Source organism: Aurantimonas endophytica (assembly GCF_014196845.1).
GTDB classification, from domain to species: domain Bacteria; phylum Pseudomonadota; class Alphaproteobacteria; order Rhizobiales; family Rhizobiaceae; genus Aurantimonas; species Aurantimonas endophytica.
The window spans coordinates 1,346,805-1,457,751 of sequence record NZ_JACIEM010000001.1 but is presented as its reverse complement, the minus strand read 5'-3'; the positions used below and the strand labels follow the sequence as shown (position 1 = coordinate 1,457,751).

Here is a 110,947-nt window from a genome sequence, read left to right as displayed (position 1 = left end):
CGCGTGCGTGCGAGCAGCAGGGGCCGCGGCGCGCGGCACGTCATCTGGCTGGCCCTGCGGCCGTACAGCTGAGGCTGCTGCGCCGCGGCGTTGCACGGCCTTCCATGGCCCGCTATGCGTCCGGGCAGGCCAATTCAGTGGCCGTCCCACGACGCGGCATGGAAGGCCTCTCCTTGACCCAGCTCAGCGCCCAGATCGTTCCGGTGACGCCCTTCCAGCAGAATTGCTGCATCCTCTTCGACGTGGAGGAGAAGGTTGGCGTCGTTATCGATCCGGGCGGTGACGTCGATCGCATCGTGGCGGCCATCACCGCGTCAGGCGTCCGGATCGAGGCGATCTGGCTGACCCACGGCCATATCGACCATGCCGGCGGCGCGATGGACCTCAAGGACCGGCTCGGCGTCGAGATCATCGGCCCGCACGTGGCGGACGAGTTCCTGCTCGCCGGGCTTGCCGACCAGGCCAGGATGTTCGGCGTCGGTGGCGCGGTCCGCAACTGCACGCCGGATCGCTGGCTGGAGGAGGGCGACGTGCTCGGCTTCGCCGGCCATCGCTTCGAGGTGCTGCATACGCCCGGCCACGCGCCGGGCCACGTGGTGTTCTTCGATCGCGAGGCGAAATTCCTGCATGCCGGCGACGTCCTGTTCGCCGGCTCGATCGGCCGTACCGACCTGCCGGGCGGCGACCATGCGGCACTGATCCGGTCCATCAAGGACAAGGTCCTGCCGCTCGGCGACGACGTGGGCTTCCTCTGCGGTCACGGACCCGGCGGGCGGCTCGGCGACGAGCGCCGCACGAACCCGTTCCTCAACTGAGTCTCGGCCGCCCGGAGCGCCGGGCCGCACCGGCTGAGTGCTAATCGTCGCCGGTGCAGAAGCGGCTTCGTCCGTCGTTGCCGCGATACGTACCGAAATCCGGGTCGAAGCTCGAATAGGCGCGCGAGCACCAGGACAGCCACCCTGGCGACCATGGTTCCAGCACCTCGGACGGCTCGTCGGCGGACCGGCCGATCGCGCCGGTGGCGGTGCGGTCGTAATCCTGCGCGATGCGAATGATCTTCGCGCCGCCGGCATGGATCACCTCGATCCCTGACGCCGGGATCGGGCGCCGATCGAGGCTCTCGCTGGCGACGTCGATGACCTTGGGACCTTCGGCGAGGCCCACTGGGCCGAAGTCCAACGAAACCGGCAGGGTCGGCAGATGCCGCCGGTCGCCCAGGTCGGAATAAACGACGGTGAACGAGCCGCTTGTCCGATGGGTGAAACGGGCCGGAAGCGGGTCGTGCCAGCCGCGATCGCGGGCGGGTCGCCGGAACTTCAGCGTCCGCAGCTTCCGGTCGGGGCCGGAAATGCCGCCGCCATCCTCGAGGAATTCTTCCCGCTCGTCGGTGAAATAGACGTCCGGGTCGGTGCTGATGCCGCCCCCGCCATCGAGGAAATCGTCGTCATCGCCGAATTGGTCGAACAGCGGCGCCGGCGGGACGAAGCGGCCATCGCCGCGACGGCTTCGGTCCACGTCGCGCTCTCGCGAAACGTCGTAGCTGTCCTGCGCTTCTGGGAACCGGTCTTCGGACATCGCCCGGCCGTTGAGCAGCGCCAGGAACATAAGCGCTCCACCGGCGAGCAGGCATCTGGATCGAAACATGGCAAGCTCCCGTCTCGCATGAGATGTTCGGGAAGAACCCTGCAGGGTCCGTGCCAAGTGATTCCGTTCCATAATGAAACAGGATCACGGCCTGTGCCGGGGGAAAAGCCCGCCGCTGGTCCGCGGCGGGCAATCCCAAACTTATTCGCCGTTGCGCCCTGCGGTAGCAGGTGCCGGTAGCTTCAGCTGGCGGACTGCAGGTTGACGGCCTTCGGCCCCTTGCCCCGCTTGTCGGGTTCGGTATCGAAGGAAACCTTCTGGTTTTCCTCCAGCCCCGGCAGGCCCGATGCCTGCACGGCGGAGATGTGGACAAAGATATCAGCCCCACCATTGTCGGGCTTGATGAATCCGAAGCCCTTCTCGGTGTTGAAGAATTTGACCGTCCCGGTTTGTGCCATCGTCGGAATCCTCATCCTGGCATTACGTGTCGCCGTCTGGCGGTGGCAGGCAAGTCTTGACTAGGATAGGAACCGATACATCGCAGGACAGCACTCTCGCACGGCCCGCCCGGGAGATGCGCCCCCGATACGCAATTCGTCCTTGACCCGTGTTCGCGAAATTGCCCGAACCTTCTTTCAATGATATCCCGCCGCAAGATTGGCAAGCAAAACTTTGTCGATCTGCTTCACGTTTCGTTTCGGGACAGGCCTCGTTCCCCCTTTTCGGTGTCGCTTACCTAGCATGACCCTATTAGTCGCCGGCTTCTCTTCCTTCCCCGGCGCGCCGGACAACCCCACCGAGTATCTGGTGCGGGCGCTTGCCACGGACGACGACGCGGGCGGGGACCTTGCGACCGTGGTGCTGCCGGTCGATTGGGAGCGAAGCTGGCCGGTGCTGGAGGCTGCGATCGTCGCGGCGAAAGCCGATACCGTTCTCCTCTTCGGCCTGCATCGACGCGCCGAGCGGCTGCGGATCGAGCTTTTGGCGCGGAATCGGCGCGAGCTGGGCCAGGTCGATGCCGCGGGTGGCTTTCCCTCCGGCCCCGCCGTGCTGGACGGCGCCGAAACGATCCCCCTGGCATTGCCCTGGCGCGATGTGGCGCGGACGCTGCGCGAGGCGAGGGTGTCGTTCGAATGGTCGACCAATGCCGGCGCCTATCTCTGCAACGACACGCTCTATCGCCTGGCGTTCCATGCCGGCCGGCTCGGCGTCGCCCGCTTCGGCTTCTTCCACGCCCCCCTCACCGACGAGCTGGTCGCCCTGTCACCAGCCGAGCCTAGCCCGGAGATCTTCTGCAGCCTTGCGGCCGTCGATCTCGAGCGCGCCGCGCGGCACCTGATCGCCACGCTTTCGAGAGCCGCACCGTCGGCCTGAAGCCATGACGGCGCGTGCCTTGCCCGTCCATTCGTGGATCTCGCTGACGGGAACGTGAGGGATCGGGCAATCCCCGAGGGGCGTTTTGCCGCCAACATGTTCGCGTGACCGTTGCGCGCGCCAACCCGGAGAGCTTCGATGTCGCTTCGTCTTCCCACGATCCTCGTTTCACTGGCCTTCGCCGTCTCGCCGGCTATCGGGCAGACGGCTGTGCCGCAGGATGCGCCCATCCCGCAGGACGGGGTGCTCATTCAGGAAGGACCGGGCCTCCCGATCGAAGACCAGATCGATACGGGCGGGCTGCCCGGCGTGGATTTCGACGACGCCGGAGAGGACAGTCCGGTGCGCGGCCCCGGCGGCTTGCAGAACAATACCGGCGCGGTCGGCACCAATGCTCCCGACACGTCCGGTTACAACCCGGAACCCCTGGAAACGCCGCTGCCGGACGACGAGGGCCTGCCGCTGTCAACGCCGCTGCCGCAGTGACCGATGCCGTCGGCTCCGGCATCGGTGCAAATACGGGAAGGCTGTTGCGCTGCACGACTGTTAGCCGGAGATGCAAATGACAGTATCGCGCCTCTCCACCCAAGCAACGGACCGATGCGCGACGGGTTCAAACAGCGAAGAGGCGACGACGCCCTCGGGCGGCATCGTGCCTGGCCAGACCGATGATGGCGGCCAGTCCAACTGATCGGACTCACCAGAGACATGCAGAAGGCCGCCTCCGGGCGGCCTTTTGGCGTCTGGAGCCGTGCCGGCGAGAACCATCGGCTTTCATCCCGCCGCATCCCGCCGTAAGGAGGGCGCAGGCGATGATGACGGAGCGGATGATGGCTGGCGGGTTCGACGAAGAGGCCTTGGCCGAGGCGTACAACCGGGCGCTGAGGCTGGAGAAGGCCGGCGAGGCGGCCGGGGCGGCGGGAGCGTATCGCGAGTGCCTGGCCCTCGATCCGGACGATCACGGCGGCGCGGCGATCCGGCTGGCGGCGCTCGGGCAGGGCGAGACGCCGGCCTCGGCCGGCGACGCCTATGTCGCCACCCTGTTCGACCAGCACGCCGACGCCTTCGAGGACATTCTCGTCAGGCAGTTGCAGTACGGCGTACCCGCCCTGATTGCCGAGCGGCTGGCGGAGATCGCGCCCGGCCCCTACCGGCGGATGCTCGATCTCGGCTGCGGCACCGGGCTTGCCGGCGAGGCGCTGGCCGATCGGGCGGAGACCATCATCGGCGTCGATCTTTCCGAAGGCATGATCGAGATCTGTTTCGACAAGGGCGTCCACGACCAGCTGTTCATCGGCGAGGCGGTCGGCTTCCTCGAGGATTTCGACGAGGAGGAACCGTTCGATCTCGTCGTGGCGGCGGACGTGCTGCCCTATCTCGGCGACCTCGACCCGCTGTTCGCCGGCGCTGCGCAGCGGATGGCCGGCGGCGGCATCCTCGCCTTCTCGACCGAGACGCTTTCCGACGAAGCGTTCGGCGCCCGCGATTTCATGGTCGGGCCGCACCAGCGCTTCCACCATCGGGCGCGCTATGTGCAGGACCGGCTCGAAGCGCACGGCTTCGACACGCTGAGCTGCGAGGACATCACGGTGCGCTGGCAGGAGGGCCAGAAGGCGCCGGGCCACCTGGTCCTGGCCAGGCGGCGCTGATCGCTTGAAACGGTGCGGCGGGCAGGCGAGAATGCGGTCCCGCTCCTTCGGACACGAATCCCATGACAATCCGCCTTGCCCTCTTCCTCCTCGCCGCCCTGTCGGTGGCCGGCTGCGCCACCAAGCCGGTCAACGACCCCGGGGGTAAATGGGCGAAGCAGGCCGAGCAGCTCGACAACTCGCTGTTCTACTAGGCCGCCAATGCTGCTTCGCATCCTGACGGCCGCGGCGCTGCTCGCCGGGCTCGGCGCGGCGCTGGCGGCGCCGGGCGAACTGGCGGTGCCGGGCTGGCGCGCCGGCGTGCCGGCCGAAGCGACGCTGGAGGAACCGCAGCGCTTCGACTGCACCGGCGCGGCCTGCCCGTCGGCGGGGCTCGCCTGCCTCTACGCGGTCGCGCCGCCGCGGCCGGCCGGGTCGCGCTGGCTGACGGCCAAGGACGTGATGAACCCCGACGTGATGCCCTGGGCCGACTACGAGGTCTGGCTCGCAGGCGCGGCGCGGCAGCTGAAGCCGGCGCTGGCGAGCGGGCCGGCGCGCGGCGGCTTTGCCGAGCGCGGCGTGCCGGCGCTGCAGGCGCTGGGCGGCCGCGACGTGGTGCGGCGCGACTATGGCCTGCGCACCCGCGTCGGCTACCTGGCGATGCCGGCGTTCCTCTGGGGGGTGAAGGGCCGGCTCTACACGCTCGCCTGCGCCACGGCGCCGGAGGCGCGGCAGGCGGCGCGGCTCCCGATGATCGGGCTGATCGAGGCGCTCGCGGCGCTGGAGCCCGAGGAGTAACGATTGCGGGAGGCATGGCCGGTGAGGCAACTGCAAGCCAGCGGCGGCGTTCTCGGGGACGCAATCCCATGGAGAATTCCGATGCCTGCCCTTGCCGTTGCCCTGATCCTGTCGCTGGCGCTCGCCGGCTGTTCCGCCACCAGCGCACCGCGCGAAAACTATCGCGGCTACGAGAACACGCCTTCGGGCGGCCTGGTGCCCGGCCAGCGCTGGTACTGAGGCGCGGCGCCGGCCGGCACGCGAAACCAGAGCGGCCGCCGGCGCGTTCATTCCGAAAGGAGCCCGCCATGACCCGATCCCTGACGCTCGCGCTGGCCGCGCTGATCGCCCTTCCGTCCTTCGGTTCCGTCGCCGCCATGGCGCAGGACCGTTTCGAGGATCGCGACCGGGCGGAGACGGTGGGCGTCTTCCTGTCGAAGCGCGAGAAGGCACGCTCGGTGCCGGTGCGCCTGCCGGACGGGCGGGTGGTGCTGCGGCCGCCCAACCGCGGCATCCCGTTCCTGTTCGGCTTCGGCGACAATGACGGGGCGCCCTCGTCGCTGCCGACCGTCGGCGGGATCACGCCCTCCGCCATCGCCGCCACGCCATCGGGCGGGCTGGTGCCGGGGCAGGAGACGCCGTAGGGGCGTCTCGGGTTTTTCGCGCCACGCGCGAGGTGTCGGCAACTTGTATTTGCCGCGCAGTGCGCTCCGGGGCGGAGGAATGGGTCCTCGGGCCCCGTCCCGAGGATCCAGGCGGCGTCGGCCGTGCCATGCGCCATCAGAACTGCGTCAGCCGCGGGCGCGGCGTCGGTGGGGCGAGGGGCTCCGGCTGGCGCGGCGGCGGGGGAAGGGCGTCTGGCGCGGCGTCCGTCCCGCCCGCCGCACCCTCGCTTTGCGCCTCGCGCGCCGCCGCGGCCTCCGCGATCTTGCGGCGGGCGAAGTCGAGCCAGCCCTTCTCGCAGCGGATGGTGAACTCGTCGCGGAAGCGCTCCGGATAGTGCCAGCGCATGATCGCGTAGGGCAGGACGTACTGGACCACGAGCGGCAGCCGGGCGAAGCACGGGGCGGCGCCGTGCGGGTCGGCGACGCCCGCCGCGTCGGCGGGGCGCTCGCCGAAGCAGCAATGCCCGGCCCGCCGGCAGGCGCCGCGCTTGCAGAACGGCGTCAGCAACAGCGCCAGGCTGGGCAGCAGGCGCTCCGGCCGCAAATCCACCCCCGAGCGGGCCCGCCGGGGCGGCGACTTCCTCGAGCGCCGCGGCTGTTTCGGCGCGTTCTCGAGCGCGTCGCCGACGAGCTTCATGTGCGCCTCGCTGATCCGGCGGCTTTCGGCGATTTCCTCCGGCGTCAGCGGCGGGTCGATCGGCGCGGTCGGCATGTCATCCTCCTTCGGGTTCCGGGGCTCCTTGACTGCGGGCGTGCGGAAGCGTCGCCGCGCCCGAGCGGGGCCGGCGGTCTGCCGCATGCGGCCGCCCTGGCGGGCGGCGGATCGCCGACGGCACGCCATCGGCTTTTGGTAAGAGCGGCACGCCGTCGGCGATCCGCGCGGTGTCTTGTCGGTCCGAGTGGAATTGAGTTCCGGCCAGCGACGAGCCCCGCGAGGAGCTTACGGGCTGGCTAAACCCCCTTCCGGCCGGCTCTTCGCCCTTGCGGGCTCAAGCGGATCGATCCGCGGCCCCCTCGTAGTGGGGGACGGTCCGGCGACGGTTCGGCCCGTCCGGGTCGGCGCCTCTCCGGAAGAGGCGCCGGCGCGGACACCGCTCGCCGCCCCCGGGCGATCCCGGCGATCGTCCGTGCCCGCCGTGGGCGGCGATGGGGGGATTATGCGGGAGGGGTGAGGGGGTGGGGATAACGTCTTTGGCGGTGCCGCCCTTGGCGTGCCTTTATGAGGCAAGGACAGCTCGGCGCAGCGCCGCCTACGGAGAGGACGGGGAGCGGGCGGAACTCGCGGGGGTAGGCCTGATCGGCTTAAAGTTATCTACTCCCTCGCAGCGCGAACCCTTTACATCGGCGGCTGACGCGAGATCGTCTGCCATCGCCGGCCGTGCTGGTTTCCCAGACGTTCAATCCGCGCCTCAGCACGTCTCGAACACACATGCCTTGGCGGGTTACAATGGTAAGTCTTCGTGCAAACGAGCGCGTATTACTCGGATCCGAGAAGAATTCTCCAATTCTTCCTGATATTCATGTCTGTAAAAACTCAATATCGGCTTATCAAAATAATATCTCCGGAAGCCTGGGTTTTGCTTCATATACTCCATGAAAATAAGTGTACCGACGCACCTATTTCTATTATAAAGGAAAGGAACCATTAGACTCCTAAACTCAAGAAACCTACCTTCTAATAGTTCGAAAAGAGATGGCATTATGCTATCGGCGGCACTTCGGACTTTCCGATAGTCGTCGGGCGAAATCGCGATATTCGCTTTCGCTTCATTTATGTACTCAAGTCCAAGCTGCAAATCGCTAGCACTTTTCATATAGTCTCGGTATTCATCGGCAAAATCAACAAAATATTCTGCGTCAAACTGATAATCCTCTCTGAGGAATGTCTCGCCTATTAAACGATATATCTCATTAGAGCGGTTTTTTCCAAGTACATTGCGTGAATAGCGCGTCATGGATTGAAGTACTTGAATTGTTGCAGTGAAATTGAGATTGACAATCCGACTTTCATCAATCTCACTGTTGTCATTTATGTTAACGTATTCTGCGTACGGCTGGTCAGCTATCGACTCTACCCATTTCCGCTTTAGCCCCTCACTCACTCTTTCAAGCGATGCTGCGCATTCGACCGCCGCTCGCTGCTGCCAAGCCCGATCTTGGAGGAAATGAGCAAGTTCAAGTGATAGAAACGGGCTGCCTTGTAGTATGCTTTTGTCAATCAAATTAAGACGAAATTTGGACTTGATATTTTGAAAAGTTCCAATCGAAATTTCATGATCACTTAGATTAATTGCATATAATGCAAAATCACCTTGCATAAGGGGGCGCTCTGAAGTCACAGTTTGCTCTAAATATTTTACTCGACCGGGCTCAATATCATTCAACGGTACAAATGATTGAACGCGATGTCCGCTATCGATCTCCTGCTTAAACCACTGTTGACCATCTTCATCACTAAAAAGAGGCATTGAAACTGACGGCGCCATTTGATGGTGCATGTACAGAGCTTTGAGAAATTTCAAATTATGCCCTCCTTGCGGTAAATTTCATAGGTCTTATCAAATAAAATACCTAGTATTGATGCTGAACCTATATTATGTATTCCACTATATGTAGATATGTGCTTTGGGTTTATTACATTTATTGCGTCGGTTATATGTATGTCATCTAAGCAAACTTGTGGAACTACTATTCCAAGCAAGCATCCAGTCAAGTCAATTTCTCTATCAAATATGAATTCAATTGAGGAAGATCTAAGATCGGGATTAAAGGTGCCATCGTTATGATTTGCTGTTATTCTAGAGAGCTCATGTACGCCCTCGATTTCAAAGTTGAGGTTAGGCACCTCGACGTTCTTGCGACTTCCTCCAAAGAAGTATTCCTCGTTCGATCGATAGAAATATGCAACGATCTTTTGTGCGGAACTCGTTGAGCCGGGAAGGCGAAAGTGATCGATTGCAGATTTGCTGTGGAAGAAGTTGCTGTAGAGCCCAGCGTGAAATGCGCCTGTGTCAAAAGGGTAAACGCTCATACATGTAGCGTTCAGCTTGTCAGGATCGAAGATGAACGCCACAGGAAAATTAGCGCTAAGAAAGTTCGTTCCTTTGTGGTGCGTCTGGTAGGCCGGACGACCGTAGAACATATAAGTTAAATCTTCGCCAAATACGGTGCAAGGTGATGGACTAATGCGGCTCGGCCCAAGTATATCTATAAACGAGTATGCATCAGTAATATGAATTAGGGGCATTGGCGTAAAAAGATTCACTTGTGAATCTATTGCCTTCTTAAACCTTGTCTCAGCTGAGTTCATTGAGTTTGAAGCCTAATTTAGCAGGTGCGAATGAACCGGAATTATGACCGAAGCGTCCGACAATTGCGAAAGCATTCGCACGAAAGCCTTTATTCTGCTTCGGCGATCATTTCACGAAGTACACAGGCGGAAAAGTCCTGCCGTCGCGGAAGGGGGAGGTGACGCCGGATTGAAACGCGTGGGCTACATCTAAGACTGGGCCGTGAGATCGGGTCTTCGCGGGGACGGGCGGGCGCAAGCAGGCGGCTGAGTCCGCGCCATCTACTGCCCCGGCCGCCCGGTCTTGCCGGGGCGGCGCTTGCGGCGCTGGTCGGCGGGGTCCTCGTAGGAGCCGCGGCCGACCCGCTCGCGGCGGATCGGAGCGGGAGAGTCGGGGTCGGTGCTTCGCGGATCGGCCGACTTGCCGCCAGCGTTCGTGGGCGGCACGCCCCCCTCTGTCCTGCCGGACTTCTCCCCCTCAAGGGGGGAGAGGGGCTAGGCGGATGCGTCGATGCGATTCGCCCTCATCCCCCTGCCGGGACCTTCTCCCTCTTCGGGAGAAGGTCGAGGCGTCAGGCGCCCCCGCGCTTCGTCCTACGGCGCATGCTCGCTGCGCTCGGAATCCCTCATCCGGCCCTTCTCCGGGGCGAGCCGCTTGTCTCGCCCGTCCTGCGGACCCTTCCCCCCTTGGGGAGAAGAATGCACCACGTACTTTGGCAGAGGGGGCGCCCTTCCTCTCCCCGAGGGGGAGAGGGTGGATGCGAGCGGGAGCGAGCAGACGGGTGAGGGCTTCGTAGCCTACTGCCCCGGCCGCCCGGTCTTGCCGGGGCGGCGCTTGCGGCGTTGGTCGGCGGGGTCCTCGTAGGAGCCACGGCCGACGCGCTCGCGGCGGATCGGGGCGGGGGAGTCGGGGCTCTCTACCTCCCCCTTGTGGGGAGGTCGTCGCGAAGCGACGGGTGGGGGGTTTTTGCCGTCACCCCCACCCGCGCCTTCGGCGCGACCTCCCCCATCGGAGGGGGAGGTAGGGGCTGCGGGCTTCTTCGGGGCCGGTTTGCCGGTGGGCTTTTCGGTGCGGCCGACGGTCATTTCGTCGAGGGAGTTCTTGCGGAACAGCGAGGGGCCGGCGGGGACGGCCGTGTCGGTGCCGGGGCCCATGCTGTCGAGCGAAGGCTTGTGGAAATAGGACGCGGCAGCCGGCGTGGCGGCGGGCGTATCGCCGGCCGGGGCCGGACGGGAAAGCGGCGCGGGGCGGCGGGGCGAGCCTTCGCCGCGGGGCTTCAGCGGTTCGCCGCGCGGGCCGAAGCGTTCGCCGCCGGCGGGGGCACGGTCGCGCTTGGTCTTGCGGCCGTGCTTGGAGCGGCCGGTGACGGGGGAGACGGCGTCCTCCTCGAAGGCGATCGCGTCGGCGGCGGTGTCGCCGAGGCCGCCGTCGCTGAGGTGGGCGTCGCCGGCGGGGATGCCGCCGAATTCGAGTTCCTTGGCGCGCAGGCGCTTGAGCTCGTCGCGCAGGCGGGCCGCCGTTTCGAAATCCAGGTCGGCGGCGGCCTCGCGCATCTGGCGCTCGAGATGTTCCAGATGGGACTTGAGGTTGTTGCCGACGAGGGCGCCCTCCTTCGCGCCGGGGCCGACGTCGATGCGGACGTGGTCCTTCTCGTAGTAGCTGTCGAGAATGTCGGCGATATGCGCCTTCACCGAGGCCGGGGTGATGCCGTGCTCGGCGTTGTAGGCCTCCTGCTTCTCGCGGCGCCGGCTGGTCTCGGCGATGGCGCGCTCCATCGAGCCGGTGGTGCGGTCGGCATAGAGGATGACCTTGCCGTCGATATTGCGGGCGGCGCGGCCGATGGTCTGGATCAGCGAGGTCTCCGAGCGCAGGAAGCCTTCCTTGTCGGCGTCGAGAATGGCGACGAGGCCGCATTCGGGGATGTCGAGCCCCTCGCGCAGGAGGTTGATGCCGACCAGCACGTCGAAGGCGCCGAGGCGGAGGTCGCGGATGATCTCGATGCGCTCCAGCGTGTCGATGTCGGAATGCATGTAGCGCACGCGGATGCCCTGCTCGTGCAGATATTCGGTGAGGTCCTCGGCCATGCGCTTGGTGAGCACGGTGGCGAGCACGCGGTAGCCCTTGGCGACGGTCTCGCGGATCTCGCCGACGAGGTCGTCGACCTGGGAGCGGGCGGGGCGGATCTCGACCGGCGGGTCGATCAGGCCGGTGGGGCGGATGACCTGCTCGGCGAAGACGCCGCCGGCCTCCTCCATTTCCCAACTGCCGGGGGTGGCCGAGACCGCGACGGTCTGCGGCCGCATGGCGTTCCACTCCTCGAAGCGCAGCGGCCGGTTGTCCATGCAGGAGGGCAGGCGGAAGCCGTATTCGGCCAGCGTCGCCTTGCGGCGGAAGTCGCCGCGATACATCGCGCCGATCTGCGGCACGGTGACGTGGCTCTCGTCGATGAAGACCAGGGCGTTGTCGGGCAGGTACTCGAACAAAGTCGGCGGCGGGTGGCCTGGCTGGCGGCCGGTGAGGTAGCGCGAATAGTTCTCGATGCCCGGACACGAACCGGTGGCCTCGATCATCTCGATGTCGAAACGCGTGCGCTGCTCGAGCCGCTGGGCTTCGAGCAGGCGGCCGGCCTTCTCCAGCTCGACGAGCCGGTGCTTCAGCTCCTCGCGGATCGACTTCACCGCCTGGTTCAGCGTCGGGCGAGGCGTGACGTAATGCGAGTTGGCGTAGATCTTCACCGACTTGAGGTCGCCGGTCTTCTGCCCGGTGAGCGGGTCGAACTCCTGAATCTGCTCGATCTCGTCGCCGAACATCGAGATGCGCCAGGCGCGGTCCTCCAGATGGGCGGGGAAGATCTCGATCGTGTCGCCGCGGACGCGGAACGAGCCGCGCTGGAAGTCCATGTCGCGGCGCTTGTACTGCTGGGCGACGAGGTCGGCGAGGAGCTGGCGCTGGTCGAGCCGGTCGCCGACGGCCATCTGGAAGGTCATCGCCGTGTAGGTCTCGACCGAGCCGATACCGTAGATGCAGGAGACCGAGGCGACGATGATGACGTCGTCGCGCTCGAGCAGCGCCCGGGTCGCGGCATGGCGCATCCGGTCGATCTGCTCGTTGATCGAGGATTCCTTCTCGATATAGGTGTCCGAGCGCGGCACGTAGGCCTCGGGCTGGTAGTAGTCGTAGTAGGAGACGAAATACTCGACGGCGTTGTCGGGGAAGAAGTTCTTGAACTCGCCGTAGAGCTGCGCCGCCAGCGTCTTGTTGGGGGCCAGCACCAGCGCCGGGCGCTGGGTGTGCTCGATGACGTTGGCGACGGTGAAGGTCTTGCCGGAGCCGGTGACGCCGAGCAGGACCTGGGTCTGGTCGTGCTCGGAAATGCCCGAGACGAGGTCCCTGATGGCGGTCGGCTGGTCGCCCATCGGCACGTAGTCGGAGGCGATGCGGAAGGGCACGCCGCCTTCCGACTTGTCCGGCCGGGCGGGGCGGTGCGGGATCCAGACTTTGCCGTCCTTCAAGAGCGGGTCGCCCTCGGAGATCAGCTTGGTCAGCGCCTCGACCGTGGCGGTGACGCCGCCTTCCGGCAGGCGGCCGGCATCCTCAAGGCTGACGTCGAGGCCGGCGACCGGGTTGAGCCCGGCGGCGGCGCGCTGCTTCGGGTCGCTGGTGCCGCCCATCGAGGTGCCGCGGGAGGATTTCATCGGCCGGTCGGCGGCGCGGGGCTTCGGCGGCTTCGGCGCCGGGGTGGCGGCGGCCTCGCTGGCGATCGCATCGGCCCAGCCGGAGACGGGTCCGTCCAGCGGCGTGCCACTGTCGAAATTCGCCTGCGGCGCCTCGCCGAAGCCGTCCGGCTGGCGCTCGGCGGCATCGGAAAAGTCCTGCAGCGGCCCGCGGCGCGCCGGCGCGCCGGGGTCGAACGGCGCCTCGTCGGGGAGGGACTTGGCGGGGCGGGTCTGTCTCGGTCGGGAAGCCATGGGCCGCATATAGAGAGGCAGGGGCCGGCTTGGAAGAAGCGGCAGCCGGTCGCCGCCGCCGATCTGCAGGCGGCGACCGGGATGTCGGGCGGCGGCGGTTACTGCGGGTCCTGCTCCGCCGGCACGACGCCTTCGGCGTCGGGGTCGCCGCTGGTGTCGACGGCGGGGTTGGCCGAGCCGTCGCCGCCGGTCGGGCCGTCGCCGCTGCCGACCTCGCTGGGCTGGACGGCGGGCTCGTCGCAGGCGGCAAGGCCGAGGCCGGCGGCGAGGAGCAGGGCGGTGAGGGCGAGCGGGCGCAGGGTCATCGAAGAACTCCGTTGAACGAGGGGTTGCCTGACAACGGGGCGGGCGCCGCGGGGTTGCCGGGTTCGTTCCCGGCCACCCGGTTCGGCGATCACGATTGCGCGGGATCGGCGTCGCGGCGATCTTCCCTGGCGGGTGTTCATCCTTCGCTTACCAAACCTGCCTAGGGTTTTTCGCATCCGCTCGAGTTCCGCGGATGACGAAAGGCCAACGCATGGTTCCGCGTAAACGCGTCTGGCGCATCGCCGCGCTCGCCGTCGCACTCGCGGCGGCGAGCCATCTGCCCGGTGCCCTTGCCCAGTCCGACTTCGCCCCGGTCCCGCCGGCGGCGGTGCCCGGCGGCGAACAGCTGATGTGGGGCGGCCGCCTGCCGGCGCCCGGCGAGGGCTATGTGCCGAGCGCCCCGCGGCTCAGCGATCAGGGCTACGAGGCGCTGGTGGATCACAGCATGGCGCAGCAGGGCGCGGCGCCGAGCCCGCCGCCGGCGCCGGCCGAAGACGGCTGGTCGCTGACCGAGGATCTGCTCGGCGGCGGGGCACAAGCCGCTGCGCCGCCACCGGCGATGCAGTCGCAGCCGATGGCCGCGCCGCCGCCACTCGCCGCGCCGGTCAGCATCGACGATTTGGCTGCCGGCCAATACGAACCGGCGCTTCCGCAAGGCGACCCCTGGGCCGGGCTGAAGGAAGCCGAGCCCCAGGCGGCCCCGCCGCCGCCGCCCGTCGCACCCGCGCCGGCGCCACAGCGGGCGGTCGCGGCGCTGGAGCCGGTGCCGGTGCGGCCGGAGGCCACCGTGCCGGGCCGCGGCGCGCTGGAGGACCAGACGCCGACCGGCTATCGCGCCATGCCGCGCGCGGAGGCGCAATGCCGCGCCACCCTGCGCAAGATGGGCGTGCAATTCGTCGATGTCGCGCCGATCGGCAAGGGAAGAGGCTGCGGCATCCCGCACCCGGTGAAGATCACCGCCATCGCCGAGGGCGTCGCGATGAAGCCGGCGGCGACGCTGAACTGCGCCTCGGCCGTGCGCATCTCGAAATGGGTCGAGGACGAGGTCAAGCCGGCGGCGCGCTGGAAGATGTGGAAGCGTCCGACGGCGGTGCTCAACGCCTCGTCCTATCGCTGCTCGCGCATCGCCGGCTCGCGCACCGTCTCCGAACACGCGACCGGCAACGCGCTCGACGTGCGCGGCTTCCAGTTTTCCGACGGGTCGCTGTTCGACGTGGAGAAGAAGGGTTTCTTCTCGTTCCGGCAGAAATCCTTCCAGAGCGCGGTGCGGGAATCGGCCTGCCGCTATTTCGGCACGGTGCTCGGCCCCGGCTACAACCACGCGCATCGCGACCATCTGCATCTCGACGCCAAGAACCGCCGCCGGGTGGTCTGCAAGTAGCGCGGCGTCAGGGGATTGCCGGCGCCTCGGGCGGCACCGGTACCGGGCGGCCTTCCTCGTCGATCGCCACCATGACGAAGGAGGCCTCCGTCACCTTGATGCGCTCGCGGGTCAGATGGCGCTGCGCCCAGGCCTCGATGGAGAGCGAGATCGAGCTGCGGCCGACCTTGTCGATGACCGAATAGACGCAGAGCGTGTCGCCGATCTTCACGGGCTTGCGGAAGGTCAGGGCGTTGACCGCGACGGTGGCGACGCGGCCATGCGCCCGTTCGGCGCCGCGTATGCCGGCGGCAAGATCCATCTGCGCCATCACCCAGCCGCCGAAAATGTCGCCATTGGCATTGGCGTCCGCCGGCATGGCCGGCACCCGCATGGTGAGTTCGCCTTTCGGCTGGTCTTCGGCGTCCATAATCCCCTCCGTCCGTTCAAAGTGTTAAACAGAAAGGGCGGGCGCATAGGGCTGCTGGGCGAAGGCCATGGTGCCAATTCAATCGATCCTAAGAGGGAGCGGTAGTGAATGTTTTGCCGCCGGAACCATCGAGGTTATCATTGGCTATCGATTCGCTATCGATTCGCAACCGGCATGTGCCTCGCCCCAACATCGATGCGTCAAAGGATCGCCATGAAGAACAGAGTGGTCAGTATTGAGAGTAGACCGAGGCGCGTTTTCGACGGCGGAAAACAACTGGTATCTAGCCCTAACGGAAAGGACTTATCAAGGAGGAATATATCAAAGGAAGTGTTTATTGCCGTCGTGGGGCCTGCTGGCGCTGGTGCATCCACGGCGGCTAATTTTTTGACAGAAGAATTCAAGCACCATTCTTCGGGGGGAGCAAATTATGACACGAGATTGATAAAAGCTAGTTCCCTTATCTCTGCTTGGGCTAATCGGGATGCGAGTGGGTCGAACTCTAGAAAGACCGCTGATGATGTCGTCAAGCTACAAGATTTGGGCGATCGCATGAGGGAGGCTGATACCACAGCCGTAGCCAGAGCGATTATGGGGCAGATACTAAATTACCGAGCGGAGATGACGGGTCTGAATATTGCTGAAGTAGACGAGCTTCCCAGGGCTTTTATTATAGACTCGCTTCGGCATCCCGATGAAGTAAAAATTTTACGCAGGGTATACGGAAGTGCATTCGCTTTAGTTGGAGTGGTCTGTGATCGTGAGGAAAGAAGAGATCGCCTCATAGAAAATCGCCTCTATGGCGCTGATCGTCAGAATCCCGAAAAGTTGGCGCAAATCGATGATATTATCGAGAGGGACAGTGAATCCGACCTCCCCCACGGCCAGCATGTGACCTCAGTTTTTGAACTTGCTGACTTTTATGTCGACAATTCTTTCCCTAGAGCGAAGCCAACTGACGTCGCAACTGTGATGAACGAGCACTTGCAGAGACTTGTCCGCATTATGACGCGAAGTAAGGTTGAAAGGCCGACAATTGGCGAGACTGCAATGCATCAAGCACATTCTGCCCAGAAGCGTAGCGCTTGTATGTCGCGTCAAGTAGGGGCGGCCCTTGTTGATGAGCAAGGAAACGTTGTTTCAGTAGGAACAAATGAAGTTCCGAGAGCGGGTGGTGGTGTTTATGGCGAACATTATGACAGTACAGACGACGACCGTTGTGTGTATCAACCTGCGCCCCAGTGTAGAAATAATACAGAACAAAACAGAATAATTGAGGGCCTGATCCATGCTCTCGACGATGATCTGAAAGTTACCGTCGATCGCAATGCGCTTGCGGCCCGATTAAGGAAAACGGATGTTGGAGCGCTCTTGGAGTTTAGTCGGGCTGTCCACGCTGAGATGGATGCAATTCTCTCTGCGGCGCGATTAGGCGTCTCGCCGCGAGGGAAGCGCCTTTATGTCACTACATTTCCCTGTCACTACTGTGCGCGACATATAGTGTCTGCTGGCGTGGATGAAGTCCATTTTATCGAGCCGTATGCTAAAAGCCGCGCAACCGATCTGCATGCCGACTCAATCACCACCTCCCAGATTGGTTGGGAGCGGCCATCTGTGTCGTCCATCAAATGTACTGAGGTCGCGCTCGATGTTGATCCTTCAACCAGCAAAAAGCGTCTCCCGGGTTCTCCGAGGCCAGATACTCCGAAGACGCTTTTCCAGCCTTTTGTCGGCGTTGCGCCGCGGATGTATGCAAAGGCGTTCAGTAAAGACGTTCCGCTGAAGGATAAGGTTACAGGTGCTTTTATCGGCCAAGGAGCGTCTGAATGGGGGGATGGATTCCAACTCTCTCGAGTACATTACACAGCTATGGAAGCGAAGCTTGCTAATAGGGAAGGAGAAGTGTCGTGATCAGGGCATCTAACCTTGTCGAGTTTCGTCCAAAGATTACTAAGAAGGAATATCCCGTTACAATAAACGAGGCTCATGAGGAGCAATACCGCTTCTTTGACTACGATCTTGAGCCACGCAGTGTTAAAAAAATCATTGAAGCGTTCTGCATTCCCATGCAAGAGGTGCACGGTCACACATTTATTTCTTTGCTGAAGAAGTTTCGCTCAAGCGATGTTGTAGACTTTAGAAAGTACCCGACGTTTTCGTTGATTTCTGCTGATCGGCATATCGTATTGAATGCAATGGAGGAGGGTAACTGGCGGTATCATAATCATTACGTCGAAATAGGTACTGCTCATACGAAATCAGAAGAATGGAGTGTCGTAGAACGCATTTGTAGAGCGGCCGAGCGGGTGTTGTGCAACGTTGATCTTTCAAAGCCGGTAGTGTTTTTAGTCCACTGCGACAACGATAGGATGGCAGTTCAGAGAACGCTTATTCAAGCGGGATGTCATCCAATGGTAGAGTGGAGATTTGCGGAAACCGTAAGCGGGCTATAAGGCGTCGATATTTAATAAGTATATATTCTGACGCTGGTTTAGCGATCTGCCCTTTGTATACGGCTAATTGAACACTCTTGTAGTTCTAAATTGCGGCACCAGTTCCACGGCGAGCATGGCGGCGAAGATCAGGATGCAGCCGAGAATGCCGATGGCGGCGATGCGCTCGCCGAGCAGCACCGCCGCGAACAGGGCGGCGAACAAAGCTTCCGAGGACAGGAAGATCGCCGCCTGGGCGGCGGTGGTGTGGCGCTGGCCGATGGTCTGCAGGGTGAAGGCGAGGGCGGTGGAAAACAGGCCGCCATAGAGGATTTCGGGCCAGGCGGACGCGAGCGCCGCGAGCGTCGGTGCTTCCAGCACCAGCATGCCGAGACCGGCGAGGACGGCGGCCACCGCGAACTGGGTGAAGGAGAGGGTGAGGGGCCGCCCGGTCGGTCCGGCGAAGACGCCGACGGCGATGATCTGCAGCGCGAAGAACACCGCGCAGGCGACCATCAGCCAGTCGCCCAGACCCGGGGCCGCAACGCCGCCGCCACCGAGCAGCACGATCCCGGCAAAGGCGGCAAAGGCCGAGGGCCAGACCACCCAATGCGGCCGGGCGCGCAACAGGACGAAGGCGAGGATCGGGGTGAAGACGACGTAGAGCCCGGTGAGAAAGCCGGCATTGGTCACCGAGGTGCTGACGATGCCGATCTGTTGGAGGATCGCGCCGGCAAACAGCATCAGCCCGACCAGCACGAAGCCGGCCCGTGCGGGCGCCGGGAGGGGCGCCTTCGCCCGGCGCGCCTCGACGATCGCGAAGGGCACCAGGGCGACCGCCGCGACGGCGAATTTCGCCGCCGTGTAGGTCCACGGGCCGACGGCGTCCATCGCCGTCGACTGGGCGACGAAGCCCATGCCCCAGACGGCACCGGCGAGCAGCAGCAGGAGATTGGCGCTCAGGCGCGACATGGGCAGGCCATCCGGTGCGGGAGAGGCTGTGGCTAGCCGAGGATGGGCAAGGGTGCAAGATTGGACGCGCCGCAGATGATGCGGGGGTGCCCGGTGTGTCGACTGGATGGCGTCCAGGCAGCTGACCGCCCTTCGGTGGCAAAAGCCACCGAAGGGACTTGGCTACGAGCGCTGGGAAATCGGTGGGTTGGGGGGAGAACGGAACGGCGGCTTCTCAGACCAACAGTGGCAATAGCCGCCGTCATGAGACTGATGGTTATGATGGTTATCGGGAGTCGATTGGCTTCTGAGAAGTGATGGCAGGCAGACATTATTTTCGCGCGCGCTGCGTACCCTGATCAGATCCGCCAATGCGGCGGATAAGCAGCGTCATAGCCCCGCATCGCCTCCATCCGCGACAGCCACGCGCCCAGTGCGGGCAGATGCGCGTCGAGAGTTTCGAGGCCCAGCGCCATCTCGATGGCTTGAGGACGCACGGCGACCCGCCGCAGCATCTGGATATTCGGCAGTGCGACAATGTCCGCGGCTGTGATGTCATTCCCCGCCAGATAAGGCGCGATCGACAGGGCTTGCTCCATCCAGCCAAGCGCATCATACACGCGAGCGGCAGACGCGCGCATCGCCCCGGGGTCGTCCTTCGCATAACCGCGCAACAGCGGGCGGACGATCTCCACATCCAACATATCGCGGGTGTAATTCTCGAATTCGCTGACGCGCTGCCAGATGTGGCCGTGCTCCTTCACCGTCTGGCCGAACAGCGGCACAGCAGGATGGGCGCGATCCAGGAAGGCGATGATCGCCACGGATTCGTAGAGCGCCACGTTTCCGGTCTTCAGGACGGGCACCTTGCCGCGTGGATTGAGCTCTATGAATGCGGGCGAGCGATTCTCCTGCCTGGCCGAGTCCATGCGGCGGGAGGCATATGGCACGCCCTTGTATCCGAGAGCCAATTGCACCCGCCACGCGTAGGGACTGCCGCTGATCCAGAAAAGTTCGTGATCCACCGTCGGGGCCTCCATGCTCACAGTTCCATTCCTGCACCGGCCAGCGCACCGTCGATACGCTCGTCCACCTCCCGCTTCGTCTCTGCCCAAGCCGGCACGGTGTCGAGGAGCCGTTGCTGCCAGGCGACAAGGTTCGGGAATTCCGAGAAGGGAACCCCGGTGCGCGCTGACTGCGAAAAGGGCGCCGCGATGTCTATGTCGGCCAGCGTCAGATGGTTGCCGACGACGAACTGACGCTCCGCGAGATGAGCGTCCAGCACGGCCGCGCCCGCCCGGAGCCTGGCGAACGCCAACCCTACGATGCTCTCGTCCTCGGGCTGGCCCATGAAGCGCTTCCCGATCCGTTCATCGAAGGTAAGCGTCGCGAATATCCGCCACTGCTCGCCCGACCAGAACATCCACTGCAAGATCTGGTAACGCTCGTGCGGTGAGGAGCCGAGCAGGTCCGAGGCGGCTTTTTCGGCGAGGTAGATGTTGATCGCCGACGCCTCGTAGAGAACGACATCGCCGTCCACCATTACCGGCGACAGCCCATGCGGGTTCATCTCCAGGAAGGCGGGCGTATGGCTCTCGCCCTTGAAAAGATCGATGCTCACGCGCTCGATGGCGATATTCATGATGGCTGCTGCGGACGTGACGCGGCGCAGGCTGCCCGAACCGGGGTCGCCGTATATCTTGATCGACATTAGCAAATGCTCCTCTGGGATCAGGCGGGTCGAGCCGCCGTCAACCGAGAATTAGGTTATCCGGGAAAGTCCGGGTATCTGTCTGATACAAACAACAGTTATCCGGATTCAGAATGAGTGACCGCTGGCAGGAGATGGCCGTGTTCGTCCGCGTGGCAGAGAGCGGCGGTCTTTCACGTGCGGCGCGCGAACTGAATCTTTCGCAACCCTCAGTATCCCGCATCGTCGGTACACTAGAGGCGCGGCTGGGCATCACTCTGCTGCTGCGCACCACTCGCAGCATTTCGCTGACCGAAGCCGGCACCCTGTATTTGGAGCGGGCGAGATACCTGCTCGCGGAGATGGAGGAGGCCGAGCAGGCAGCCCGGGGGATGGACTCGCTGCATGGCGTGATCCGCCTTGCCATGCCGGTGCTCTATGGCGCGCGCGCGGTCATTCCAGCGCTGGCGACGTTCCTCGGGCGGCATCCGGATCTTCGGGTCGAGATGATCATGAGCGATGCGCGCCAAAACCTCATCGCGGACGGGGTCGATGTCGCCATTCGCCTGGGCGTCGGACCTCTGGATGACTCCACCTTCGGCGCCCGCAGGCTGGCGCTGGTCGAGCGACTGGTGGTCGCGGCGCCAGCCTATCTCTCAGCTTATGGCACGCCCGACAGTCCGGCCGAGCTCGCCCGGCACGATTGTATCGTTCAGCACGGCCTTTTTGGTCGCGAGAGCTGGCGCTTCACGCACAATCAGACCGTCACTTCAGTCGATGTTTCCGCCAGGCTTTGGATTAACTCAGCGCCTGGGGTTCTGGCGGCTGCGATAGCGGGGCTGGGCATCGCGCTGGCGACCCGTATCATGGCGGGAGAAGAACTGCGCAATGGTCAGCTTACTCAACTGATCGAAACCTACCGGCTCGATCCGGCCGAAGTCTATGCTGTTTTCCCCGCGGGTCCGAGGCCATCAGCGAAAGTCCGGGCGATCGTGGATCACCTGGAAGCGACGCTAAGCGCTTTAGACTGATCAGAACCGAGCGCTGCTGCCGCCAGCACATTTCAGAAAAGGAGGATTCAGCAGGACAGTCGCGGCGGGATCGGACTGCCTGATGCGTTCGGGCGGGGCGGTTTTCACGAGATCTGTTCACGATAGCGTTGTCCCGAAACAGACTGTCGGACCCGGCGAAACGGGATGGCTGCTGATTGCCCGAACGGCCGGTTTGAGGAGGCTGTAGCAATCTCCCAAATGACAGGGTTGGGTCGTAAACTGCCGTCCGTTTGATGGCTTTTGCTACCTGATACCGCAGCTTGCGCTACCCGAGAGATTGGCCGACCCGTTCGCACTGGCGTGGAGATGCCCTGGCTGAACCAGACAAAGCGGCATGCCCACCTCAGCCTGATCGACGCGCGCATCCGCGAGGCGCAGGATCGCGCCTATGCCGTCGTCTCGCCAGACGAAGCTGCGGACGCATCGCGAAGCGGCGACAGGTTCCGGTGTTCCTCCTCGCCGGGTCGTTGCTGGCGATCCGCGTCGCCCTGCAAAGACGGGTTGCTGCAACGCCATTTGCCCCAAACCCGCCTCAGCGACTGGTCAGAGCCGGGGACGCGCTCATCTGCGAGCCCTCGAGCAGGACGAGCCGCGGCGGTTTCCCCGGAACCGACTCCGTCGGCGCGGCGATGCTGCGGACCGGGCCGATGCTCGATGCCATGCCGGCGCCCCTGTCGTTGGTCTTCAGCACCACGACAGGCTCGTCCCGGCCGTCGAAGAACAGGCCGTATTCGGTCATCGGCTTCAGCCTGGCGACGCTGACGTCGACCGCGTCGACCAGACCGAGATTGCGCGACACGACCATGCCCGAGCCGGCCGCGCCGTCGGGAGCACGCAGTGTGAGGGTCAGGTTTTCCGGTCCGGTCTTCAACGGCATGAGGTTGCCCGTGCCTTCGCCCTCCGGCACCGCGCCGGGCACGTAGACGAGAGCCTGTGGCGCCTGTCCGACCGGGATCTCGGCAATCACCTCCTGCGCCGCCGTATCGATCACGACGACCTTGTCGCCGTTCTCGAGCCCAACATAGATGCGGCTGCCGTCTTGCGATCCCCAGATGCCGTGTGGAAGGGCACCGACAGGGATGGTTGCGACAAGCTCGGCCTTCGGTTCCGTCTTGTAGACCTTCACGACGTTTTCGCCGCCGATCGTGACGTAAACCAACGTCTCGCCGTTCACCGTGCCGAAGCCGACGTGGTTGGAGATCGGCCCGCTGTCGAAGACTTCCTTCACCTCGAGCGTTTTGGCATCGATTCGCGTGACCTTGCCGACGTCCTTGTGCGTCAGCCAGACGTCGCGCCCGTCCGGGCTCACCTGCACGAAGGGCACGAAGGGCGAGACAACAGGGATCCGTTTGACGAGATCGTGGCTCGCGACGTCGAACACCTCGAGCACCGGATTGAAGGAGTTGGCGACGAAGGCCAGCTTGCCGTCGCCGGAGAACTTGGTCATGCCGGGGCCGCTCGTCGTGGGGATGCGGCCCGTTTCCCTGAAGGTCGTGGCATCGATCACCGAGAGGTAGTCCTCGCCGCGGACCGTCGCCCAGACTTCCCTGCCATCGGGCGTGAAGAAAGCTTCGTGCGGATTGCGCCCGACATAGGTCGTGCCCTTCACGGTGTTGGTCGCGGTGTCGATGAAGGTCACCGAGTTCGTCACCGTGGAGACGGCAACCAGCGTCGTGTGATCCGGTGAGAAGCCGAGCCCGTGCACGTTGACCTCGCCCTTGTAGAGGGGGCTCAGAACGTCCGGACGCGGATTGCCGAGCCGGATCTGGCCGAGCAGCCTGTTCGCGACGGGGTCGATGACCGAGACCGTGTTGGAATTCTGGTCGGCGGTGTAGACGCGGTCGGAGGCGGCCGGCAGCGCGAAGGCCGAGGTCGAGACAAGAAGCGCGGCGGCGAGGATGGCGGTGCGGGTCATGGTTTCTCCTGGACGGGTGCGGCCTTTTCGGCGGATGCGGCGAGCATCGAGCGCATGAGGTCGATCTCGTAGGTCTGCTCGGTGATGATGGATTGGGCGAGGTTGCGGATCGCGGGATCCTCGGTCGAGCCGAGCACGGCCTTCGCCATGTCGATCGCGCCCTGATGATGCGGGATCATCTGCGACAGGAAGTCGTGCTCGGGAGCGCCCGTCACCGGGGCGGACATCATGCCGGCATGCATCGTCTCCATCGCCTCGGCGACGGCTTCGGCATAATGCGAACCGACGGACGTGGCCGGCGCCATCGCCGAGTGATGGTGGGCAGGCGCCTCTTGCGCCTCGGCTCGGGAGAGCGATACGCAGGCAAGGGTCAGGAAGAGCATCTTCAACATGGGATCGGGGGTCCTCGAAGCACGGTCTCGAAAACAAGACGCCGGCCGATCTCGTTCATTCCCATGGCGGCGCGTTTTATTTTCGGGGACGCGAAGGCCCGACCGGGTTCGATGCTGCCGGGAGGGACGCTGGCGGCAACCGATCGCCGGTCTTGACCGGCCCTTCATGCCGCAGCACGTACGTTTGGAATATCGCGCAGCTCTCGATGGACGATTGTAGAAGACGAGATGTCCGATCTGGAACGCAACAAGGCGAACGTGGTCGCCTTCTACGAGTTGATGTTCAACGAATGCCGGCCGCGCGAGGCGATCGCGCGCTATGCCGGGGCCGACTACATCCAGCACAACCCGCATGTGGCGACCGGCAGGCAGGGGTTCATCGACTATTTCGAGCGCATGGCGAGGGACTATCCCGGCAAGCGCGTCGAGGTGAGGCGAGTGATCGCCGAGGGCGATCTCGTCGTCCTGCATTGCCTCCAGCACTGGCCCGGCAGCGACGACTACGCCGCGATCGACATTTTCCGGCTCGATGCGGAAGGCAAGATCGTCGAGCACTGGGACGTGCTGCAGGTGATGCCCGCCGATTCAGCGAATCCGAACGGCATGTTCTGAGCCTTCCCGGCGAAAGCCGCGGCAAGGCGGAGCCGCGATCACCGGGGGCCAAGCTGGCCGCGACCTGTCGCGTGCGTGCCGTCACCGATCCTTCGCGGGGTGGCGCCGGTCAGATCCCGGCGAGGCCCGCCGCCCATCTTGCGAGGCGCTTGGCGTTGGCGCCGAAATCGCCCTTGCCGAGCTGCGAGCGGGCGTAGAGCCGCAACAGCGCCCCGCCGCCTTCGGCAGGGAGGGCCTCGGCATCCACCGTGTCGGGAAAGCGCAGCAGCCTGGTGCGGACGACGTAGCGCCGATAGGTCGGGTTCGCCCGGTCGTCGACGCGCTCGATGTTCCCGTCGCCCGCGACATAGGCGTCAAGGCGGCGAAGCAGGGCATCGGGCGCGTCGGCATAGACCGGCAGGGCGAGGTCGACCTTGCCGCTCGCCGCGCCGGGAGAGGCGGCCAGCGCATCGTTGGGGACGCTGCGGCGCTGCAGATGGGCGAAATCGACGGGCCCCTGGTCGGCCGGGCCGGCGAGGCGGGTCCAAAGGGTTTCGAGCGGCGAGGCCATGGTGATGTTCTCCTGCTATACGGGCTGCGACGCCCTGCCACGGGGAACGATCGAGTCCGCCTCCCGTTGCGAATACAGCAATTGCGCGGTGCGGCCTCGAGGCTTCTCCGCTGACTTAACCGGGAGACCACCATGAAACTCTTCGCCACCACAAGCCTTGCGACCGCCCTCCTGTTCGCGGCCCCGGCCTTCGCGCAGGACGCGACGCCTGCTCCGGCGGACGCGCCCACCCCGACGGCGGCCCCGACCGAGGGCGCGGCTGCCCAGACGGCGGACGGGATGGAGCCGGTGACGGTCGAGATGAAGAATGTCGACGGCGGCTCGGCCGGTACCGTCACCGTGACGCCGACGCCGCATGGGCTGCTGCTGGCCGCCGACCTTTCCGGCCTCGGCGACGGCGAGCGCAGCTTCCACCTGCACGAGACGGGCCTGTGCGAAGGCGACTTCAGCTCGGCGGGCGGGCACTACAACCCGACCGACAAGGAGCACGGCTACATGGCCGAGAACGGCCCGCATGCCGGCGACATGCCGAACTTCACGGCGACCGGCGGAACGGCCCAGTTCCAGACCTTCAATCCGATGGTGACGATGACGGGCGGCGAGGCGCCGCTGAATGATGCCGACGGGACGTCGATCGTCGTGCATGACGGGGCGGACGACTACACGTCGCAGCCGGCTGGCGACGCCGGCGACCGCATCGCCTGCGGCGTGGTTTTCGCGGCCGAGTAAGCTGCCGAGCGAACCAGGGGGCGGCGCGCGGCCTTCGGGCCGGGGCGCCGCTTCCCCGGACGCTCAGGCGTCCGGAAGCCAGGTCCGCGGCCGGTAGTTGTCCAGCGCCGCGACCCTTTGCAGCCAGGCGCGTATGCCCGGATAGGCGGCGAGGTCGAAGCCGCCTTGGTCCGCGACATGCGTATAGGCATAGAGGGCGATGTCGGCGAGGCTCGGGTGGTTGCCGACCAGCCAGTCGTCATCCGCCAGCCGCTCCTCCATCACCCCCAGCGCCTTGTGGCCGCCGGCGAGCGTCGCGGCCAGCCGCTCCGGCGTCGCGACATCGGCCATTTCCGGATAGATGAGCAGCGAGCGGCGCACGGCGACGCTGGGCTCGTGGCTGTACTGCTCGAAGAACATCCAGGCGAGCATCCGCGCCCGCTCGAACGCCTCCGCGGGAACGAACTTCGTGCCCTCGCCGAGATAAAAGAGGATGGCGTTCGACTCGGGCAGGAAGCGCCCGTCTTCGGTCTCGAGCAGTGGCACCTTGCCGATCGGGGTTTTCCGCCGGAACGTCTCCGACGCGGTCCCGCCGTCGAGCCAGCTGACTTCCCGGTGGCGGAACGGGCGGCCGAGCAACGCCATCAAGAGCCGCGGCTTGTAGCAATTGCCGGAATCGGCCATGCCGTGGATGGTGATCATGAGCTCTCCGAGCGCTGCAGCGCGCCAGATTCGGCGAGGATCGAGGCTGCGACCAATTCATTCTGCTGACGCCTGCCATCGGCGACGGTGATCGAGGCGAACGGGCCGCGAACGCAGCCCCGATCCGGTAGGCCTCCGGCCCAAATCCGGGCGAGGCGGAGCGCGGCGGCCCGGCCCACACCAGGCGCTCGCCCGCCTTGCACCCGAACCCGTCTGCGCCTAGGGTCCGCGCGCCTTTTTGGCTCCCCTGGGCACCCCAAAGCAGAACCGGAGTTTCAGACCCATGGCATTTCTTGCCGCCGCCCTCGACCGCGTCAAGCCGTCCGCGACCATCGCCGTCACCCAGAAGGCGCGCGAGCTGAAAGCCGCCGGCCGCGACGTCATCGGACTCGGTGCCGGCGAGCCGGATTTCGACACGCCCGACAACATCAAGGAAGCCGCGATCGACGCGATCCGGCGCGGCGAGACCAAGTACACGCCGGTCTCGGGCATTCCGGAGCTCCGCCAGGCTATCGCGACGAAGTTCAAGCGCGAGAACAATCTCGACTACAAGCCGGAGCAGACGATCGTTGGCACCGGCGGCAAGCAGATCCTGTTCAACGCCTTCATGGCGACGCTGAACCCCGGCGACGAGGTGGTCATCCCGGCGCCGTACTGGGTGAGCTATCCGGAAATGGTGGCGATCTGCGGCGGCACGCCGGTGTTCGTCGACACGGCCATCGAGACCGGCTTCAAGCTGACGCCGGAGGCGCTGGACGCGGCGATCACGCCGAAGACCAAGTGGTTCCTGTTCAACTCGCCGTCGAACCCGTCGGGTGCCGCCTATTCGCGGGCCGAGTTGAAGGCGCTGACCGACGTGCTGATGCGTCATCCGCATGTCTGGGTGCTGACCGACGACATGTACGAGCACCTCGTCTACGGCGACTTCACCTTCACCACGCCCGCCGAGGTGGAGCCGGGGCTCTACGAGCGGACGCTGACGATGAACGGCGTCTCCAAGGCCTATGCGATGACCGGCTGGCGGATCGGCTATGCCGCCGGGCCGGTGGCGCTGATCAAGGCGATGGACATGATCCAGGGCCAGCAGACCTCCGGCGCCTGCTCGATCGCGCAATGGGCGGCGGTCGAGGCGCTGAACGGGCCGCAGGACTTCATCGCCACCAACCGCACGATCTTCGAGGGACGCCGCGACCTCGTCGTGTCGATGCTGAACCAGGCGCGCGGCATCGAGTGCCCGTCGCCGGAGGGGGCGTTCTACGTCTATCCATCCTGCCGCGGGCTGATCGGCAAGAAGACCAAGGCCGGCAAGGTGATCGAGACGGACGAGGACTTCGTCGGTGCGCTGCTGGAAGCCGAGGGCGTCGCGGTGGTGCACGGCTCGGCCTTCGGCCTCGGCCCGAACTTCCGGATCTCATACGCGACGTCCGAGGCGCTGCTGGAGGAAGCCTGCTCGCGCATCCAGCGCTTCTGCGCCAGCCTCGACTGATCAACCAAATCGGCGGGCGCCAGGCGTCCGCCGATTTCTGCTGCCGGAGCCTGCATCCGGGCAAAAAAAAGCCGGGCTCTTGCGAACCCGGCTTGAATTAGAAAGGGGGTTTTCGGGAGGAAAACAAACCCCTTGGGAGGAAACAGTCGGGCGAAACAGCGGGAGGAGGTGCTGCTCGCGTTCGACTGCTGATGAACATATTCGTTCGCAGTTGCGAAGCCAGCCGCGTTTCAACATGTCAGCCATGCGCTCAATGCATCGCTAGGCGGCAGGTCCGATTTTCTGCCTGGATTTCAGGCATTCTGGTCGCTCAGGGAGCAATCTGGCGGGTTCGCCAGGCTGACCGTTAACCCTCTTAGACCAAAGTCGGGGTCCCCGGCGGTTTCGCCTGGTTACCGTCTTACCCGAGCCCCCCGGCCGCCTTAATCTCTGATTAACGATGAGGTTGGATCGGAGCCGGTCCCGGCAATTGGCAAGGCAGGAGGACCAGGCACGATGGGCGCATCGCATTCCTACACGTTGCGCGGGCAGCAGACCCGGCTTGACCTGACCACCAAGGTCACGCTGGCCGTGCTGGCGCTGGCGAGCGGCGTCTACACCTATCTTGGGGTTCGCGAGCTGCTGAACGGCACCGCCACGACGGTGTTTCTCGGCGCGGTGATCTATTCCTCTGCCGTCTCGGTCGCGATCTACGCCTTCTGGTCGTTTCTGATGCGGTTCATGCCGCATGTCCGCCAGCCGCGCAGCCGGGCGATGCTCTATCTCGCCATGGCCATCGGCTCGGCGATGATCATCGCCATGTCGTCCTGGCTGAATGCCGCGGCGCTGGCCGGCTCGGCAGCGATCGAGCAGCATCTGGCGGTGACCACCGAGGAGTACCAGCAGAAGCTCAACGAGGCGCACGAGAACGCGCTGGCGGCGCAGAGCCTTTTGCCGGACATCCAGCTGGCTTCGCAGCGCTTCGCGCGGCTCTCCGACCAGGAGGCGCAGTCCGGCGCGCTGACCGGTACGTCGGGCTCCGGCACGGTGGTGCAGTATCTGCGGCAGATGTCGAACCAGCTCACCGGCCTGCAGGGCGAGATCGAAGCCTCGCGCACGGAAGTGTCGGCGCTGTTCGACGAAGGCGGCGTGCGGCTCGGCGCGATGCGCCAGCTGGTCTCCTCGCAGGGGCCCATCGCCGAGCGCTCCAACAGCTACTCTGAGCAGGCGGTGGCGCTGTCCGGGCTGATCACGGCGCTGCAGCAGACGTCGGTGGCACCCGCCGTGCGCCGCGCCGCGGAAGATCTCGGCCGGACCTTCATCGCGCCGATCGCCGACGGCGCCGACGCCGATCTCAGGACGCGGCAGAGCGAAGTCGTCGGGCGCGTCGAGGCGGCGGTGCAGGCGCAGAGCGCGGCGCTCGCCGGCGCCGCGGACGAGATCCTGGCGCGGCCGGTGGTCGAGGCATTGCGCTTCACGCCGCTGTCGGCACCGGAAGCGGTCATCCGCTATGCCCGCGACTTCCTGCCGTCCTGGGCCGGGGCGATCTCGATCGACCTGTTGCCGGCGGTGCTGATCTTCATCCTCTGCATCGTCCAGGACGCGATCAGGCGCGAGGACGGCGAGGATACTGGCGAGTTCGAGACGCAGGACATGAGCGCTGCGGAATTGCTGCGGGCGCTGCGCATCCAGAAGCGCCTGCGCGCGATGGACGTCGAGGACGAGCGGGACCTCGTCGCGGCGGTGGCCGACGGCGACGGCATCGTCCAGCGCAACGACCCGGCCGGGCCGACGCCGTTTCCGAAGACGGTGGTCCGGTAGCATCGCGCGATGATCGGTTCGGAGACCCCGCCCGGGCGCTTCGAGCGCCTTGTGAACCGGCTGCCCGAGGGGGCGGTGCTGCGCGGCGTATTCGTGTCGTTGCTCGCCGTCTCGGCGGCGATCGTCTATCTCGACTATCGCGACCTGGCGGCAGCGACAGCAGATGTCGAACGGACGATGCGGACCGAGCCGCTGCCGTTGCAGCGGCCGGAGCCGGGCGACCAGGTCCGGCCCTATCTGCCGCGCACGATCCCGGTCGGGCCGGATCGCGGCGAGCCGACGCTGCCGGGCTATGACGGGCCGGTGGGCGGCGAGGCGATGGCCGAGCCGATGCGTTTCGTCGCGGCGCCGGGCGGCGCGGTAACGGCGATCGGACGGATCGAGATCGGCACCGGCGCGCAGCTGACGGAATTTCTTGCCGAGCAGGGCATCAGAGCCGGGTCGACCGTGCATCTGCATTCGCCGGGCGGCTCTGTCGACGACGCGATCGAGATGGCGCGCGAGATCAGGCGGCTGCGGCTTTCCACCTCGGTGCCCGACGACGGCTATTGCGCCTCGGCATGCCCGCTGGTTCTGGCCGGCGGGGTGACGCGGGCAGCCGGGACGGACGCCTGGGTCGGCGTGCACCAGGTCTATGCCGTCGACATTCCCGGCATGCCGGAACTGCGGGACGTGGGCGCCTCGATCTCGGAGATCCAGGCGACGATCGCGCGCTGCCAGGAATTGCTGGTCGAGATGGGCGTCGATCCGGCGGTATGGATCAAGGCGATGCAGACGCCGCCGGAAGAGCTCTACGTGCTGACCGAGGACGACCTTTCGACCTACCGGATGGTGCAGGCGGAGCCGGACGCGTCGCTGTTCATCGGCCCGCCGGCTCCGGAGGCGCTGCTCGACGAGGGTAACGTGGCCGTCACTCCAGCAACTTCACCAGACGCAGGATGATCAGGGTCATCACAACGGCGATGATCGCCAGGACGTACTCGCCGAGGCCGCAGGCAAGCCCGACCGCGCCGGCCAGCCAGAGCGACGCGCCGGTGGTCAGCCCCCTGACCTGACCGCGCGCCTGGATGATCGCGCCGGCGGCAAGGAAGGCGACGCCGGCGGTGATCGCCTCGACGATCCGGATCGGGTCGGAACGGATGTCGTCACCCTCGAAGCGGTGGATCAGCTGCACCATCAGCAGCGTGAAGACGCAGGCGCCGATGCCGACCAGCATGTGCGTGCGCAGCCCGGCATCATGCTCGTTGCGCTCGCGCTCGAATCCGATGGCGCCGGTCAGGATTGCCGCCACCAACAGCCGCGACGCCTGGGTAAAGGCGGCCGACAAAAGGTCCGGCTCGATCAGCTCGTTCATCGTCCCCTCCCGAGACTACCGATAATCTGCAGCGGCGCATTGCCGGTTTCAACGTCGCCGATTCAACCGGGCAGCTTCGCGTGCAGCCAGGCGAGGAGGCTCGTGACCGCCGCGCCTCGCCATGGCTCGATCTCGTGCAGCGTCTCGTGGCGGGCACCGTCTGCGATGTCGACCGTGACGTCGTGGCTGCCGGCAAGCCGTAGCCGGCCGGCCAGCTGGCGTGCCGCCTCGCCGTAGCCGGTCGCCGGATCGCCGGTTCCGGCGAGGAGGTGGACGGGCAGGCCGCCCGGCAGCATCGACAGGCCGGCTTCCGAGCCGCCCTGGAACATCAGTGACAGGACGTCCTCCATCATCGAGATGCTGGGCGAGAAGCCGCAGAGCGGGTCGGCGATATAGGCGTCCACCGCCAGCGGATCGTGGGACAGCCAGTCGAACATCGTGCGCCGCGGCTCAATCGCCTTGCCCCAGGCCTCGAAGGTCGCACGCTGGATGAGCCGGCTCGGCACGTCGGAGCCCTTCAGCGCCTTCTCGACCTTCAGCGCGGCGCGGCCAACGCGCTCCTCCAGGCCGGTCGAGAGGTCGGCATTCCAGACGGCGAGGGCGGCGAGATCGCCGCCATGGCGCTGGGCATAGTTCATGGCGATGATGCCGCCCATCGAATGGCCGAAGACCGCGACCGGCAGGCCGGGACAACGGGCGATGGCTTCGGCATGCACCGCCCGGCAGTCGAGCATCACCTTCTCGGCGCCGCCCTTGCGGGCGAAGCGACGGAGGACGGCATCGGCGGCGACGGTGGAGCCGTGGCCGCGATGGTCGTGGGCGAAGACGTGATAGCCGGCATCGGCGAGTTCGCCGGCCAACCGTGCGTAGCGGCCGGCATGTTCGGCGAGGCCATGGAAGATCAGGACGATGCCGCGCGGTGCGCCGACCGCCTTGCGGCTGTAGACGTGCACGGCGGCGCCGGAGCGGCTGTCGATAGTGAACTGGTCGTCGAACATCAGCCTCGCCGGTACGCCATTGCTGGCGGCGGAGATAGAGCCGGGCGGCTGGCGAGACAGGGCGTAGCGCGGGATGGTGGGTCGCGGCGCGGCGGCAGGTCGGCCGCCGGATCGGTCCGGCGTCCTTGCTCCTGCCCCATCGCCTTGCTAGCGCGGGGGATGCGAATTCTCACCCCCATGTTTCTTGGCGCCATCGTCCTCCTCGGCGGGCCGGCATTCGCCAACGTGCCGGTCACCGGCCGCTTCATCGCCGAGGCGCGCTGCCCGTCGCTGCCCGAGATCGGAACCGTCGACAATCCGGGTGCTGTCGCCACGGAGCCCGGGCGCGAATACCGGCTGGTGGCGCGGACCGCTGCGCCGGCGACGCATTATCTCATCGAGATCCCGGGTGCGGAGCCGCCCCTGCGCTGGGTGGCGATCGGCTGCGGCCGCGTCGAGTCCGAAGGCCAGGCCGCCAGCCTCGGGCAAGCAAAGCCGACACGTTTCACCTGAATGTCATGTGCGGTGGCTCGCCAATTCCAGGCGGATGTAGTATTTTCGATGTATATCGTCTGAAATAATTGACGCCAGGGGTGCCGGGATGAAACGAAGTCTTCTCCTGTTGGCGTGTGTCGGCCTTATCCTGCCGTCCGGGCAGGTGCGGGCGCAGGTGCCGCTGGACGGTTTCGTCGTGGCCCGGTCCACGTGTGCGGCGACGCCGGCGATCCGCAGCGAGGCCAATCCCGGGAATGTCAGCCTCGTCGTGGAGCGCGCCTATCGGCTGATCGGCGAGAACCGGGCGAATGGCACGCATTATCTCATCGAGGTGCCGGGCGCCGAACCGTCGCGGCGCTGGATCGCCAAGGGCTGCGGCGACTGGGTGGAAATGGTCGCGCCGAGCGACGGCAGCGCCGGAAGCACGCAAGGCGGCGACACGGGGCCGGTCGCGGGCGGTGGCCAGACGGCCGGCGGGGCGCATCCGGATCTGGTGATCGCCATCAGCTGGCAGCCGGCCTTCTGCGAGACGCGGCCGTCCAAGCCCGAATGCGCCGAGCAGACCGAGGGTCGCTTCGACACGACGCATTTCTCGCTGCACGGGCTCTGGCCGCAGCCGCGCGGCGTCGAATATTGCGAGGTCTCCGCCGAGGACAGGGCCGACGACCGGGCCGGGCGCTGGAGCGAGCTGGCACCCGTGGAGCTTTCGTCCGAGACGCAGGCGGCGCTCGACGAGGCGATGCCGGGGACGCGCTCGGCGCTGGAACGGCACGAATGGATCAAGCACGGCACCTGCTACGGCACCGACGCGGAGGAATATTTCGCCGACTCGCTGATCGTCATGTCGGCGGTGAACGGCTCCGCGGTGCGGACGCTGTTTGCCGATCGGATCGGCGAGGAGGTCACGCAGGCCGAGATCCGTGCCGCCTTCGACGATGCGTTCGGGGAAGGCGCGGGCGAACGGGTGCGGGTGGCCTGCGCCAATGACGGCGGGCGGCGCATCGTCGTCGAGCTGACGGTCGGGCTGGCGGGCGAGATCGACCCGGAAGCGGACATCGCCGAATTGATCCTGGCGGCGCCGACGACCGACGGGGGCTGTCCCGGCGGCGTGGTCGACGCGGTCGGGCTGCAGTAGCGGCGGGGCCGGCGGGGTCCATGCCGTGCCCCGGCGGGCCGCGCCGGCGGAAGCCGCCCGAGGTGCACGCGCGGGAACGATGCATGGCCCCGGCGATTGACGAAGGAGTCAATTCGCGGAGTTCAGCATGCCCTCAACCGATTTCTCCTGGTCCATCCCGATCATGCGCGCCGGCTATGCCGGGCGCGGTCTGGTCTATCTCGTGGTCGCGGGCTTCTCGCTCTACGCGATCTGGCTGGGCGGGCAGGCGCAGGGGACGTCCTCGGCGCTGGAGCAGCTGGAGAACACCGGCTGGGGGATGATCGTGCTGTTCCTGATCTTCCTCGGCATGGTGGCCTATGCGATCTGGCGCCTGATCGACGCCTATTATGACCTCGAGGATTACGGCACCGAGACCAAAGGGCTGGTGGCGCGGGCGGGCATGCTGGTCACAGGTCTCGTCCATCTGGCGATCGGCTTTTCGGCCTTCACGCTGCTGTTCGCCGGCGGCGGAGGCGGCGGCGACAGCGAATCGACGATCACCGATGCGGTGGCGACCGTCATGGGATGGCCGGCCGGCCGCTGGATCGTCGGCGTCGTGGGCCTGATCATTCTCGGCGCCGGTGGCTACTACGTCCACAAGGCCTGGAAGGAAAAGTACCGCGAGGAACTGCGCGCCAACCACTTCACCGAGCAGTGGAACTTCATGCTGAAGGCAGGGCTCGCGGCCCAGGGCGCGATCATCGCGATCATCGGCGGACTGTTTCTCTACGCCGCCTGGCGTGCCAATCCGGACGAGGCGGGCGGGCTCGACGGGGCGTTCGACTGGCTGACAGGGCAGCCGTACGGGCAGGTACTGGTCGCGGCGGTCTGTGTCGGCCTGCTGGGCTTCGCGCTGTTCTGCTTCGTCAACGCCGCGTACCGGATCATCCCCAAGGCCGAGGGCGACGACATCGAGACGCTGGGCGCGCGGCTCGAGGCCAAAGCGCGGCAGGCGGTCGGCTAGGGATGAGAAGGTAGGAGACGTTCGGCAACGATTATGTTGATTGCTTATCGGAACATCGTCCTTAGGGATGACATAATGGCTTCTAGGGTTATACGCCCTCCATAAGCCGCACTTGCCATTAGTTCTAAAAGTATCTCTCGGTTATTCGCTCTAATGAACCGCACAGGCTCGGCCGTTCCAATTATTGGATCTTCTACCGCGTGATCGCCTTCAAAGGTAACGTAGAGCTTTACGCGATATCCATCGCCTCTGTTGAATGGTGAAAGGGATAAATCGACTTCCTGTAAAGCGTTCAATGGAGAAGGGAGGCTCACCCAATTTGAAGTGTGATGGCGGTCTGGCGTCTCAATGCTGCCGGAGACAGCTTGACATCCAGAGGGGAGGGTAATTCCCCATGAAAAGGATGACCTGTCGTTGTTCCCGGTATTGGAGATTTGAATATCAACTACATGTAGATTTTTAAAGGAAAAAACCTCTCCATCTATAGGTATAGACAATTCAGCGGAACTGTCCGGAAATCCTACGTTCCCGTCGAATATCGGTTTTATTTCGAGTAGATATGATACCGGCTGTACTCGGTTACGCCATGATCCGACAGCTGCAGTGATTATGGATCCTACTGCGCCGCCACTAAGGAGGGAGATAATTACAGTCATCCAATGAAATTCTGCCAAAAACTCTCTTCCGTTAAATGAGGGTCGCACCCTCCGCAAATCCATTGTCTGCATCATCAAAGCATCAAGACTATCAAAAATAATACCGCTACGTCCTGGGCGGTCCCTTAGTGCGGCCGGAAACGGCTGGCCAGGCAGACGCGTGTCGCGTGTTTCGATGCCCTTTGGCATGAGAGGGAACATAGTCCGGCGGTTCTGGCGGGGCCTCAGTTCGACCGGAGTTCCTCGTAAGAGACCATGACGTGCTCGCGAAAAGCGGGCCGCTCGACGAGGGCGGCATAGTAGCGCTCGATCGCGGGGTGCGAGGGGCGCGCGATGGGCAGGTCGAAATAGCGGTAGAGCAGGTAGCCGAACTGCAAATCGGCGAGGGTGAAGTCCGGGCCGGCGAGGAAGCCGTGCTCGGCGATGCGCGCCTCGGCGATGTCGAATTTGGGCTTGAGCGTCTCGACAGCGGCGGCGATGGAGCGCTGGTCGCGGTCGGCTTCCGGCACGCGGACGATCCGCCAGAACACCGGGCCGTTGAAGTTCTGCCAGATGTTCACCCGTGCCCACTCGCCCCACTTGTCGACCTGGGCGCGTTCCGACAGATCGGCCGGCCAGAAAGGTGCGTCGCCATAGCGGCTGGCGAGATAGCGCGTGATGACGGCGGATTCGAACAGCGGCGCGTCGTCTCCGTCCTTGAGGACCGGCACGAGGCCATTGGGGTTCATCGCCAGGAATTCCGGCGTGTCGTTGCCGCCGTATCGGTGGCCGACATCGTGGCGCCGGGCCTGCAGCCCCAGCTCGGCGATGCACCACATCACCAGCTGCACGTTCGACGAGGTGCGGCGTCCCCAGACTGTCAGCATTCGTGTTTCCCTCAGTGATCCTGCGATCGTGCCGCCGTTGCCCCGCGGCCGCCGATGGCTTACGTACGGCGCAACTTTCCATCATTCCGACACGGAGCGACCGCGCGCCATGGCACGCCAGTTCATCTATCACATGTCCGGCCTGACCAAGGCCTATGGCAACAAGAAGGTTCTCGAGAACATCCATCTGTCGTTCTACCCGGACGCCAAGATCGGCATTCTCGGCCCCAACGGCTCCGGCAAGTCGACGCTGCTGCGGATCATGGCGGGGACGGACAAGGAGTTCACCGGCGAGGCCTGGGCCGCCGAAGGGGCCAAGGTCGGCTACCTGCCGCAGGAGCCGCATCTCGACGAGACCAAGACGGTGTTCGAGAACGTCATGGAAGGGGTCGCCGACAAGCAGGCGATCCTCGAGCGCTACAACGAACTGATGATGAACTACTCCGACGAGACCGCGGAGGAGGGGGCGAAGCTCCAGGACGTCATCGACGCACAGAATCTCTGGGACCTCGAGAACCAGGTCGAGATGGCGATGGACGCGCTCGGCTGCCCGCCGAAGGATGCCAATGTCGTCGCGCTTTCCGGCGGCGAGAAGCGGCGCGTCGCACTCTGCAAGCTGCTTTTGTCCAAGCCCGACATCCTGCTGCTCGACGAGCCGACCAACCATCTCGACGCCGAGACCATCCTCTGGCTCGAGAAGCACCTGCGCGAATACGAGGGCTCGGTGCTGATGGTCACCCATGACCGCTACTTCCTCGACAACGTCACCGGCTGGATCCTCGAGCTCGATCGCGGCCGCGGCGTTCCGTACGAGGGCAACTACTCGGTCTATCTGGAGAAGAAGGCCAAGCGCATGCAGCAGGAAGGGCGCGAGGACGACGCCCGCATGCGCGCGCTCACAAGGGAGCGCGAGTGGATCCAGCAGGGCGCGAAGGCGCGGCAGACCAAGTCCAAGGCGCGCATCAAGGCCTATAACGAGCTGGTCGAGGCTGCCGAGAACCGCAAGCCGGCGGACGGCCGGATCGTCATCCCGACGGGCGAGCGGCTCGGCAACCGGGTCATCGAGGTCGAGAACCTGTCGAAGAGCTTCGGCGACCAGGTGCTGATCGAGAACCTCTCCTTCAAGCTGCCGGCCGGCGGCATCGTCGGCATCATCGGGCCGAACGGCGCCGGCAAGTCGACGCTGTTCAAGATGATCACCGGACAGGAGAAGCCGGATTCCGGCAAGATCGAGATCGGCGAGACGGTCGATCTCGGCTATGTCGACCAGAGCCGCGACCATCTCGACGGCTCGAAGAACGTCTGGGAGGAGATCTCCGGCGGCGTCGACATCATGAAGCTCGGCAAATACGAGATGAACTCCCGGGCCTATGTCGGCAACTTCAACTTCAAGGGCCCGGACCAGCAGCAGAAGGTCGGCACGCTCTCCGGCGGCCAGCGCAACCGCGTGCATCTGGCGAAGATGCTGAAGTCCGGCGCCAACGTCATTCTGCTCGACGAGCCGACCAACGACCTCGACACCGAGACGCTGACCGCGCTCGAGGACGCGCTGGAGGAATATGCCGGCTGCGCCGTGGTGATCAGCCATGACCGCATGTTCCTCGACCGGCTGGCGACGCACATCCTCGCCTTCGAGGGCGACAGCCATGTCGAGTGGTTCGAGGGGAACTTCGAGGATTACGAGCAGGACAAGATCCGCCGTCTCGGACCGGAATCGGTCAACCCGAAGCGCCCGACCTACAAGCGCCTGACGCGCTGACTTCGCGCAGGGGGCGGCCGGCCGCTTCCGGTCGCCTGCGCCGAAAGTCGGGGGTGCGGGCGGCTGGCCGGCGGCCCTGCCGCCCCTATAATCGCCGGTCAGTTCATCATCGGCGATCGGCGCAGGCATGGCATATCGCAAAGAGACGTGGGTCGTGGCGGCGCTGCTCCTGCCGCTCCTGACGGGTACCGCCGCGGCCAAGCCGGCCAAGTGCTTCGCCACCGACGACGGGCATTTCGCCTGCGACTTCCAGATGACGGATGCGGCCGGCAGCTTCACGATCGAAGGGCCGGACGCGACCTACATCCTGCTGATCGACGAACCCGGCAAGGCGTTCGGCTTTGTGAATCTCGGCAACCGCAACATTCCGCTGGCCGGCAGCTTCCTGCGCGAGCGCGGCGACCCGGCGTGCTGGGCGAACGCCGAAACCGGGACGCGCATCAGTGCCTGGTAGAATCGCGGACCATCGGCAGAGGGGGCGGCGATCCGACTACCGCAGCGCGTCTTGCCGCAATCGTGATGGCGATCCTGCAGTCGTTCCCACGAGCGAAGATCGTCAAGCGGCTGATTTCGAATGTATCGGCGCGGGCCGCTTAACCCTGAAGTCACTCCAGGCTTAACGATCTATTGCGGTCTTCGAATTAGTTTTTGATAAGTCCATCCGAGACGAGACGGTCGAGACCACTGACGAGCATGAGCATTTCCGAATTCCAGCGGATCTTCGATGTCCTGCCGACGCCTTACATGGTGGTGGACAGGGAGCTTCGATACGTTGCGGTAAATCGCGCCTACTGCGACGTCGTCCTCCGGACGCAGGACCAGCTGGTCGGCAAGCGGTTGTTCGAGATGTTTCCCGACGAGGGCGAAAGCGGGCGGCGGCTGCTCGCCTCGTTCGAGCAGGTCCTGGCCGACGGGGAAGCCGACACGATCGCCTTCATCCCCTATGACATTCCCGTGCCGGCAGAGCGCGGCGGCGGTATCGAGAAGCGCTACTGGACGGCCACCCACACGCCGATCCTCGACCGGGACGGGCGCGTCGAGTTCGTCGTCCAGAACACGATCGACGTGACCGACATCGTCCGCATCAAGGAAGCCGGAACGTTGCCGTTCCGCTCGATCCCGGGCGAGCTGGCGCTCCTGCGCCACGCCCAGGAGGTCGAGGAGGCCTACCAGGAGAAAGTCTCGGAGAGCGAGGAATTCCGCCGGCTGTTCCGCCAGGCGCCTGGCATGATCGCGGTGCTGGAAGGCCCGGACCACGTCTTCACCTTCGTCAACGACAGCTATCTGCGCTTCATCGGAAACCGCAACCTGATCGGCCTGCCGATCCGGCACGTGCTGCCGGACATCGCCGGGCAGGGCTTCTTCGAGATGCTCGACCGTGTCTACGCGACCGGGCAGACCGTGTCCGGCGAGGGCGTGCGTCTGATGCTCCAAAGCGGGCCGGACAGCGAGCCGGTCGAGACCTTCCTCGACTTCTCCTACAACGCCATCCGCGATGCCGACGGGCATATCAGCGGCGTCTTCGTGCAGGCGACGGACCGCACGGAATCGGTGCGCGCGGCGGAGCGCCAGCGGCTCTTGATCGACGAGCTGAACCACCGGGTGAAGAACACGCTGTCGACCGTGCAGTCGATGGCCCGGCAGAGCTTCCGCAACATCCGCGACCCCGAGGAAGCGCGCTACGCCTTCGAGGCGCGGATCATGGCGCTGAGCCAGGCGCACAACGTGCTGTCGGCGCGCCGCTGGGAGGCCGCGGGCCTGTCGGTGCTGCTGGCGCAGGAGCTGTCGGTGTTCTCGCCGGACAGGCTCCGGATCGCCGGACCGGAAGTGCATCTGTCGGCGAAGTCGGCGATCGCGCTGGCGATGGTATTCCACGAACTCGCCTCGAACGCCGCCCGCTATGGCGCGATGGCCGGCGAAGAGGGACGGCTGTCCGTGACATGGACGACCAGTGGGCACGGTCCGCGCCGGATGCTGGACGTGGTCTGGCAGGAGCACGCGCCGACAGCTGCAGCCGGGAGTCTCGTGCCGGGCTTCGGCATGCGGATACTCAAGCGGATCATCGAGGGAGAGTTGTCGGGAACGCAGGCTCTTGACCTTCTCGACACCGGCCTCATCTGCCGGTTCCAGGTAGCGCTCGCCGAGGTCGAGGATATTGAAAGTTCAGCCGCATAGGCAGTCCGGCGATTTGACCGGGGTAAGGGTCTTCGTCGTCGAAGACGAAAGCCTCGTCGCCATGCAACTCGAAGACATGCTCGACGACCTCGGATGCAACGTGGTGGCGACCGCCATGCGGGTCAGCGGGGCACATCGCCTGATCGATTCCGGGCTCGAGATCGACGTCGCCATCCTCGACGTCAATATTGGCGGCGAGACGGTCTACCCCGTGGCCGAGCGCATGCGCGAAGCGGGCATCCCGATCGTCTTCGCCACCGGCTACGGCCGTGGCGGCGTCGAAGAGCGGTGGCACGACTGCCCGATCCTGCAGAAGCCCTACACGATCCAGCAGATCGAGACGTCGATCGGGACCGTCCTGCGCTAGGCCCGCAGGCACGCCGTTTCATTCGTCCCGGGTGCCGGTCAGAAGCATCACCAGCGCCCGCTCGCTGAGCCCGATCGTCGCCACGGCGGCGTATGGGTACGTCATCCGCAGGTGCTCATGCCGGGCGGGTTCGGCGAGCAGCATCAGCCGGATCCCGGCCACCGCCAAGGCGTCCTCCACATCGCCGTCCAGCGGCGCGCCGGGCTCTAGCGACACGACCGCCAGCGAGAAACGCCGCCGCAGCAGCCGGTCGAGTGCCGTCGCCCGATCCGGCACGATGGTGGCGCGGGCTCCCGCTTCCTCCAGCGCATTCGCCGTGCGCATGGCCCGCCGCGCATCCTGATCGACGACCAGCGCCTCGCTGCCGGCGAGGAGGCTCGCCCAGGCGAAATTGTCGAAGGTGTCGAGGCCGGTGGTCATGCCGCCAGCAGAGCACCCGGCCGGGACCGCGGCAAGCCGTGGCGCTTCTGCTGCGTTGCAACGCGGCAGGCCGCGCGCTATCGAAATGTCCATCGACCGGTAGCGGCCAGGTGCAACCTGGCCCGGGATGCCGGCTCAAGCGGATGATTCGATGGACGTTTTCGTCAAGACCATGATGGACAGCTTCGGGCCGTTCGGCATCGCGATGCTGATGTTCCTGGAGAATATCTTCCCGCCGATACCCTCCGAACTGATCATGCCGCTGGCCGGATACGAGGCCGCGACCGGCCGTATGTCGATCGTAACCGTTATCATCGCCGGCACGATCGGCTCCCTCGCCGGCGTCGTGCCCTGGTACTATGCCGGCCGCCTGATGGGCGGGGTGCGGCTGAAGCGCCTGGCGGCCCGGCACGGGCGCTGGATGACGCTGTCGCCCGGCGACGTCGATACGGCCAATGACTGGTTCGGCCGTCATGGCGTCTCCGCCGTGCTGTTCGGGCGCCTGGTACCGACGGTGCGGACGCTGATCTCGGTGCCGGCCGGCATCGCGCGCATGTCGATCGGCACGTTCCTGATCTTCTCGGCGATCGGCAGCGCGATCTGGACGGCGCTGCTGGCCTTCGCCGGCTATCTGCTCGGGCAGAACTACGAGGCGGTGGAGGCCTATGTCGGGCCGGTGTCGAACACCGTGCTGGTGGCGATCGTGGTGTTCTACGTCTACCGGGTGGTCACTTTCGACCGCGCCCATGCGGCGGAGTTTCAGCGCGAAGATCGGGAAGCCTGACATGTCGAGCAAGGCGATGGGGCAGGAGACGCTCGATCTCGGCGAGACCATGCTGCCGGACCGCTCGGCACCGCCGGAACGCAAGCGAGCGCTTCGGCTCACGGGCAGCGCCACGGCGCTCTACCGCACGAGCGGCAGCGGCTTCGAGACAAGCCAGGTGCCGGCGCTGGAACTCGGCTTCGACGGGCTGGCGGGCGACCGTCATGGCGGCCTGACGCGGCGGGCCGGCGGGCGCGAGCCCTGGTACAAGCGCGGCACGGAGATCCGCAACGAGCGGCAGGTCTCGCTGCTCTCGGCCGAGGAACTCGGGGAGACGGCGGAGATCCTCGGCATCGACGAGATCCGGCCGGAATGGGTGGGCGCCAATCTGCTGATCGCCGGCATCGCGCGGCTGACCTTTCTGCCGCCGCGCACGCTGCTGATGTTCGAAGGCGGCGTCACGCTGAAGATCGACGGCGACAATGCCCCCTGCCGGGCGGCCGGCCACGCGGTGGCGCGCCACTACGCGGGGCGCGCCGACATTCCCTTCGCCTATGTGAGGGCTGCCAAGCACCGGCGCGGGCTGGTCGGCTGGGTGGAGAAGCCCGGCCGGATCGAGGCGGGCGAGGCGTTCGAGGCGCGCGTGCCGGAGCAGTGGATCTACGGCAGCTAGTCGTCCGCGTTGTCCTGATCCGTCTCGTCCGTATCCGGCATGTCGTCTGGCGGATTGTCCTCCACGACGTCCGGATCGAGGCGGCGGGTCGCGCCCCAGCGATCGAGCACGGCGTTGATGTCGTCGAGGACGAAGAAGCGTGCGGCGTCGCGGTCGTAGCCGTCGTCCATCAGCTCGTCGTAGTCGGTATGGGCATGGCGGATGTGCGAGATGGCGGCCAGCCAGATCGCGCGGTCCGGTGAAAGCGGGCGCATGTGGCGCGAGCGCGCCGCTTCGCGGATCGCCTCGGCGTCGATGAACGGCGCGCGCGGAATCAAGGCGGTGAGGGCGCGGGCGATGCGCTTCTGGCGTTCGGTGGCCACCGGGCGGTCAGGGGGCGGGCGGTGCGTCGACCGACGCCAGATACGGCTTCAGGTCGAGGAGCGGCGTGCCGTCGAGGACGTCGATCGCGTCGATGGTGAGGATGCCGGCCTCGGCATCGATCGCCTCGATCCGCACCAGATGCATGCCGATCGGGTTGGGCCGGACCGGCGAGCGCAGCGAGAAAGTGCCGCGCGGACCGGACGCATGCCGCGGCACCTGCAGCGCCAGGTCCCGGGAGGCACGGTCGAGCCAGGTGAGGAGATGCACGTAGGCGCCTGCCGCAAGGCCCTGCAGCGCCGGCCGGAACGCGGCGTCGATCTCGACCGTCGCCGGCTGGGCGCGCTCGCGGGCAGCGCCGATGTTCTTCGGGCAGGCGCTGCGCTCGGCCCAGGGCGAGCGGATGCGGCCGATGAAGACGAGACCGGCATCGTCATAGGCCGGGGCGGGGGCGGCGAAACGGACCTCGCCGGGACGGACGCCGTCGACATTGGCGGCATTATGTTGTGGGGCGATATCGGTCATCGCGCAGATCGCGCCGCAGTTCGCAGGGCGGCAGGGGCGGCGCCATCAGACGCGAAGACGGACGACAAAACCAGCTTGCAGCGTTTGCCGTTTCGATATAAACATATCTTTATATTGTGATTGGAAGTCTTCATGCTGGACATTCGCAAGCTCTCTTTCGGATCCTTCGTCGACGCGCTGAAAGCCGTCGCCGAACCGACCCGGCTGCGACTCGTCCTGCTGCTGGCGCGCAACGACCTCACTGTCAGCGAGCTTACGTCGATTCTCGGCCAGTCGCAGCCGCGGATCTCGCGGCACCTGAAGCTCTTGGTCGAATCCGGCGTGCTGCTGCGCTACCAGGAAGGCGCCTGGGCGTATTTCCGGGTCTCCGACGAGGCGACGATGTCGGGACTGGTGCGCACGCTGGTCGGCTGGGTCGACGAGGGGGATCCGGAGATCCGCCGCGACCTCGAACGGCTGGAATCGGTTCGCGCCGACCGCGCCCGCCGCGCCGCCAGCTATTTCGCCAGCAATGCCGGGCACTGGGACCGCATCCGGGCGCTGCATGCCTCCGACGCCGAGGTGGAGCGGGCGCTGCTCGACGCGCTCGGTGCCAGGCGGATCGGCACGCTGCTCGACATCGGCACCGGCACCGGCCGGCTGCTGGAACTGCTGGCGCCGCGCTGCGAGCGGGCGGTCGGTGTCGACGCCTCGCGCGAGATGCTGGCGATCGCCCGGACCAAGCTCGACCAGGCCGGCATCGCCAACGCGCTGGTGCGCCAGGGCGACGCCTATCATCTGCCGGTGGAGCGCCAGGCCTTCGACCTCGTCACCATCCACCAGGTGCTGCATTATCTCGACGATCCGGCCGCCGCGGTCGCCGAGGCGGCGCGGGCGGTGGCGCCCGGCGGGCGCATGGCGATCATCGACTTCGCGCCGCATTCGCTCGAATTCCTGCGCGCCGAACACGCGCATCTGCGCCTCGGCTTTTCCGACGAGTCGCTGACCGGCTATCTCGAGGAGGCGGGGCTCGAACCGGTCTCCATCCAGCATCTGGTCTCGAAGGGCGAGCAGACCGGAGAGCTCACCGTCACCCTCTGCATCGCCCGCGATCCGCGCCTCCTCGTCGCCGACGACAAATCCACCCGTTCCATCCAAGCCAGCTGAGAAGAACCTGCCATGAGCCGCACCAGCCCGCTTTCCCCCTCGGGGATCAACGTCTCCTTCGAGTTCTTCCCGCCGAAGTCGGAGAAGATGGAAGAAAATCTCTGGCGCTCGATCGAGCGGCTCGCGCCGCTCGGGCCCCGCTTCGTCTCGGTTACCTACGGGGCCGGCGGATCCACGCGCGAGCGCACCCATTCGACCATCGAGCGGATCCTCAAGGAGACCAGCCTGACGCCGGCGGCGCACCTGACCTGCGTCGACGCATCCCGCGAGGATGTCGACGCGGTGGTGCGCCAGTACTGGGAGACGGGCGTGCGCCATTTCGTGGCGCTGCGCGGCGACAGCCAGGCCGGCGTCGGTGGCGAGTATGTCGCGCGGCCGGACGGCTATCGCAACGCCGTCGAGCTGGTCGCGGGGCTCAAGGCCTTCGCCGATTTCGAGATCTCGGTTTCGGCCTATCCGGAGAAGCATCCCGAGAGCCCGGATTTCGCCACCGACATCGATCTCCTGAAGCGCAAGGTCGACAACGGGGCGACGCGGGCCATCACCCAGTTCTTCTTCGACAACGACGTTTACGAGCGCTTCGTGGAGCGGGTGCGCAAGGCGGGAATCTACATCCCGATCGTGCCCGGCATCGCGCCGATCCACGACTTCACCAAGATCGCCCGCTTCTCCAGTGCCTGCGGCACGAAGATCCCGTCATGGCTGGCCGAGCGCTTCGACGGGCTGGAAAACGACGAGCAGACACGCAGCCACGTGGCGGCCGCCGTCTGCGCCGAGCAGGTACTCGACCTCACCAGCCGCGGCATCTCGGACTTCCATTTCTACACGATGAACCGGGCCGACCTGGTCTACTCGATCTGCCATATTCTCGGCCTGCGCGCCGGGACGGCGGGCGGCGAGACGGCCGAGGGCAAGGCGGAAGCCGCCTGAGGGCAGGACAGTCTCCAGGACGTGAAAAAGCCGGGGCGAACCCCGGCTTTTTCGTCTCTCGGCCATCCTCATGATGACCATCGCCGGCCTGTCGGGTCAGGGCACGATGCCCACCACCAGAGCGCCGACGAACGCGAATGCGGCACAGATAAACAGCAGGTTCATGGGACGTGTCAGTTCCATTGAAGCGCCTCCTCATCTGACAACGAGGGGAAGTTAACGGAGATGAACGAGGCGTAAAGACGATTTCGTTGCTGCAGTGCAGCAGGAAATTCTTCCTCGCCGGCTCCAGCCCCTTTGCTGCACCGGAGTGCGTCGCGAAGCGGGAGGCTGTATTTTTTTGGCACAGAACCGGCCCGGACGGCAGAGGCGGCCGGCGCCGGTACAGGCTCAGGCGCGAAGCCGCGTCTCCAGCAGCGCGCCAATGGCCAGCGCCTCGGCGTCGCGCCCGAAGCGGGCAACGATGCTGATGCCGAGCGGCAGCCCGCCCGCGGTCGCGAGGCCCGGCACGCTGACGGCGGGATTGCCGGTCAGCGTCCAGAGCTTGTTGAGTGCCGGGTCGCCGGTCGATCCGAGGCCTTCCGGGGCGGCGCCGAGGGCGGACGGCAGCAGCAGCGCGTCGACGGTCTCGAACAGGGTGGTCGCGGCCCGGCGGCCGATCCGGGCGGTGCGGCGTCCGGCATCGTACGCTGCCGGGGAGGTGGCGGCGCCTTCGTCCAGTTGAGCGAGCACGCGGGGTGCCATCGCCTCGCGATGGGTCCGATGCTCCCACATCAGCGCGTGGGCGGCCTCGAAGTTCTGGACGGTACCGTGGACGTCGCGCGCCGCCGACAGCGCCGCGGGTTCGACGAGCTCGACGAGCGTCGCGCCGGCAGCTTCCAGGGCGCGGGCGGCGTCGTCCCAGGCAGCCTGCATCTCCTTCTCGATGCCGGCGTCGACACTGCTGCGATAGAGGCCGATGGTCAGGCCCGATGCGTCGGCCAGCGGCGGAGCGGCGAGGGCGCGGCCGGTCAGCTTGGCGGCCAGCAGCGCGACGTCCGCGACCCCGGCGGCGAACAGGCCGACCGTGTCCAGCGACCAGGCGAAGGTCTTCATGCCAACGGTCGGCAGCAGCCGGAAGCTCGGCTTGTAGCCGGCGACGCCGCAATAGGAGGCCGGGCGCAGCACCGAGCCGCCGGTTTGCGATCCGCAGGCGCCGGCGACCATGCCGGCCGCGACCGCCGCGGCCGAACCGGAGGAGGAGCCGCCGGGCGTGCGGGACGGATCATGCGGGTTGCGGGTGGCGCAGGGATCGAGCGAGGCGAACTGCGTCGTCGCGGTCTTGCCGAGTATCGCCGCGCCGGCGCCTCTCGCCATTGCGACCAGGGCAGCGTCGGCGACCGGGCGGTGCCCGGCATAGAGCGGCGAGCCGTGCTCGGTCGCCATGTCGGCGGTGTCGAAGATGTCCTTGACGCCGAAGGGCACGCCGGCCAGCGGCCCGGTTGCCGTCATGGCCGCGTCGATGCTCGCCTCGGGTGCGCGGCGCACGAAGGCGGCGAGCTCGCCGTCAAGCGCGTCGATGCGCTCCTGCGCCGCGGCGATGGTCCGGGCCGCGGTGGCCCGGCCGCCCTCGATGTCGGCAAGCAGGCGGGCAAGGCCGAGCGGCTGGACGTTCATGCGCGAAGCTCCTAGGGATGACGCGTCCTCAATAGGGCCGGCGACGGCCGCCCGGCAAGGCCGATCACCAGACCGGGACAATACGATCGACGCTGCCCCGCAACATTCGCCGACGCCGCCCTAGGTGCATCGGCATTGCCCCGTCCGACCCGAAGGCAGGAGCTTTCCTTGCAGAAATTCAAGACGGCCAAGGACGCCGCGCTCGCGCTTCGGCCCGACGTGCCGGTCTACTGCTTCCGGCCGGATGTGCTGAAGGCCGACGCGAAGGGCTTCATGGAAGCGTTTCCCGGCGACACCGCCTATGCGGTGAAGACCAATGGCGAGCCGATGGTGCTGTCGACGCTCGCCGAGGCCGGGGTGAAGATCTTCGACGTCGCCTCCCCGGGCGAGTTCGCGGCCGTCCGCAAGGCACTGCCGAAGGCCGAGATGCTCTACATGCATCCGGTGAAGGCGCAGTCGGACATCAGGCTGGCGCTCGAGACCTACGGGATCCGCGTGCTGTCGCTCGACCACGAGGACGAGGTTGCGAAGATCCTGCGGATCGTGCGGGCGCTCGATCTCGATCCCGGCACGATCACGCTGTTCGTGCGCATCCAGACCAAGGGCCACGCGGCCTACGAGCTCTCGAAGAAGTTCGGCGCGGCCCCCGCCCATGCCGTCGAGCTCCTGCAGCGCTGCCACAAGATCGGCTTCAAGGTCGGCATCTGCTTCCATGTCGGCTCGCAGATCGAGGACCCAGACACCTACGAGCGGGCGCTCGCCTCGGCCGACTGGGTGCGCAACCGCGCCGACGTTCCGCTCGCCGGGCTCGACGTCGGCGGCGGCTTTCCGGCCGAATACGGCCACGATCCGCGCCGCAAGAAGCGCGAGATGCCGGGGCTCGGGCAGATCATGTCGCGGCTGCGCGGCGACATCGAGGAATGGGGCTTTAACGACATGCCGCTGGTCGCCGAGCCCGGCCGCGTGATCGTGGCGCGGGCGTTCTCGCTGATCGTCCGGGTGCTGCTGAGGAAGGGCAAGCGGCTCTACATCAATGACGGCATCTGGGCGTCGCTGTCGGACTCGTGGACCGGCAAGATCACCCTGCCGGCGCGATTCATCCCCGACCCGGCACGCCAGAGCCGCAACGGCGATCCCTCGAAGATCGAGGCGTTCAAGGTTTGCGGGGCGACCTGCGACAGCGTCGACATCCTGTCACGGCCGTTCTGGCTGCCGGAGACGGTCGATACCGGCGACTGGATCGAGATCGGCCATATCGGCGCCTACTCGCTGTCGCTCAGGACGCGCTTCAACGGCTTCTACCCGGATACGTTCGTCGAGGTGACGACGCCGTTCGACGAGGGCGAGGCGGCGGAAGGCTATGCCAGCCTCGAGACGATGGCCGACTGAGGTCTGCGATCAGCGGGCTTGCTGGTTTCGGCGGCCGGCAGGCGTATCATGGCGAGAGGCGACCGCGAAGAGCATCAGCCGCTGTCGCGGGATGCCGGCCGGTGGAGACATGAGCCATGCGTGACGGCCATCTGACACCCGATCTGCCGCCGGTGTGGGCGCTGGCGACCATCGCCGCGTCAGCGCTGGCGGCGTGGCTCGTGCCGATCGCGCGCTTCGGCTCCGCCTGGAGCACCGGGCTCGGCATCCTGCTGGCCGTCGGGGGGATTGCGATCATGGTCTGGTCGGCGCTGTGGTTCCGGCGCAAGAAGACCGAGATCATGCCGCGTCAGACGCCGACGGCGCTGATCGTCGAGGGCCCTTACCGGATCAACCGCAACCCGATCTATACCGGCATGGCGCTGGTGGTGCTGGGCGTCGCCTTCTGGCTCGGCGCGCTGTCGGCGGTGGCGATCGCGATGGTCTATCCATTCGTGATCACCAGCCGCTTCATCCGCGGCGAGGAGGCGGCATTGCGCCGGGCCTTCGGGACCGAGGCGGAGGCCTATTTCCAGCGCACCCGCCGCTGGTGAGGCGGCCTGCTAGCGCCGCTTCGGCGTGATGTCCTTCATCGGCCGTTCGCGCATCTTTTCGCCGAAATCGGTATCGGCCTCGCCGAAATGCTCGAGGATGATGTTGAGATTGCGCCGGTGGGCCTTGAAGAACACGTCGGCGACGTCACCGGCCAGCGGTACGGCGCCGATGACCACGTCGAGGCCGAGATTGCTCAACATCTTCACGATCTTGCTCGTCGGAAGCCCGAGCTGTCGGGCCTCGTTGACGATGTAGAGCCCGATTGCGCCGCCGGCGAGGTCGCCGATGCCCGGAATCAGGCCGAGGACGGAGTCGCCGCCGAAGCGGATGCCGGTGCCTGGAATCCGGATCGCCGTGTCCATCAGCCGCGCAAGCCGGCTGACGCGCCGCAGACGCCGCACGTGGTCGGGATGAAGCGGGGTCTGTGGAGTTTTCATGCGCAACTTGCTCCTCACGGAGCGCTCACTGCTCCGTGCGCCCATATGGGGAGAGAGCGGGGATGACAACAGGCGCAGTGAGACTGACGTGCCCGGCACGAGCTCCGCCGCCTGCGAAGCAGGGTGAGCAGAGCTCGATAATCCATCCGCCCGAAGACGTTACTCTCCTGAAACCGAGCCAAGGCCCTATCGAAAGTTGTCGAAGTTGCCTATGTTGGGCTCGGATGTTTCAGGTCCCAGCCGTCAAAGGACGGAGCCATCGATATGACCGAGAAAGCAATGGCAGCCGCCAGAAAAAGCGCGTCCAGGCGCGGCCGGGACGAGACGAGCGTCGTGCCGCAGATCGCCGCTGAAGCCTTCGAACCGGACGCCAGGGCGCGGGTCATGTTGAACGGGATCCGCATTGCCGAAGAGGACCTGCGCGCCGCCGGGGGTGCCTACACCCTGGAAGAGGTCCAGGGTCTCATGCGCGGGGTGACGCGTCAGGCCATCGAGAAACGGGTCAGCGAGGGAAGCCTTCTGGCGGTGCCCGGCCCCAGCAACCGGCGCCGCTACCCTGTCGCCCAGTTCAAGGCCGACGGGTCGATCGTCGGCGGGATGCGAACGGTGCGCGAGGCCTTGCCGACGAAGAACCCGTGGACGATCCTCAATTTCCTCGTCCAGCCGGATCCGAAACTCGGCGGTAAGAAGCCGATCGAGCTGATGCGGAAGGGGGACGTCGACCGCGTCGTCGAGGCAGCCAGACGTGTGGGCGAGCAGGGGGCTTGAGCGCACCGGAGCCGCCGGCGGACCTCGGGGAACGGTCGCCGAGGGTCGTTGCCGTGCCGAGCGGCTCGATCCTCCACCGCTTCTACAATGTGATCCAGGAACCGATCTATTTTGACAGCACGCCGAGCGGACGGTTCAACGCGCCCGACAGGAGCTATGGGACGCTCTACGCAGCCAAGGATCGCGCCGGCGCCTTTGCCGAGACGTTCCTGCGGACGCCGGGACGGACGCAGATCGACTCCGGCCTGCTGGCCCGAAAGGCCTACGTCCGGCTGCAGAACGTCCGCGCGCTCACCTTGATCAGCCTGACGGGACCGGGCCTGGCTGTCCTCGGCGCAACGGCCGAGGTCACCCATGGCGGCCTGCCGTACGACGTCCCCCAGAAATGGTCGAAGGCGCTTGCGGAGCATTCGCTGGCAGCGGACGGGATCGCCTATACGGCCCGCCACGACGACGAACAGCTTTGCTATGCGATCCACGAACGCGCGGCAGCCGCCCTCGTCGAGGTCGACCGGACGGAGGATCTCGACCAGGACTGGTTTTGGAAACTCGCCGACCAGTACGGCGTCGGCCTGGCGCCGCCATAGTCGCGTCGACGAGTCCGGCCTGTCGGCAACGGCTATGCTCGCGGCGGTCCTGCGGGTGGCATGCCGCCTCAGAGCGCCGAGAGCAGGTCCGGGGTCGGCCAGCCATCGGCCGGCATGCCGAGGCGGATCTGTTCCTGGCGGACGGCGGCTCTCGTGTTCTCGCCGATGATGCCGTCGATCCCGCCGGTGTCGTAGCCGAGATCGGTCAGCCGCTGCTGCAACTGCTTGGTGGTCTCCAGGTCGAGGCCCGGCTGCGGACTGCCCATGTCGACCGGCGGGGCGCCGGCGAGGCGGGTGGAGAAATAGGCGGCCGTCAGCGAGTAGACGAGCGACTTGTTCCAGGCGAGGTAGATGTCGAAATTCGGGAAGGCGAGGAAGGCCGGCCCGCCCCGGCCCATCGGCAGGATCAGCGATGAGGGCAGCTCGTCGGTCTCGAGCGGCGAGCCGTCGGCTTTGGTGACGCCGAGCGACGCGAAGGCCGAGCGCGGCTCCTTGTTGACGAGGGCGGCGCGCTCCCACGGGAAGTCGGACGGGACCGCGACGGGCTCGAGCCACGGCTCGCCGCGGCGCCAGCCGAGCGACTGGATGTATTTGCCGGTGGTGAAGAGCACGTCGGCGGCGTCCTGGCGCAGGTCAACGCGGCCGTTGCCGTCGCCATCGGTGCCGTAGGCGATGTATTCCTCCGGCAGAAGCTGCGTCTGGCCGAGTTCGCCCGCCCAGGCACCCTTCATCTCCGCCGGGGTCAGGTAACCGCGGTCGACGATCTCGATCGCGCCGAGGAGATGCGGGCGAAACAGCTCCGGTCGGCGGCAATCGTGGGCGAGGGTGGCAAGGGCGGCCAGCGTGTCGAAATTGCCCAGCACCGCGCCGTAGTCGGTCTCGAGGCCCCAGAAGGCGGCGATCACCGGGCCGGGCACGCCGGTCTCGTCGAGGACGCGGGACAGGACGCCGGCATGTTTCTCGAGATTGGCGCGGCCCTGGCTCAGCCGGTAGCCGTTGACCATCCGCGTCGCGAATTGCTGCCAGTCCTGGGCGAACACGCCCTGGGCGCGGTCGGCGGCCAGCACCTTCGGGTCCTGCCGCATGTTGGCGACGGCGGTGTCGACGGCGGCGGGCGACAGGCCTTTCGCCAGCGCCTCGGTTCGCACGCCCTCCAAGAACTGGCCGAAATCGCCACCGCATTGCTGTGCTGCGGCGATCCCGGTGCCGGCGAGGAGCATCGACAGGGTAAGAGCGACATGGCGGGCTGCAGGCATGGGGCGGTCCTATTCGGGCGTGTGGAATTGCGGGGCGGTCGCGGGCCGATGCGATCTGCCCCGCGCCTAGCCGGCCATGATGGCAGTTTGAAGAAGCCGGTCAGCCGCTGGTGTGCGTCTGCAGCCAGCGTATCCAGTCGGCACGCGTGCCGGCGAAGACGTTGCGGTCGACCTCGCCCCTTATGCCCGGCACCGTACCGCTCTCGGTATACTGCCAGAAGTGGAAGTCACGGTCCTCGTAGACGTTCTTCGGATGATCGCGGACGGCGCGCAGCCACATCTGATGCTGGCGGAAGGCGCCGACGAGGCGCTCGCGGTGGACGTCGATCGGGATGTAGAGGATCGGCCGCTTGCCGTAGTGCTTCTCCAGCACGGCGGCCATGGCGCCCACCTCGCGGACGATCTCCTCGGTCGTCGGCCGTCGCGTGCAGGTCGGCGAGAACGGCGTCCATTCGATGTCGATCACAGGCGGCAGTGCGTTGCGCTCGCGCGGCACGTTGCGGATGAACCAGGCGGCCTGCTCGACGCCGGGGCGGCAATGATACCAGAAATGATAGGCGCCGCGCGGCACGCCGGCGGCGCCGGCGTTGCGCCAGTTCTCGAGAAAGCGGTCATCGAGAATGTCGCCGCCTTCCGTCGCCTTGAGCCAGGCGAAGGCGGTGCCGCCCCGGCGGGCGGCGTCCCAGTCGATCGTGCCCTGGTATTTCGACACGTCGATGCCGTGCACCGGATAGGCATGGGCGCTGTCGGCGCTGAAGCCGGACGGGGCGGGGGCAAGGCCGAGATCGTTGACGTCGAGCGAGGCCGAACGGCAGCCGGCGATGGCCAGGGCGGCAACCCCCGCCGCGACCAGCAGGCCGAGCCTGGGCCGAACGCCTCGAACCGGGGCGGGACGACGGAAGACTATGCCCGGCATGATGCGGCTGCGGATCGCAGAAAGGATGGTCATGGTGGCTCCGGATCGTCCCCTCGCCGGAATTTTCCGACGAGAGGCACTGTGTGACAATGGCCGTAGCGCCACATGTCGGGCAGGAAATATTGACGGCGGCCGGATGTGGGCCATCTGACCAGAAGTGGCTGGACCGAGGCTGGTCGGCCTTCGCGTCCTGCGGGCCGGCTACGCCCACGACGCCCCTGTGACGGTTATGTCTCATTCGGAAATGATCTGTGATCGGATCATGCCCGAACCGGAGGCGGCCTGCTGCGTTTCGATGCAGACCACGAATTAATCTCGGAAAGGACTATTTCCATGAAGACCCTCCTGCTGGCCGCCAGTGCTGCCGCTCTCCTGACCCTCGGCGCTTGCTCCGATGCCGACGAGGCTACCGAGACCGAAACGACCACCGAGACCGAGACGGTGACCCCGGCACCTGACGCCACCACGCCGCCGGCAACGACTTCGACGCCTTCGACGACGACTGCGCCGTCGAGCACGACGACGGAAACCACCACGGAGTCGACCACCACGGAGCCCGCCGACGAGGACGACGTGACGGTTCCGCCGGCCACCGGCACGACCCCGCCGGCTACCGGCACGACTCCTCCGGCCAACTGATAGCCGGGCCGGACTACCGGCGGCTTACGCCGCCGGTAACTTCAAGGCATGAATTCATGGGTCGCCCGGCGGGCGGCCCATTTGCGTTGCAGCAGAGCTTCGCAGATAATCGGCTTCGTCCAATTGCAGTGACTCGTCCGGTATGCAGATACTCTCCAGCCTCAGCACGCTGCTGCAGTCGCTCCCAGCCGGGGGCCGGGCAACGCTCGAAGCGCTGCTGGAGGCCATACGGTCGCTCTTCGCCGGCGACAAGGAGACGCGGCGCGGCGTGGCTTTCAGCGTTGCGGTGATCGCGCTGTCGGCCAAGATGGCCAAGGCCGACGGGGTCGTCTCGCAGCGCGAGATCGCGGCGTTCCAGCAGATCCTCGAGATACCGCCGGCGGAGCTGCGCAACGTCTTTCGGCTCTACGACATAGCCAAGGGCGATACCGCCGGGTACGAGTTCTACGCGGCGCGGCTGCAGGCGCTGTGCAGCGAGGAAGACGGCGACTGCCAGATCCTGACCGACGTGCTCGACGGGCTGTTCCATATCGCCAAGGCGGACGGACTGGTGCACGAGGACGAGCTCGCCTTCCTCCACGAGGTGGCCAGACATTTCGGGCTGACGGAGCGGGAATTCACCCGCCTGAGCAACCGCCACATACTCGGACCGGACAACCCCTATGCCGTGCTCGGGATCAGCCCCGACGCGCCGCACGAGGAGGCTCGCGCCCGCTATCTGACACTGGCGCGGGAAAACCACCCAGACCGGCTGTCGGCCCGCGGCGTGCCCGACGAGTTCATGTTCATCGCCAACGAGCGGATGAAGGCGATCAACGAGGCCTATCACGCGATCACCAGCCGGGACGCCGCTTGACCCCAGACTCGCCGCTCGTCGACGCCGTGCTCGCCTCCCCCAACCACAACGAACGCCGGGTGCCGGGCGGGCCCGACATGTTGATCATCCACTATACCGGCATGGGGACGGGCGACGACGCCGTGCGCTGGCTGTGCGACCCCGCCAGCGGGGTCTCGTGCCACTATCTCGTCCACGAGGACGGGCGGATCGTCCAGATGGTGCCGGAGTCGCGGCGGGCCTGGCATGCGGGCGCCGGCGACTGGCGGGGGCAGGACGACATCAACTCGCGGTCGATCGGGATCGAGATCGTCAATCTCGGCCATGAAGCGGGCTATCCGGATTTCCCCGCCGCGCAGATCCGGGCGGTCGTCGAATTGTGCGCAGATTGTGCCGCGCGGTGGGCGATCCCGCCCGAAAGACTGCTCGGACATTCCGATGTCGCGCCGGCCCGCAAGGCGGATCCGGGCGAAAAGTTCCCCTGGGATCAACTTTTTTCCGAAGGGCTCGGCCATCTCGTCGCCGCCGCACCGATCTCCGGCGGCCGCTTCTTCGGGCTGGGTGACCGCGGCGACCCGGTGGCCGCCTATCAGGGACTGCTTGCCGCCTACGGATACGGCGTGCCGATCGACGGGACGTTCGGCGAGACAACGCGTCAGGCGACGATCGCCTTCCAGCGCCACTTCCGCCGCGAACGTGTGGACGGGATCGCCGACGCCTCGACGGTGGAGACGCTGCACCGGCTTTTGACGCAGCTCCCGCGCTCGCCGTTCCGCCGCCCCGGACCCGTAGCTCAGGCGATAGTTGATCCCGTCAATATTTCAGCCTGAGACAGTCCGTGATGCTGCCGTCACATTGGCGGTTCTTTTGCCCCGCACATAGCGGTCCTCGCAGCCGCAGCATTCACGCGGCGAGGGGATAGTGTCGCTCTTTCAAGGGGTTGGAGCGACGGACAACAGCTTGGGGTATCCATGACAAGACTGACTGCCGCGGCTCTCGCCGCGACGATCGCGTTCGGCCTGACGACCGCTTCCACGGCCGACCCCGTGAGGGGAAATACCGAGGCGGGTAACGTGCAGATGGCCGCCGTCGAGCGTTTTGCCGACCGGCCTTACGCCACCATCATCGCCGCCCAGGCCAAGGCCCATGGCGTGCCCGTGGCGCTCGCCCACGCGGTGGTGCAGATCGAAAGCAGCTACCGGTCGACGGTGACGGGTGCTGCCGGCGAAGTCGGCCTGATGCAGATCAAGCCCGCCACCGCGCGCGGCATGGGCTATCGCGGCTCGACGAAGGCGCTGTACGATCCGGCGACCAACATCAAATGGGGAATGCGCTATCTCGCCGGCGCGATGCAGCGCGGCGATGGCAGCACCTGCGGGACGATCCTCAAGTACAATGCGGGGCATTACGCCAAGCGGATGAACCCGATCTCGAAGCGCTACTGCTCGAAGGTCCAGCGGGAAATGGCGCGCGCCTGAGCCGGAGCGGAAGAGCCTCGGCCGCCGAGGGCGCCGAAGGCTCTCCCTCTGTTTTCCAGCAGACTGTTGACTTTGCCCGCGGCGGCGAACACCTAGGCGGTGCCAGTCGGCCGTGCGACCGCTCCCGCCACATGTCGAAAGACGGCGGGGGAGGAAAGTCCGGGCTCCACGGAGAAACGGTGCCGGATAACGTCCGGCGGGGGCGACCCCAGGGAAAGTGCCACAGAGAACAGACCGCCCCGCCTTCAGTGCGGCTTGCCGGCCTTCCGCCGGGCCAAGCCGCAGTGATGGCGGGGTAAGGGTGAAACGGTGGGGTAAGAGCCCACCGCGCTTCCGGCAACGGCGGCGGCACGGCAAACCCCACCGGGAGCAAGACCGAATAGGGACGACGCGGGACCTGTCGCAAGGCAGGCACCAGCCCTTCTCCGGGCCGGTCGTCCGGGTGGGTTGCTCGAGGCGGCGCGCAAGCGCCGTCCCAGAGGAATGGTCGCACGGCGGCTTCATCGCCGCTCGACAGAACCCGGCTTACAGGCCGACTGGCATCATCTCATCCTTCAGAGGCGACCCCGCCCGAGCGCCGGGTCGATGCCGCGCGTGGGCGTAGCGCGGACATTCATGGGATGCCGCGCCACCTTCAAAAACTTCGCCGACGTAAAGCTCCCATTTTGCGTTCTTCTTCCGTCGCTTACGGCGGTCGGATCAGTCAGGCCCCAACGGGAAGCCTGCTCTGGGAAGAAGCTGGCGCCGTTTACGAAACATCAACGTTAATAAGCCGTTAACACTGGCGTTCTAAGACTTTCCGGGAACGGCGGGCAAGTATCGTGACCGCGTTTCCCATTGACGCCCATGGATGCCCATGCTATCCCAAATGTCATCGAACGAGGGGCGCGGCAGCCCCGTTTTCAGACATCGAATCCCGCTCATCGAGCTTTCGATACGGCGGCAAACAAATGGTGGGCGCCGTCCGCCAGGGCACTGTCGTGCCTGCGGATCGGCGGCAAGGCGGGGGCTTTGATGGAATGCGAGCTGATCGCTCCAGGACAGTCGGCGGCTGATGGATCGGTTCCTTTCCAACTTCGTGCACAACATCGACGCCAAGGGGCGGGTGTCGGTGCCGGCCGCCTTCCGGCAGGTGATCTCGACCCGCGGCATCCACGACCTCTTCGCCATGCGGTCGCTGACACATCCGGTGATGGATGTGGGCGGACCGGAGCTGATGGAGCGCTTCGAGCGCCGGATGGATGCGCAGGATCCGTTCAGCGAGGCATTCCAGGACCTGTCGATCTTCGCCTTCGGCGACGGCACCTATCTGAAGTTCGACTCCGAGGGGCGGATCATGATGACGGACTTCATCCGCTCCCATACCGGCATCAAGGATCGCGTCGCCTTCGTCGGCGCGCGGGACTATTTCCAGCTCTGGGAGCCGGACCATTTCGAGGCCTACCGGAACGAGGCGCGCGAACGGCTTCTCGCCTCGCGCTCCGGTGGGACCGCGTCGGCGAGAGCGCCGGAATGACGACGGGCGGCGGCGGGGTTGAGGAACCCACCGCTGGCGGACCAGCCCGTCATCTTCCGGTGCTTCTCGCCGAGGTGCTTGCCGCCCTGCAGCCGGCGGAAGGCGACATCGTCGTCGACGGCACGTTCGGCAATGGCGGCTACACGCGCGCCATCCTTAACGCCGGCGCATCGGTCATTGCCGTCGACCGCGATCCGTCTGCCGTTGCCACGGCCAGGGAACTGGCGAGCGCGTATGGCGGCCGCCTGACCCCGGTCGAGGGGCGGTTCGGCGACCTGGCGGCCATCGTCGCGACGCATGGCGGCACGGTCGACGGCATCGTTCTCGATATCGGCGTCTCGTCGATGCAGATCGACACCGCCGAGCGGGGCTTCTCCTTCCAGAAGGACGGTCCGCTCGACATGCGCATGGGCCCCTCCGGACCGACCGCTGCCGATGTCGTCAACCGGCTGAAGATCGGCGATCTCGCTCGGATCTTCGGCTTCTACGGCGAGGAGAAGCAGGCCGGGCGCATTGCCCGGGCGATCGTGGCGCGGCGGGAGGAGCGACCCTTCGAGCGCACGCTCGATCTCGCCGGCGTCGTCGGCAAAGTCGTGGGGCGTTCGCCCAAGGACAAGATCGACCCGGCGACGCGCAGCTTCCAGGCACTGCGCATCTACGTCAACGACGAGCTCGGCGAACTCGCCCGGGCGCTGGTGGCGGCCGAGCACGTGCTGAAGCCCGGCGGCCGGCTCGTCGTCGTCAGCTTCCACTCGCTGGAAGACCGCATCGTCAAGCGCTTCCTGCGCGACCGCTCGTCGCCGCCGTCGGGCTCTCGGCATCTGCCGAACCTTGCGCCGGTGTCGCAGACCTTCGTGGCCCGCAACAAGGCCGTCGCCGCGAGCGAAGAGGAGGCGCGGCGCAATCCGCGTGCCCGTTCGGCCAAATTGCGCAGCGGCGTCAGAACCAACGAGCCCGCCCGCGGCGGCAGCGACGCGCTGGACTTCGCCGCGCTGCCTTCCCTTGCCGACCTACCCGAGAGCGGAGACTGATCCGATGCTGAAGACGATCGACGTCGTGCTGATCGCGGTGATGATTTCCGCCGCCGCCTGGACCTACCAGATCAAGCACCAGGCCGAGACCACCGAGAGCGATCTGGCCAACGTGGAGCGCCGGATCTCGCTCGAGCGGGAGACCATCCAGCTGCTCGAGGCCGACTGGAGCCTGCTCGACCAGCCGCCGCGCCTGCAGCGGCTCGTCCATGCCTTCGAGGCGGAGCTGCAGCTGAAGCCGATGCGGCCGGACCAGATCGTGGAACCCGACGAATTGCCGGCCCGGCCGGTCAATCTGGTTCCCGACGAGAACAATACGCTCGGCGGCTACGCCGACAACGGCGAAACGGTAGTGCGGTGATGGACGTCAAGAAGCTGCTCCGCCGCAAGCCGGATGCCGGGCCCACGCTGCCGGAATTCGATGCCTTCGGCCGCAGGCGCCGCCTTGGACCGCCGAAGAACCGCGGTCGCATCACCCTCGCCATCGGGCTGTTCGTCGGAATCTACGGTGTCATCGGCGGCCGCCTCGTCATGTGGGGCGCGGCACCCACCGACGTCGCCTCGGCCTATGCCGCCAGCGACCAGATCATGGCGGCGCGCCCGGACCTCATCGACCGCAACGGCGAAGTCCTGGCGACCGACATCCGCACCGCCTCGCTGTTTGCCGAGCCGCGGCGGATCATCGATGCGGACGAGGCAAGCGAGCTGCTGCTCAGCGTGCTGCCGGATATGGACCCGAAGTGGCTCTACAGCCGGCTGGCCAGCAAGGCGGGCTTTGCCTGGCTGCGGCGCGAGCTGACGCCGGGCCAGCAGCAGGCGATCCTCGACCTCGGCATTCCGGGGATCGGTTTCCGCACCGAGAAGCGGCGCTTCTATCCCGGCGGCAGCACCGCGGGCTTCGTCACCGGCCATGTCAACGTCGACAATCAGGGCACGGCGGGCATGGAGAAATACATCGACGACCAGGGCTACCGCGCTTTGCAGAACGCCGGTCTGGCCGTCGGAACGGATCTCGAGCCGGTCAGGCTGTCGATCGACCTGCGCGTCCAGCATATCCTGCGCGACGAGCTTGCCGCGGCGATGACCCGCTACAAGGCGATCGCGGTCGGCGGCGTCGTCCTCGACGTGAATACCGGCGAAGTCGTCGCGATGACCTCGCTGCCGGACTACGACCCGAACGATTCCAAGCAGGCCCTCGACAAGGACCGGATGAACCGGATGTCCGCCGGCCTCTACGAGATGGGTTCAACCTTCAAGACCTTCACCACCGCCATGGCGCTCGACTCCGGCAAGGTGAAGCTGACCGACTCCTTCGACGCCTCGCGGCCGATCCGCATCGGCGGCTTCACCATCTCCGACTTCCACGGCAAGAAGCGCGTGCTGTCGGTTCCGGAAGTGTTCATCTACTCCTCGAACATCGGCACGGCCAAGGAAGCCGAGGCCGTCGGCATCGAGGGCCACCAGGAATTCCTGACCCGGATGGGCCTGCTGTCGCGGATGCAGACCGAGTTGCCTGAAGTGGCGACGCCGACGCAGCCCAAGGTCTGGAAGCAGATCAACTCGGTGACGATCTCCTTCGGCCACGGCGTGTCGACCACGCCGCTGCAGACGGCCGTCGCGGCGGCGACACTGATGAATGGCGGCCGGCACATCCCGCCGACCTTCCTGCCGCGCAGCCGCGCCGAAGCCGACGCCCTGGCGACGCAGGTCGTCGACCCGAAGACCAGCGAGCAGATGCGCTATCTCTTCCGCCTCAACGTCGCCGACCAGCGCGGCTCCGGCAAGAGCGCCGAAGTCGACGGCTACAAGGTCGGCGGCAAGACCGGCACGGCGAACAAGGTGGTGAACGGGCGCTACTCCGACACCGCGAAGTTCAACGCCTTCCTGGCGGCCTTCCCGATGGATAACCCGCGCTACATCGTGCTGGTGGTGATCGACGAGCCGAAGCGCGAAGAGGGCAAGCCCTACGCCACGGCGGGCTGGAACGCGGCTCCGACAGTGGGTGCGGTCATCCGGCGCTCGGCGACACTGCTCGGCGTGCGGCCCGACTTCGGCGACCAAGCCAAGTCGCTGCTCGTCTCGTATTAATACCACAGCCGGAACGAACTGTTCCGGCAGGTGGAAAGCGATCTTCACCGAGCGACCGCTTGGCGATAGAAGACCGAACAGCCGGCCAAGGTTAGGCCGGCTTTTCGGTACAGAGCGGAACATGGTTAATGAAGCTTTCCCAACTCGCAGAGGGCCTTGCGACGGAATGGACGGGCGCCGACCCGGAGATCGCCGGACTCTCGACCGATTCGCGGGAAACCCGGCCTGAGTTCCTGTTCGCCGCGCTCCCCGGCTCCAAGGCCGACGGCGCCCGCTTCGTCGCCGACGCCGAAGGCCGCGGCGCAGCCGCCATCCTCGCAGGTACGCACACCGCGATCGACACCCGGCTCCCGCTCATCCGCGCCGATGACCCGCGACGCGCCATCGCGCTGATGGCGGCACGCTTCCATGGCGCGCAGCCGGCGCATGTCGTCGCCGTCACCGGCACTGCCGGCAAGACCTCCGTCGCCACCTTCGTCCGCCAGATCTGGGCGCGTGCCGGCCTTGCCGCCGCCTCGATCGGCACGACCGGGATCGTGTCGCCCGGCCGCGACGAATACGGCTCGCTGACCACTCCGGACCCGATCGCGCTCGCTAAGCTGATGGCAGAACTCGCCGGGGAGGGCGTGACGCACGCCGCGATGGAGGCATCCAGCCACGGCCTCGACCAGCGCCGGCTCGACGGCGTCAGGCTGGAGGCGGGCGGGTTCACCAATCTCGGCCACGACCACATGGACTATCACCCCGACGTCGAGGACTATTTCGCTGCCAAGATGCGGCTGTTCACGGCGCTGCTGCCGAAAGGCGCACCGGCCGTGATCTTCGCCGACGATCGCTGGTCAGGCCGGGCGATCGAGGTCGCCACCGCGGCAGGCGCGCGCGTCATGACGGTCGGGCGTGCCGGCGATTTCCTCAAGCTGAAGCGGCTGGAGCACGAGCGCCACCGGCAGATCGGCGAGATCGAGGCGGACGGGCGCATCCATCGCATCGTTCTGCCGCTGGCGGGCGAGTTCCAGATGTCCAACGCGCTGGTCGCGGCCGGGCTCGCCATCGCCACCGGCGTGCCGGCGGGCGATGCGCTGGCGGCGCTGGAGACGCTGAAGGGCGCCTCCGGCCGGCTCGATCTGGCGGGAACCACGGCCACCGGCGCGCCGGTCTTCGTCGATTACGCGCACAAGCCGGAAGCGCTGGAGAACGTCCTGGCCGCGGTCCGGCCGTTCACCACCGGAAGGGTAGTGGCGGTGATCGGCTGCGGCGGCGACCGCGACCGGATCAAGCGGCCGATGATGGGCGAGATCGCCGCACGGCTCGCCGACATCGTCATCGTCACCGACGACAATCCGCGCTCGGAGGATCCCGCGGCGATCCGCGCCGAAATCATGGCCGCATCGCCCGGCGCCACCGAGATCGGCGACCGGCGCGAAGCGATCTTCGAGGCGGTGCGCTGCGCCAAGGCCGGTGACACCGTGGTGGTCGCTGGCAAGGGGCACGAGGTGGGCCAGACAGCCGGCGGCGTCACCCAGCATTTCAGCGACCATGAAGAGGTCCGCGCGGCAATCGCGGAGGCGGGCCGATGAGCACGGCACTCTGGGACATTCCCGCGCTGATCGCGGCGATGGACGCGCGGCCGGTCGGCGACCTGCCGGGGACGATCTCCGGCATCTCGATCGACAGCCGTACGCTCGAGCCGGGCGAGGCGTTCTTCGCCATCAAGGGCGAGCAGTTCGACGGGCACAATTTCCTGACGGCGGCGACCAAGGCGGGCGCGGCGCTGCACGTTGTATCGGAACAGAAGCTGCCGGCGCTCGGCAGCGTCCAGTCGCCGCTTCTGGTGGTCGACGACGTGCTGAAGGCGCTGACGCGGCTTGCGGAAGCCGCGCGGGCCCGCGCGCAGGCGAAGATCATCGCGGTCACCGGCAGCGTCGGCAAGACCACCACCAAGGAAGCGCTGCGGCACGGCCTGTCGGCCTGCGGCAGCGTCCACGCCAGCGCCGCCTCGTTCAACAATCACTGGGGCGTGCCGCTGAGCCTCGCGCGCCTGCCGGCGGATGCGCGCTTCGCGGTGTTCGAGATCGGCATGAACCATCCGGGCGAAATCCGCCCGCTGGTGAAGCTGGTGCGCCCGGACCTCGCGATCGTCACACTGATAGCGCCGGCCCATCTCGGCCATTTCCGCGACCTCGACGAGATCGCCGAGGCCAAGGCGGAGATCTTCGAGGGGCTGGTCGAGGGCGGCACGGCCATCCTCAACGGCGACGACCCACAATGCGGGCGGCTGGCCACCATGGCGCGGGCGGCGGGCGTCAGTCGGATCGCGACCTTCGGCGAGGCGGCCGGGACCGACTTCCGCCTGACCTCGTTCGGGCCTTCGCCGGAAGGCGCGACGATGACGGCGACGATCGCCGGCGAGGAAGTGCGGGTGCAACTGGCGCCCAGCGGCCGGCACATGGCGCAGAACGTTCTGGCGGTGCTCGGTGCGGCGAAGCTCGCCGGTGCCGACATCCAGGCCGTCGCGGCGGCGCTCGGCAGCTGGCGCGCCGTCAAGGGACGCGGCGCCCGTCACCGCCTGCCGCTACCGGGAGGTGGAACCATCACGCTCATCGACGACAGCTACAACGCCAACCCCGCGTCGATGCGCGCAGCACTCGACGTCTTGAAGACCGAGCCCGTGGGCGAGGGCGGCAGGCGGATCGCCGTGATCGGCGACATGCTGGAACTCGGCACGCATGCCGCCGCCCTCCATGCCGATCTGGCGGGAGCCATCGAGGCCGCCGGGGTGGAGCGGGTGTACATGGCCGGCAACGAGATGAAGGCGCTCGACGACGTGCTGGAAAGCCGCGTGCCGCGCGAGTGGCACGACAGTGTCGACGAGCTGCTGGCGAGCCTGCTCGGCTCGGCGCGCGCCGGCGACGTCATCATGGTCAAGGCATCCAAGAGCATCGGCTTCGGGCCGCTGGTGGAGCGGATCATCGCCCAACACGCACCCGAGGACGCGGCGTCGCCCTCCTCGCAGACCACGTCCGGAGACGACGCATGATCGCCTATCTCGGACAGTTCGGCGCCGAATTCCCGATCTTCAACGTCTTCCGCTACATCACTTTCCGCACCGGCGCGGCGATGATCACCGGCTTCATCGTGGTCTTCCTGTTCGGCCCGGCGATCATCGCCAATCTCCGGATCCGCCAGGGCAAGGGCCAGCCGATCCGCGCCGACGGTCCGCAGACGCATTTCAAGAAGGCCGGCACGCCGACCATGGGCGGGCTGATGATCATCAGCGGCTTCCTGGTGGCGACGCTGCTGTGGTCGGACCTGTCCAACCTCTATGTCTGGACGGTGCTGATGGTCACCGTCGGCTTCGGCGCCATCGGCTTCTATGACGATTATCTCAAGGTCACCAAGCAGAGCCACAAGGGCTTTTCCGGCAAGTCGCGCCTGGCGCTGGAGTTCCTGATCGCCGGCACGGCGGCGACGATGATCGTCTATGCCGGCACCGGCAGCTTTGCTTCCTCGCTGGCGTTTCCGTTCGTCAAGGCGGTGCTGCTCGACCTCGGCTGGTTCTACGTCGTGTTCGGGGCCTTCGTGATGGTCGGCGCCGGCAACGCGGTGAACCTCACCGACGGGCTCGACGGGCTCGCCATCGTGCCGATCATGATCGCCGCCGCGGCCTTCGGCCTGATCGCCTATGTCGCCGGCAACGTGAACTTCTCCACCTACCTGCAGATCCACTATGTCGCCGGCACCGGCGAGCTTGCCCCGCTGTGCGGCGCGGTGATCGGGGCAGGGCTCGGCTTCCTGTGGTTCAACGCGCCGCCGGCGGCGATATTCATGGGCGATACAGGCTCGCTGGCGATGGGCGGCATGGTCGGCACGATCGCGGTCGCCACCAAGCACGAGCTGGTGCTGGCGATCATCGGCGGGCTGTTCGTGATCGAGGCGCTGTCGGTGATCATCCAGGTCGGCTGGTTCAAGCTGACGGGGCGGCGGGTCTTCCTGATGGCGCCCATCCACCACCATTTCGAGAAGCTCGGCTGGACCGAGAGCCAGGTGGTGGTACGCTTCTGGATCATCGCCTTCATGCTGGCCTTCGTCGGCCTTTCCACACTCAAGCTGCGGTGAGGCGATGATCGCGGCCGAAAGCTTCGCCGACAAATCGGTGGCCCTCTTCGGCCTCGGCGGGTCCGGCCGCGCCACCGCGCTGTCGCTGGTCGAGGGCGGCGCCAGGCTGGTGGCGTTCGACGACAATCCGGACAGCGTCGCCGCGGCTGCCGCCGCGGGAATACCCACCGGCGATCTGCGCGACGTCCACTGGTCGGACCTCGCCGCCCTGGTGCTCGCGCCGGGCGTGCCGCTGACCCATCCGCGGCCGCACTGGACGGTGGAGCTGGCGCGGGCCGCAAGCGTGCCGGTGATCGGCGACATCGAATTGTTCAGCCGCGAGCGAAGCGTCCGGGCGCCGGAAGCGCCGCTGGTCGCCATCACCGGGACCAACGGCAAGTCGACGACGACGGCGCTGATCGCGCATTGCCTGCGCTCGGCCGGCAGAGACACGCAGATGGGTGGCAATATCGGCGTCGCGGTGATGACGCTGGAGCCGCCGGCGCCGGAACGCCACTACGTGCTCGAATGCTCGTCCTACCAGATCGACCTGGCGCCGACGCTGGCGCCGTCGATCGGCATCCTCCTCAACCTGACGCCTGACCACCTCGACCGGCACGGCACGATGAGCCATTACGCGGCGATCAAGGCACGCCTGGTGGCGGGGTCGGACACCGCCGTCATCGGGATCGACGACGCGCATTGCCGTGGAATCGCCGAAGAGCTGGAAGGCGAGGGCAAGCGGGTGATCCGCATCTCGCAGGCGAGCGACGCCAGTGCCGCGGTCGGCTTCGACGGCACGGCGCTGCTGCGCCGCATGCCGGGCCTGCCGGAGGTCTCCTTCACACTCGCCGGGATCGGCTCGCTGCGCGGACGCCACAATGCCCAGAACGCCGCGGCCGCCGTGGCGGCGCTCAGCCTCGCCGGCCTGTCGCCGGACGAGATTGAAACGGGACTGCAAAGCTTCCCGGGGCTCGCCCACCGCATGGAAACCGTCGGCCGGCAGGGTGACGTGCTGTTCGTCAACGATTCCAAGGCGACCAATGCCGATGCCGCGGCGACCGCGCTGGCCAGCTTTCCGCGGATCCACTGGATCGCCGGCGGGCTCGCCAAGGAGGGCGGGATCGCGCCGCTGGCGCCGTTCTTCCCGAAGATCGTCAAGGCCTATCTGATCGGCGAGGCGGCGCCCGCCTTCGCGGCGACGCTTGGTAAACGAATTCCTTACGAAATCTCCGATACGCTGGACGTCGCCGTGCGGCATGCCGCGGCGGACGCTGCCGCGGGCGGCGGCGAGGAGGTCGTCCTCCTGTCACCAGCCTGCGCGAGTTTCGACCAGTTCCGCAATTTCGAGGTGCGGGGCGACGCCTTCCGGGAAGCGGTGGGTCGTCTGCCCGGCATAGAGATGGTCCAGAGGGGATGAGCATGACGAGCCGGACCCAGCGTAGCCTGGTCAGCGACTGGTGGTGGGGCGTCGACCGCTGGTTCCTCGCCGCCTTCCTGATCCTCCTGGTGGGCGGCCTGGTGCTGTCCTTCGCGGCAAGCCCGCCGGTCGCCGAACGGATCGGCCTCGAGCCCTTCCATTTCGTCAAGCGCCATGCCGTCTTCCTGCTGCCGTCGCTGGCGGTGATGTTCGCCTGCTCCCTGCTGACGCCGCGCGGCGTGCGGCGGACGGCGCTGCTGATGCTCGGCGGCTCGCTTTTCCTGATGGTGCTGGCGCTGTTCTTCGGCACCGAGATCAAGGGCGCCCGCCGCTGGATCGAGCTCGGCCCGCTCAACATCCAGCCATCGGAGTTCATGAAGCCCACCTTCGTGGTGATCTGCGCCTGGCTGTTTGCCGAGAAGGAACGCCGCCCGGACATTCCGGGCAACATGTTCGCGATGATCCTGCTGCTGGTCGCGGTGGCGCTGCTGGTCGCCCAGCCCGACCTCGGGCAGACCATCCTCATCGCTGCCGCCTGGGGCGGACTGTTCTTCATGGCCGGCATGTCGTGGTTCTGGATCGCGCTGCTCGGCGGCGCGGCCCTCGGCGGCTCGACGCTCGCCTATTTCGCCTTTCCGCACGTCGCCAGCCGCATCGACCGGTTCCTCACCGGCGAGGGCGACACGTTCCAGACCGACACGGCGCGCGAGGCGATCATGCGTGGCGGCTGGCTGGGGCAGGGGCCGGGCGAGGGCACGGTCAAGCGCATGCTGCCGGACAGCCACACCGACTTCGCCTTCGCGGTCATCGCCGAGGAGTTCGGCATCATCACCTGCATGGCGCTGGCGGCGATCTTCGCCTTCATCGTGGTCCGCGGGCTTTCGGTGGCGGGCCAGCAGCGCGACGTCTTCAACCGGCTGGCGATCTCCGGCCTCGTCCTCCTGTTCGGGCTGCAGTCGATCATCAACATGGCGGTGAACCTGCAGCTGATGCCGGCCAAGGGCATGACCCTGCCGTTCATTTCCTATGGCGGCTCGTCGATGCTGGCCATCGCCATGTCGGCCGGGTTCATCCTGGCGCTGACGCGGCGACGGCCGGAAAACCGCTCGCACACGGACCGGCTGGTCCAGCGAACCTATCAGCTGCACGGCGCCTGACGATCGAGCCGGGGCGGGTACTTATGTCTCCGTTCCGATGGCGGCCGGGCCTTGGCAAGGGAGCCGGCGGGCCATAGGTCGAGGCGACGTTCCTTTCCGCGCCGGCCTTACGGCCGGCCAATCGCCCGGTGCGCATGACGACCATTCTTCTTTCCGCCGGCGGGACCGGCGGCCATCTCTTCCCGGCCGAGGCGCTGGCGCACGAACTCGTCGCCAGAGGCCACGACGTTCAGCTCGTCACCGACGACCGGGCGGGCCGCTATGCCGACCGGTTTCCGGTCGAGACGGTGCATCGGGTGCAATCGGCCACCTTCGCCTCGAAGAACCCGATCAAGGTGCTGTCGACGCTCTGGACGCTGTGGCGCGGCTTCCGCGAGGCCGGCGCGCTGGTGCGGCGCATCCGCCCGGCGGTGGTCGTCGGCTTCGGCGGCTATCCGACGGTGCCGCCGCTGATGGCGGCGATCCGCGCGGGCCGGCCGACCCTCATCCACGAGCAGAATGCGGTGATGGGCCGGGCGAACAAGTTTCTGGCGCCGCGTGTCGACCGCATCGCCGTCGGCATCCCGCAGGAGAAGCTCGACCCGGCCTATGCGGGCAAGGTCACCGTGACCGGAAATCCGGTGCGCCCCGCGGTCATCGCGGCTGCGGGAACGCCCTACCGTGCGGCGGGCGCAGACGAGCCGTTCAAGCTGGTGGTGTTCGGCGGCAGCCAGGGCGCGCAGTTCTTTTCGGAGGCGATCCCGGCGGCCGTCGAGCTGTTGCCCGACGCGCTGCGGCGCCGGCTGGTGGTCACCCAGCAGGCGCGTGCCGACGACGAGGCTGCGGTGCGGCGCTTCTACGAGGAGCGCGGCATTCCGGCCGAGGTGGCGCCGTTCTTCAACGACATGGCGGAGCGCATCGGCGCGGCGCATCTGGTGATCAGCCGTTCCGGTGCCTCGACGGTCTCGGAGATCGCGGTGATTGGCCGGCCATCGATTCTGGTGCCGTATCCCTATGCGCTCGATCACGACCAGGCGGCCAACGCGGCGCGGCTGGAGGCGGAGGGGGGCGCCATCGTGGTGCGCCAGGCGGAGCTGACGCCGGAGCGCCTCGCCGAACTCGTCACCGGGATCGCAGACGGCCCGGAGCGGGCGATGGCGATGGCGACGGCGGCCCGCGCCACCGGCATTCCGGATGCCGCACGGTTGCTCGCCGACCTGGTTGAGTCTATGCCGCGCTCTGACGAAGGGCGCTGAACGGCAGCTTCCTGCCAGAGCAGTCGAGGGGATGCGCATGAAGATGCCGCCGAATATCGGACCGGTTCATTTCATCGGAATCGGTGGCATCGGGATGAGCGGCATCGCCGAGGTGCTCGTCGATCTCGGCTACACCGTGCAGGGCTCCGACCAGTCCGAGAACGCCAATGTCCAGCGCCTGCGCGAGATGGGCGTGACGGTGCATATCGAGCATGCGGCGGAGAATCTTGGCAAGGCGGAGGTGATCGTCGTCTCGACGGCGATCAAGCGCGCCAATCCGGAACTGGCGGCGGCGCGCGAAAGGCTCCTGCCGATCGTCCGGCGCGCGGAGATGCTGGCCGAGCTGATGCGGTTCCGCTCGGCCATCGCCATCGGCGGCACGCATGGCAAGACCACCACGACCTCGATGGTCGCGACGCTGCTCGATGCCGGCGGCCTCGACCCGACGGTGGTCAATGGCGGCATCATCAACGCCTACGGGACCAATGCGCGCATGGGCGCTGGCGACTGGATGGTGGTTGAGGCAGATGAATCCGACGGCACCTTCCTGAAGCTGCCGGCCGACATCGCGGTCGTCACGAATATCGACCCTGAGCACCTCGACCATTACGGCACGTTCGACAAGGTCCGCGACGCGTTCCGCGCCTTCGTCGAGAACGTGCCGTTCTACGGTTTCGCGGTGATGTGCCTCGACCATCCCGAGGTGCAGACGCTGGTCGGCGAGATCGAGGATCGCCGTGTCATCACCTATGGCGAGAACCTGCAGGCGGACGTGCGCTTCGAGAATGTCCGCTACGATGCCGGCAACTCGCTGTTCGACGTGACCATCCGCGACCGCATCACCGGCGAGACGCATGTCATCGACCGGCTGACCCTGCCGATGCCCGGCCGCCACAACGTTTCCAACGCCACGGCGGCGATCGCCGTCGCCCACTGGCTGAAGATTCCCGCCGATGCGATCCGCACCGGCCTGGCGGCCTTTGGCGGCGTCAAACGACGCTTCACGCTGACCGGCACGGTCGGCGGCGTCATGATCTACGACGATTACGGCCACCACCCGGTGGAGATCCGCGCCGTGCTGGCGGCGGCGCGCGCCTCGTCGACGGGGCGGGTCATCGCCATCGTGCAGCCGCACCGCTACACGCGGCTGCAGTCGCTGTTCGCCGATTTCGCCGCGTGCTTCAACGACGCCGACACGGTGGTCATCGCCCCGGTCTATGCCGCCGGCGAGGAGCCGATCGAGTTCGTGACCTCCGAAATGCTGGTCGAGCGGCTGAAGCTCGGCGGCCATCGCGACGCACGGCTGATCGACGGGCCCGACGAACTGGCGCCGCTGATCCACCGCCTCGCGCAGCCGGGCGACATGGTGATCTGCCTCGGTGCCGGGTCGATCACGCAATGGGCCTACGCGCTGCCGCGCGATCTCGAGGCGCTGGCCGCAGAAGATGCCTGAGGTCGACGGCGCCAAGCTGCTCGCCCGCCTGGGCGACCGGCTGACGGATGTGCGCGGGCGGCTGACGCCCGATGCCGGCATGGACAAGATCACCTGGTTCCGCACCGGCGGTCCGGCGGAGCTCCTGTTCCAGCCGGCCGACGAGGCCGACCTGTCAGCCTTCCTCGCGGCGCTGCCCGAGGACGTGCCGGTGATGGTGGTCGGCATCGGCTCGAACCTGCTGGTCCGCGACGGCGGCATTCCGGGGGTGGTGATCCGGCTCTCGGCCAAGGGGTTCGGCCAGGTGGAGCGGTCCGGCGAAACCACGATCACGGCCGGTGCCGCGGCGCCCGACAAGCGGCTGGCGGCGGTGGCGCTGGAGGCGGGGCTCGGCGGCTTCCATTTCTACCACGGCATTCCGGGCGCGATCGGCGGCGCGCTGCGGATGAACGCCGGCGCCAACGGCGTCGAGACGCGGGAAAGGGTGCGCGAGGTCCGCGCCGTGGACCGGCGCGGCGCGGCGCACGTGCTTTCGAACGAGGCGATGGGCTACTCCTATCGCCACTCCGAGGCGCCCGGCGACCTGATCTTCACGAGCGCCATGTTCGAGGGCGAAGCCGCCGAGCCGGCGGAGATCCGCGCCCGGATGGACGAGGTCCAGCACCATCGCGAGACCGTCCAGCCGATCCGCGAGAAGACCGGCGGCTCGACCTTCAAGAATCCGCCCGGCACCTCCGCCTGGAAGGAAGTCGACCGCGCCGGCTGCCGTGGCCTGATCGTCGGCGGCGCGCAGATGTCCGAGATGCACTGCAACTTCATGATCAACACCGGCACCGCGACCGGTCACGACCTGGAACTGCTCGGCGAGACCGTGCGGGCGCGGGTGCTGGAGACATCCGGCATAAGGCTCGAGTGGGAGATCAAGCGGCTGGGCCGGTTTGCCGAGGGGCAGGGCGTCGAGCCGTTTCTCGGCCGCGGCTGAGATGGGCCTGAGGGGAGCGCTGCTCTCCCGGTTCTCTGTACAGCGCCAAGCGTTGACGCTTCGATCTCCCCCCTTGTGGGGGAGATGCCGGCAGGCAGAGGGGGGTATGAAGCTCCCCTAGTCCGATGCCGAGGCACCCCCCTCTGGGCTGCCGCCCATCTCCCCCACAAGGGGGGAGATCAGCCAGTCTCCGAGCGTGTCGTCCGTCGCCAATGGTGCAAAGTCAGAGTCACATCAGGCGGCTGGGCGGATTTCCTAATCTTAAACCATAAGCAGAAGCACACCGGAGACTTCGACAAGGCCGGCGGGAAGTACGGGCTGGAAGGGCTCGTCGCGCAGGTGTGAGGCTAAGGCACCCTCTCCCCCCTTGAGGGAGAGAAAGCGATTTCATCGGCTTGGCGCCGCAGGCGCTAAACGATAGAAATCGCAAGAGAGGGGTACCCGGCTTCCGCGCAGCTCAGCGCCCGACAGCAGCGCTCACACCCCTCTCTTGCCTTTTCTGCGACTTGGGTCCTCGGCAAGCCTCGGACCAAGACCGCGAAAAGGCTTTCTCTCCCTCAAGGGGAGAGAGGGCGGACTGCCGCCGACGCCTCTGCTTCGCTTCCCGGATTTGCCCCCTCTCCCCCCTTGAGGGGGAGAAAGCGATTTCATCGGCTTAGTGCCGACGGCGCTAAACGATAGAAATCGCAAGAGAGGGGTACTTGGCTTCCGCGCGGATCACCGCCCGCTCGCGACGTCCGCCCACCCCTCTCTTGCCTTTTCTGCGACTTGGGTCCTCGGCACGCCTCGGCCCAAGACCGCGAAAAGGCTTTCTCTCCCTCAAGGGGAGAGAGGGCGCTTCAAGGCCGACGCCCGCTTCGCTTCCCGGATTTGCTCCCTCTCCCCCTTGAGGGGGAGAAAGATTTCATCGGCTTAGTGCCGAAGGCGCCAAGCGATGGAAATCGCAAGAGAGGGGTACCTGGCTTCCGCGCGGATCACCGCCCGCTCGCGACGTCCTTACACCCCTCTCTTGCCTTTTCTGCGACTTGGCCCTCGGCAAGCCTCGGGACCAAGACCGCGAAAAGGCTTTCTCTCCCTCAAGGGGAGAGAGGGTGCCTCACCTCGGATGCGGCCCGTCTCGCCCTTCGTCAGTGGCCTCCCACCCCTCTCTTGCTGCCGCATTTCCGCCTATCTGCCGACAGGATTACGATTTTCTTGCTTTCGCCCCGATCGGTTAACTCCTGCTTAACCATCGGACTGCGATGAATGGCCGGAAGCCTTCATACAGGATTGAAACGGGCGTCCATGGCCAAGAATGTCGCGGTTTTGATGGGTGGATTTTCGTCGGAGCGGCCGGTGAGCCTGCGCTCCGGTGCTGCCTGCGCCGCTGCGCTGGAAACGGCCGGCTACGACGTGACGACGGTCGATGTCGGCCGCGACGTCGCGACGGTGCTGGCGGAACTGCGGCCGGACGTGGCGTTCAACGCGCTGCACGGACCGTATGGCGAGGACGGGACCATCCAGGGCATCCTGGAATATCTGCAGATCCCCTACACCCATTCGGGCGTCCTGGCCTCGGCGCTGGCGATGAACAAGCAGGTCGCCAAGACCGTCGCGTCGGCCGCCGGCATCCCGGTCGCCGAAGCCAAGGTGATGCACCGCCAGGAGGCCGCCAAGACGCACGTCCTGTCGCCGCCTTACGTGGTCAAGCCGGTGGCGGAAGGGTCGAGCTTCGGCGTGCTGATCGTCCGCGAGGACCAGGAACACCCGCCGCAGCAGCTCTACGGCGCCGACTGGCCCTATGGCGACATCGTCATGGTGGAGCGCTTCGTCCACGGGCGCGAGTTCACCTGCGCGGTCATGGGCGACGTCGCGCTGGAGGTCTGCGAGATCATCCCGGAAGGCCACGCCTTCTACGATTACGATTCCAAATACGTCGCCGGCGGCTCGCGCCATGTGGTGCCGGCGGAGATCCCCGCGGCGGTGACGCGGCGGATCCAGGAATGGTCGCTGACGGCGCATCGCGTCATCGGCTGCCGCGGCGTCTCGCGCTCCGACTTTCGCTATGACGACCGGTTCGGCGACGGCGGCGAGGTGATCTGGCTGGAGATCAACACCCAGCCCGGCATGACCGAGGTCTCGCTGGTGCCCGACATCGCCGCCGCCTCCGGCCACAGCTTTCCCGAACTGCTCACCTGGATGGTGGAGGACGCGTCATGCGGGCGATGAGCGACGACTACCGGCCGCTGCGCGCCCCCGGCCGCCTGACGCTGCACGTCGTCCGCCTGGCACGCCGTGTCTCGGGCGGTGCGGCAGCGCTGGCGCATGCGCCACTGCCGCGCTTCGGCATGATGGCGGCGGCAGTGATCGGTTCGAGCGTCGTCTACGGCATCTCGGCCGGGGGCCACACGGTGACCGTCATCGACGCCTTCGCCCAGCCGCTCGGCTTCTCGATCAACCGTGTCGACGTCGAGGGCAATGACGAGACCTCCGAGATCGATGCCCTGCAGGCGCTCTGGCAGACCGGGTCGCAGAGCCTGTTCTCGCTGGACCCTTCGGCGGCACGCGAGACGCTCGAGGCGATGCCCTGGGTCGACCGCGCCTCGGTCGCGAAGATCTTCCCGGACCACGTCCGGATCACGTTGTCCGAGCACCGGCCCTACGCGGTCTGGCAGCGCGGCACGGATTTCCTCGTCGTCAACCGCGAGGGCAAGGAAATCGTGCCCTACGCGCCGGGGCGCTACGCCGCCCTGCCGGTCGTCGTGGGCACCGGTGCGGCGAGTTCCGCCGCCGCGCTGATCGACGAGATGGAAGTGCTACCCGAGCTTCGCGCAAGGGTCAGGGCTTACATTCGCGTGGGCAACCGCCGGTGGGACCTGCGGCTCGAGAATGGCGTGACCATACGGTTGCCGGAAAATGGGGCGGTCGAAGCCCTTGCGGAGGTAGCACGGATGGATCGGGAGCACGGATTGTTGTCACGCGACATCGAGGCCGTGGACGTGCGCCTGGCCGACCGGATGGTCGTCAAGCTGACCTCGGAAGCCCTGGTGCGCCGCAACGCCGCGCTGGAAGAGCGCGAGAAGATCATCAAGCGTAGCCGGAAGGACAACCCGGTATGAGTTTGTTTGCACGAGGCCGGGGCGACCTGCCGCGCATCAGCGCGCTGCCCAAGCGCCGTTCACGGGTGATTTCCGTGCTCGACGTCGGCTCGGAGAAGGTCACCTGCCTGATCGCCCGGCTGCGGCCGCGGCTGCCCAGCGAAATGCTGCCCGGCCGCACCCACGCCATCGAGGTCGTCGGCGTCGGCCACCAGCGCTCGCACGGCATCAAGTCGGGCGTCGTCGTCGACCTGGACGCTGCCGAGCAGGCGATCCGCCATTGCGTCGAGGCGGCCGAGCGGATGGCCGGCCTGACCATCGAATCCCTCATCGTCTCGGTGACCGCGGGGCGGCTGAAGAGCCTGCGCGGCAACGCCGAGATCGACACAGACGGCGAGATCACCCGTCTCGACATCGCCAAGGTGCTGGGCCAGGCGGCCCGGGTGACGCTCGACGACAACCGCGTCGCGCTGCACTCGATCGGCTGCGACTATTCCATCGACGGGGAGGGCGGCGTCGAGCAGGTCCTCGGCATGAGCGGCTCGCGGCTCGGCGCGTCGATGCACATCCTCGCCGCCGAGGAGACGCCGCTGCGCAATCTCGAGGCGGTGATCAACCGGGCGCATCTGATGGTCGAGGCGTTCGTCGCCACGCCCTATGCGAGCGCGCTGTCGACGCTGGTCGAGGACGAGGCGGCCATGGGGTCGGCCTGCATCGACATGGGCGGCGGCGCGACCACCATCGCGATCTTCCAGAACGGCCGGTTCGTCTATGCCGACCAGGTCGCCATGGGCGGTCACCACATCACGATGGACCTGGCACGCGGCCTGTCCATCCGCCCGGCCGACGCCGAGCGCCTGAAGGTCATGCACGGCTGCACGCTGACCGAACTGATGGAAGACGGCGAGACCGTCCAGGTCGCGCCGCTCGGCGAGGACGGCAACGAGGCGCCGATCACCGTCGCGCGCTCGCTGGTCGCCAAGATCATCCTGCCCCGCGTCGAGGAGACGCTGGAACTGGTGCGCGACCGGCTGGCCTCGTCGGGGCTCGGCCATGTCATCGGCAAGCGCGTCGTCCTCACCGGCGGCGCCAGCCAGCTGGCAGGTCTCGGCGAGACGGCGCGTTCCATCCTGCAGCGCAATGTCCGTCTCGGGCGCCCGGTGGGCGTCTCGGGGCTCAACCCGTCCCACAAGGGACCGGCCTTTGCGACCGCGGTGGGCCTCCTGATCTACCCGCAGGTGGCCCATCGCGAATACGTGGCGGAGACCTCGATCGCGGCGTTCGCGGTCGACGAGAACACCAGGACAGGGCGGATCGGCTCCTGGCTCCGGCGGAGCCTCTGACGAACACCCGGGGCGCAAGCCGCTGGGGTGCCAAAAAGTAACGGTGCGCCGTGCGCCGGCAAGCATGGACCAAGGGATCGGCCGCGCGGCGAGACGGCCCGAACAGTGGAACGAGGAACGAACGATGAGCATCACCCTCAACAAGCCGGACATCACCGAGCTGAAGCCCCGCATCACCGTCTTCGGCGTCGGCGGCGGCGGCTGCAATGCCGTCAACAACATGATCAACGCCGGCCTCGAAGGGGTCGAGTTCGTGATCGCCAACACCGACGCGCAGGCGCTCCGCTCGTCGCGGGCCGAGCGCATCATCCAGATGGGCGTCGCCGTGACCGAGGGTCTCGGCGCCGGCTCGCAGCCGGAAGTCGGCCGTGCGGCCGCCGAGGAGTCGATCGACGAGATCTGCGATCACCTGCTCGGCTCGCACATGTGCTTCGTCACCGCCGGCATGGGCGGCGGCACCGGCACGGGCGCAGCCCCGGTCGTGGCACGGGCCGCCCGCGAGAAGGGCATCCTGACCGTCGGCGTCGTCACCAAGCCGTTCCACTTCGAGGGCCAGCGCCGGCTGCGGATCGCCGACCAGGGCATCGAGGAACTGCAGAAGAACGTCGACACGCTGATCGTCATCCCGAACCAGAACCTGTTCCGGATTGCCAATGACAAGACCACCTTCGCCGACGCCTTCGGCATGGCCGACCAGGTGCTCTACTCCGGCGTCGCCTGCATCACCGACCTGATGGTCAAGGAAGGCCTGATCAATCTCGACTTCGCCGACGTCCGTTCGGTGATGCGCGAGATGGGCAAGGCGATGATGGGCACCGGCGAAGCCTCGGGCGAGGGCCGTGCGATGGCCGCCGCCGAGGCCGCGATCGCCAACCCGCTGCTCGATGAGACCTCGATGAAGGGCGCCAAGGGCCTGCTCATCTCGATCACCGGCGGCCGTGACCTGACGCTGTTCGAAGTCGACGAGGCGGCGACCCGCATCCGCGAGGAAGTCGACCAGGACGCCAACATCATCCTCGGCGCCACCTTCGACGAGAACCTCGAAGGCGTGATCCGCGTGTCGGTCGTCGCCACCGGCATCGACAAGGCCGATGGCTACGTCGCGGCCGAGCGGCCGATGATGGCCCAGACCCAGGCCGTCGCCCAGCCGGCCGCCGCCCAGCCGCGCGCCGTTCCGGTGGCGCAGCCGGTCACGCAGCGTCCGGTCGAGGCCCAGGCGGCCCCGAGCTTCGCTTCGGTCGAGGAGGATTTCGCTGCGGACGAGATCGAGGACGATTTCACCGCTGCGCTCGAGGCCGAGATCGCCCAGGTCAGCCCGTCGACTGCCGGCGAGCGCCACGCTGCCGCCGTGCAGTCGCCGCGCATGCCCCGGGTCGAGGACTTCCCGCCGACGGTCCGTGCCGAGATCGAAAGCCGTGCAGCGTCGGTCGACGGTCACGAAGATCGCGGCCCGATGGGCCTGCTTCGCCGCCTGACCACGGGCCTGTCGCGTCACCAGGACGAGGAGGGTGTCGTCGAGACCCGCCGGCCCGCCGCCGAGCAGCCGCGCCGCGCGCCGGCCGAGCCGAGCCCGTATGCGCCGCGCCGCGTCGCGGCGGAATCGGCTGCCCGTCCGGTGGCCACGCAGCGGCCCCAGAGCGACGACGATCAGCTTGAAATTCCAGCGTTTCTGCGCCGTCAGGCGAACTGATCGGCACGCGTTGCAAGTTTGACACAGGGCCCGCCGGGGAACCGGCGGGCCCTTTCGCGTCTAACTTGTTGAAAATGCCTGCTTTTGCGATGCGTTAACCAGGCTTCTGGTAACAACGGGTAAGAAAGCGTGATTTGGCCATCGACGCAGTGCGTTCTAGGAATTTCCGTGCGTTCAACAGGTTTTGTGTCGCGTCGTTCGTCGGGGGGCGATCGGCCACTAGCGACCAGCAGACCGGAACGCCGAGGGGACGCCAGCCACAGGATGGAAGCGCTCCATACCTCGATCTGCATGGTGGGAAAGGTTTGCCGGTAGTGTCAATGTTTCAGCAGACGATAGGCTCGCGGATCGCATTCGACGGTGTCGGCGTCCATAGCGGCCTGCCCGTCCAGCTCAGCCTGCTTCCGGCCGAGGCGAATACCGGCATCGTCTTCCACCTCTTCGACGGCGGCGAGCTGCTGCACGAGATCAAGGCGGTTTCCGCCAACGCCGCTCTCATCGACCTCGCGACCGTGGTCGGTGACCCGCGTGGCGCGCATGTGTCGACGATCGAGCATCTGATGGCCTCGCTCTACGCGATGGGCATCGACAACATCGTCGTGCAGATCGATGCGCACGAGACCCCGATCATGGACGGCTGCGCCGCTGCCTTCATCGCGGCGATCCGCGAGGCCGGCACCGTCAGCCAGGCCTGCCGGCGCCGCTATCTGCGGGTGCTGAAGCCGGTGACCGTCGAGATGAACGGTGCCTGGGCGGAATACCGCCCGCACAACGGCACGCGTTTCGAGGTCGAGATCGAATTCGACAGCCCGGTCATCGGGCGCCAGACCTACAGCGCCGACCTGACGGCCGAGCGCTTTGCGCGCGACCTGTCGCGGGCCCGTACCTTCGGCTTCATGAAGGATGTCGAGCGGCTTTGGGCAGCAGGTTTCGCCCTCGGCTCCTCGCTCGAGAATTCCGTGGTGATCGGCGAGGACGGCCGGGTGATCAACCCGGAAGGCCTGCGCTACAAGGACGAGTTCGTCCGTCACAAGACGCTCGACGCGATCGGCGACCAGGCACTGGCCGGTGCGCGCGTCCTCGGCTGCTACCGCTCCTATCGCGGTGGCCACAAGCTCAACGCGCTGGCACTGCAGGCTCTGCTTGCCGACCATCGCGCCTATGAGATGATCGAGATGCCGTCGCGCCGGGTCGATCCCGTCCGCCACGCGCCGCTGGTCGCCGTCGCGGCGCCCGCTTACGGTCCGCAGACGCTCTGAAGCGGACGGTCCGGACGCAGCAGTCACAAAAAAGACGGCTTGGTGCGGCTTGAGCGTTGCCGGCATCAAAGGTCGGGCGTACACATGCCGGGCCTTTCGAAGGCAGGGGGTCGACGCATATGAGCAATCCGCAAACCACTCGCGCCGTTCCGCGCTCGCGCAAGGCGACGCTGGGACTGGCGGCCGTTCTGGGGCTGGCGTTCGGGGGGCTTTCCGGCTGCATGTCTTCGGGCACCAGCGACGTCGACGCGCTGGCGCTCGCCGCGCAGACCGAACCGCCGGACGTTCTCTACAACCAGGGCCTCGCCAATCTCGAGGGGGGGCGCCTCAGCGAGGCGTCAGCGAAGTTCGAGGCGATCGACCGCCAGCATCCGTATTCGGAATGGGCCCGCAAAGCGCTCGTCATGCGCGCCTTCGCCAGCTACCGCAGCGGCGAGTACGAGGACGCCATCAGCTCGGCGCAGCGTTACCTGGCGCTCTATCCGGGCTCCGAGGACGCCGCCTACGCCCAGTACATCATCGGGCTCGCCTATTACCGGCAGATCCCGGACGTCACCCGCGACCAGAAGGAATCGGCGCGGGCCGCCGCCGCCATGCGCGAGGTGATGGAGCGCTATCCCGATTCGGAATATGCCGAGGACGCGCGCACCAAGATCCGCATCGCCCGCGACCAGCTGGCCGGCAAGGAAATGCAGGTCGGCCGCTATTATCTCGAGCGGCGCGAATATCTGGCGGCGATCAACCGCTTCAAGAACGTCGTCGACGTCTATCCGGAATCGCGCCAGGTCGAGGAGGCGCTCGCCCGCCTGACCGAGGCCTATTACGCGATGGGCCTGACCAGCGAGGCGCAGGCCTCCGCCTCGGTGCTCGGCCAGAACTTCCCCGATTCGCCCTGGTACCGCGACTCCTACCAGCTGCTGCAGAGCAAGGGCCTGACGCCGCGCGAAGGCGGTGCCAATTCGTGGTTCGCCAGCGCCGGACGCGCGATCACCGGCGCCTGACCGGCGGTCATCGAGCCCGATCGCACGGTGGTGTGACGCCCGGCATGGCCAGCTAGAACACGCCAGAGGCCGTCTTCTCCGGAAGGCGGCCTTTCGTGTCTTCGGCGCAATGCCGATCTCGACAGGCCGCCCTATCTTCGCTTGGCTGTTGCTATAGCGGCGGCGCTTCACTACCGACATTCGGGCCATGCTGGTTCACCTTTCGATCCGCGACATCGTTCTCATCGAACGGCTCGATCTCGCCCTGGCGGCGGGACTGTCGGTGCTCACCGGCGAGACCGGCGCCGGCAAGTCGATCCTGCTCGACGCGCTTTCGCTCGCCCTTGGCGGGCGGGGCGATGGCGGGCTGGTGCGTCACGGCGCCAGGCAGGGTGAGGTGACGGCGGTGTTCGACATCGCCGGCGATCACCGCGCCCGCGCCATGCTCGTCGAGAACGGTATCGACGCGGATGGCGACGTGATCCTGCGCCGCGTCCAGAGTGCCGACGGGCGGACGCGCGTGTTCGTCAACGACCGGCCGTCCAGCGTCGCCCTGATGCGCGACCTCGGGCAGCTGCTGGTCGAGATCCACGGCCAGCACGACGACCGGGCGCTGGTCGACCCTGCCGCGCATCGCCTGCTGCTCGACCAGTATGGTGGCCTGCAGAGCGAGGCCGAGGCGGTGGCGCGGGCCTATGCCGCCTGGAAGGACTGCGAGCAGGCGCTGCTCCAGCACCGCGCCCGTGTCGACGCCGCCCAGCGCGAGGCGGATTTCCTGCGGGCATCGGTGGAGGAGCTGTCGGACCTTTCGCCGATCGCCGGCGAGGAGGAGGAACTCGCCGCGCGCCGCCAGACGATGATGCGCTCGGAGAAGATCGCTACCGACGTCAGCGACGCCAACGAGGAACTGTCGGGCCACTCCTCGCCGATCCCGCCGCTGGCAGGGCTTCTCAAGCGTCTCGACCGCCGCCGGGACGAACTGCCCGGCCTGCTCGACCCGGCGATCGAGCGGATCGACGTGGCGCTCGACGCGCTGTCGGAGGCACAGATGGCGCTTGCGGCGGCGCTGCGCTCGCTGGAGTTCGACCCGCGGGCGCTGGAGGAGACCGAGGAACGGCTGTTCGCGCTGCGGGCGGCGGGGCGCAAGTTCAACGTGCCGGTGGACGATCTGCCGGAGCTCACCGCGCGGATGATCGGCGATCTCGCCGATCTCGACGCGGGCGAGGACCGGCTGCACCGGCTGGAGGCGGAGGCGACGGAGAAGCAAGCATTCTTCGCCGGCATCGCCGCGACGCTTTCGGAGAAGCGCCAAGTCGCCGCTCGGCTGCTGGAAGGTGCGGTGATGGCGGAGCTGCCCGACCTCAAGCTCGAGCGCGCCGAATTCATCGTCGAGACGGCGACCGATGCGGACCGGCCGTCCGCGGCCGGCATCGACAGCGTCGAGTTCTTCGTGCGCACCAATCCCGGCACGCGCCCCGGCCCGATGATGAAGGTTGCGTCCGGCGGCGAGCTGTCGCGCTTCCTGCTGGCGCTGAAGGTGGCGCTGGCCGACCGGGGCTCCGCGCCGACCCTGGTGTTCGACGAGATCGACACCGGCGTCGGCGGTGCGGTGGCCGACGCGATCGGCCGTCGGCTGGCGCGGCTGGCGGGCTCGGTGCAGGTGCTCGCCGTGACGCACGCGCCGCAGGTCGCCGCGCGCGCCACGAGCCATCTCCTGATATCGAAGGCCACGGCCGACAGCGGCGAGGATCGTGTCGAGACCCGTGTCGCCACGATGGGCGATGCCGGGCGCCGCGAGGAGATCGCGCGGATGCTGGCCGGCGAGAGCGTCACCGAGGAAGCGCGGGCCGCCGCCGCCCGACTGATCGGCGCGGAGAGGCGTTGAGGAGGCGGGTCGATGGCGCATGACAGCGTGATCCTGATCGCCGGCGCCGGTCCTGTCGGCCTCGCCGCAGCGGTCGAGCTGACCCGGCGCGGTCTGGCGGTGCGGATCATCGACGCCGGCGAGGGGCCGACGCCGCCCGAGCAATCGCGGGCGCTCGGCATCCTGCCGACAACGCTGGCGATCCTCTCCGCCTCGGGCGTCACCCAGCAGCTGCTCGCCGAGGGTGCGCGGATCGGCGGCGCCGACATCGCGCGCGACGGGCGCAGGCTGTTCTCCATCGAGGTTTCGGCCGCGCGCACGCCGACGCCCTTCATCCTGTCACTGCCGCAGGGCCGGACCGAGCGGATCATGGTGGAGTGGCTGGCGAAAAGGGGCGTTGCGGTGGAATGGGGTGTCGCTCTCGACGACATCATCGACACGCACCGGCCGCGGGCCGTCCTGTCGAGCGGCGAGACGGTCGCGGCGCGCGCCGTGATCGGCTGCGACGGCATTCATTCGCGGGTGCGCGAGGCGGTCGGCATTCCCTGGCGCGGCGAGGGCTATCCGGGCGCGTTCTCGCTGGCCGACGTGCGATTCTCGGCGCCGATCGACGCCACCCGCGCCAAGGTGAACATTCGCACCGGGATCGGCGGCTCGGCGCTGCTGCCGTTCGGGACGCATGCCGGGCGGTTCATCGGCCTCGGCGGCTCGCCGGAGTCGCTCTACGAGGGGGTCGAGGGTATCGAGGCGGTGACGTGGACGTCGCGTTTCGGCGTCGCGTTCCGGCGCGCCGAGCGCATGGCCAAGGGCCGGGTATTCCTAGCGGGCGACGCCGCCCACGTGCATTCGCCGGTCGGTGGGCGCGGCATGAATCTCGGCATCTGGGATGCGGCGACGCTCGCCTTCCTGCTCGCCGAGGGCCGCGAAACCGAATACGAGACCAAGCGCCTGCCGGTGGTCGACCAGGTGCTGAAGGCGACCCGCCAGATGACCGACACGGTGAGCAAGTCCGGCGGCGGCGCTCTGCGGCTCTTACCGTTTGCGATGCCGCTCGCCCTCCGCGTGCCGATCGTCGCGCGGCGGATCGCCGAACGGGCGCTAGCGCTCGACCTGCCCCAGCCGGAATGGCTGGCGGCAGCTTCCGGAATGAACAGGGACGCAGGATGAGCGACACGCCGGTCGAGGAACTGACGGAGACCGATGCCGCGGCGGAGCTGGAACGGCTGGCCGGCGAGATCGCCGCGCACGACCGACGTTATTATGCCGACGACGCGCCGACCGTGTCCGATGCCGAATACGACGCGCTGCGCCGGCGCAACAGCGCCATCGAGGCGCGGTTTCCAGGGCTGATCCGGGAGGACTCGCCGTCCGCGCGGGTCGGCACCGAAGTGTCGGACAAGTTCGGCAAGATCCGTCACTCGATTCCGATGCTGTCGCTGGACAACGCCTTCTCGGACGAGGACGTTGCGGATTTCGCCAAGCGCGTCCGGCGCTTCCTGAAGCTCGACGAGGCGGCGCCGCTGGGCATCACCGCGGAGCCGAAGATCGACGGCCTGTCGCTGTCGCTGCGCTACGAGCAGGGCGAACTCGTCTCCGCTGCGACGCGCGGCGACGGCACGACGGGCGAGGACGTCACCCGCAACGCGCGCACTGTCGCCGACATCCCGAACCGGCTGAAGGGGTCCGTGCCGGACATCTTCGAGGTGCGCGGGGAGGTCTATATGAGCCATGCCGGCTTTGCCGCGCTCAATGCGAGCCAGGCGGAGGAAGGCAAGCCGATCTACGCCAACCCGCGCAATGCCGCTGCCGGTTCGCTGCGCCAGCTCGACGCCGGGATCACAAGGCGCCGCAAGCTGAACTTCTTCGCCTATGCCTGGGGCGAGGCGAGCGAGGTGCCGGGCGAGACGCAGATGGACGTCGTCGCGGCGATGAAGGCGATGGGTTTCAAGACACTCGACCTGATGAAGCGCTTCGAGACGATCGAGGGGCTGATCGCGCATTACCACCAGATCGAGGAGGGAAGGGCCGGGCTCGGCTACGATATCGACGGCGTCGTCTACAAGGTCGACGACCTCGCCCTGCAGAAGCGGCTCGGCTTCGTCTCGCGCTCGCCGCGCTGGGCGATCGCCCACAAGTTTCCGGCCGAGCAGGCCACCACGGTACTCCGCGACATCGAGATCCAGGTGGGGCGGACGGGCGCGCTGACCCCGGTCGCCAAGCTCGACCCGGTGACGGTGGGCGGCGTCGTCGTGCAGAACGCCACGCTGCACAATGCCGAGGAGATCGAGCGGCTGGATGTGCGGGTCGGCGACACGGTGCAGATCCAGCGCGCCGGCGACGTGATCCCGCAGGTGCTCGGCATCGTCGCGGAGAAGCGCCCGGCGGGCACAGAGCCCTTCGCCTTCCCCGAAACGTGCCCGTGCGAGCTGAAGACGCCGGTGGTGCGCGAGGAGACGGCCTCCGGCGCGCAGAGCGTGGTTCGCCGCTGTACCGGCGAGTTCGCCTGTCCGTTCCAGCGGCGCGAGCATCTGAAGCTGTTCGTCTCCCGCAAGGCCTTCGACATCGACGGTCTGGGGGAGAAGCAGATCGACCTGTTCTACGACGACCCGGATTTCCGCGTCCGCACGCCCGCCGACATCTTCAAGATGCGGGGGCGCGATGCCGCCTCGCTGAAGAAGCTGAAGGACAAGGAAGGCTTCGGCGAGGTCTCGGCCCGCAACCTCTTCGACGCGATCGAGGCGCGGCGGACGATCGCGCTCGACCGGCTGATCTTCTCGCTCGGCATCCGCCATGTCGGCGAGGCGACGGCGAAGACGCTAGCCCGCGCCTATGGCAGCTTCGAAGCGTTCCACGAGGCAGCGCTGAAGGTGGCCGAGGGGGACGCCGAGGCCGCCGCCGAGATGGACGCGCTGGAAGATATCGGCGGGGCGGTGATCACCGCCGTGGCGCGGTTCTTCTCCGAGGAGCACAACCGCCATCTCGTCGACGAACTGGTGCGGGAGCTGACCATCGAGACGGTGGCGAAGCCAGCGGCGACCTCGCCGGTCTCCGGCCAGACCATCGTGTTCACCGGTTCGCTGGAGCGGATGACCCGCGACGAGGCCAAGGCCATGGCCGAGGCGCTGGGCGCCAAGGTAGCGGGCTCGGTGTCGAAGAAGACCGACCTGGTCGTCGCCGGCCCCGGCGCCGGTTCTAAGCTCAAAAAGGCGGCCGAGTTCGAGATCGAGGTGATCGACGAGGACGCCTGGTTCGTTCGGATCGGGCGGGGCGGCGAGGCGGGCTGAGCCCGCCCCCTGCGGTTCAGCCGTCCGAAGCCGTGCCGCCTTCGTCCTTCGGCACGATCCGGTAGTGGATCGGCTTGAAGCTGCCCCCATTGCTGGCGGGAGCCGAACAGGCGGTGAGGCCGATGACGAGATCCATCTCGGCGCGGAACGTGATGTGGTCGCCGGCCTTGCTCAGCGGTGGCAGGACCTTGAAGCGACCGGTCTCGCCGTCGACGGGCACGTTCATGAAGCAGTTGAAGGCGACCGGGATGGCGTCGTCGGTGACGCCCCAGGGTGCCAGCGCGGCAGCGAGGTTGCCGTGACAGCCCTGGTGCGGCGGCTCGTTGTCGTAGCAGAGGCGGAAGGTCGCCTCGCTGCACGGCGTCAGCAGAAAATCGTGACGGCCGACCGTGTCCTCGACGATCTCGAGCATGACGTTGGACCGGTTGGAATAGAGCTTGTCGCCGGTGGTGAGGTAGATCCGCTCGGCGTAGTCGAGCGTCCGGCCAGACGACAGCATCTCCCTGATGTCGGCAAGCGATACCGCCAGGAGGTCGGCAACCTGGCCGCCTTCCGGGTCGATGACGATCAGTTCCTCGCCGGCTTTCAGTTCGAAGGCGGCGCCGCTGCGCGGCGGGATGTGATGGCTGTGCCCGTTGGCGCTCATGATGCGCGCCGGACGTCCGGCGACTCCTCGTTGGCCGCCGGCAGGACGGCCGCCTCTGCCTTGCGGGAGAAGGGGCAGGTCCATTCGGGGCCGACGGCGCGGCCACTATATTGCCGCGCCTCGGAGATCGTGCCGTGCCGGGCAAGCATCGGGTTCGGCGCGCCGGCGAGCTTCACGTCGCGGTCGATGATCGCCTCGCGGAGCTTCTCGTAGCGGTTCGCTTCGCGCAGCATCTCGAACTGGTTGTGGAGATTGAACACCATCGTCGGGTGGGCGAAGCGCCGTGCCGGCCGGCTGGCCTTGGGATGAAGGCCGACGACGAAGAATGCCTCGCCGCCAAAGCTCAGCGAGAAATGCTGGTCGGCAGGGTCGGAGCTGACGCGCGGATCGTGCTTCTGGCCGCGCCAGGCGTCCTTGTCGGCAAGCGACTGGATGCGCTCCCACAGGCTCTGCTCGAAGCCTTCCTCGGTCAGCTCGGACGGACCTTCAAAGATCACCGCGAAGCTGGTGAACAGCATCGGCTCCTGGCTGTATTCCCAGGCAAAGTGCATCAACCGGTCCTGGATCTCCAGGTCGTTCCAGGCACTGTCGATGCTGCGGGCCGTGTGGATCGTCATGCGGCCACGCTGCAGGGCAGACTTGGCGCCGACGCAGGGAAAGCCCTGGTCCATGATGAAGCTGCGCAGCTCGGCCTCGAGAGGAGATGCAGCGATGTCGTCGTTGACGCTATGGGTACTGGGCATGGGGACGGAGCGCCTCGTTCAGGGGACTCCGAAACAGGCTGTGTCCCGGATGGTTCCGGTATTCGCTTGCCGGCTACGACTCCAGTCGACGGCGAGAGCGTCGAAGGAATGGCAGCCGCGATCGCCCGCGGCCGCCGGTTTCGGTGTTACTTCCGGAGCCGCTCGGCGTGCCAGCCGAGATGGTCGGCCATAAAGGTCGAGATGAAGAAGTAGCTGTGATCGTAGCCCGGCTGGCGGCGCAGCGTGAGCGCGATGCCGGCGTCCGCGCAGGCCTTTTCCAGGCGTTCGGGCTGCAGCTGGGCGGCCAGGAAATTGTCGGCCTCGCCCTGGTCGACCAAGAGCTCGGCGACCCGCGCGCCGTCCTCGATCAGCGCCACAGCATCGTGCTTGCGCCATGCCGCGCGGTCCTCGCCGAGATAGCCGGGCAGGGCCTTCTGGCCCCACGGCACTTCGCTCGGTGCGACAATCGGCGCAAAGGCCGAAACCGCCTTGTAGCGATCAGGATAGGTCAGGCCGATGGTCAGCGCGCCGTGGCCGCCCATGGAATGGCCGAGGATCGACTGGCGCTGCGGATCAACCGGGAACTCGGCGGCGAGGAGCGCCGGCAGTTCCTCGGTGACGTAGGACCACATGCGGTAGTTCTTCGCGAAGGGCTCCTGCGTCGCATCCACATAGAAGCCGGCGCCGAGGCCGAAATCATAGGCCGCATCCGCATCGTCCGGTACGCCGTCGCCGCGCGGACTGGTGTCCGGCGCGACAAAGATCAGCCCGAGCTTGGCGCAGGCGCGGCGATACTCGCCCTTGTCCATGACGTTGGCATGGGTGCAGGTGAGGCCGGAGAGATACCAGACCACCGGCAGCTTCGCGCCCGGCGCATGCTCCGGCACGTAGACCGCGAAGGTCATGTCGGTGCCGGTGGCGGCGGACGCATGGCGATAGACGCCCTGCGTTCCGCCGAAGGCTTTCGCCGTCGAGACGGTTTCCATCAGAAGACCACCACGGAGCGGATCGACTTGCCCTCGTGCATCAGGTCGAAGCCCTTGTTGATCTCCTCCAGCGTCAGCGTGTGGGTGATCATCGGGTCGATCTGGATCTTGCCGTCCATGTACCAGTCGACGATCTTCGGCGTGTCGGTGCGACCGCGCGCGCCGCCGAAGGCCGAGCCCTTCCAGACGCGGCCGGTGACCAGCTGGAACGGCCGGGTGGAGATCTCCTTGCCGGATTCGGCGACGCCGATGACCACCGAGACGCCCCAGCCGCGATGGCAGGCCTCGAGCGCCTGGCGCATCACCGTGGTGTTGCCGGTGCAGTCGAACGTGTAGTCGGCGCCGCCGTCGGTCAGGCCGACGAGGTGCTGGACGATGTCGCCGTCGATCTCCTTCGGATTGACGAAATGCGTCATGCCGAAGCGGCGGCCCCACTCTTCCTTGTCCGGATTGATGTCGACGCCGATGATCTTGTCGGCACCGACGAGGCGGGCGCCCTGGATGACGTTCAGCCCTATGCCGCCGAGGCCGAAGACGACGACGTTGGCGCCCGGCTCTACCTTCGCCGTGTTGACCACAGCGCCGACGCCGGTGGTCACGCCGCAGCCGCAATAGCAGGTGGTCTTGAACGGCGCGTCCTGGCGGATCTTGGCGACGGCGATCTCGGGCAGGACGGTGAAGTTCGAGAAGGTCGAGCAGCCCATATAGTGGTGGATCGCCTGGCCCTTGTAGGAGAAGCGGGTGGTGCCGTCCGGCATCAGGCCCTTGCCCTGGGTGGCGCGGATCGCGGTGCACAGGTTGGTCTTGCCGGAGAGGCACGACTTACACTGGCGGCATTCCGGCGTGTAGAGCGGGATCACGTGGTCGCCGGGCTTCACATAGGTGACGCCGGCGCCGACCTCGCGGACGATGCCCGCGCCCTCGTGGCCGAGGACCGACGGGAACAGCCCCTCGGAATCCAGCCCGTCGAGCGTATAGGCGTCGGTGTGGCAGATGCCGGTCGCCATGATCTCGACCAGCACCTCGCCGGCCTTCGGACCTTCCAGGTCGAGCTCGACGATCTCGAGCGGTTTCTTGGCCTCGAACGCCACGGCGGCTCTGGTCTTCATGCATCTCTCCGAAATCTTGGTGCCGGGCTCGTGCTAGCGGTTTCGGGCCGGCTTGCAAACCCTGCGGCGGACGCGCCGGACGCGTGGGCTCGGTGCTGACGCGCCGGAAGCTGCATGGCAGCAGGGCCACGGTCGGCGGCAGAAGCGTTGATAAGGCGCGATGACGGGTTGCGGCGATGTCGGGGTAAGCCGAGATTGGCGTTTCACGAACGGGAATCGCTCATGTCCTTCAGTCCGCCGCGCGTGCTGCGCACCGGCCTCTTCACGCTGCTTTTGCTCACGGGTGCCGGCGGGGCTGCATTTTCGGCCGAGACCTTAGAAACGCCGCTCGCGCCGGGCCTCACAATCCCCGCCCAGGCCCTGGCGGCACCGGTCGTCGCGGCGAACGACGTCGGGGCCATCGCCGACATTGCCCGTGGCTATGGCGAGGCTGACGAGATCGCCGCGGACAACGGCGATCCGGTGATAACCGGCGAGATGAACGGCATCGGCTACCAGATCTTCTTCCTCGAATGCGTCGCCAACCGCGACTGCAAGGTGCTGGATTTCTATGCCATCTGGGACACGCCAGGCGTCCAGCTCGAGGCGATCAACGAGTGGAACCGCTCGCAGCCGTTCAACAAGGGCTATCTCGGCGAGGACGGGCTGCCGGTGATCGAGCTGAACCTGTCGCTGGTCGGCGGCCTGACCCGGCCGCAACTGGTCGATGCCTTCGACCGCTGGGCCGTTGCCCTTGCCGAGTTCCAGCGCACGATCATCGAGGCAGCGCTGTAGCGCCGTCGCCGCTTGCGCAGGCGGTGCTCACGCTTCCGCTTGCCTCCGCCCGGAGCCCGGCGTAATCCGCCTGACGAGCCAGCCGGCTCTCCCGCCGCATCCATCCCTGCCGAGCGCCCGCTTGACCCATTCCGCCCGCCTGGAAATCCGCGCCGCCTTGCGCCAGCTTCTGCCGGTGATGCTCGCCGTGACGCCCTTCGGGATGGTGTACGGCGCGGTGGCCGTCGCCGAGGGCCTGACGCTGTGGCAGGCGATGGGATTTTCCATCTCGCTCTATGCCGGTGCCTCGCAACTTGCGGCGCTGCAGATGATCGGGGTCGGCGCGCCGATCTGGTCGGTGCTGCTGACGGTGGTCGCTCTGAATTTTCGCCACGTGCTCTACTCGGCGTCGGTCGGCCGGCATCTCACGCGCTTCAACCCGCTGGAGAAGGCGGCGGCGTTCTTCCTGCTCACCGATCCGATGTTCGGCGCGGCAGAGGCGCGGGCGCTGCAGCAGCCGCTGACGAAGACGTTCTACTTCGCCTACGGCATCCTGCTCTACCTCGTGTGGATCGGCTCGACGCTGATCGGTGCGGTGTTCGGCTCGATGATCGGGGATTCGGAGAAATACGGACTGGATTTCGTCCTGCCGGTCTATTTCCTGTCGCTGCTGATGACCTTCCGGGCGCGCAATGCCTTCTATCTCGTTGCATCGAGTAGCGCCGCCGTGTCCCTCCTCGTCTACGCGACCCTGGGCCCGCCCTGGCACGTGACGATCGGCGGGCTCGCCGGCGTCGCGGTCGCAGCGCTCGCGCCGCCGAGGCGGCAGGCCGAAACGGCGGGCGGCGATGAGTGAGATCTGGCTGATCATCCTCGCCGCCGGCGCGCTGACCTACCTGACGAGAGCCGGCGGGCATCTGCTGCTGGCAAGGTTCGGGCGAATCCCGCCGCGGCTCGATGCGGCGCTGAACGCGGTTCCGGCTGCGGTGCTGACGACGATCGTGACGCCGGTGCTGGTGTCCGGCGACTGGCCGGAGCGCGTGGCGATCGTCATCTGCATCGCGCTGTCGCTGCGCCTGCCGCTGATCGCCACCGTCGCCATCGGCACGACGATGGTCGCATTGGCCCGGGCTGCGGGCTTCTGAAGGAGGCGGCGGAACGCCGGAGCGTCCCGCCGCTGAGCCTCAGGCTTCCTGGATCGCCGACAGCTTCCAGTCGCCGCCGCGCTCGCGCACGAAGGTCCACAGCTCGGTGGCTTCGGTCGGGGTCTCGGGATTACCCTCGACGACCTCGCCGGTCGTGCGATCGCGCATCACGTCGATCGACGAGAAGCGCATGGCGACGCTGGCATAGTCGCTCGGGCCCTCGCGCCATGCCTCGGCGAGATCGCCCTGCTCCAGCTTGACGTCGAGCACGTCGTTCTTGCGGCCCGAGGTGGCGTTGTCCGAAAGTTCCTCGGCGAGATAGGACATCACTTCCGGCGTGGTCAGCTGGCGCAGCGCCGCGTAGTCCTCGCGGGAGAAGGCAGCCTGCACGGCGACGAGGCGCTGCTCGAACGTCTCGAGGTCCTCGTCGGTGATGCCGACTTCGTCGGAGCCACTGGCCACTGGGGTAGCTGCTGCCTTGGCGCCTGCGGCACCGGCCGCTGCACCGGCGCCCGAGCCGATCGAGGGGATGCGGAAGCTGCCTGCACCCGCCGCCGGAGGGCTATCCTGATAGGCGCGGCGCTCGTTGCGGCTACCGTCGCCGGCGGATGCCCGGGCCGGCGTCGGCGCCGAGCGGCCGCGGAACAGGCGGATCAGCAGCATGGCGCCGAGCCCGACCAGCAGCAGCTGGACCAGCAGCGCCAGGAAGCCGCCCATGCCGCCGAAGCCGGTGCCCATCAGCATGCCGAACATGCCGCCGAGCAGCAGGCCGCCGAGCAGGCCGCCGCCGAGCCCGCCGAACAGGCCGCCGCGCTGCGCCTGTGCGCCGGGCTGGCGGGCGGCTGCACCCGGCTGCGCGGCCGAGGGCTGGGTCATCGTGCGGTTGACCGGCGCGGTGACGTTCGGCGCGGTCTGCGTCGCCGGTGCACTCTGGAACGTCCGCCCGCCGCGGCTGCCGAAGCTGCCGCCGCGCCGCGCGTCGGCATAGTCGACGGCGACGAAGGAGAAGACGAGGAAGAGGCTCGTGAAGAGAGCGCCGAAGCGCAGGCGGTTGGCCATCAAGTGTATCCGTCAGGTTGTCGTTACAGAGACATATGGGAAGGTGCCGTGACCCGTGCCACGTTGCGGGAGCAATATCGGCAAGGGCCGGCTAACGCGAGAGCGTTCGCGTCGCCGCCTCGATGCCCTGGAGCGTCATCGGATACATGCGGTCATCGGTCGCCTCGCGGATCATCGCGATGGACTGGGTCCAGTCCCACTGCGCCCGCGGCACCGGGTTCAGCCACGCCATGCGCGGCCATTGCCGGGAAAAGCGCGACAGCCAGACCGACCCGGGCTCGGCGTTCCAGTGCTCGACCGAGCCGCCCGGCATCACGATCTCGTAGGGGCTCATCGAGGCATGCCCGACGAAGACGGCGCGGTAGTCATGCCCGAAGCGGTTGATGACGTCCTGCGTCGCGATCGTCTCGGCATGGCGGCGGCGATTGTCCTTCCACAGCCGCTCATAGGGGCAGTTGTGGAAATAGAAGAACTCAAGGTGCTTCAGCTCCGAGCGCGCCGCCGAAAACAGCTCCTCGACGACCCGGACGTGGTCGTCCATCGACCCGCCGATGTCGAGGAAGAGCAGCACCTTGACCGCATTGCGCCGCTCCGGGCGCGTCTTCACGTCGAGATAGCCGTGCTCGGCGGTGGCGCGGATCGTGCCGGAGAGGTCGAATTCCTGCTGTGCACCGTCGCGGACCCACCGCCTGAGCCGCTTCAGCGCGATCTTGATGTTGCGGGTGCCGAGCTCGACGCCGTCGTCGAGATCCTTGAACTCGCGCCGGTCCCAGACCTTGACGGCGCGCCGGTGGCGGCTCTCCGCTTGGCCGATGCGCACGCCTTCCGGGTTGTAGCCATAGGCGCCGAAGGGGGAGGTGCCGCCGGTGCCGATCCATTTGGAACCGCCCTGATGGCGGCCCTTCTGCTCTTCCAGCCGCTGCTTTAGCGTCTCCATGAGTTTCTCGAAGCCGCCGAGGCTCTCGACCAGCTGCTTCTCCTCGTCGGTGAGGTGCTTCTCGGCCAGACGCCGCAGCCATTCCTCCGGCAGTTCGCGAGGGTCGATGCCTCTTTCGCCGGCTGCCGCGACGGATTCGACGCCCTTGAAGACCTCGGCGAAGACGCGGTCGAAGCGGTCGATGAAGCGCTCGTCCTTCACCAGCGTGGCGCGGGCCAGGAAGTAGAAGCCCTCGACGTCGAAGCCGACGAGATCGGCGCGCATCGCGTCGAGCAGCAGCAGGTGCTCGCGCAACGTGACCGGGACGCCGGCGTCCTTGAGCTTGAGGAAGAGGGTCAGGAACATCCGCCAAGCCTAGGGCAGGCAGGTCGCCGTGTCATCGGCGAAGCACCCGCAGGCTTGCCAGGCGCCGGCGCAACCCGCCACATGGGGGCCTGGAGGAAGCCTCATGCGCCTGTCGCTTGTCCTGGCCCTGATCGTCGTCGCGGCGCTCGCGCTCGGCCTGTACTGGCTGTGGACGCCGGACCGGTCGCGCGTTGCGCTGGAGGCGGCCTATATGGATTCGCCGGACGACATGATCGAGGTCGATGGCGTGTGGCTGCACGTGCGCGACAGCGGGCCGCGCGAGGCGCCGGCGCTGATCATGCTGCACGGCTTCGGCTCCAGCCTGCACACCTGGGAGCCGTGGGCCGAGGCGCTCGGCGATCGCTATCGGGTGGTGCGCTTCGACATTCCCGGGACCGGCCTCTCGGGCCTCGATCCGACCGGCGACTATTCCGACGAACGGACGCTCGACGTGCTGCGGGCGTTGATGGACAGGCTGGCGATCGACAAGGCGACGCTGATCGGCAACTCCATGGGCGGGCGCTTCGCCTGGCGCTTTGCCGCGGCACATCCGGAGCGGGTGGAGAGGCTGGTGCTGATCTCGCCGGACGGGTTCGCCAGCCACGGCCTCGAATACGGCAAGCGCCCGGACGTGCCGGCGATGGTCCAGCTGATGCGCTATGTCCTGCCGCGATCCATGCTCCGCATGAACCTGGTGCCGGCCTATGCCGACCCGTTGCGGCTCTCCGAGGCGACGGTCGACCGCTATTACGACCTGCTGCTGGCGCCCGGCGCCCGCGACGCGACGATCGCCCGGATGGGGCAGGTGGAGCTCGTCGAGCCGCCGCCGCTGCTGGCGACGATCACCGCGCCGACCCTGCTCCTGTGGGGGGAGAAGGACGCGATGATCCCGGTCGCCAACGCCGCCGACTACCAGGCGGCGCTGCCGGACAGTCGTCTCGTCGTCCTGCCGGATCTCGGCCACGTCCCGCACGAGGAGGCGCCGGCCGAGGCGCTGGTGCCGGTCGCAGCGTTCCTGGACGAGGGGCGGGCGTGAGAGGCCTTCCGATAGAGAAGCGTCCTCTGCATCTTCGCTGGCCGGAGCCAGATTGCGTCCGCTCGACTTGTCGATGCTGCGCCAATGGCGTATATAAGGGCTGGTGAGTGGCGCCGGGATTCCAGATCATCGTCGCTGAAACCAGGCGCTTCCAGTTGGACTGCGCGCTCTACGGACTGGATAGCGTTCGAAAGCTCAGACTCATTGATGCACTGGGCTCCGACCCGACGATCGGCCGTCCCTATGCGGAGAAGACGGGGCTCTGGGTCTGGTCGATCGGCGATTACGATCTGATCTATGCGATCAGCGGCGATTTCTCCAAGCTCGTGCTGGTCGAGTTGCGGCCGAGTTCATTGCCGCAAGGAAAATTGCTCGATCGGTTGTTCGTGGTGATCGATCGGATCAACGCCGTGAAGAAGCTGTTTGGCTTGTGAGGAAACGGATGAAGCGATTGAAGACACCCGAGCAGGAGGCCGAGGACCTCGTCGAGTCGCTCGAGCAGGCGCTGCAGTTCTTTGAAGGCGACGAAACCAACGTCGTCGTCCACCGCATCCCGATCGCCGTGCCGGACATTGCCAAGCTCCGCCGCAAGCTGAAGCTGACGCAGGACGCCTTTGCCGGCAAGATCGGCGTGCCGGTGGCGACGTTGCGCAACTGGGAGCAGGGACGGCGCTACCCGACCGGGCCGGCGCGGGTGCTGCTGAACGCGCTCGAGCGCGAGCCGAAGGCGGTGATGGCCGCCATCGCCGCCTCGGAGACGGTGGAAGCAGCGGAGTAGGGGGGAAGGTCGTCTCGCCTGGCAGACATGCGTCGCCGCCCCATCGACCGTCCCGCGATGCTGCCATCCCTCTGTGACGTCCTTACCCCTCTCTTGCCTTTTCTGCGACTTGGCCCTCGGCAAGCCTCGGGACCAAGACCGCGAAAAGGCTTTCTCTCCCTCACGGGGAGAGAGCGCGGATCACCGCAAATGCCGTGCTTCCTCTCCCCCCTTGAGGGGGAGAAAGCGATTTCATCGGCTTAGCGCTGAAGGCGCTAAACGATAGAAATCGCAAGAGAGGGGTCTTCGCGCTGACGCCGTTCAGACGGATGGCCGATCCGCTCCCGGGCCAGCGCGAGCACGCGGGCCGTGTCGACATCCGCCAGGACATCGGCTTTGCCGAAGGCATGGGTCCTCGGGTCAAGGCCGAGGATGACGCCGGGAGGGAGGGAGCGGCCTTGCCGGCACCGTACAGCGCCAGTGAAAGATGCGGCGGACCCCGGAAGGCGACACGAAGCGTGCCGTCTTCGTCACCCGCAGGAGGCCGCTGCCGCGGATACTCGCCCCACCATCACCCCGGCACGTTGATCTCTCCCGTCAGATACAAGACGGCCTCGCCGGCGACGACGACCGTGTCGCCGTCCAGCCGGCAGCGCAGCGTGCCGCCGCGGTGGGAGACCTGCCGGGCGAGGAAGGCGGTCTTGCCGAGCTTTTCGGCCCAGTAGGGCACCAGTGCGCAATGGGCCGAGCCAGTGACCGGGTCCTCGTCGATGCCGGCCTTCGGCGCGAACATGCGCGAGACGAAGTCGACGCCGGAGCCGGGCTCACCCGGCGCCGTGGCGATGACGTTGCGTGGCGGCAGGCCGGCGATGGCGCGGATGTCGGGCGCGAGCGCAGTGATCTCGGCCTCGCTGGCAAACACCGCCAGCCAGGACGTGTCGTCCGGCACGGCGAAGATCACCGCCTCGGTCGGCCGTGCGCCGAGCGCCGTGGCCAGCGCGTCGATGCCGGCGGCATCAACCGTGCCGACCGCGTGGCGGCGCGGCAGCCGCATGACGTACCAGCCGTCCTCGTCCCGCGTCACCGTCAGTTCGCCGGACTGGCGCGTCACAAAGGTCAGCGTCGAGGCGGTCTCGCCGAGGCATTCGGTAAGGACATAGGCCGATGCCAGCGTCGCGTGCCCGCAGAGCGGTACCTCAACCGCCGGGGTGAACCAGCGCAGCTCCCAGCGCGCCTCGCCGGCCGGCACGAGAAAGGCGGTCTCGGCGAGATTGTTCTCGGCGGCGATCGCCAGCATCGTCGCGTCGGGCAGCCATCGATCGAGCGGCACGACGGCCGCCGGGTTGCCCGCGAACAGCCGATCGGTGAAGGCGTCGACCTGGTAGAGGGGGAGCGTCGGCATGGGTGATCTCGCAGTCTCTCGAAGGCATGGCTTGTGGCCGCGCCGGGCCGGCGCGACCAGCGAATTCTCGTGATGGACGCGATCACCGCCACTGATGGCGGCCGGATCAGCGCTTTCGCTGGTACTTGATGAAGGGCGTCTGTTCGCCGATCCGGTCGTAGAGCTGGCGCGCCGTCCGGTTGAAATCCTGCGTCATCCAGTAGACGCTGGGGCAGCCCTCTTCATCGGCGGCGGCATAGACAGCCTCGATCAGCGCCCGGCCGACGCCGGTGCCGCGCACGTCGGGATCGGCGTAGAGGTCCTGCAGATAGCAGACGTTCTCGACGCGCCAGCCGTGGCGATGGAAGAGATAGTGGGCAAGCCCCACCGGCCTGCCATCGACTTCGGCGATAAGCCCGCGAAACTCGTCGGCTTTGCCAGACAGCATCCGCGCGAAGCTGGTGGCGTAGACCGCTTCGGGGACGCTCGCCTCGTAGAACTCGAGATAGGCCGTCCAGAGCCGGCGCCATTCGGCTTCGTCGGTGGCGGCGAGGGGGCGGATCATCACGGCGCTCATCCCCGGCCTCGCGCCAGGAACGCCAGCCGCTCGAAGAGATGCACGTCCTGCTCGTTCTTCAGCAGCGCGCCGGCGAGCTTCGGCAGTGCCTTGGTCGGGCTCTCGCGCAAATCCTTGGCCTCGATGTCCTCGGCGACGAGCAGGCGGATCCAGTCCAGCGCCTCGGAGGTCGAGGGCTTCTTCTTCACGCCCGGCTGTTCGCGGATTTCGTAGAACTGGGTGAGGGCGGCGCGCACCAGCTCCTGCTTGATGCCGGGATGGTGGACGTCGACGATGCGCGCCAGCGTCTCCGGGTCGGGGAACTGGATGTAGTGGAAGAAGCAGCGGCGCAGGAACGCGTCCGGCAGCTCCTTCTCGTTGTTGGAGGTTATGACGACGATCGGCCGGTGCTTCGCGCTTATCGTCTCGTCGGTCTCGTAGACGTCGAACTCCATCCGGTCGAGCTCCTGCAGGAGGTCGTTGGGGAATTCGATGTCGGCCTTGTCGATCTCGTCGATCAGGAGCACGACGCGCTCGTCGGAGGCGAAAGCCTCCCACAGCTTGCCGGGGCGAATATAGTTACGGATGTCATTGACCCGGGCATCACCAAGCTGGCTGTCGCGGAGCCGCGAGACGGCGTCGTATTCGTAGAGGCCCTGCGCCGCCTTGGTGGTCGACTTCACCGTCCATTGGATCAGCCGCAGCCCGAGCGCCGAGGCGATCTGGAAGGCAAGCTCGGTCTTGCCGGTCCCCGGCTCGCCCTTGACCAGCAGCGGCCGCTCCAGCGTGATCGCGGCATTGACCGCCACCATCAGATCCTTGCCCGCGACGTAGCTCTCGGTTCCGGTAAAGCGCATGCGTGTCGTTCCTTCCCTATCGGCGCAACCATAGGTGCGGCGACGGGCGATGCAAGCCGATCGGTGGACGGGCCGTGTGCGCTGCAGCACTTGGTTTGCGGTGCGGCAGGCGCTATCTCGGCAACGCCATGGGGTCCATCCCCGCCTTTGGGACAAGACGATGCGCCAGACCCGCCGACCCGATGCCGCCGTTGCGACCATGACGGCCGATGATGCCGCCGGCCCGCGCGGCCTCGGCACGGTGCTCACCGTGCTGTTCGCGGCCTCCTCCGGCGCTTTGGCCGCCAATCTCTATTACGCCCAGCCGCTGGTCGCGCTGATCGGCGCCGATACCGGCCTGTCCCGCAGCACCGAGAGCTCGCTGGTGACGCTGGCGCAGATCGGCTACGCGGTCGGGCTGGTGCTGCTCGTGCCGCTCGGCGATGTCGTCGAGAACCGCAAGCTGATCCTCGCCACCATGGCCGCCAATGTCGTCGCGCTGGCCGGCCTTGCCATCGCGCCGGGCCTGGCGCTGTTGTTCACCGCCATGCTCGCCGTCGGCATCACCTCGACCGCGGCGCAGATGATCGTGCCACTGGCCGCCAATCTCGCGCCGGTCGAGGAGCGCGGCGCGGTGGTCGGCAATGTCATGAGCGGGCTCCTGCTCGGCATCCTGCTAGCCCGGCCGCTGTCGAGCTTCCTCGCCGAATTCGTCGGCTGGCGCGGCGTCTTCGGCCTGTCGGCCGGAGTGATCGCGGCGCTTGGCCTCGCCTCGCTCTTCCTTCTGCCGCAGCGTCGCCCGGAAGGGACGCGCGGCTACGGGGCCCTCATTGCCTCTCTCGGCCGACTGTTCCTCGACCAGCCGGTCCTGCGGCGGCGGGCGCTTTACCAAGCGGCGATGTTCGCGGCCTTCTCGCTGTTCTGGACGGCGACACCGATCCTGCTCCTGCGCGAGCCCTACGGCTTCAGCCCCGGCGGCGTCGCGCTGTTCACGCTGGCCGGGGTGCTCGGCGTACTCGCGGCGCCGGTTGCCGGACGGCTTGCTGATCGTGGGTACACGCGTGTCGGCACAGCCGTCGCGATCGGGACGGCCGTGCTGGCGTTCGTGCTGGCGCTGTTCGGCGAAAGCTCGCTGGCTGCGCTGGTCGCGGCAGGCATCCTGATCGACCTCGGCGCCCAGGCGAATCTCGTCCTCGGACAGCGAGAGATCTACCAGCTCGACGACACGATCCGGAGCCGGCTGAACGCCGTCTACATGACGACCTTCTTCCTCGGCGGTGCCCTCGGCTCGGCGCTGACGAGCCCCGTGCTGGAAAATTTCGGCTGGCAGGGCGTGTGCCTCATCGGCATCGCCATGCCGGCGGCGGCGCTGGTGTATTTCCTGGTGGTCGACCGGCCGGAGTGATCCGCACGGCCGACTGGCAAGGGCGGCTCGCGCGGGTTATATTCGCCCGATGAACCCGCCCGCCTTTCCATGGACGACGAAACTCGCGCTCGGCAGCCTCGCCGCCGGGATTGCGGTCGCTGCGGCCGTCGCCACCCTCGGCTGGGCACGCCACGGCGAGCAGATCTTCGTCGGGATGCTGCAATCGGGATGGATGACCTGCTTCTGAGGCAGCGCGCGCATTCGTGAGCGGCATTAGGCGATCGAATATCGCGCGCCTGGCGCCTGTCGTGCTATCGCCGGTCGAAAATCACCGACAGACAAGGAGCGGACCCCGGAATGGCGGGATCCGACGAGGCCATGAGCACCACCACCATGATCCGCACCGGCCTCTGGGCCATGGCGGCGCTGATCGCCGGCGTATTAGCAGCGGTGTTTTACATTGGATCAGCGGGGCCGGGGGCAGGGCCAATTAGCGAGGGTCCTTATGGTTCTTCGTTCCAACTCATCGACCAGAACGGTGCGCAATTCACCGAGGCCGATCTTCGCGGCACGCCGGCCGCGGTCTTCTTCGGCTTTGTCCACTGTCCGGACGTCTGCCCAACGACGCTTTACGAACTGGCTAGCTACCAGAAGGAGCTCGCGGCAAGCGGCGGGCCGCTTCAGGTCGTCTTCGTCACCGTCGATCCCGAGCGCGACACGCCGGCGATCATGAAGGACTACGTTTCGGGCTTTTCGGCCGACGTAACCGCGCTGACCGGTTCGCCCGAGAACGTCGCGGCGATGCTGAAGGGCTGGGGCGTCTATTCGCGCAAGGTGGGCGAGGGCGAGGACTACACCATGGACCACACCGCGACGACCTTCCTGCTCGACGCCGACGGCGCACTGGCAGGCACGCTCGCCTACGGCGAAAATGCGGAGACGGCGAAGGCCAAGCTCGAACGGCTCACCGGCGTCTGAGCCGCAGAGGGGTGCCCGTTCGCCCTTCCCACGCTGCCCGGCTGAGCTAGTTTCGGCGCGTCATCTGAATACATCAGCGTGGAAAGCGGGGTGCCTTGCCGGCACCGGCGCCTTGCGGCTGCTCCGGAAGCTTTATCATGCACGATCTCGCCCTTCAGCTCGCGATCATCGGCGTTGCCGGCATCGCGGCGCAATGGATCGCCTGGCGTCTGCAGATCCCGGCGATCGTTCTGCTGCTGGCGGTCGGTCTGGTGTTCGGGCCGCTCACCGGTTTCATGAACCCGCGCGCCGATTTCGGCGACCTCTACACGCCGCTGGTCTCGACGGCGGTGGCGATCATCCTGTTCGAGGGCGGGCTGACGCTGAACTTCCGCGAGATCCGCGAGACCTCGCGGGCCGTGCGCCGCATCGTGACGGTGGCGGGACCGCTGGTCTGGCTGATGACCGCGCTGGCGGCGCACTACATCGGCAATCTCACCTGGCCGACGGCGATCATCCTCGGTGGCCTGCTGGTCATCACCGGGCCGACGGTGATCATGCCGCTGCTTCGACACGCCAAGCTGAAGAACCGCCCCGCCTCGATCCTGCGCTGGGAGGCCATCGTCAACGACCCGATCGGCGCGCTGTTCGCGGTTCTCGCCTTCGAAATCTATCTCGTGCTCCATACCGGCCATCAGGCTGAGAACCTCGCCTTCACCGTCCTTTTTGCGCTGGCGATCGCCGTCCCAGGGGGCATAGCGGCCGGCCGCTTCCTGGCCTGGGCCTTCGCGCGCGGCGCGGCGCCGGAATATCTCAAGGCGCCGATCCTGCTCGCCGCCGTGGTCGGCATGAACTCGCTGACCAACCTCGTGCTCGAGGAGGGCGGCCTGCTGACGGTGACGGTGATGGGCATCACCATGGCCAATTCGCGCATCGCCAGCCTTGCCGATCTGCGCCGGTTCAAGGAGACGATCACCATCCTCCTCGTCTCCGGCCTGTTCATCATCCTGACGGCGTCGCTGCAGCCGGTGGTGATCGCCGGCCTCGAATGGCGGGTGCTCGCCTTCCTCTTCGTGGTGCTGTTCGTGATCCGGCCGCTGGCGGTGTTCGTCGCGACGATCGGGGCGGGCCTCACCTGGCGCGAGCGGGCGCTGGTCGGATGGATCGCGCCGCGCGGCATCGTGGCGACGGCGGTCGCCGGGCTGTTCGGCTCGACGTTGGCCGATCTCGGCGTCGTCGATGGCGACCGGATGATCGCCTATGTCTTCGCCATCGTCGCGGTCACGATCCTGCTGCACGGCTTCACGCTCGGGCCGCTGTCGCGCCTGCTCGACCTGCGCTCGGCGGACCGGCCGGGCGTTCTCATCGTGGGGGCGTCGCGCTTCACCATCGCGCTGGCCCGCCGCCTCAAGGCGCAGGACGTGCCGGTGCTGATCGCCGACGCCAACTGGTCGCGAATCTCGCAGGCGCGGCTCGCCGAGCTCGATGTCTGGTATGGCGAGGTGCTTTCGGAGGCGGCCCACCACAACCTCAACCTTTCGCGCTTCGACTATCTGATCGCGGCGACCGACAACGAGGCCTACAACGCGCTGGTCTGTACCGATTTCGGCCCGGAGATGGGCCGGTCGGACGTGTTCCAGATCGGCAAGATCGCCGATTCCGATCGCCGGGCGATGAATTTCACCATCGGCGGCCAGCCGTTGTTCCAGCCGGCCAAGGGCTTCGTCGAATTGCGGGACCTCATGGTCGATGGCTGGAACTTCCAGGCGACGAGGCTGACCGACGAATTCGAGTATCAGCGCTTCACCGAGACGCGGGCAGAAGGCACCCATGCGATGCTGTGGATACGGCCGTCGGGGGCGCTGGTCTTTGCCGCGGGCGAGGGATCGGGCACGCCGTCCGAAGGCGACACGATCATCTCCTTCGGCCCGCGGCGCGCCGAGCGCGAGCAGGAAAAGATCGTCAAGGCGACGACGACGGAACGCGAGACGCGCGCCGAGAAGGCCCGTCAGACCGCCGAGGCGGTGAAACCCGGGGAGGTCGCCACCTGATGGCGCAGGTTCGCTACCATATTGCGGCCGGCAAAGCCGAGGCCGAACGGCTCTACGCGGCGCTCGACGCAGCCTTCGAGGACGAAGGCGCGCCGGTGGCGATCTCCGAGGTCGACGAGGCCGCGGAGCGCTTCGAGGTCTCGGCCTATCTCGAGGTCGCCGAGGGCGAGGACAGGACGTCGGAGGTCGCGGCGGCGCTTGGCCGGGACACGACCGACGGGATCAGCCGCGAGGATCTGCCGGACCGGGACTGGATGGCCGACGTCCTTGCCGCGCTGAAGCCGGTGCGCGCCGGACGCTTCATCGTCCACGGCGCGCATGACCGCGACAAGGTGGCGGCCAACGACCTCTCGATCGAGATCGAGGCCGGCCAGGCCTTTGGCACCGGCCATCACGGCACCACCGCCGGCTGCCTCTCGGCCATAGGGCGGATCGTCGGGCGTCGGCGCCCGCGCAACGCGCTCGACCTCGGCACCGGCAGCGCCGTGCTGGCCATCGGCATCGCCAAGCTGGCGCGGGTGAAGGTGCTGGCGACCGACATCGATCCCGTCGCCGTGCGGGTCGCCGCGGCGAACATTGCCGGCAACGGGGTCGCGCCCTTTGTCGAGACGGCCGTCGCCACCGGCTTCAGGGCACGCGCCATCGCCGACCGGGCGCCCTACGATCTCATCGTCGCGAACATCCTGGCCGGACCGCTGATGCGCCTCGCGCCGGAATTCGCCCGGCATCTCGCCCGGGGCGGCGACCTGATCCTCTCGGGTATCCTCGCCAGCCAGCGCGACCGGGTGCTGGCGAGCTTCCGCATCCAGGGACTCTACCATCGCCAGACGCTGGTCCGCGGCGAATGGGTGACGCTGCATCTGACGCGCTGAGCCGCCCTCGAACGCAAAACGCCGGCGGAAGGGCCGCCGGCGTTTCAGAACCAGGATTGTGTGGGCGGAATGCCCGGCGCGTCAGCGGCGCTCGGGTGCCTGACCGTCGAACAGCGATTCGTGGCCGTTGCTGCCGAAATCGTCGAAGGCGTGGATCGAGTGATGCTGGGCGATATAGCGCCGCGCCTGACGCTCCCGCGCCTCGATGACGCGGTCGAGAACGTTGCGCATGAAGCCCTTGGACTTGCCGGACTGGCGAAGCGACAACTGCGTGAAACTGGTGGTGGCCATGGGGTGGTCTCCTTCGAGAATGAGTGCCTCCCGACAGGCTGTATATGCGGGTTCTCCCGGCCGTCCGGTAGAGTCGTTCCTGCATAGGTCCGTCCCGCCTGCTGCAATGCAGCATGGCGGCGCCGTTAAGCCGGCGTTAAGCTTTCCCGCCATGGCTTCCCCGCCTATGGTGCGCCCGCCGCGCGGTCCTCGCGTCGGCGGATTCGAGATGGCGGAAAGCGTGAGACTCATGTTCCAAGACTTCGATGCGGCGAGCGACAGCAGCGGTTCGGCGGAGCGGGTGCGCCGGTTGCGGGCGGGCCTCGCCGAGGCGGGGCTGGACGGGTTCATCGTGCCGCGGGCCGACGAGCACCAGGGCGAGTACATCCCGGATGCTGCCGCGCGGCTCGAATGGCTCACCGGCTTCTCGGGCTCGGCCGGTACGGCGCTGGTCCTCGCCGACCGGGCGATGATCCTCTCCGACGGGCGCTACACGCTGCAGGTTCGCGCCCAGGTCGACACTTCCCTGTTCGAGCCGGTCTCTTCCGTCGAGACGCCGCTGGCGGAGTTCCTGCCGGTAGCCGCCGCCGGCAAGCGGATCGGCTACGATCCGTGGCTGCACACGCAAGGCGAGATCCGCAGTCTGACCAAGGCGATGGAGAGGACGGGCGGAACGCTGGTGCCGGTCCGCGGCAACCCGATCGACCGGATCTGGAACGATCGGCCGGCGCCGCCGAAGGGCGCGGCGATGGTGCATCCGGAGCGTTTCGCCGGCAGGGGAGCGGCGGACAAGCTGGCCGCCATGGCCGAGAAGCTCGTCGAGGCCAAGGCTGACGCCGCGCTGCTCACCGACCCGGCGTCGATCGCCTGGAGCTTCAACATTCGCGGCTCCGACGTGCCGCATACGCCATTGATGCTGGCTTTCGCGATCCTGCGGCGCGACGGGCGCCCCACCCTGTTCGTCGACCCGGACAAGCTGGATTCGGCCCTGCGCGACCATCTGGCGCCGCTCGCCGACATCGCCGCGCCGGAAGAGTTCGAAGCCGCTGTGCGGCGCGAGGCGGCGGGCCGTGCGATCGGCATCGATCCGCAGCTGGCCGCTGTGCGCCTGGCGACCCTCGTCGCGGAGGCGGGCGGTACGGTGGTCGAGATGGCCGATCCCGCGCGGCTGCCGCGCGCCATCAAGAACGACGGCGAGATCGAGGGTGCGCGGGCGGCGCAGCGCCGCGACGGCGCGGCGGTGACGCGTTTCCTGGCCTGGATAGACGGCCAGGCGCCGGGCAGCGTCACCGAAATCGGCGCGGCCGAGAAGCTCGAGGCGTTGCGGGCAGAACAGGGCGAACGCGACGGTCAGAAGCTTCGCGAGATCTCGTTCGACACCATCGCCGGCGCAGGGCCCAACGGCGCGATCGTCCACTACCGGGTCAATCGCGACACCGATCGCGCATTGGATGCGGGCAATCTGTTCCTGCTCGATTCGGGCGCGCAGTACCAGGACGGCACCACCGACATCACCCGCACCATGCCGATCGGCGAGCCGACGCAGGAGATGCGCGAGAAGTTCACGCTGGTCCTCAAGGGGATGATCGCGATCTCGACGGCGCGGTTTCCCAAGGCCACGCGCGGCGTCGATCTGGACCCGCTGGCGCGCATCGCCCTGTGGAAGGCCGGATGCGACTACGCCCACGGTACCGGCCACGGCGTCGGCTCGTTCCTGGCGGTCCACGAGGGGCCGCAGTCGATCTCCAAGCGCGGCATGGCGGCGCTGGAGGCCGGGATGATCCTCTCCAACGAGCCAGGCTACTACCGGGAAGGTGCCTACGGCATCCGGATCGAGAACCTAGTGCTGGTTGAACCGGCCGAACCGATCGCGGGCGGCGACCTGCCGATGCACGGCTTCGAGACGCTGACGCTTGCGCCGATCGACCGGCGGCTGATCGTGCCGCAGATGATGAGCCCGGAAGAGATCGCCTGGCTCGACGCCTATCATGCCCGCGTCGCGGCGACGCTGGCGCCGCTGCTGTCCGGCGCGGATGCGGCGTGGCTCGAGGCGGCGACGCGGCCCCTGGCGGCCGCATCCTGACGTGAAAAAGGCCGGGTTGCCCCGGCCTTTTTCAGATGGTCAATCGGTCGGCTCAGCGGCAGAGCTGACGCGGACCGTGGTAGGGCTGGAACGTGCCCGAGCGGGCGTCGAACGACCGGTAGCGCGCCGAACAATAGCGATACCACTCGCCCGTCCAGGGGCGCGGCGAGCCGTAGACCGGCGCGGGACGGTAATAGCGCGGGGCCGGCTCATAATAGCGTGGCTGGCTGGCGATGGCCGCACCGAGGCCCAGCCCGACAATGCCGCCGATCACCGCTGCAGCGCCGGCGTCGCCGCCGCGATAGCGGCGCCCGCCGTAGTAGCGGCGGTTGTTGTAGTAGCCACGGCCACCGCGATAGTGCCGGCCACCGCGATAGTGCCGACCGCCACGGTAATGCCGGCCGCCGCGCCAACCCGGATCAGCCTTGGCCGTGCTCACCCCGACCAGCGGGGACAGCGGCAGCGACGTGGTCGCCGGGGCGAAGGTCAACGCCAGCGCCAGCGCCAATGACTTGAATGCCAGGGACTTGGGAAACTTCATGCCGGCCTCCTGCAGGAACGATATCGTAGGCTTAAATAATGCGCTGGCAGATGAATGGCTCCTGAACGAGACGAATCTCACGAAAGCGTGGCAGCACGCGCGCGGCTGCGAACGGCTCTTGCAAGGCGGGGGCCGGGCAACAGTTGACGAGGCCGGCGTCATCGATCGCCGATTCCGAACGGACCGCCCAGCAGGAAGAGCCCGCCCATGCAGCCCCCGACGCCGCATCTCGTCTATTTCGCCGACCCGATGTGCTCGTGGTGCTGGGGCTTTGCGCCGGTCCTCGACGCGATCGCTGGCGGCCATCCCGACCTGCCGATCAGGCTGATCCTCGGCGGCCTGCGGCCCTTCACCGAGACGGCGATGGACGAGGCCGCGAAGCAGCGGACCCGCCTGCACTGGGAGCACGTCGCCAAGGCCTCCGGCCAGCCGTTCGACTTCGGCTTCTTCGAGCGCACGGGCTTCGTCTACGACACTGAGCCGGCCGCTCGCGCCGTCGTCACCGCGCGCCGGCTGCAGCCGGGCCGCACTTTCGCGCTCAACCGGCGGATCGGCCACGCCTTCTACGCCGAGAATCGCGACGTGACGCAGGCCGAGACGCTGGCCGATCTGGCCGAGGAAATCGGCTTCGAGCGCGACGACTTCCTTGCGGCTTTCGAGGACGGGGCGACGAAGACGGAGACGCTGCAGGATTTCGCCATTGCGCAGCAGGCCGGCGTCACCGGCTTTCCGACGCTGCTCGCCGGGCCGCAGGACGACGGCAGCTTCCTGCCGATCACCGTCGGCTACCAGGCTCCGGAAGCGGTGCTGGCGCGGCTCGGCATGTGGCTGGAGCATCAGCTGGAGGACAACTGAGAGCAGTGGTCCGGGCTGTGAGAAGGCCTCAGCCTAGGCGCGGCACGATCAAGAGGTCGGTGAGGCCGTGACGGATCAGTTCGCCGCTGACGCTGCCGATCATGCCACGCACCAGTCCCCGCCTTGCGTGCGAGGAGACGACGATGAGATCACCCTCGCGCTGCGCCGCAAATGCCGCGATAGCCGCTCCCGGGGCCGCGTCGACGATCTCGATAGATAAGGGAATGGCTGAATCCGTGAGCCCGGCGGCGAGCCGGCTCCGGGCATTCACCGCAGCGGCGTGACGATGCTCCTCGATGGTCTCCACGGCGACTCCGGCATAGTACATTAGCCCGGTGCCGGGCGTTGCCACCGCGTGGAGTATCGTGGCGCGCGCGGGAGCGGCTCTGCCGAGGCGCTCTAGCACCTCAAGAAGTTCCGGCCCCTCGGCTGACTCAACGCCGACCACCGCGTGCCGATGCGCTTCCGCTACGTCTGTCCGCGCGATCAGGACCGGCACCGCTGACACGCGGATGAGCCGCTCGACCGTGGTGTCCTGGAAGATGTCGCGCAGCCGGCTGCGCCGGTGGTCGCCCGTCACGATGAGATCGGCGTGGGCAGCGGTCGCGGCCCGGTGCAGCGCCCAGAACACGTCTCCGACCACGACCTCCCGGCGCAGCTCCGGGAGTGCCAGACCCGCCGTCTCAGCCGCCAGGCGTTCCTCCGCTTCTGCGACCCGGCGTTCGAGCACTTGCGCCGGCAGGTCGTTATCGATCGCGTGCACGACGCGCAGCTGCGCGTCTGTGGCCTTTGCCAGCGCAGCTGCCCGGAGCAGGCCCAGTGCGCTGCGATGGCTGAGGTCGGTGGCGGCCATGATGGTCTTCATGCTGCAGTCCCCCGGCTCGCGAGCCCCTGATGTTCCTCGTCCCGGTCGGCAATCTGCCGGGCCGCGGACAAGGCGGCCTCGTCGAATGGATAGAGGATGAGATCAACCAGACCGCCATCGGCGAGATGGCGGGCCTCGTCATCGTCACGCGCGGTAATCGCGACGCGGCCGCCAAAACGGTGGGTGCGGATCGCCGTGAGGAAGCCGCCGCGCGGATCGGTCTCGGTCAGGAGGATGCGGCCATAGGGCACGGCCAGGACGATCCATCGCGTCTCGGCGAGCGGCAGCTCGGCCCAGAATTCCTGTTCGGTCACGTCGCCGTAGCGCACGCGAAATCCCTCGCCGGCGAGGCGGCGGATCGCCACCGGATCGAGGTCCACGCCGAGCGCCTGGTAGCCGGCATCGGTCAGCCGGCGGAGCAGTTGCGCGCCGAAGCGGCCGAGACCGAAGACGATGATCTCGGTCGGCCGGGATGTCGGCTCGTCGTCGGCCCCGGCCTCGCGCCGCCGCCGAAGTCCAGCCGGGCCAGCAGCGGTGCCAGCCAGTCGTAGAGTTGGTAGGAATAGGTGATCATGTAGACCGAGACGGCGATGGTCACGAGCCCGACCAGCGTGACGAGGCCGACGGCCGCGCTGTCGACATGGCCGAGGCTGAGGCCCATCGCCATGAAGATCAGCGAGAATTCCGAGATCTGCGCGACGGTCAGCCCGGCGAGGAAGCCGGTGCGGGCGCGATAGCCCATCCAGGCCATGATCAGGAGGACGATCAGCGGGTTGCCCACCAGCACGAACACCGAGAAGACCGCTGCCCGGCCGAGATCGCCGGTCAGCGTCGACAGGTCCAGCGAGGCGCCGATCGACAGAAAGAAGAACAGGAGCAGGAAGTCGCGCAGCGCCGCGAGCCGCGCCGAGACCATGTCACGGTACGGTGTGGAGCCGAGCGAGACGCCGGCGGCGAGGCCGCCCAGCTCCTTGCCGAGGCCGAGCATGTCGCCGATCGCGGCGGCGGCCGCAGCCCAGCCGATCGCCGCGATCACCAGCAGTTCGGGCGTGCGGGCAAGCCGCGCCATCAGCGGGTCGGCCAGATAGCGTACGAACAGGACCAGCACTACCGTCACGGCGACGAGCGAGAACAGGACCGTGGCGAGCGAGACGAGACCGCTCTGCTCGCCCGCGGCTCCGATGCCGACCGTCGACAGCACCACCATGGCGACCACCACGACGATGTCCTGGACGATCAGGAAGCCGAGGGCGATCCGGCCATGAAGGGTCTCCAGCTCGCGCTTGTCGCCGAGCAACTTCACCACGATGATCGTCGATGAGAAGGTCAGCGCCACGGCAACATAGACGCTGGTCAGGACGTCAAGGCCGAGCGCGAGGCCGATGAAGAAGCCGATCCCGGCGGTGAACACCACTTGCCCAAGGCCGGTGGCGAGCGCCACGGGGCCGAGCTGTGTGACCAGCCGCCAGTCAAGCTTCAGCCCGACGAGGAAGAGCAGCAGTGCGACGCCGAGTTCGGCGAGGAAGCTGATCTGGCTGGACGTCTCGGGACTGTTGTCGAACAGGGCAGCGGTGGCGATGCCGACGGCAATGAAGCTGACGATCACCGGCTGGCGCAGCAGGGCGCCGAGCATGCCCACCGCCGCGGCGACGAGCAGCAGGAAGGCGATCTCGTGAAAGACGATGTCGGCCATGCACCCCTTGCCGGCGGATTTTCACGTGCCGCAACGCTAGGGGAAAGCTGGGGAAGGGTGAACCCTCGGAAAACGCGTAGCGGGTGCGGCGTCTGAGGGTAAGCACCCTCTCTCCCCTTGAGGGAGAGAAAGCCTTTTCGCTGTCTTGGCCCGAGGCCTGCCGATGGGCAAGTCGCAGAAAAGGCCAGAGAGGGGTGGGGCGTCGATGGCAGGCGGTGCGGGTCGCGGAAACGAGAACCCCTCTCTTGCGATTTCTATCGTTTAGCGCCTTCGGCGCTAAGCCGATGAAATCGCTTTCTCCCCCTCAAGGGGGGAGAGGGCGCCGCGTCGGAGGTAAAGCGCCCTCACTCCCCTTGAGGGAGAGAGGGCCTTTTCGCGGCCTTCTATCGCTTGGTGCCTTCGGCCCCAAGATGATGAAATCGCTATCTCCCCCTCAAGGGGGGAGAGGGTGCCTAGGGCTCACACCGCTTCGACGAAGCCTTCGAGCACGCGCTTCTGGCCGGCCTTGTCGAAGTCGACGGTCAGCTTATTGCCCTCGACGTTGGCGACCGTGCCGTTGCCGAACTTGAGGTGGAAGACCCGGTCGCCCTCGGCGAACCGGCTGGCTTCCGTCACCACGGATTTCGCCACCAGTTCGCCCTCGATCTCGCGCGGGCCGCCCTTGCTGGCCGATGAATGGAGGCCGAAGCCCTGGCGCGGCGGCTGGTTGTGGCCGCGGCCGGCGCGGGCGTTGCCGCCCTCGCCGTAATTGATCTCCCGGGTGCGCCCGCCGGACCAGCCGTCGCCGCCGCTCTTGCCGGTGTTCGTGAAGCCGGCATTCGCCGCCTGGGCGCGGCGCCAGCCGGGGGTGGTGTAGGCGGCTTCCTTGAAGGCCGAAGCGCCATCCCAGCGCGAGGCGCCGTAGCCGCCGTAGCCGCCATAGGAGGTGTTGGCCTCCATCACCTCGACATGCGCCTCGGGCAGCTCGTCAAGAAAGCGCGAGGGGATGGTCGATTGCCAGAGCCCGTGGATGCGGCGGTTGGAGACGAACCATATCTTCACCCGGCGCTTGCCGCGGGTGAGGCCGACATAGGCGAGGCGCCGCTCCTCCTCGAGGCCGGAGCGGCCGCCTTCGTCGAGCGAGCGCTGGTGCGGGAACAGGCCTTCCTCCCAGCCGGGAAGGAACACGGTCTCGAATTCCAGCCCCTTGGCCGAATGCAGCGTCATGATCGAGACCGCATCCATCTCGGCATTCTGCTCGGTGTCCATGACCAGGGCGACATGCTCGAGGAAGGTCGGCAGCGACTCGTACTGCTCCATCGAGCGGACGAGTTCCTTGAGGTTCTCCAGCCGGCCGGGCGCCTCGGCCGAACGGTCGTTCTGCCACATCTCGGTATAGCCGGATTCTTCCAGGATCTGCTCGGCGAGCTCGGTGTGCTTGACGGTGGCGAGCAGTTCCGACCAGCGGCGGAAATCCGAGACGACCCGGCGCAGCGTTGCCCGCGGCTTGGGCTTCAGTTCCTCGGTCTCGGCCATCTCGCCGGCAGCGGCGATCAGCGGGATGGCCCTGGCGCGCGCATAGTCGTGGATCAGGCGGATCGTGGCGTCGCCGAGGCCGCGCTTCGGCGTGTTGACGATGCGCTCGAAGGCGAGGTCGTCGGCAGGCTGGCAGACGCAGCGGAAATAGGCCAGCGCGTCGCGCACCTCCATGCGCTCGTAGAAGCGCGGGCCGCCGATGACGCGGTAGTTGAGGCCCATCGTGACGAAGCGGTCCTCGAACTCGCGCATCTGGAACGAGGCGCGCACCAGGATCGCCATGTCGTTGAGGTTGTGGTTCTCGCGGCGCTGCAGGTCCTCGATCGCCTCGCCGATGGCACGCGCTTCCTCCTCGGAATCCCAGCCGGCATTGACCTCGACCTTGGGATCCTCCGGGTCGGCCGCGTCGGTGAACAGTGTCTTGCCGAGCCGGTCCTCGTTATGGGCGATCAGATGCGAGGCGGCGCCGAGAATGTGGGCGGTGGAGCGGTAGTTGCGCTCCAGCCGGATCACCGTCGCGCCCTGAAAATCCTTGTCGAAGCGCAGGATGTTGTCGACCTCGGCGCCGCGCCAGCCATAGATCGACTGGTCGTCGTCGCCGACGCAGCAGACGTTCTGCGGAACGTCCTTCGGGCGCTGGGCGAGCAGGCGCAGCCAGAGATACTGGGCGACGTTGGTGTCCTGGTACTCGTCGACGAGGATGTACTTGAAGCGGCGGTGGTACTCGGCGAGGACGTCCGGATGCGCCCGGAACAGGGCGATCGGATGCATCAGGAGGTCGCCGAAGTCGCAGGCGTTGAGCGCCATCAGCCGCGCCTGGTAGGCGGCGTAGAGCTCGCGGCCCTTGCCGTTGGCGAAGGCGCGGGCGTCGCCTTCGGGAATATCCTTCGGCGTCAGGCCCTTGTTCTTCCAGCCGTCCATCATGTTGGCGAAGGTGCGCGCCGGCCAGCGCTTGTCGTCGAGGTTTTCGGCCTGGATCAGCTGCTTGATCAGCCGGATCTGGTCGTCGGTGTCGAGGATGGTGAAGTTGGACTTGAGCCCGACCAGTTCCGCATGGCGGCGCAGGATCTTGACGCCGATCGAGTGGAAGGTGCCGAGCCAGGGCATGCCCTCGACCGCGCCGCCGACCAGGAGGCCGACGCGGTTCTTCATCTCGCGCGCCGCCTTGTTGGTGAAGGTCACAGCGAGAATCTGCGACGGGAAGGCGAGGCCGAGATTGAGGATATGGGCGATGCGGGTGGTCAGCACCCGCGTCTTGCCGGTGCCTGCGCCGGCAAGCACCAGCACCGGCCCCTCGGTGGTCTCCACCGCGGCCCGCTGTTCCGGATTGAGCCCGGCGAGATAG

General features: G+C 67.0%; 114 protein-coding genes and 1 other RNA gene (2 of these 115 only partly in view). 73 read left to right on the top strand and 42 right to left on the bottom strand.

The genetic code is table 11. The features are described 5' to 3' along the window. Both GGR03_RS07130 and GGR03_RS07125 read left to right on the top strand, forming a co-directional pair. Positions 1–72 carry the end of a spermine/spermidine synthase domain-containing protein gene (locus GGR03_RS07130; protein WP_183206836.1) on the top strand. It extends 609 nt beyond the left edge of the window, so 72 of the gene's 681 nt are visible here — the last part of the coding sequence; its start codon lies beyond the left edge, outside the window; its stop codon occupies positions 70–72. 86 nt (positions 73–158) lie between these two features. Then, entirely contained in the window at positions 159–815 is a 657-nt protein-coding gene (locus GGR03_RS07125) for an MBL fold metallo-hydrolase (RefSeq protein ID WP_183206835.1), read from the top strand. Between the two features lie 40 nt (positions 816–855). On the opposite strand, the gene GGR03_RS07120 is transcribed toward GGR03_RS07125, so the two are convergent. Continuing rightward, positions 856–1,644 carry a BA14K family protein gene (locus tag GGR03_RS07120; RefSeq protein WP_246367624.1) on the bottom strand — a complete coding sequence of 263 codons (789 nt, stop codon included), beginning with the start codon at positions 1,642–1,644 and terminating at the stop codon, positions 856–858. Between the two features lie 182 nt (positions 1,645–1,826). After that, positions 1,827–2,042: a cold-shock protein gene (locus GGR03_RS07115; protein WP_163042333.1), complete on the bottom strand. Its 216-nt coding sequence runs from the start codon at positions 2,040–2,042 to the stop codon at positions 1,827–1,829. Positions 2,043–2,325: 283 nt separating this feature from the next. Between GGR03_RS07115 and GGR03_RS07110 the strand changes: the two genes are divergently transcribed. From GGR03_RS07110 to GGR03_RS07085, 8 genes are all read left to right on the top strand, one after another. Beyond that, positions 2,326–2,958 (top strand): pyroglutamyl-peptidase I, encoded by a 633-nt coding sequence (locus GGR03_RS07110; protein WP_183206834.1) that lies wholly within the window; start codon positions 2,326–2,328, stop codon positions 2,956–2,958. A 138-nt stretch (positions 2,959–3,096) separates the two neighbouring features. Continuing rightward, the gene (locus GGR03_RS07105; protein WP_183206833.1) at positions 3,097–3,444 is read left to right on the top strand and encodes a hypothetical protein; all 348 of its coding nucleotides are present in this window, start codon (positions 3,097–3,099) and stop codon (positions 3,442–3,444) included. 76 nt (positions 3,445–3,520) lie between these two features. Next, the gene (locus GGR03_RS24580) at positions 3,521–3,649 is read left to right on the top strand and encodes a hypothetical protein (RefSeq protein WP_281378957.1); all 129 of its coding nucleotides are present in this window, start codon (positions 3,521–3,523) and stop codon (positions 3,647–3,649) included. Positions 3,650–3,770: 121 nt separating this feature from the next. After that, positions 3,771–4,607: a class I SAM-dependent DNA methyltransferase gene (locus GGR03_RS07100; RefSeq protein WP_246367622.1), complete on the top strand. Its 837-nt coding sequence runs from the start codon at positions 3,771–3,773 to the stop codon at positions 4,605–4,607. Positions 4,608–4,669: 62 nt separating this feature from the next. Further along, positions 4,670–4,801, top strand: a complete 132-nt coding sequence (locus tag GGR03_RS24575; RefSeq protein WP_281378956.1) for a hypothetical protein — start codon at positions 4,670–4,672, stop codon at positions 4,799–4,801. A 7-nt stretch (positions 4,802–4,808) separates the two neighbouring features. Further along, entirely contained in the window at positions 4,809–5,384 is a 576-nt protein-coding gene (locus GGR03_RS07095) for a hypothetical protein (protein WP_183206832.1), read from the top strand. 81 nt (positions 5,385–5,465) lie between these two features. After that, positions 5,466–5,603 carry a hypothetical protein gene (locus tag GGR03_RS07090; RefSeq protein WP_183206831.1) on the top strand — a complete coding sequence of 46 codons (138 nt, stop codon included), beginning with the start codon at positions 5,466–5,468 and terminating at the stop codon, positions 5,601–5,603. Positions 5,604–5,671: 68 nt separating this feature from the next. Next, complete coding sequence (locus GGR03_RS07085) at positions 5,672–6,007, top strand: hypothetical protein (protein ID WP_183206830.1); 336 nt, start codon at positions 5,672–5,674, stop codon at positions 6,005–6,007. Positions 6,008–6,143: 136 nt separating this feature from the next. Here GGR03_RS07085 and GGR03_RS07080 read toward each other — a convergent pair whose 3' ends face one another. The 6 genes from GGR03_RS07080 to GGR03_RS07055 all read right to left on the bottom strand — a co-directional run bounded on the left by GGR03_RS07080 (position 6,144) and on the right by GGR03_RS07055 (position 13,591). After that, the gene (locus tag GGR03_RS07080) at positions 6,144–6,740 is read right to left on the bottom strand and encodes a hypothetical protein (protein ID WP_183206829.1); all 597 of its coding nucleotides are present in this window, start codon (positions 6,738–6,740) and stop codon (positions 6,144–6,146) included. 730 nt (positions 6,741–7,470) lie between these two features. After that, entirely contained in the window at positions 7,471–8,550 is a 1,080-nt protein-coding gene (locus GGR03_RS07075) for a hypothetical protein (protein WP_183206828.1), read from the bottom strand. Next, entirely contained in the window at positions 8,547–9,338 is a 792-nt protein-coding gene (locus GGR03_RS07070) for a hypothetical protein (RefSeq protein WP_183206827.1), read from the bottom strand. The genes GGR03_RS07075 and GGR03_RS07070 overlap by 4 nt, the downstream gene beginning before the upstream one ends. 261 nt (positions 9,339–9,599) lie before the next feature. Continuing rightward, the gene (locus GGR03_RS07065; RefSeq protein ID WP_183206826.1) at positions 9,600–9,764 is read right to left on the bottom strand and encodes a hypothetical protein; all 165 of its coding nucleotides are present in this window, start codon (positions 9,762–9,764) and stop codon (positions 9,600–9,602) included. Between the two features lie 351 nt (positions 9,765–10,115). Further along, positions 10,116–13,286: an excinuclease ABC subunit UvrB gene (gene uvrB / locus GGR03_RS07060; protein ID WP_183206825.1), complete on the bottom strand. Its 3,171-nt coding sequence runs from the start codon at positions 13,284–13,286 to the stop codon at positions 10,116–10,118. A 98-nt stretch (positions 13,287–13,384) separates the two neighbouring features. Next, positions 13,385–13,591, bottom strand: coding sequence for a hypothetical protein (locus GGR03_RS07055; protein ID WP_183206824.1), 207 nt, complete (start codon positions 13,589–13,591; stop codon positions 13,385–13,387). A gap of 212 nt (positions 13,592–13,803) precedes the next feature. Here GGR03_RS07055 and GGR03_RS24210 point away from each other — a divergent pair, with 212 nt between their 5' ends. After that, positions 13,804–14,973, top strand: coding sequence for an extensin-like domain-containing protein (locus GGR03_RS24210; RefSeq protein WP_246367621.1), 1,170 nt, complete (start codon positions 13,804–13,806; stop codon positions 14,971–14,973). Positions 14,974–14,980: 7 nt separating this feature from the next. On the opposite strand, the gene GGR03_RS07045 is transcribed toward GGR03_RS24210, so the two are convergent. Next, entirely contained in the window at positions 14,981–15,382 is a 402-nt protein-coding gene (locus GGR03_RS07045; protein WP_183206823.1) for an acyl-CoA thioesterase, read from the bottom strand. 213 nt (positions 15,383–15,595) lie between these two features. Between GGR03_RS07045 and GGR03_RS07040 the strand changes: the two genes are divergently transcribed. Continuing rightward, entirely contained in the window at positions 15,596–17,293 is a 1,698-nt protein-coding gene (locus tag GGR03_RS07040) for an anti-phage dCTP deaminase (protein WP_183206822.1), read from the top strand. Continuing rightward, complete coding sequence (locus GGR03_RS07035; RefSeq protein WP_183206821.1) at positions 17,290–17,835, top strand: hypothetical protein; 546 nt, start codon at positions 17,290–17,292, stop codon at positions 17,833–17,835. Before GGR03_RS07040 ends, GGR03_RS07035 begins: the two co-directional genes overlap by 4 nt. Before the next feature lie 63 nt (positions 17,836–17,898). On the opposite strand, the gene GGR03_RS07030 is transcribed toward GGR03_RS07035, so the two are convergent. From GGR03_RS07030 to GGR03_RS07020, 3 genes are all read right to left on the bottom strand, one after another. Further along, positions 17,899–18,786, bottom strand: coding sequence for a DMT family transporter (locus GGR03_RS07030; protein ID WP_183206820.1), 888 nt, complete (start codon positions 18,784–18,786; stop codon positions 17,899–17,901). Between the two features lie 338 nt (positions 18,787–19,124). Beyond that, complete coding sequence (locus GGR03_RS07025; protein WP_183206819.1) at positions 19,125–19,805, bottom strand: glutathione S-transferase family protein; 681 nt, start codon at positions 19,803–19,805, stop codon at positions 19,125–19,127. A 2-nt stretch (positions 19,806–19,807) separates the two neighbouring features. Then, the gene (locus tag GGR03_RS07020) at positions 19,808–20,476 is read right to left on the bottom strand and encodes a glutathione S-transferase family protein (protein WP_183206818.1); all 669 of its coding nucleotides are present in this window, start codon (positions 20,474–20,476) and stop codon (positions 19,808–19,810) included. A 113-nt stretch (positions 20,477–20,589) separates the two neighbouring features. Between GGR03_RS07020 and GGR03_RS07015 the strand changes: the two genes are divergently transcribed. After that, a complete protein-coding gene (locus GGR03_RS07015) occupies positions 20,590–21,486 on the top strand; it encodes a LysR family transcriptional regulator (protein ID WP_183206817.1) in 897 nt (298 codons plus the stop codon). Between the two features lie 553 nt (positions 21,487–22,039). Here the strand turns inward: GGR03_RS07015 and GGR03_RS07010 are convergent. Then, positions 22,040–23,422, bottom strand: a complete 1,383-nt coding sequence (locus GGR03_RS07010; protein ID WP_183206816.1) for a YncE family protein — start codon at positions 23,420–23,422, stop codon at positions 22,040–22,042. Beyond that, positions 23,419–23,814: a DUF305 domain-containing protein gene (locus GGR03_RS07005; protein WP_183206815.1), complete on the bottom strand. Its 396-nt coding sequence runs from the start codon at positions 23,812–23,814 to the stop codon at positions 23,419–23,421. Before GGR03_RS07005 ends, GGR03_RS07010 begins: the two co-directional genes overlap by 4 nt. A 228-nt stretch (positions 23,815–24,042) precedes the next feature. Between GGR03_RS07005 and GGR03_RS07000 the strand changes: the two genes are divergently transcribed. Further along, positions 24,043–24,426 (top strand): nuclear transport factor 2 family protein, encoded by a 384-nt coding sequence (locus GGR03_RS07000; RefSeq protein WP_183206814.1) that lies wholly within the window; start codon positions 24,043–24,045, stop codon positions 24,424–24,426. Between the two features lie 109 nt (positions 24,427–24,535). On the opposite strand, the gene GGR03_RS06995 is transcribed toward GGR03_RS07000, so the two are convergent. Then, positions 24,536–24,976 carry a DUF1499 domain-containing protein gene (locus GGR03_RS06995; RefSeq protein WP_183206813.1) on the bottom strand — a complete coding sequence of 147 codons (441 nt, stop codon included), beginning with the start codon at positions 24,974–24,976 and terminating at the stop codon, positions 24,536–24,538. A 132-nt stretch (positions 24,977–25,108) separates the two neighbouring features. On the opposite strand from GGR03_RS06995, the gene GGR03_RS06990 reads away from it, so the two are divergent. After that, positions 25,109–25,705: a superoxide dismutase family protein gene (locus GGR03_RS06990; protein ID WP_183206812.1), complete on the top strand. Its 597-nt coding sequence runs from the start codon at positions 25,109–25,111 to the stop codon at positions 25,703–25,705. A 63-nt stretch (positions 25,706–25,768) separates the two neighbouring features. Here the strand turns inward: GGR03_RS06990 and GGR03_RS06985 are convergent, their stop codons facing one another. Then, positions 25,769–26,386, bottom strand: coding sequence for a glutathione S-transferase family protein (locus GGR03_RS06985; protein ID WP_183206811.1), 618 nt, complete (start codon positions 26,384–26,386; stop codon positions 25,769–25,771). A gap of 283 nt (positions 26,387–26,669) precedes the next feature. Between GGR03_RS06985 and GGR03_RS06980 the strand changes: the two genes are divergently transcribed. From GGR03_RS06980 to GGR03_RS06970, 3 genes are all read left to right on the top strand, one after another. After that, a complete protein-coding gene (locus GGR03_RS06980) occupies positions 26,670–27,872 on the top strand; it encodes a pyridoxal phosphate-dependent aminotransferase (protein ID WP_183206810.1) in 1,203 nt (400 codons plus the stop codon). Between the two features lie 495 nt (positions 27,873–28,367). Continuing rightward, complete coding sequence (locus GGR03_RS06975) at positions 28,368–29,672, top strand: hypothetical protein (RefSeq protein WP_183206809.1); 1,305 nt, start codon at positions 28,368–28,370, stop codon at positions 29,670–29,672. Between the two features lie 9 nt (positions 29,673–29,681). Continuing rightward, positions 29,682–30,614: a COG3904 family protein gene (locus GGR03_RS06970; protein ID WP_183206808.1), complete on the top strand. Its 933-nt coding sequence runs from the start codon at positions 29,682–29,684 to the stop codon at positions 30,612–30,614. On the opposite strand, the gene GGR03_RS06965 is transcribed toward GGR03_RS06970, so the two are convergent. After that, entirely contained in the window at positions 30,583–31,026 is a 444-nt protein-coding gene (locus GGR03_RS06965) for an MgtC/SapB family protein (protein ID WP_183206807.1), read from the bottom strand. The genes GGR03_RS06970 and GGR03_RS06965 overlap by 32 nt on opposite strands. Positions 31,027–31,088: 62 nt before the next feature. Then, a complete protein-coding gene (locus GGR03_RS06960; protein ID WP_183206806.1) occupies positions 31,089–32,024 on the bottom strand; it encodes an alpha/beta fold hydrolase in 936 nt (311 codons plus the stop codon). Positions 32,025–32,201: 177 nt separating this feature from the next. On the opposite strand from GGR03_RS06960, the gene GGR03_RS06955 reads away from it, so the two are divergent. The 3 genes from GGR03_RS06955 to GGR03_RS06945 all read left to right on the top strand — a co-directional run bounded on the left by GGR03_RS06955 (position 32,202) and on the right by GGR03_RS06945 (position 34,618). Beyond that, positions 32,202–32,516, top strand: coding sequence for a hypothetical protein (locus GGR03_RS06955; protein ID WP_183206805.1), 315 nt, complete (start codon positions 32,202–32,204; stop codon positions 32,514–32,516). Positions 32,517–32,604: 88 nt separating this feature from the next. Further along, a complete protein-coding gene (locus tag GGR03_RS06950) occupies positions 32,605–33,633 on the top strand; it encodes a ribonuclease T2 family protein (protein ID WP_183206804.1) in 1,029 nt (342 codons plus the stop codon). Positions 33,634–33,760: 127 nt separating this feature from the next. After that, positions 33,761–34,618 carry a DUF1206 domain-containing protein gene (locus tag GGR03_RS06945; RefSeq protein ID WP_183206803.1) on the top strand — a complete coding sequence of 286 codons (858 nt, stop codon included), beginning with the start codon at positions 33,761–33,763 and terminating at the stop codon, positions 34,616–34,618. Positions 34,619–34,662: 44 nt separating this feature from the next. Here the strand turns inward: GGR03_RS06945 and GGR03_RS06940 are convergent, their stop codons facing one another. Together GGR03_RS06940 and GGR03_RS06935 are read right to left on the bottom strand one after the other, a co-directional pair. Next, positions 34,663–35,349, bottom strand: a complete 687-nt coding sequence (locus GGR03_RS06940) for a hypothetical protein (RefSeq protein WP_183206802.1) — start codon at positions 35,347–35,349, stop codon at positions 34,663–34,665. Between the two features lie 149 nt (positions 35,350–35,498). Beyond that, a complete protein-coding gene (locus GGR03_RS06935; protein ID WP_183206801.1) occupies positions 35,499–36,140 on the bottom strand; it encodes a glutathione S-transferase family protein in 642 nt (213 codons plus the stop codon). Positions 36,141–36,249: 109 nt separating this feature from the next. Here GGR03_RS06935 and ettA point away from each other — a divergent pair, with 109 nt between their 5' ends. From ettA to GGR03_RS06915, 4 genes are all read left to right on the top strand, one after another. Continuing rightward, positions 36,250–37,899, top strand: a complete 1,650-nt coding sequence (gene ettA / locus GGR03_RS06930) for an energy-dependent translational throttle protein EttA (protein WP_183206800.1) — start codon at positions 36,250–36,252, stop codon at positions 37,897–37,899. A 127-nt stretch (positions 37,900–38,026) separates the two neighbouring features. After that, positions 38,027–38,353 (top strand): hypothetical protein, encoded by a 327-nt coding sequence (locus GGR03_RS06925; protein ID WP_183206799.1) that lies wholly within the window; start codon positions 38,027–38,029, stop codon positions 38,351–38,353. 239 nt (positions 38,354–38,592) lie between these two features. Beyond that, positions 38,593–40,074: a sensor histidine kinase gene (locus tag GGR03_RS06920; protein WP_183206798.1), complete on the top strand. Its 1,482-nt coding sequence runs from the start codon at positions 38,593–38,595 to the stop codon at positions 40,072–40,074. Positions 40,075–40,087: 13 nt separating this feature from the next. Further along, complete coding sequence (locus GGR03_RS06915) at positions 40,088–40,441, top strand: response regulator (RefSeq protein ID WP_246367620.1); 354 nt, start codon at positions 40,088–40,090, stop codon at positions 40,439–40,441. An 18-nt stretch (positions 40,442–40,459) separates the two neighbouring features. On the opposite strand, the gene GGR03_RS06910 is transcribed toward GGR03_RS06915, so the two are convergent. After that, on the bottom strand, positions 40,460–40,861 hold the full coding sequence (locus tag GGR03_RS06910) for a hypothetical protein (protein WP_183206796.1): 402 nt from the start codon (positions 40,859–40,861) through the stop codon (positions 40,460–40,462). A 151-nt stretch (positions 40,862–41,012) separates the two neighbouring features. Here GGR03_RS06910 and GGR03_RS06905 point away from each other — a divergent pair, with 151 nt between their 5' ends. Beyond that, positions 41,013–41,645, top strand: coding sequence for a DedA family protein (locus GGR03_RS06905; protein ID WP_183206795.1), 633 nt, complete (start codon positions 41,013–41,015; stop codon positions 41,643–41,645). Position 41,646: 1 nt separating this feature from the next. Continuing rightward, entirely contained in the window at positions 41,647–42,297 is a 651-nt protein-coding gene (locus GGR03_RS06900; protein WP_246367619.1) for an MOSC domain-containing protein, read from the top strand. Here the strand turns inward: GGR03_RS06900 and GGR03_RS06895 are convergent. Both GGR03_RS06895 and tsaA read right to left on the bottom strand, forming a co-directional pair. Further along, positions 42,294–42,659 carry a DUF2293 domain-containing protein gene (locus tag GGR03_RS06895; RefSeq protein ID WP_183206794.1) on the bottom strand — a complete coding sequence of 122 codons (366 nt, stop codon included), beginning with the start codon at positions 42,657–42,659 and terminating at the stop codon, positions 42,294–42,296. The two genes, GGR03_RS06900 and GGR03_RS06895, sit on opposite strands and share 4 nt — an antisense overlap. Positions 42,660–42,666: 7 nt before the next feature. After that, complete coding sequence (tsaA, locus tag GGR03_RS06890; RefSeq protein ID WP_183206793.1) at positions 42,667–43,182, bottom strand: tRNA (N6-threonylcarbamoyladenosine(37)-N6)-methyltransferase TrmO; 516 nt, start codon at positions 43,180–43,182, stop codon at positions 42,667–42,669. A 132-nt stretch (positions 43,183–43,314) separates the two neighbouring features. On the opposite strand from tsaA, the gene GGR03_RS06885 reads away from it, so the two are divergent. Both GGR03_RS06885 and metF read left to right on the top strand, forming a co-directional pair. Continuing rightward, the gene (locus GGR03_RS06885) at positions 43,315–44,328 is read left to right on the top strand and encodes an ArsR/SmtB family transcription factor (protein WP_183206792.1); all 1,014 of its coding nucleotides are present in this window, start codon (positions 43,315–43,317) and stop codon (positions 44,326–44,328) included. A 12-nt stretch (positions 44,329–44,340) separates the two neighbouring features. Then, positions 44,341–45,258: a methylenetetrahydrofolate reductase [NAD(P)H] gene (metF, locus tag GGR03_RS06880; protein WP_183206791.1), complete on the top strand. Its 918-nt coding sequence runs from the start codon at positions 44,341–44,343 to the stop codon at positions 45,256–45,258. A 390-nt stretch (positions 45,259–45,648) separates the two neighbouring features. On the opposite strand, the gene GGR03_RS06875 is transcribed toward metF, so the two are convergent. Then, positions 45,649–46,914, bottom strand: coding sequence for an amidase (locus tag GGR03_RS06875; RefSeq protein ID WP_183206790.1), 1,266 nt, complete (start codon positions 46,912–46,914; stop codon positions 45,649–45,651). Positions 46,915–47,082: 168 nt separating this feature from the next. On the opposite strand from GGR03_RS06875, the gene GGR03_RS06870 reads away from it, so the two are divergent. Both GGR03_RS06870 and GGR03_RS06865 read left to right on the top strand, forming a co-directional pair. After that, positions 47,083–48,303, top strand: coding sequence for an alanine racemase (locus GGR03_RS06870; RefSeq protein ID WP_183206789.1), 1,221 nt, complete (start codon positions 47,083–47,085; stop codon positions 48,301–48,303). Positions 48,304–48,419: 116 nt separating this feature from the next. Beyond that, the gene (locus GGR03_RS06865) at positions 48,420–48,875 is read left to right on the top strand and encodes a methyltransferase family protein (RefSeq protein WP_183206788.1); all 456 of its coding nucleotides are present in this window, start codon (positions 48,420–48,422) and stop codon (positions 48,873–48,875) included. Between the two features lie 9 nt (positions 48,876–48,884). Here GGR03_RS06865 and GGR03_RS06860 read toward each other — a convergent pair whose 3' ends face one another. After that, positions 48,885–49,313 (bottom strand): DUF4112 domain-containing protein, encoded by a 429-nt coding sequence (locus GGR03_RS06860; RefSeq protein WP_183206787.1) that lies wholly within the window; start codon positions 49,311–49,313, stop codon positions 48,885–48,887. A 333-nt stretch (positions 49,314–49,646) separates the two neighbouring features. Between GGR03_RS06860 and GGR03_RS06855 the strand changes: the two genes are divergently transcribed. Further along, positions 49,647–50,081 carry a hypothetical protein gene (locus tag GGR03_RS06855; protein WP_183206786.1) on the top strand — a complete coding sequence of 145 codons (435 nt, stop codon included), beginning with the start codon at positions 49,647–49,649 and terminating at the stop codon, positions 50,079–50,081. Then, entirely contained in the window at positions 50,078–50,668 is a 591-nt protein-coding gene (locus tag GGR03_RS06850; protein ID WP_183206785.1) for an RES family NAD+ phosphorylase, read from the top strand. The genes GGR03_RS06855 and GGR03_RS06850 overlap by 4 nt, the downstream gene beginning before the upstream one ends. Positions 50,669–50,736: 68 nt before the next feature. Here GGR03_RS06850 and GGR03_RS06845 read toward each other — a convergent pair whose 3' ends face one another. Continuing rightward, positions 50,737–51,924 carry a lytic murein transglycosylase gene (locus GGR03_RS06845; protein ID WP_183206784.1) on the bottom strand — a complete coding sequence of 396 codons (1,188 nt, stop codon included), beginning with the start codon at positions 51,922–51,924 and terminating at the stop codon, positions 50,737–50,739. A gap of 100 nt (positions 51,925–52,024) precedes the next feature. After that, positions 52,025–52,873: a glycoside hydrolase family 25 protein gene (locus tag GGR03_RS06840; RefSeq protein ID WP_246367618.1), complete on the bottom strand. Its 849-nt coding sequence runs from the start codon at positions 52,871–52,873 to the stop codon at positions 52,025–52,027. Positions 52,874–53,173: 300 nt separating this feature from the next. Here GGR03_RS06840 and GGR03_RS06835 point away from each other — a divergent pair, with 300 nt between their 5' ends. The 26 genes from GGR03_RS06835 (at position 53,174) to ligA (ending at position 84,245) form a co-directional block, all read left to right on the top strand. Further along, positions 53,174–53,479 carry a hypothetical protein gene (locus GGR03_RS06835; protein WP_183206783.1) on the top strand — a complete coding sequence of 102 codons (306 nt, stop codon included), beginning with the start codon at positions 53,174–53,176 and terminating at the stop codon, positions 53,477–53,479. A 142-nt stretch (positions 53,480–53,621) separates the two neighbouring features. Continuing rightward, entirely contained in the window at positions 53,622–54,335 is a 714-nt protein-coding gene (locus tag GGR03_RS06830; RefSeq protein ID WP_183206782.1) for a J domain-containing protein, read from the top strand. After that, complete coding sequence (locus tag GGR03_RS06825) at positions 54,332–55,144, top strand: peptidoglycan recognition protein family protein (RefSeq protein WP_246367617.1); 813 nt, start codon at positions 54,332–54,334, stop codon at positions 55,142–55,144. Before GGR03_RS06830 ends, GGR03_RS06825 begins: the two co-directional genes overlap by 4 nt. Positions 55,145–55,285: 141 nt before the next feature. Then, positions 55,286–55,792 (top strand): lytic transglycosylase domain-containing protein, encoded by a 507-nt coding sequence (locus GGR03_RS06820; RefSeq protein ID WP_183206781.1) that lies wholly within the window; start codon positions 55,286–55,288, stop codon positions 55,790–55,792. A gap of 102 nt (positions 55,793–55,894) precedes the next feature. Continuing rightward, an RNA gene (gene rnpB / locus GGR03_RS06815) (RNase P RNA component class A) lies at positions 55,895–56,336 on the top strand. 510 nt (positions 56,337–56,846) lie between these two features. Beyond that, positions 56,847–57,308 (top strand): division/cell wall cluster transcriptional repressor MraZ, encoded by a 462-nt coding sequence (gene mraZ, locus GGR03_RS06810; protein ID WP_183206780.1) that lies wholly within the window; start codon positions 56,847–56,849, stop codon positions 57,306–57,308. Beyond that, positions 57,305–58,339, top strand: coding sequence for a 16S rRNA (cytosine(1402)-N(4))-methyltransferase RsmH (rsmH, locus tag GGR03_RS06805; RefSeq protein WP_183206779.1), 1,035 nt, complete (start codon positions 57,305–57,307; stop codon positions 58,337–58,339). The genes mraZ and rsmH overlap by 4 nt, the downstream gene beginning before the upstream one ends. Before the next feature lie 4 nt (positions 58,340–58,343). Continuing rightward, positions 58,344–58,700 carry a cell division protein FtsL gene (gene ftsL, locus GGR03_RS06800; protein WP_183206778.1) on the top strand — a complete coding sequence of 119 codons (357 nt, stop codon included), beginning with the start codon at positions 58,344–58,346 and terminating at the stop codon, positions 58,698–58,700. After that, on the top strand, positions 58,700–60,427 hold the full coding sequence (locus tag GGR03_RS06795; RefSeq protein WP_183206777.1) for a peptidoglycan D,D-transpeptidase FtsI family protein: 1,728 nt from the start codon (positions 58,700–58,702) through the stop codon (positions 60,425–60,427). The genes ftsL and GGR03_RS06795 overlap by 1 nt, the downstream gene beginning before the upstream one ends. A gap of 128 nt (positions 60,428–60,555) precedes the next feature. Next, positions 60,556–62,004 carry a UDP-N-acetylmuramoyl-L-alanyl-D-glutamate--2,6-diaminopimelate ligase gene (locus tag GGR03_RS06790; protein WP_183206776.1) on the top strand — a complete coding sequence of 483 codons (1,449 nt, stop codon included), beginning with the start codon at positions 60,556–60,558 and terminating at the stop codon, positions 62,002–62,004. Then, entirely contained in the window at positions 62,001–63,464 is a 1,464-nt protein-coding gene (locus GGR03_RS06785; protein ID WP_183206775.1) for a UDP-N-acetylmuramoylalanyl-D-glutamyl-2,6-diaminopimelate--D-alanyl-D-alanine ligase, read from the top strand. The genes GGR03_RS06790 and GGR03_RS06785 overlap by 4 nt, the downstream gene beginning before the upstream one ends. Then, complete coding sequence (mraY, locus tag GGR03_RS06780) at positions 63,461–64,543, top strand: phospho-N-acetylmuramoyl-pentapeptide-transferase (RefSeq protein ID WP_163042269.1); 1,083 nt, start codon at positions 63,461–63,463, stop codon at positions 64,541–64,543. The genes GGR03_RS06785 and mraY overlap by 4 nt, the downstream gene beginning before the upstream one ends. 4 nt (positions 64,544–64,547) lie before the next feature. Beyond that, positions 64,548–65,942 (top strand): UDP-N-acetylmuramoyl-L-alanine--D-glutamate ligase, encoded by a 1,395-nt coding sequence (gene murD, locus GGR03_RS06775; protein ID WP_183206774.1) that lies wholly within the window; start codon positions 64,548–64,550, stop codon positions 65,940–65,942. 2 nt (positions 65,943–65,944) lie between these two features. Continuing rightward, positions 65,945–67,099 carry a putative lipid II flippase FtsW gene (ftsW, locus tag GGR03_RS06770; protein WP_183206773.1) on the top strand — a complete coding sequence of 385 codons (1,155 nt, stop codon included), beginning with the start codon at positions 65,945–65,947 and terminating at the stop codon, positions 67,097–67,099. Between the two features lie 128 nt (positions 67,100–67,227). Continuing rightward, positions 67,228–68,334, top strand: a complete 1,107-nt coding sequence (murG, locus tag GGR03_RS06765; protein ID WP_425486698.1) for an undecaprenyldiphospho-muramoylpentapeptide beta-N-acetylglucosaminyltransferase — start codon at positions 67,228–67,230, stop codon at positions 68,332–68,334. Between the two features lie 37 nt (positions 68,335–68,371). Then, complete coding sequence (murC, locus tag GGR03_RS06760; protein ID WP_183206771.1) at positions 68,372–69,787, top strand: UDP-N-acetylmuramate--L-alanine ligase; 1,416 nt, start codon at positions 68,372–68,374, stop codon at positions 69,785–69,787. After that, a complete protein-coding gene (gene murB, locus GGR03_RS06755) occupies positions 69,780–70,748 on the top strand; it encodes a UDP-N-acetylmuramate dehydrogenase (protein ID WP_183206770.1) in 969 nt (322 codons plus the stop codon). The genes murC and murB overlap by 8 nt, the downstream gene beginning before the upstream one ends. A gap of 1,284 nt (positions 70,749–72,032) precedes the next feature. After that, positions 72,033–72,956, top strand: a complete 924-nt coding sequence (locus GGR03_RS06750; protein WP_183206769.1) for a D-alanine--D-alanine ligase — start codon at positions 72,033–72,035, stop codon at positions 72,954–72,956. Continuing rightward, on the top strand, positions 72,944–73,846 hold the full coding sequence (locus GGR03_RS06745) for a cell division protein FtsQ/DivIB (protein ID WP_246367616.1): 903 nt from the start codon (positions 72,944–72,946) through the stop codon (positions 73,844–73,846). The genes GGR03_RS06750 and GGR03_RS06745 overlap by 13 nt, the downstream gene beginning before the upstream one ends. Further along, the gene (gene ftsA / locus GGR03_RS06740) at positions 73,843–75,168 is read left to right on the top strand and encodes a cell division protein FtsA (protein ID WP_183206768.1); all 1,326 of its coding nucleotides are present in this window, start codon (positions 73,843–73,845) and stop codon (positions 75,166–75,168) included. Before GGR03_RS06745 ends, ftsA begins: the two co-directional genes overlap by 4 nt. Before the next feature lie 124 nt (positions 75,169–75,292). Next, complete coding sequence (ftsZ, locus tag GGR03_RS06735) at positions 75,293–76,858, top strand: cell division protein FtsZ (protein WP_183206767.1); 1,566 nt, start codon at positions 75,293–75,295, stop codon at positions 76,856–76,858. Positions 76,859–77,178: 320 nt separating this feature from the next. Continuing rightward, positions 77,179–78,117: a UDP-3-O-acyl-N-acetylglucosamine deacetylase gene (gene lpxC / locus GGR03_RS06730; protein ID WP_183206766.1), complete on the top strand. Its 939-nt coding sequence runs from the start codon at positions 77,179–77,181 to the stop codon at positions 78,115–78,117. A 119-nt stretch (positions 78,118–78,236) separates the two neighbouring features. Then, a complete protein-coding gene (locus GGR03_RS06725) occupies positions 78,237–79,118 on the top strand; it encodes an outer membrane protein assembly factor BamD (RefSeq protein WP_183206765.1) in 882 nt (293 codons plus the stop codon). Between the two features lie 187 nt (positions 79,119–79,305). Then, positions 79,306–80,982: a DNA repair protein RecN gene (recN, locus tag GGR03_RS06720; RefSeq protein ID WP_183206764.1), complete on the top strand. Its 1,677-nt coding sequence runs from the start codon at positions 79,306–79,308 to the stop codon at positions 80,980–80,982. Positions 80,983–80,994: 12 nt separating this feature from the next. Continuing rightward, on the top strand, positions 80,995–82,128 hold the full coding sequence (locus tag GGR03_RS06715; protein ID WP_183206763.1) for an FAD-dependent oxidoreductase: 1,134 nt from the start codon (positions 80,995–80,997) through the stop codon (positions 82,126–82,128). Beyond that, positions 82,125–84,245, top strand: a complete 2,121-nt coding sequence (gene ligA, locus GGR03_RS06710) for an NAD-dependent DNA ligase LigA (RefSeq protein ID WP_183206762.1) — start codon at positions 82,125–82,127, stop codon at positions 84,243–84,245. The genes GGR03_RS06715 and ligA overlap by 4 nt, the downstream gene beginning before the upstream one ends. A gap of 16 nt (positions 84,246–84,261) precedes the next feature. On the opposite strand, the gene GGR03_RS06705 is transcribed toward ligA, so the two are convergent. From GGR03_RS06705 to GGR03_RS06690, 4 genes are all read right to left on the bottom strand, one after another. Further along, positions 84,262–84,891 carry a DUF1989 domain-containing protein gene (locus GGR03_RS06705; RefSeq protein ID WP_183206761.1) on the bottom strand — a complete coding sequence of 210 codons (630 nt, stop codon included), beginning with the start codon at positions 84,889–84,891 and terminating at the stop codon, positions 84,262–84,264. Further along, the gene (gntA, locus tag GGR03_RS06700; RefSeq protein ID WP_183206760.1) at positions 84,888–85,634 is read right to left on the bottom strand and encodes a guanitoxin biosynthesis heme-dependent pre-guanitoxin N-hydroxylase GntA; all 747 of its coding nucleotides are present in this window, start codon (positions 85,632–85,634) and stop codon (positions 84,888–84,890) included. Before gntA ends, GGR03_RS06705 begins: the two co-directional genes overlap by 4 nt. 146 nt (positions 85,635–85,780) lie before the next feature. Further along, on the bottom strand, positions 85,781–86,620 hold the full coding sequence (gene fghA, locus GGR03_RS06695; RefSeq protein WP_183206759.1) for an S-formylglutathione hydrolase: 840 nt from the start codon (positions 86,618–86,620) through the stop codon (positions 85,781–85,783). After that, positions 86,620–87,729 carry an S-(hydroxymethyl)glutathione dehydrogenase/class III alcohol dehydrogenase gene (locus GGR03_RS06690; protein ID WP_183206758.1) on the bottom strand — a complete coding sequence of 370 codons (1,110 nt, stop codon included), beginning with the start codon at positions 87,727–87,729 and terminating at the stop codon, positions 86,620–86,622. Before GGR03_RS06690 ends, fghA begins: the two co-directional genes overlap by 1 nt. 222 nt (positions 87,730–87,951) lie before the next feature. Between GGR03_RS06690 and GGR03_RS06685 the strand changes: the two genes are divergently transcribed. The 3 genes from GGR03_RS06685 to GGR03_RS06675 all read left to right on the top strand — a co-directional run bounded on the left by GGR03_RS06685 (position 87,952) and on the right by GGR03_RS06675 (position 89,627). Next, positions 87,952–88,503, top strand: a complete 552-nt coding sequence (locus tag GGR03_RS06685; protein ID WP_183206757.1) for a YbjN domain-containing protein — start codon at positions 87,952–87,954, stop codon at positions 88,501–88,503. A gap of 121 nt (positions 88,504–88,624) precedes the next feature. After that, positions 88,625–89,338 carry an AzlC family ABC transporter permease gene (locus GGR03_RS06680; RefSeq protein ID WP_246367614.1) on the top strand — a complete coding sequence of 238 codons (714 nt, stop codon included), beginning with the start codon at positions 88,625–88,627 and terminating at the stop codon, positions 89,336–89,338. Beyond that, positions 89,331–89,627: an AzlD family protein gene (locus GGR03_RS06675; RefSeq protein ID WP_183206756.1), complete on the top strand. Its 297-nt coding sequence runs from the start codon at positions 89,331–89,333 to the stop codon at positions 89,625–89,627. Before GGR03_RS06680 ends, GGR03_RS06675 begins: the two co-directional genes overlap by 8 nt. A 39-nt stretch (positions 89,628–89,666) precedes the next feature. Here the strand turns inward: GGR03_RS06675 and GGR03_RS06670 are convergent, their stop codons facing one another. Together GGR03_RS06670 and GGR03_RS06665 are read right to left on the bottom strand one after the other, a co-directional pair. Further along, positions 89,667–90,689, bottom strand: coding sequence for a Tim44 domain-containing protein (locus GGR03_RS06670; protein WP_418884967.1), 1,023 nt, complete (start codon positions 90,687–90,689; stop codon positions 89,667–89,669). Positions 90,690–90,777: 88 nt separating this feature from the next. Then, the gene (locus GGR03_RS06665) at positions 90,778–91,968 is read right to left on the bottom strand and encodes a vWA domain-containing protein (protein WP_183206754.1); all 1,191 of its coding nucleotides are present in this window, start codon (positions 91,966–91,968) and stop codon (positions 90,778–90,780) included. A gap of 103 nt (positions 91,969–92,071) precedes the next feature. Here GGR03_RS06665 and GGR03_RS06660 point away from each other — a divergent pair, with 103 nt between their 5' ends. The 3 genes from GGR03_RS06660 (at position 92,072) to GGR03_RS06650 (ending at position 93,782) form a co-directional block, all read left to right on the top strand. Beyond that, positions 92,072–93,004: an alpha/beta fold hydrolase gene (locus GGR03_RS06660; protein ID WP_183206753.1), complete on the top strand. Its 933-nt coding sequence runs from the start codon at positions 92,072–92,074 to the stop codon at positions 93,002–93,004. A 107-nt stretch (positions 93,005–93,111) separates the two neighbouring features. Next, positions 93,112–93,438, top strand: coding sequence for a hypothetical protein (locus GGR03_RS06655; RefSeq protein ID WP_183206752.1), 327 nt, complete (start codon positions 93,112–93,114; stop codon positions 93,436–93,438). Positions 93,439–93,446: 8 nt separating this feature from the next. Then, positions 93,447–93,782: a helix-turn-helix domain-containing protein gene (locus GGR03_RS06650; protein ID WP_183206751.1), complete on the top strand. Its 336-nt coding sequence runs from the start codon at positions 93,447–93,449 to the stop codon at positions 93,780–93,782. A 550-nt stretch (positions 93,783–94,332) separates the two neighbouring features. Here GGR03_RS06650 and GGR03_RS06645 read toward each other — a convergent pair. The 3 genes from GGR03_RS06645 to GGR03_RS06635 all read right to left on the bottom strand — a co-directional run bounded on the left by GGR03_RS06645 (position 94,333) and on the right by GGR03_RS06635 (position 96,555). Further along, positions 94,333–95,163 carry a PhzF family phenazine biosynthesis protein gene (locus GGR03_RS06645; RefSeq protein ID WP_183206750.1) on the bottom strand — a complete coding sequence of 277 codons (831 nt, stop codon included), beginning with the start codon at positions 95,161–95,163 and terminating at the stop codon, positions 94,333–94,335. A gap of 106 nt (positions 95,164–95,269) precedes the next feature. Next, on the bottom strand, positions 95,270–95,719 hold the full coding sequence (locus tag GGR03_RS06640; RefSeq protein WP_183206749.1) for a GNAT family N-acetyltransferase: 450 nt from the start codon (positions 95,717–95,719) through the stop codon (positions 95,270–95,272). After that, a complete protein-coding gene (locus tag GGR03_RS06635) occupies positions 95,716–96,555 on the bottom strand; it encodes an AAA family ATPase (protein ID WP_183206748.1) in 840 nt (279 codons plus the stop codon). The genes GGR03_RS06640 and GGR03_RS06635 overlap by 4 nt, the downstream gene beginning before the upstream one ends. 199 nt (positions 96,556–96,754) lie before the next feature. Between GGR03_RS06635 and GGR03_RS06630 the strand changes: the two genes are divergently transcribed. From GGR03_RS06630 to GGR03_RS06610, 5 genes are all read left to right on the top strand, one after another. Beyond that, positions 96,755–97,939, top strand: a complete 1,185-nt coding sequence (locus tag GGR03_RS06630; protein ID WP_183207065.1) for an MFS transporter — start codon at positions 96,755–96,757, stop codon at positions 97,937–97,939. Between the two features lie 49 nt (positions 97,940–97,988). Then, entirely contained in the window at positions 97,989–98,147 is a 159-nt protein-coding gene (locus tag GGR03_RS06625) for a hypothetical protein (RefSeq protein ID WP_183206747.1), read from the top strand. Positions 98,148–98,278: 131 nt separating this feature from the next. Further along, complete coding sequence (locus GGR03_RS06620) at positions 98,279–98,878, top strand: SCO family protein (RefSeq protein ID WP_183206746.1); 600 nt, start codon at positions 98,279–98,281, stop codon at positions 98,876–98,878. Positions 98,879–99,015: 137 nt separating this feature from the next. Then, entirely contained in the window at positions 99,016–100,908 is a 1,893-nt protein-coding gene (locus GGR03_RS06615) for a cation:proton antiporter (protein ID WP_183206745.1), read from the top strand. After that, positions 100,908–101,780 carry a 50S ribosomal protein L11 methyltransferase gene (locus tag GGR03_RS06610; protein WP_183206744.1) on the top strand — a complete coding sequence of 291 codons (873 nt, stop codon included), beginning with the start codon at positions 100,908–100,910 and terminating at the stop codon, positions 101,778–101,780. The genes GGR03_RS06615 and GGR03_RS06610 overlap by 1 nt, the downstream gene beginning before the upstream one ends. An 81-nt stretch (positions 101,781–101,861) precedes the next feature. On the opposite strand, the gene GGR03_RS06605 is transcribed toward GGR03_RS06610, so the two are convergent. Beyond that, a complete protein-coding gene (locus GGR03_RS06605) occupies positions 101,862–102,071 on the bottom strand; it encodes a hypothetical protein (protein WP_183206743.1) in 210 nt (69 codons plus the stop codon). A 229-nt stretch (positions 102,072–102,300) separates the two neighbouring features. On the opposite strand from GGR03_RS06605, the gene GGR03_RS06600 reads away from it, so the two are divergent. Next, positions 102,301–104,133: an aminopeptidase P family protein gene (locus GGR03_RS06600; protein ID WP_183206742.1), complete on the top strand. Its 1,833-nt coding sequence runs from the start codon at positions 102,301–102,303 to the stop codon at positions 104,131–104,133. Positions 104,134–104,185: 52 nt separating this feature from the next. Here GGR03_RS06600 and GGR03_RS06595 read toward each other — a convergent pair whose 3' ends face one another. Further along, on the bottom strand, positions 104,186–104,674 hold the full coding sequence (locus GGR03_RS06595; RefSeq protein ID WP_183206741.1) for a BA14K family protein: 489 nt from the start codon (positions 104,672–104,674) through the stop codon (positions 104,186–104,188). A 207-nt stretch (positions 104,675–104,881) separates the two neighbouring features. Between GGR03_RS06595 and GGR03_RS06590 the strand changes: the two genes are divergently transcribed. Beyond that, positions 104,882–105,529, top strand: a complete 648-nt coding sequence (locus tag GGR03_RS06590) for a DsbA family protein (RefSeq protein ID WP_183206740.1) — start codon at positions 104,882–104,884, stop codon at positions 105,527–105,529. 28 nt (positions 105,530–105,557) lie between these two features. Here the strand turns inward: GGR03_RS06590 and GGR03_RS06585 are convergent, their stop codons facing one another. From GGR03_RS06585 to GGR03_RS06575, 4 genes are all read right to left on the bottom strand, one after another. Then, positions 105,558–106,382, bottom strand: a complete 825-nt coding sequence (locus tag GGR03_RS06585) for a universal stress protein (protein ID WP_183206739.1) — start codon at positions 106,380–106,382, stop codon at positions 105,558–105,560. Between the two features lie 8 nt (positions 106,383–106,390). Continuing rightward, positions 106,391–106,804: an NAD-binding protein gene (locus GGR03_RS24015; RefSeq protein WP_246367721.1), complete on the bottom strand. Its 414-nt coding sequence runs from the start codon at positions 106,802–106,804 to the stop codon at positions 106,391–106,393. Beyond that, positions 106,801–108,087: a cation:proton antiporter domain-containing protein gene (locus GGR03_RS06580; protein WP_210291996.1), complete on the bottom strand. Its 1,287-nt coding sequence runs from the start codon at positions 108,085–108,087 to the stop codon at positions 106,801–106,803. The genes GGR03_RS24015 and GGR03_RS06580 overlap by 4 nt, the downstream gene beginning before the upstream one ends. 459 nt (positions 108,088–108,546) lie before the next feature. Next, positions 108,547–110,947, bottom strand: the 3' portion of a protein-coding gene (locus GGR03_RS06575; protein WP_183206738.1) for an ATP-dependent helicase. It continues 95 nt past the right edge of the window; only the last 2,401 of its 2,496 coding nucleotides appear in the window; its start codon lies off the right edge, out of view; the stop codon is at positions 108,547–108,549.

Bases quoted from the DNA above. Each gene is read 5' to 3' on its own strand.
- GGR03_RS07125 (WP_183206835.1), top strand. From the start codon at position 159: ATGGAAGGCCTCTCCTTGACCCAGCTCAGCGCCCAGATCGTTCCGGTG.
- GGR03_RS07120 (WP_246367624.1), bottom strand. From the start codon at position 1,644: ATGTTTCGATCCAGATGCCTGCTCGCCGGTGGAGCGCTTATGTTCCTG.
- GGR03_RS07115 (WP_163042333.1), bottom strand. From the start codon at position 2,042: ATGGCACAAACCGGGACGGTCAAATTCTTCAACACCGAGAAGGGCTTC.
- GGR03_RS07110 (WP_183206834.1), top strand. From the start codon at position 2,326: ATGACCCTATTAGTCGCCGGCTTCTCTTCCTTCCCCGGCGCGCCGGAC.
- GGR03_RS07105 (WP_183206833.1), top strand. From the start codon at position 3,097: ATGTCGCTTCGTCTTCCCACGATCCTCGTTTCACTGGCCTTCGCCGTC.
- GGR03_RS24580 (WP_281378957.1), top strand. From the start codon at position 3,521: ATGACAGTATCGCGCCTCTCCACCCAAGCAACGGACCGATGCGCGACG.
- GGR03_RS07100 (WP_246367622.1), top strand. From the start codon at position 3,771: ATGATGACGGAGCGGATGATGGCTGGCGGGTTCGACGAAGAGGCCTTG.
- GGR03_RS24575 (WP_281378956.1), top strand. From the start codon at position 4,670: ATGACAATCCGCCTTGCCCTCTTCCTCCTCGCCGCCCTGTCGGTGGCC.
- GGR03_RS07095 (WP_183206832.1), top strand. From the start codon at position 4,809: ATGCTGCTTCGCATCCTGACGGCCGCGGCGCTGCTCGCCGGGCTCGGC.
- GGR03_RS07090 (WP_183206831.1), top strand. From the start codon at position 5,466: ATGCCTGCCCTTGCCGTTGCCCTGATCCTGTCGCTGGCGCTCGCCGGC.
- GGR03_RS07085 (WP_183206830.1), top strand. From the start codon at position 5,672: ATGACCCGATCCCTGACGCTCGCGCTGGCCGCGCTGATCGCCCTTCCG.
- GGR03_RS07080 (WP_183206829.1), bottom strand. From the start codon at position 6,740: ATGCCGACCGCGCCGATCGACCCGCCGCTGACGCCGGAGGAAATCGCC.
- GGR03_RS07070 (WP_183206827.1), bottom strand. From the start codon at position 9,338: ATGAACTCAGCTGAGACAAGGTTTAAGAAGGCAATAGATTCACAAGTG.
- uvrB (WP_183206825.1), bottom strand. From the start codon at position 13,286: ATGGCTTCCCGACCGAGACAGACCCGCCCCGCCAAGTCCCTCCCCGAC.
- GGR03_RS07055 (WP_183206824.1), bottom strand. From the start codon at position 13,591: ATGACCCTGCGCCCGCTCGCCCTCACCGCCCTGCTCCTCGCCGCCGGC.
- GGR03_RS24210 (WP_246367621.1), top strand. From the start codon at position 13,804: ATGGTTCCGCGTAAACGCGTCTGGCGCATCGCCGCGCTCGCCGTCGCA.
- GGR03_RS07045 (WP_183206823.1), bottom strand. From the start codon at position 15,382: ATGGACGCCGAAGACCAGCCGAAAGGCGAACTCACCATGCGGGTGCCG.
- GGR03_RS07040 (WP_183206822.1), top strand. From the start codon at position 15,596: ATGAAGAACAGAGTGGTCAGTATTGAGAGTAGACCGAGGCGCGTTTTC.
- GGR03_RS07030 (WP_183206820.1), bottom strand. From the start codon at position 18,786: ATGTCGCGCCTGAGCGCCAATCTCCTGCTGCTGCTCGCCGGTGCCGTC.
- GGR03_RS07025 (WP_183206819.1), bottom strand. From the start codon at position 19,805: ATGGAGGCCCCGACGGTGGATCACGAACTTTTCTGGATCAGCGGCAGT.
- GGR03_RS07020 (WP_183206818.1), bottom strand. From the start codon at position 20,476: ATGTCGATCAAGATATACGGCGACCCCGGTTCGGGCAGCCTGCGCCGC.
- GGR03_RS07015 (WP_183206817.1), top strand. From the start codon at position 20,590: ATGAGTGACCGCTGGCAGGAGATGGCCGTGTTCGTCCGCGTGGCAGAG.
- GGR03_RS07010 (WP_183206816.1), bottom strand. From the start codon at position 23,422: ATGACCCGCACCGCCATCCTCGCCGCCGCGCTTCTTGTCTCGACCTCG.
- GGR03_RS07005 (WP_183206815.1), bottom strand. From the start codon at position 23,814: ATGTTGAAGATGCTCTTCCTGACCCTTGCCTGCGTATCGCTCTCCCGA.
- GGR03_RS07000 (WP_183206814.1), top strand. From the start codon at position 24,043: ATGTCCGATCTGGAACGCAACAAGGCGAACGTGGTCGCCTTCTACGAG.
- GGR03_RS06995 (WP_183206813.1), bottom strand. From the start codon at position 24,976: ATGGCCTCGCCGCTCGAAACCCTTTGGACCCGCCTCGCCGGCCCGGCC.
- GGR03_RS06990 (WP_183206812.1), top strand. From the start codon at position 25,109: ATGAAACTCTTCGCCACCACAAGCCTTGCGACCGCCCTCCTGTTCGCG.
- GGR03_RS06985 (WP_183206811.1), bottom strand. From the start codon at position 26,386: ATGATCACCATCCACGGCATGGCCGATTCCGGCAATTGCTACAAGCCG.
- GGR03_RS06980 (WP_183206810.1), top strand. From the start codon at position 26,670: ATGGCATTTCTTGCCGCCGCCCTCGACCGCGTCAAGCCGTCCGCGACC.
- GGR03_RS06975 (WP_183206809.1), top strand. From the start codon at position 28,368: ATGGGCGCATCGCATTCCTACACGTTGCGCGGGCAGCAGACCCGGCTT.
- GGR03_RS06970 (WP_183206808.1), top strand. From the start codon at position 29,682: ATGATCGGTTCGGAGACCCCGCCCGGGCGCTTCGAGCGCCTTGTGAAC.
- GGR03_RS06965 (WP_183206807.1), bottom strand. From the start codon at position 31,026: ATGAACGAGCTGATCGAGCCGGACCTTTTGTCGGCCGCCTTTACCCAG.
- GGR03_RS06960 (WP_183206806.1), bottom strand. From the start codon at position 32,024: ATGTTCGACGACCAGTTCACTATCGACAGCCGCTCCGGCGCCGCCGTG.
- GGR03_RS06955 (WP_183206805.1), top strand. From the start codon at position 32,202: ATGTTTCTTGGCGCCATCGTCCTCCTCGGCGGGCCGGCATTCGCCAAC.
- GGR03_RS06950 (WP_183206804.1), top strand. From the start codon at position 32,605: ATGAAACGAAGTCTTCTCCTGTTGGCGTGTGTCGGCCTTATCCTGCCG.
- GGR03_RS06945 (WP_183206803.1), top strand. From the start codon at position 33,761: ATGCCCTCAACCGATTTCTCCTGGTCCATCCCGATCATGCGCGCCGGC.
- GGR03_RS06940 (WP_183206802.1), bottom strand. From the start codon at position 35,349: ATGATGCAGACAATGGATTTGCGGAGGGTGCGACCCTCATTTAACGGA.
- GGR03_RS06935 (WP_183206801.1), bottom strand. From the start codon at position 36,140: ATGCTGACAGTCTGGGGACGCCGCACCTCGTCGAACGTGCAGCTGGTG.
- ettA (WP_183206800.1), top strand. From the start codon at position 36,250: ATGGCACGCCAGTTCATCTATCACATGTCCGGCCTGACCAAGGCCTAT.
- GGR03_RS06925 (WP_183206799.1), top strand. From the start codon at position 38,027: ATGGCATATCGCAAAGAGACGTGGGTCGTGGCGGCGCTGCTCCTGCCG.
- GGR03_RS06920 (WP_183206798.1), top strand. From the start codon at position 38,593: ATGAGCATTTCCGAATTCCAGCGGATCTTCGATGTCCTGCCGACGCCT.
- GGR03_RS06910 (WP_183206796.1), bottom strand. From the start codon at position 40,861: ATGACCACCGGCCTCGACACCTTCGACAATTTCGCCTGGGCGAGCCTC.
- GGR03_RS06905 (WP_183206795.1), top strand. From the start codon at position 41,013: ATGGACGTTTTCGTCAAGACCATGATGGACAGCTTCGGGCCGTTCGGC.
- GGR03_RS06900 (WP_246367619.1), top strand. From the start codon at position 41,647: ATGTCGAGCAAGGCGATGGGGCAGGAGACGCTCGATCTCGGCGAGACC.
- tsaA (WP_183206793.1), bottom strand. From the start codon at position 43,182: ATGACCGATATCGCCCCACAACATAATGCCGCCAATGTCGACGGCGTC.
- GGR03_RS06885 (WP_183206792.1), top strand. From the start codon at position 43,315: ATGCTGGACATTCGCAAGCTCTCTTTCGGATCCTTCGTCGACGCGCTG.
- metF (WP_183206791.1), top strand. From the start codon at position 44,341: ATGAGCCGCACCAGCCCGCTTTCCCCCTCGGGGATCAACGTCTCCTTC.
- GGR03_RS06875 (WP_183206790.1), bottom strand. From the start codon at position 46,914: ATGAACGTCCAGCCGCTCGGCCTTGCCCGCCTGCTTGCCGACATCGAG.
- GGR03_RS06865 (WP_183206788.1), top strand. From the start codon at position 48,420: ATGCGTGACGGCCATCTGACACCCGATCTGCCGCCGGTGTGGGCGCTG.
- GGR03_RS06860 (WP_183206787.1), bottom strand. From the start codon at position 49,313: ATGAAAACTCCACAGACCCCGCTTCATCCCGACCACGTGCGGCGTCTG.
- GGR03_RS06845 (WP_183206784.1), bottom strand. From the start codon at position 51,924: ATGCCTGCAGCCCGCCATGTCGCTCTTACCCTGTCGATGCTCCTCGCC.
- GGR03_RS06840 (WP_246367618.1), bottom strand. From the start codon at position 52,873: ATGACCATCCTTTCTGCGATCCGCAGCCGCATCATGCCGGGCATAGTC.
- GGR03_RS06835 (WP_183206783.1), top strand. From the start codon at position 53,174: ATGAAGACCCTCCTGCTGGCCGCCAGTGCTGCCGCTCTCCTGACCCTC.
- GGR03_RS06830 (WP_183206782.1), top strand. From the start codon at position 53,622: ATGCAGATACTCTCCAGCCTCAGCACGCTGCTGCAGTCGCTCCCAGCC.
- GGR03_RS06820 (WP_183206781.1), top strand. From the start codon at position 55,286: ATGACAAGACTGACTGCCGCGGCTCTCGCCGCGACGATCGCGTTCGGC.
- mraZ (WP_183206780.1), top strand. From the start codon at position 56,847: ATGGATCGGTTCCTTTCCAACTTCGTGCACAACATCGACGCCAAGGGG.
- rsmH (WP_183206779.1), top strand. From the start codon at position 57,305: ATGACGACGGGCGGCGGCGGGGTTGAGGAACCCACCGCTGGCGGACCA.
- ftsL (WP_183206778.1), top strand. From the start codon at position 58,344: ATGCTGAAGACGATCGACGTCGTGCTGATCGCGGTGATGATTTCCGCC.
- GGR03_RS06795 (WP_183206777.1), top strand. From the start codon at position 58,700: ATGGACGTCAAGAAGCTGCTCCGCCGCAAGCCGGATGCCGGGCCCACG.
- GGR03_RS06790 (WP_183206776.1), top strand. From the start codon at position 60,556: ATGAAGCTTTCCCAACTCGCAGAGGGCCTTGCGACGGAATGGACGGGC.
- GGR03_RS06785 (WP_183206775.1), top strand. From the start codon at position 62,001: ATGAGCACGGCACTCTGGGACATTCCCGCGCTGATCGCGGCGATGGAC.
- mraY (WP_163042269.1), top strand. From the start codon at position 63,461: ATGATCGCCTATCTCGGACAGTTCGGCGCCGAATTCCCGATCTTCAAC.
- murD (WP_183206774.1), top strand. From the start codon at position 64,548: ATGATCGCGGCCGAAAGCTTCGCCGACAAATCGGTGGCCCTCTTCGGC.
- ftsW (WP_183206773.1), top strand. From the start codon at position 65,945: ATGACGAGCCGGACCCAGCGTAGCCTGGTCAGCGACTGGTGGTGGGGC.
- murC (WP_183206771.1), top strand. From the start codon at position 68,372: ATGAAGATGCCGCCGAATATCGGACCGGTTCATTTCATCGGAATCGGT.
- murB (WP_183206770.1), top strand. From the start codon at position 69,780: ATGCCTGAGGTCGACGGCGCCAAGCTGCTCGCCCGCCTGGGCGACCGG.
- GGR03_RS06750 (WP_183206769.1), top strand. From the start codon at position 72,033: ATGGCCAAGAATGTCGCGGTTTTGATGGGTGGATTTTCGTCGGAGCGG.
- GGR03_RS06745 (WP_246367616.1), top strand. From the start codon at position 72,944: ATGCGGGCGATGAGCGACGACTACCGGCCGCTGCGCGCCCCCGGCCGC.
- ftsA (WP_183206768.1), top strand. From the start codon at position 73,843: ATGAGTTTGTTTGCACGAGGCCGGGGCGACCTGCCGCGCATCAGCGCG.
- ftsZ (WP_183206767.1), top strand. From the start codon at position 75,293: ATGAGCATCACCCTCAACAAGCCGGACATCACCGAGCTGAAGCCCCGC.
- lpxC (WP_183206766.1), top strand. From the start codon at position 77,179: ATGTTTCAGCAGACGATAGGCTCGCGGATCGCATTCGACGGTGTCGGC.
- GGR03_RS06725 (WP_183206765.1), top strand. From the start codon at position 78,237: ATGAGCAATCCGCAAACCACTCGCGCCGTTCCGCGCTCGCGCAAGGCG.
- recN (WP_183206764.1), top strand. From the start codon at position 79,306: ATGCTGGTTCACCTTTCGATCCGCGACATCGTTCTCATCGAACGGCTC.
- GGR03_RS06715 (WP_183206763.1), top strand. From the start codon at position 80,995: ATGGCGCATGACAGCGTGATCCTGATCGCCGGCGCCGGTCCTGTCGGC.
- ligA (WP_183206762.1), top strand. From the start codon at position 82,125: ATGAGCGACACGCCGGTCGAGGAACTGACGGAGACCGATGCCGCGGCG.
- GGR03_RS06705 (WP_183206761.1), bottom strand. From the start codon at position 84,891: ATGAGCGCCAACGGGCACAGCCATCACATCCCGCCGCGCAGCGGCGCC.
- gntA (WP_183206760.1), bottom strand. From the start codon at position 85,634: ATGCCCAGTACCCATAGCGTCAACGACGACATCGCTGCATCTCCTCTC.
- fghA (WP_183206759.1), bottom strand. From the start codon at position 86,620: ATGGAAACCGTCTCGACGGCGAAAGCCTTCGGCGGAACGCAGGGCGTC.
- GGR03_RS06690 (WP_183206758.1), bottom strand. From the start codon at position 87,729: ATGAAGACCAGAGCCGCCGTGGCGTTCGAGGCCAAGAAACCGCTCGAG.
- GGR03_RS06685 (WP_183206757.1), top strand. From the start codon at position 87,952: ATGTCCTTCAGTCCGCCGCGCGTGCTGCGCACCGGCCTCTTCACGCTG.
- GGR03_RS06675 (WP_183206756.1), top strand. From the start codon at position 89,331: ATGAGTGAGATCTGGCTGATCATCCTCGCCGCCGGCGCGCTGACCTAC.
- GGR03_RS06665 (WP_183206754.1), bottom strand. From the start codon at position 91,968: ATGTTCCTGACCCTCTTCCTCAAGCTCAAGGACGCCGGCGTCCCGGTC.
- GGR03_RS06660 (WP_183206753.1), top strand. From the start codon at position 92,072: ATGCGCCTGTCGCTTGTCCTGGCCCTGATCGTCGTCGCGGCGCTCGCG.
- GGR03_RS06650 (WP_183206751.1), top strand. From the start codon at position 93,447: ATGAAGCGATTGAAGACACCCGAGCAGGAGGCCGAGGACCTCGTCGAG.
- GGR03_RS06645 (WP_183206750.1), bottom strand. From the start codon at position 95,163: ATGCCGACGCTCCCCCTCTACCAGGTCGACGCCTTCACCGATCGGCTG.
- GGR03_RS06640 (WP_183206749.1), bottom strand. From the start codon at position 95,719: ATGAGCGCCGTGATGATCCGCCCCCTCGCCGCCACCGACGAAGCCGAA.
- GGR03_RS06635 (WP_183206748.1), bottom strand. From the start codon at position 96,555: ATGCGCTTTACCGGAACCGAGAGCTACGTCGCGGGCAAGGATCTGATG.
- GGR03_RS06630 (WP_183207065.1), top strand. From the start codon at position 96,755: ATGACGGCCGATGATGCCGCCGGCCCGCGCGGCCTCGGCACGGTGCTC.
- GGR03_RS06625 (WP_183206747.1), top strand. From the start codon at position 97,989: ATGAACCCGCCCGCCTTTCCATGGACGACGAAACTCGCGCTCGGCAGC.
- GGR03_RS06620 (WP_183206746.1), top strand. From the start codon at position 98,279: ATGAGCACCACCACCATGATCCGCACCGGCCTCTGGGCCATGGCGGCG.
- GGR03_RS06615 (WP_183206745.1), top strand. From the start codon at position 99,016: ATGCACGATCTCGCCCTTCAGCTCGCGATCATCGGCGTTGCCGGCATC.
- GGR03_RS06610 (WP_183206744.1), top strand. From the start codon at position 100,908: ATGGCGCAGGTTCGCTACCATATTGCGGCCGGCAAAGCCGAGGCCGAA.
- GGR03_RS06605 (WP_183206743.1), bottom strand. From the start codon at position 102,071: ATGGCCACCACCAGTTTCACGCAGTTGTCGCTTCGCCAGTCCGGCAAG.
- GGR03_RS06600 (WP_183206742.1), top strand. From the start codon at position 102,301: ATGTTCCAAGACTTCGATGCGGCGAGCGACAGCAGCGGTTCGGCGGAG.
- GGR03_RS06595 (WP_183206741.1), bottom strand. From the start codon at position 104,674: ATGAAGTTTCCCAAGTCCCTGGCATTCAAGTCATTGGCGCTGGCGCTG.
- GGR03_RS06590 (WP_183206740.1), top strand. From the start codon at position 104,882: ATGCAGCCCCCGACGCCGCATCTCGTCTATTTCGCCGACCCGATGTGC.
- GGR03_RS06585 (WP_183206739.1), bottom strand. From the start codon at position 106,382: ATGGCCGCCACCGACCTCAGCCATCGCAGCGCACTGGGCCTGCTCCGG.
- GGR03_RS06580 (WP_210291996.1), bottom strand. From the start codon at position 108,087: ATGGCCGACATCGTCTTTCACGAGATCGCCTTCCTGCTGCTCGTCGCC.